This window comes from Erysipelothrix inopinata (genome assembly GCF_014396165.1).
Classification (GTDB): Bacteria; Bacillota_I; Bacilli_A; order Erysipelotrichales; family Erysipelotrichaceae; genus Erysipelothrix; species Erysipelothrix inopinata.
On record NZ_CP060715.1, the window covers coordinates 519,044 to 634,386 of the forward strand.

101 protein-coding genes, 2 other RNA genes, 2 pseudogenes and 2 other annotated features (2 of these 107 running past the window's edge) are annotated in these 115,343 nt (G+C 35.3%); of the genes and pseudogenes, 47 read left to right on the top strand and 58 right to left on the bottom strand.

The genetic code is table 11. The annotated features are described in order from the left end of the window. From H9L01_RS02625 to H9L01_RS02685, 13 genes are all read right to left on the bottom strand, one after another. Positions 1 to 577, bottom strand: partial view of a ribokinase gene (locus H9L01_RS02625; protein WP_187534481.1) — the 5' portion only. 347 nt of this gene lie to the left of the window's left edge; only the first 577 of its 924 coding nucleotides appear in the window; it begins with the start codon at positions 575 to 577; the stop codon falls past the left edge of the window. Then, entirely contained in the window at positions 567 to 995 is a 429-nt protein-coding gene (locus H9L01_RS02630) for a GNAT family N-acetyltransferase (RefSeq protein ID WP_187534482.1), read from the bottom strand. The genes H9L01_RS02625 and H9L01_RS02630 overlap by 11 nt, the downstream gene beginning before the upstream one ends. Before the next feature lie 105 nt (positions 996 to 1,100). Further along, complete coding sequence (locus tag H9L01_RS02635; protein ID WP_187534483.1) at positions 1,101 to 2,090, bottom strand: LacI family DNA-binding transcriptional regulator; 990 nt, start codon at positions 2,088 to 2,090, stop codon at positions 1,101 to 1,103. Between the two features lie 262 nt (positions 2,091 to 2,352). Beyond that, positions 2,353 to 2,778, bottom strand: coding sequence for an NUDIX hydrolase (locus tag H9L01_RS02640; protein ID WP_187534484.1), 426 nt, complete (start codon positions 2,776 to 2,778; stop codon positions 2,353 to 2,355). Next, positions 2,778 to 3,740, bottom strand: coding sequence for a ribose-phosphate diphosphokinase (locus H9L01_RS02645; RefSeq protein ID WP_187534485.1), 963 nt, complete (start codon positions 3,738 to 3,740; stop codon positions 2,778 to 2,780). Before H9L01_RS02645 ends, H9L01_RS02640 begins: the two co-directional genes overlap by 1 nt. Before the next feature lie 2 nt (positions 3,741 to 3,742). Continuing rightward, positions 3,743 to 5,107 (bottom strand): bifunctional UDP-N-acetylglucosamine diphosphorylase/glucosamine-1-phosphate N-acetyltransferase GlmU, encoded by a 1,365-nt coding sequence (gene glmU / locus H9L01_RS02650; RefSeq protein ID WP_187534486.1) that lies wholly within the window; start codon positions 5,105 to 5,107, stop codon positions 3,743 to 3,745. 42 nt (positions 5,108 to 5,149) lie between these two features. Next, complete coding sequence (gene ispE / locus H9L01_RS02655; protein ID WP_187534487.1) at positions 5,150 to 5,983, bottom strand: 4-(cytidine 5'-diphospho)-2-C-methyl-D-erythritol kinase; 834 nt, start codon at positions 5,981 to 5,983, stop codon at positions 5,150 to 5,152. After that, positions 5,976 to 6,788, bottom strand: coding sequence for a 16S rRNA (adenine(1518)-N(6)/adenine(1519)-N(6))-dimethyltransferase RsmA (gene rsmA / locus H9L01_RS02660; RefSeq protein ID WP_187534488.1), 813 nt, complete (start codon positions 6,786 to 6,788; stop codon positions 5,976 to 5,978). Before rsmA ends, ispE begins: the two co-directional genes overlap by 8 nt. After that, positions 6,772 to 7,329 (bottom strand): ribonuclease M5, encoded by a 558-nt coding sequence (gene rnmV / locus H9L01_RS02665; RefSeq protein ID WP_187534489.1) that lies wholly within the window; start codon positions 7,327 to 7,329, stop codon positions 6,772 to 6,774. Before rnmV ends, rsmA begins: the two co-directional genes overlap by 17 nt. Positions 7,330 to 7,448: 119 nt before the next feature. Then, a complete protein-coding gene (locus H9L01_RS02670; protein ID WP_187534490.1) occupies positions 7,449 to 8,282 on the bottom strand; it encodes a 3D domain-containing protein in 834 nt (277 codons plus the stop codon). Between the two features lie 162 nt (positions 8,283 to 8,444). Then, positions 8,445 to 8,918, bottom strand: a complete 474-nt coding sequence (locus tag H9L01_RS02675) for a QueT transporter family protein (protein WP_187534491.1) — start codon at positions 8,916 to 8,918, stop codon at positions 8,445 to 8,447. Between the two features lie 15 nt (positions 8,919 to 8,933). After that, complete coding sequence (locus H9L01_RS02680; protein WP_187534492.1) at positions 8,934 to 9,872, bottom strand: hypothetical protein; 939 nt, start codon at positions 9,870 to 9,872, stop codon at positions 8,934 to 8,936. Positions 9,873 to 9,881: 9 nt separating this feature from the next. Further along, positions 9,882 to 11,243, bottom strand: a complete 1,362-nt coding sequence (locus tag H9L01_RS02685) for an aldehyde dehydrogenase family protein (RefSeq protein WP_187534493.1) — start codon at positions 11,241 to 11,243, stop codon at positions 9,882 to 9,884. A gap of 228 nt (positions 11,244 to 11,471) precedes the next feature. Further along, positions 11,472 to 11,707: a binding site (T-box leader), on the top strand. Positions 11,708 to 11,739: 32 nt separating this feature from the next. Here H9L01_RS02685 and H9L01_RS02690 point away from each other — a divergent pair. The 4 genes from H9L01_RS02690 to H9L01_RS02705 are packed head-to-tail and all read left to right on the top strand — an operon-like array spanning position 11,740 to position 15,447. Continuing rightward, entirely contained in the window at positions 11,740 to 12,921 is a 1,182-nt protein-coding gene (locus H9L01_RS02690) for a M20 family metallopeptidase (protein ID WP_187534494.1), read from the top strand. 9 nt (positions 12,922 to 12,930) lie between these two features. Further along, positions 12,931 to 13,959, top strand: coding sequence for a methionine ABC transporter ATP-binding protein (locus H9L01_RS02695; protein ID WP_187534495.1), 1,029 nt, complete (start codon positions 12,931 to 12,933; stop codon positions 13,957 to 13,959). Continuing rightward, positions 13,952 to 14,632 (top strand): methionine ABC transporter permease, encoded by a 681-nt coding sequence (locus H9L01_RS02700; protein WP_187534496.1) that lies wholly within the window; start codon positions 13,952 to 13,954, stop codon positions 14,630 to 14,632. The genes H9L01_RS02695 and H9L01_RS02700 overlap by 8 nt, the downstream gene beginning before the upstream one ends. Before the next feature lie 11 nt (positions 14,633 to 14,643). Next, the gene (locus tag H9L01_RS02705; protein WP_187534497.1) at positions 14,644 to 15,447 is read left to right on the top strand and encodes a MetQ/NlpA family ABC transporter substrate-binding protein; all 804 of its coding nucleotides are present in this window, start codon (positions 14,644 to 14,646) and stop codon (positions 15,445 to 15,447) included. A 45-nt stretch (positions 15,448 to 15,492) separates the two neighbouring features. Here the strand turns inward: H9L01_RS02705 and H9L01_RS02710 are convergent, their stop codons facing one another. The 13 genes from H9L01_RS02710 to H9L01_RS02770 all read right to left on the bottom strand — a co-directional run bounded on the left by H9L01_RS02710 (position 15,493) and on the right by H9L01_RS02770 (position 40,346). After that, positions 15,493 to 15,840, bottom strand: coding sequence for a GNAT family N-acetyltransferase (locus H9L01_RS02710; RefSeq protein ID WP_187534498.1), 348 nt, complete (start codon positions 15,838 to 15,840; stop codon positions 15,493 to 15,495). 98 nt (positions 15,841 to 15,938) lie between these two features. Next, positions 15,939 to 18,629 (bottom strand): DEAD/DEAH box helicase family protein, encoded by a 2,691-nt coding sequence (locus H9L01_RS02715; RefSeq protein WP_187534499.1) that lies wholly within the window; start codon positions 18,627 to 18,629, stop codon positions 15,939 to 15,941. 193 nt (positions 18,630 to 18,822) lie between these two features. Further along, a complete protein-coding gene (locus H9L01_RS02720) occupies positions 18,823 to 19,608 on the bottom strand; it encodes a TatD family hydrolase (protein ID WP_187534500.1) in 786 nt (261 codons plus the stop codon). A 7-nt stretch (positions 19,609 to 19,615) separates the two neighbouring features. Beyond that, positions 19,616 to 20,953: a tRNA uridine-5-carboxymethylaminomethyl(34) synthesis GTPase MnmE gene (mnmE, locus tag H9L01_RS02725; protein WP_187534501.1), complete on the bottom strand. Its 1,338-nt coding sequence runs from the start codon at positions 20,951 to 20,953 to the stop codon at positions 19,616 to 19,618. Positions 20,954 to 21,006: 53 nt separating this feature from the next. After that, positions 21,007 to 21,555 carry an SIR2 family NAD-dependent protein deacylase gene (locus tag H9L01_RS02730; RefSeq protein ID WP_187534502.1) on the bottom strand — a complete coding sequence of 183 codons (549 nt, stop codon included), beginning with the start codon at positions 21,553 to 21,555 and terminating at the stop codon, positions 21,007 to 21,009. Positions 21,556 to 21,565: 10 nt separating this feature from the next. Further along, positions 21,566 to 22,189: a hypothetical protein gene (locus H9L01_RS02735; RefSeq protein ID WP_187534503.1), complete on the bottom strand. Its 624-nt coding sequence runs from the start codon at positions 22,187 to 22,189 to the stop codon at positions 21,566 to 21,568. A gap of 204 nt (positions 22,190 to 22,393) precedes the next feature. After that, on the bottom strand, positions 22,394 to 22,915 hold the full coding sequence (locus tag H9L01_RS02740; protein WP_187534504.1) for a hypothetical protein: 522 nt from the start codon (positions 22,913 to 22,915) through the stop codon (positions 22,394 to 22,396). Further along, on the bottom strand, positions 22,902 to 35,597 hold the full coding sequence (locus H9L01_RS02745) for an SdrD B-like domain-containing protein (protein WP_187534505.1): 12,696 nt from the start codon (positions 35,595 to 35,597) through the stop codon (positions 22,902 to 22,904). Before H9L01_RS02745 ends, H9L01_RS02740 begins: the two co-directional genes overlap by 14 nt. A 647-nt stretch (positions 35,598 to 36,244) precedes the next feature. Further along, complete coding sequence (locus H9L01_RS02750; protein WP_415696382.1) at positions 36,245 to 37,108, bottom strand: ParB/RepB/Spo0J family partition protein; 864 nt, start codon at positions 37,106 to 37,108, stop codon at positions 36,245 to 36,247. Positions 37,109 to 37,110: 2 nt separating this feature from the next. Beyond that, entirely contained in the window at positions 37,111 to 37,890 is a 780-nt protein-coding gene (locus H9L01_RS02755; protein WP_187534506.1) for a ParA family protein, read from the bottom strand. 14 nt (positions 37,891 to 37,904) lie between these two features. Continuing rightward, on the bottom strand, positions 37,905 to 38,654 hold the full coding sequence (noc, locus tag H9L01_RS02760; RefSeq protein WP_187534507.1) for a nucleoid occlusion protein: 750 nt from the start codon (positions 38,652 to 38,654) through the stop codon (positions 37,905 to 37,907). Beyond that, entirely contained in the window at positions 38,647 to 39,363 is a 717-nt protein-coding gene (gene rsmG, locus H9L01_RS02765) for a 16S rRNA (guanine(527)-N(7))-methyltransferase RsmG (protein ID WP_187534508.1), read from the bottom strand. Before rsmG ends, noc begins: the two co-directional genes overlap by 8 nt. A gap of 11 nt (positions 39,364 to 39,374) precedes the next feature. Beyond that, positions 39,375 to 40,346, bottom strand: a complete 972-nt coding sequence (locus tag H9L01_RS02770) for a Gfo/Idh/MocA family protein (RefSeq protein ID WP_187534509.1) — start codon at positions 40,344 to 40,346, stop codon at positions 39,375 to 39,377. A 449-nt stretch (positions 40,347 to 40,795) separates the two neighbouring features. On the opposite strand from H9L01_RS02770, the gene H9L01_RS02775 reads away from it, so the two are divergent. The 3 genes from H9L01_RS02775 to H9L01_RS02785 are packed head-to-tail and all read left to right on the top strand — an operon-like array spanning position 40,796 to position 43,546. Then, the gene (locus H9L01_RS02775; protein ID WP_187534510.1) at positions 40,796 to 41,464 is read left to right on the top strand and encodes a response regulator transcription factor; all 669 of its coding nucleotides are present in this window, start codon (positions 40,796 to 40,798) and stop codon (positions 41,462 to 41,464) included. Further along, a complete protein-coding gene (locus tag H9L01_RS02780) occupies positions 41,454 to 42,851 on the top strand; it encodes a sensor histidine kinase (protein ID WP_187534511.1) in 1,398 nt (465 codons plus the stop codon). Before H9L01_RS02775 ends, H9L01_RS02780 begins: the two co-directional genes overlap by 11 nt. Further along, complete coding sequence (locus tag H9L01_RS02785) at positions 42,848 to 43,546, top strand: hypothetical protein (protein WP_187534512.1); 699 nt, start codon at positions 42,848 to 42,850, stop codon at positions 43,544 to 43,546. Before H9L01_RS02780 ends, H9L01_RS02785 begins: the two co-directional genes overlap by 4 nt. Before the next feature lie 34 nt (positions 43,547 to 43,580). Here H9L01_RS02785 and mnmG read toward each other — a convergent pair. Continuing rightward, positions 43,581 to 45,433: pseudogene (gene mnmG, locus H9L01_RS02790) on the bottom strand (tRNA uridine-5-carboxymethylaminomethyl(34) synthesis enzyme MnmG). Between the two features lie 125 nt (positions 45,434 to 45,558). On the opposite strand from mnmG, the gene H9L01_RS02795 reads away from it, so the two are divergent. From H9L01_RS02795 to H9L01_RS02805, 3 genes are read left to right on the top strand one after another with little or no spacing between them, the layout of a single operon-like run. Next, a complete protein-coding gene (locus tag H9L01_RS02795; protein ID WP_187534513.1) occupies positions 45,559 to 45,924 on the top strand; it encodes a GntR family transcriptional regulator in 366 nt (121 codons plus the stop codon). Beyond that, positions 45,917 to 46,807: an ABC transporter ATP-binding protein gene (locus H9L01_RS02800; RefSeq protein WP_187534514.1), complete on the top strand. Its 891-nt coding sequence runs from the start codon at positions 45,917 to 45,919 to the stop codon at positions 46,805 to 46,807. Before H9L01_RS02795 ends, H9L01_RS02800 begins: the two co-directional genes overlap by 8 nt. Continuing rightward, positions 46,791 to 48,797 carry a hypothetical protein gene (locus H9L01_RS02805; RefSeq protein WP_187534515.1) on the top strand — a complete coding sequence of 669 codons (2,007 nt, stop codon included), beginning with the start codon at positions 46,791 to 46,793 and terminating at the stop codon, positions 48,795 to 48,797. The genes H9L01_RS02800 and H9L01_RS02805 overlap by 17 nt, the downstream gene beginning before the upstream one ends. Positions 48,798 to 48,832: 35 nt before the next feature. Here the strand turns inward: H9L01_RS02805 and H9L01_RS02810 are convergent, their stop codons facing one another. From H9L01_RS02810 to H9L01_RS02820, 3 genes are all read right to left on the bottom strand, one after another. After that, positions 48,833 to 49,435, bottom strand: coding sequence for a histidine phosphatase family protein (locus H9L01_RS02810; protein WP_187534516.1), 603 nt, complete (start codon positions 49,433 to 49,435; stop codon positions 48,833 to 48,835). A 59-nt stretch (positions 49,436 to 49,494) separates the two neighbouring features. After that, positions 49,495 to 51,411: a methionine--tRNA ligase gene (metG, locus tag H9L01_RS02815; protein ID WP_187534517.1), complete on the bottom strand. Its 1,917-nt coding sequence runs from the start codon at positions 51,409 to 51,411 to the stop codon at positions 49,495 to 49,497. Between the two features lie 127 nt (positions 51,412 to 51,538). Next, positions 51,539 to 51,718 carry a hypothetical protein gene (locus H9L01_RS02820; RefSeq protein ID WP_187534518.1) on the bottom strand — a complete coding sequence of 60 codons (180 nt, stop codon included), beginning with the start codon at positions 51,716 to 51,718 and terminating at the stop codon, positions 51,539 to 51,541. 110 nt (positions 51,719 to 51,828) lie between these two features. Here H9L01_RS02820 and H9L01_RS02825 point away from each other — a divergent pair, with 110 nt between their 5' ends. After that, entirely contained in the window at positions 51,829 to 52,482 is a 654-nt protein-coding gene (locus tag H9L01_RS02825; protein WP_187534519.1) for a cyclic nucleotide-binding domain-containing protein, read from the top strand. Between the two features lie 41 nt (positions 52,483 to 52,523). On the opposite strand, the gene H9L01_RS02830 is transcribed toward H9L01_RS02825, so the two are convergent. The 5 genes from H9L01_RS02830 to tmk are packed head-to-tail and all read right to left on the bottom strand — an operon-like array spanning position 52,524 to position 56,337. Then, the gene (locus H9L01_RS02830; RefSeq protein ID WP_187534520.1) at positions 52,524 to 52,925 is read right to left on the bottom strand and encodes a Fur family transcriptional regulator; all 402 of its coding nucleotides are present in this window, start codon (positions 52,923 to 52,925) and stop codon (positions 52,524 to 52,526) included. Between the two features lie 30 nt (positions 52,926 to 52,955). After that, entirely contained in the window at positions 52,956 to 53,930 is a 975-nt protein-coding gene (gene guaC / locus H9L01_RS02835; RefSeq protein WP_187534521.1) for a GMP reductase, read from the bottom strand. Positions 53,931 to 53,940: 10 nt separating this feature from the next. Next, entirely contained in the window at positions 53,941 to 54,786 is an 846-nt protein-coding gene (gene rsmI, locus H9L01_RS02840) for a 16S rRNA (cytidine(1402)-2'-O)-methyltransferase (protein WP_187534522.1), read from the bottom strand. A gap of 11 nt (positions 54,787 to 54,797) precedes the next feature. Further along, entirely contained in the window at positions 54,798 to 55,736 is a 939-nt protein-coding gene (locus H9L01_RS02845) for a DNA polymerase III subunit delta' (protein ID WP_187534523.1), read from the bottom strand. Continuing rightward, on the bottom strand, positions 55,720 to 56,337 hold the full coding sequence (gene tmk / locus H9L01_RS02850) for a dTMP kinase (protein ID WP_187534524.1): 618 nt from the start codon (positions 56,335 to 56,337) through the stop codon (positions 55,720 to 55,722). Before tmk ends, H9L01_RS02845 begins: the two co-directional genes overlap by 17 nt. Before the next feature lie 84 nt (positions 56,338 to 56,421). Between tmk and H9L01_RS02855 the strand changes: the two genes are divergently transcribed. Together H9L01_RS02855 and H9L01_RS02860 are read left to right on the top strand one after the other, a co-directional pair. Further along, positions 56,422 to 56,631: a hypothetical protein gene (locus H9L01_RS02855; RefSeq protein WP_187534525.1), complete on the top strand. Its 210-nt coding sequence runs from the start codon at positions 56,422 to 56,424 to the stop codon at positions 56,629 to 56,631. Further along, on the top strand, positions 56,624 to 57,169 hold the full coding sequence (locus H9L01_RS02860; protein ID WP_187534526.1) for an NUDIX hydrolase: 546 nt from the start codon (positions 56,624 to 56,626) through the stop codon (positions 57,167 to 57,169). Before H9L01_RS02855 ends, H9L01_RS02860 begins: the two co-directional genes overlap by 8 nt. 39 nt (positions 57,170 to 57,208) lie before the next feature. Here H9L01_RS02860 and H9L01_RS02865 read toward each other — a convergent pair whose 3' ends face one another. The 8 genes and pseudogenes from H9L01_RS02865 to rpmH form a co-directional block, all read right to left on the bottom strand. After that, a complete protein-coding gene (locus H9L01_RS02865) occupies positions 57,209 to 57,526 on the bottom strand; it encodes a septum formation initiator family protein (protein WP_187534527.1) in 318 nt (105 codons plus the stop codon). Positions 57,527 to 57,596: 70 nt separating this feature from the next. Continuing rightward, positions 57,597 to 57,869, bottom strand: coding sequence for an RNA-binding S4 domain-containing protein (locus H9L01_RS02870; protein WP_187534528.1), 273 nt, complete (start codon positions 57,867 to 57,869; stop codon positions 57,597 to 57,599). Next, a pseudogene (gene mfd, locus H9L01_RS02875) lies at positions 57,866 to 61,272 on the bottom strand (transcription-repair coupling factor). Before mfd ends, H9L01_RS02870 begins: the two are co-directional and overlap by 4 nt. A 3-nt stretch (positions 61,273 to 61,275) precedes the next feature. Beyond that, positions 61,276 to 61,824: an aminoacyl-tRNA hydrolase gene (gene pth, locus H9L01_RS02880; protein ID WP_187534529.1), complete on the bottom strand. Its 549-nt coding sequence runs from the start codon at positions 61,822 to 61,824 to the stop codon at positions 61,276 to 61,278. Positions 61,825 to 61,865: 41 nt separating this feature from the next. Next, positions 61,866 to 62,480 carry a Jag family protein gene (locus tag H9L01_RS02885; RefSeq protein WP_187534530.1) on the bottom strand — a complete coding sequence of 205 codons (615 nt, stop codon included), beginning with the start codon at positions 62,478 to 62,480 and terminating at the stop codon, positions 61,866 to 61,868. Between the two features lie 14 nt (positions 62,481 to 62,494). Continuing rightward, positions 62,495 to 63,337, bottom strand: a complete 843-nt coding sequence (gene yidC / locus H9L01_RS02890; protein WP_187534531.1) for a membrane protein insertase YidC — start codon at positions 63,335 to 63,337, stop codon at positions 62,495 to 62,497. 25 nt (positions 63,338 to 63,362) lie between these two features. Continuing rightward, positions 63,363 to 63,689 (bottom strand): ribonuclease P protein component, encoded by a 327-nt coding sequence (gene rnpA / locus H9L01_RS02895; RefSeq protein WP_187534532.1) that lies wholly within the window; start codon positions 63,687 to 63,689, stop codon positions 63,363 to 63,365. A gap of 33 nt (positions 63,690 to 63,722) precedes the next feature. Beyond that, on the bottom strand, positions 63,723 to 63,857 hold the full coding sequence (rpmH, locus tag H9L01_RS02900; protein ID WP_003774176.1) for a 50S ribosomal protein L34: 135 nt from the start codon (positions 63,855 to 63,857) through the stop codon (positions 63,723 to 63,725). Positions 63,858 to 64,522: 665 nt separating this feature from the next. On the opposite strand from rpmH, the gene dnaA reads away from it, so the two are divergent. The 10 genes from dnaA to H9L01_RS02950 all read left to right on the top strand — a co-directional run bounded on the left by dnaA (position 64,523) and on the right by H9L01_RS02950 (position 76,555). Further along, complete coding sequence (gene dnaA, locus H9L01_RS02905) at positions 64,523 to 65,890, top strand: chromosomal replication initiator protein DnaA (RefSeq protein WP_187534533.1); 1,368 nt, start codon at positions 64,523 to 64,525, stop codon at positions 65,888 to 65,890. Positions 65,891 to 66,140: 250 nt separating this feature from the next. Then, the gene (gene dnaN, locus H9L01_RS02910; protein WP_187534534.1) at positions 66,141 to 67,259 is read left to right on the top strand and encodes a DNA polymerase III subunit beta; all 1,119 of its coding nucleotides are present in this window, start codon (positions 66,141 to 66,143) and stop codon (positions 67,257 to 67,259) included. A gap of 111 nt (positions 67,260 to 67,370) precedes the next feature. Further along, positions 67,371 to 67,577 (top strand): RNA-binding S4 domain-containing protein, encoded by a 207-nt coding sequence (locus tag H9L01_RS02915; RefSeq protein ID WP_187534535.1) that lies wholly within the window; start codon positions 67,371 to 67,373, stop codon positions 67,575 to 67,577. Position 67,578: 1 nt separating this feature from the next. Further along, complete coding sequence (recF, locus tag H9L01_RS02920) at positions 67,579 to 68,679, top strand: DNA replication/repair protein RecF (protein WP_187534536.1); 1,101 nt, start codon at positions 67,579 to 67,581, stop codon at positions 68,677 to 68,679. Then, entirely contained in the window at positions 68,669 to 70,594 is a 1,926-nt protein-coding gene (gene gyrB / locus H9L01_RS02925) for a DNA topoisomerase (ATP-hydrolyzing) subunit B (protein ID WP_187534537.1), read from the top strand. Before recF ends, gyrB begins: the two co-directional genes overlap by 11 nt. A gap of 9 nt (positions 70,595 to 70,603) precedes the next feature. Then, complete coding sequence (gene gyrA, locus H9L01_RS02930) at positions 70,604 to 73,054, top strand: DNA gyrase subunit A (RefSeq protein WP_187534538.1); 2,451 nt, start codon at positions 70,604 to 70,606, stop codon at positions 73,052 to 73,054. 353 nt (positions 73,055 to 73,407) lie between these two features. After that, complete coding sequence (locus H9L01_RS02935) at positions 73,408 to 73,638, top strand: DUF1858 domain-containing protein (RefSeq protein WP_187534539.1); 231 nt, start codon at positions 73,408 to 73,410, stop codon at positions 73,636 to 73,638. Beyond that, positions 73,628 to 74,812, top strand: coding sequence for a DUF438 domain-containing protein (locus tag H9L01_RS02940; RefSeq protein WP_187534540.1), 1,185 nt, complete (start codon positions 73,628 to 73,630; stop codon positions 74,810 to 74,812). The genes H9L01_RS02935 and H9L01_RS02940 overlap by 11 nt, the downstream gene beginning before the upstream one ends. 66 nt (positions 74,813 to 74,878) lie before the next feature. Continuing rightward, on the top strand, positions 74,879 to 75,457 hold the full coding sequence (locus H9L01_RS02945; RefSeq protein ID WP_187534541.1) for a class I SAM-dependent methyltransferase: 579 nt from the start codon (positions 74,879 to 74,881) through the stop codon (positions 75,455 to 75,457). A gap of 93 nt (positions 75,458 to 75,550) precedes the next feature. Beyond that, entirely contained in the window at positions 75,551 to 76,555 is a 1,005-nt protein-coding gene (locus tag H9L01_RS02950; protein WP_187534542.1) for a MerR family transcriptional regulator, read from the top strand. A gap of 55 nt (positions 76,556 to 76,610) precedes the next feature. Here the strand turns inward: H9L01_RS02950 and H9L01_RS02955 are convergent, their stop codons facing one another. After that, positions 76,611 to 78,008 (bottom strand): UPF0236 family transposase-like protein, encoded by a 1,398-nt coding sequence (locus H9L01_RS02955; protein ID WP_187533310.1) that lies wholly within the window; start codon positions 78,006 to 78,008, stop codon positions 76,611 to 76,613. Between the two features lie 135 nt (positions 78,009 to 78,143). After that, positions 78,144 to 78,328 (top strand) — a binding site (T-box leader). Between the two features lie 32 nt (positions 78,329 to 78,360). Here H9L01_RS02955 and serS point away from each other — a divergent pair. Continuing rightward, a complete protein-coding gene (gene serS / locus H9L01_RS02960; protein WP_187534543.1) occupies positions 78,361 to 79,647 on the top strand; it encodes a serine--tRNA ligase in 1,287 nt (428 codons plus the stop codon). Between the two features lie 19 nt (positions 79,648 to 79,666). Here serS and H9L01_RS02965 read toward each other — a convergent pair whose 3' ends face one another. Further along, positions 79,667 to 80,458 carry an HAD family hydrolase gene (locus H9L01_RS02965; protein WP_187534544.1) on the bottom strand — a complete coding sequence of 264 codons (792 nt, stop codon included), beginning with the start codon at positions 80,456 to 80,458 and terminating at the stop codon, positions 79,667 to 79,669. Positions 80,459 to 80,534: 76 nt separating this feature from the next. On the opposite strand from H9L01_RS02965, the gene ffs reads away from it, so the two are divergent. Together ffs and H9L01_RS10925 are read left to right on the top strand one after the other, a co-directional pair. Beyond that, positions 80,535 to 80,622: signal recognition particle sRNA small type (gene ffs, locus H9L01_RS02970), an RNA gene on the top strand. A gap of 28 nt (positions 80,623 to 80,650) precedes the next feature. Further along, positions 80,651 to 81,550, top strand: a complete 900-nt coding sequence (locus H9L01_RS10925; protein ID WP_187534545.1) for a GNAT family N-acetyltransferase — start codon at positions 80,651 to 80,653, stop codon at positions 81,548 to 81,550. Between the two features lie 16 nt (positions 81,551 to 81,566). Here the strand turns inward: H9L01_RS10925 and H9L01_RS02980 are convergent, their stop codons facing one another. Continuing rightward, on the bottom strand, positions 81,567 to 82,187 hold the full coding sequence (locus H9L01_RS02980; protein ID WP_187534546.1) for a sortase: 621 nt from the start codon (positions 82,185 to 82,187) through the stop codon (positions 81,567 to 81,569). A gap of 75 nt (positions 82,188 to 82,262) precedes the next feature. Here H9L01_RS02980 and dnaX point away from each other — a divergent pair, with 75 nt between their 5' ends. From dnaX to H9L01_RS02995, 3 genes are read left to right on the top strand one after another with little or no spacing between them, the layout of a single operon-like run. Then, positions 82,263 to 84,113: a DNA polymerase III subunit gamma/tau gene (gene dnaX, locus H9L01_RS02985; protein ID WP_187534547.1), complete on the top strand. Its 1,851-nt coding sequence runs from the start codon at positions 82,263 to 82,265 to the stop codon at positions 84,111 to 84,113. A gap of 11 nt (positions 84,114 to 84,124) precedes the next feature. Continuing rightward, complete coding sequence (gene recR / locus H9L01_RS02990; RefSeq protein ID WP_187534548.1) at positions 84,125 to 84,712, top strand: recombination mediator RecR; 588 nt, start codon at positions 84,125 to 84,127, stop codon at positions 84,710 to 84,712. Positions 84,713 to 84,721: 9 nt separating this feature from the next. Beyond that, positions 84,722 to 85,585 carry a hypothetical protein gene (locus H9L01_RS02995; protein ID WP_187534549.1) on the top strand — a complete coding sequence of 288 codons (864 nt, stop codon included), beginning with the start codon at positions 84,722 to 84,724 and terminating at the stop codon, positions 85,583 to 85,585. Here the strand turns inward: H9L01_RS02995 and H9L01_RS03000 are convergent. After that, positions 85,551 to 86,093 carry a CYTH domain-containing protein gene (locus tag H9L01_RS03000; protein WP_187534550.1) on the bottom strand — a complete coding sequence of 181 codons (543 nt, stop codon included), beginning with the start codon at positions 86,091 to 86,093 and terminating at the stop codon, positions 85,551 to 85,553. The genes H9L01_RS02995 and H9L01_RS03000 overlap by 35 nt on opposite strands. Before the next feature lie 41 nt (positions 86,094 to 86,134). On the opposite strand from H9L01_RS03000, the gene H9L01_RS03005 reads away from it, so the two are divergent. Beyond that, complete coding sequence (locus tag H9L01_RS03005) at positions 86,135 to 86,917, top strand: NAD kinase (RefSeq protein ID WP_187534551.1); 783 nt, start codon at positions 86,135 to 86,137, stop codon at positions 86,915 to 86,917. Positions 86,918 to 86,941: 24 nt separating this feature from the next. On the opposite strand, the gene H9L01_RS03010 is transcribed toward H9L01_RS03005, so the two are convergent. Continuing rightward, positions 86,942 to 88,144, bottom strand: a complete 1,203-nt coding sequence (locus H9L01_RS03010) for an FtsW/RodA/SpoVE family cell cycle protein (RefSeq protein WP_187534552.1) — start codon at positions 88,142 to 88,144, stop codon at positions 86,942 to 86,944. Positions 88,145 to 88,214: 70 nt separating this feature from the next. On the opposite strand from H9L01_RS03010, the gene H9L01_RS03015 reads away from it, so the two are divergent. Genes H9L01_RS03015 through miaA form a run of 4 tightly spaced genes read left to right on the top strand, consistent with a single transcriptional unit; the run spans position 88,215 to position 94,953 of the window. Further along, positions 88,215 to 89,765, top strand: coding sequence for a PTS sugar transporter subunit IIBC family protein (locus H9L01_RS03015; RefSeq protein ID WP_187534553.1), 1,551 nt, complete (start codon positions 88,215 to 88,217; stop codon positions 89,763 to 89,765). After that, positions 89,755 to 92,262, top strand: a complete 2,508-nt coding sequence (mutS, locus tag H9L01_RS03020; RefSeq protein ID WP_187534554.1) for a DNA mismatch repair protein MutS — start codon at positions 89,755 to 89,757, stop codon at positions 92,260 to 92,262. The genes H9L01_RS03015 and mutS overlap by 11 nt, the downstream gene beginning before the upstream one ends. Beyond that, positions 92,255 to 94,066 carry a DNA mismatch repair endonuclease MutL gene (gene mutL, locus H9L01_RS03025; RefSeq protein ID WP_187534555.1) on the top strand — a complete coding sequence of 604 codons (1,812 nt, stop codon included), beginning with the start codon at positions 92,255 to 92,257 and terminating at the stop codon, positions 94,064 to 94,066. Before mutS ends, mutL begins: the two co-directional genes overlap by 8 nt. Beyond that, positions 94,063 to 94,953, top strand: coding sequence for a tRNA (adenosine(37)-N6)-dimethylallyltransferase MiaA (miaA, locus tag H9L01_RS03030; protein WP_187534556.1), 891 nt, complete (start codon positions 94,063 to 94,065; stop codon positions 94,951 to 94,953). The genes mutL and miaA overlap by 4 nt, the downstream gene beginning before the upstream one ends. Before the next feature lie 80 nt (positions 94,954 to 95,033). Here the strand turns inward: miaA and H9L01_RS03035 are convergent, their stop codons facing one another. Both H9L01_RS03035 and H9L01_RS03040 read right to left on the bottom strand, forming a co-directional pair. Beyond that, positions 95,034 to 95,888, bottom strand: coding sequence for a DegV family protein (locus H9L01_RS03035; protein WP_187534557.1), 855 nt, complete (start codon positions 95,886 to 95,888; stop codon positions 95,034 to 95,036). A gap of 51 nt (positions 95,889 to 95,939) precedes the next feature. Continuing rightward, a complete protein-coding gene (locus H9L01_RS03040) occupies positions 95,940 to 96,800 on the bottom strand; it encodes a DegV family protein (RefSeq protein ID WP_187534558.1) in 861 nt (286 codons plus the stop codon). 96 nt (positions 96,801 to 96,896) lie between these two features. On the opposite strand from H9L01_RS03040, the gene H9L01_RS03045 reads away from it, so the two are divergent. The 6 genes from H9L01_RS03045 to pyrE all read left to right on the top strand — a co-directional run bounded on the left by H9L01_RS03045 (position 96,897) and on the right by pyrE (position 101,497). Beyond that, the gene (locus H9L01_RS03045) at positions 96,897 to 97,523 is read left to right on the top strand and encodes a YigZ family protein (protein WP_187534559.1); all 627 of its coding nucleotides are present in this window, start codon (positions 96,897 to 96,899) and stop codon (positions 97,521 to 97,523) included. Continuing rightward, positions 97,513 to 97,923: a Fur family transcriptional regulator gene (locus H9L01_RS03050; protein WP_187534560.1), complete on the top strand. Its 411-nt coding sequence runs from the start codon at positions 97,513 to 97,515 to the stop codon at positions 97,921 to 97,923. Before H9L01_RS03045 ends, H9L01_RS03050 begins: the two co-directional genes overlap by 11 nt. Positions 97,924 to 98,012: 89 nt before the next feature. Further along, entirely contained in the window at positions 98,013 to 98,852 is an 840-nt protein-coding gene (locus tag H9L01_RS03055; protein ID WP_187534561.1) for a VOC family protein, read from the top strand. Between the two features lie 7 nt (positions 98,853 to 98,859). Then, a complete protein-coding gene (locus H9L01_RS03060; RefSeq protein WP_187534562.1) occupies positions 98,860 to 99,978 on the top strand; it encodes a cation diffusion facilitator family transporter in 1,119 nt (372 codons plus the stop codon). 195 nt (positions 99,979 to 100,173) lie between these two features. Continuing rightward, positions 100,174 to 100,863, top strand: a complete 690-nt coding sequence (pyrF, locus tag H9L01_RS03065) for an orotidine-5'-phosphate decarboxylase (protein WP_187534563.1) — start codon at positions 100,174 to 100,176, stop codon at positions 100,861 to 100,863. Further along, a complete protein-coding gene (pyrE, locus tag H9L01_RS03070; protein WP_187534564.1) occupies positions 100,856 to 101,497 on the top strand; it encodes an orotate phosphoribosyltransferase in 642 nt (213 codons plus the stop codon). The genes pyrF and pyrE overlap by 8 nt, the downstream gene beginning before the upstream one ends. A 25-nt stretch (positions 101,498 to 101,522) precedes the next feature. Here the strand turns inward: pyrE and H9L01_RS03075 are convergent, their stop codons facing one another. Further along, on the bottom strand, positions 101,523 to 101,996 hold the full coding sequence (locus tag H9L01_RS03075) for a hypothetical protein (RefSeq protein ID WP_187534565.1): 474 nt from the start codon (positions 101,994 to 101,996) through the stop codon (positions 101,523 to 101,525). Positions 101,997 to 102,124: 128 nt separating this feature from the next. Between H9L01_RS03075 and H9L01_RS03080 the strand changes: the two genes are divergently transcribed. The 3 genes from H9L01_RS03080 to H9L01_RS03090 all read left to right on the top strand — a co-directional run bounded on the left by H9L01_RS03080 (position 102,125) and on the right by H9L01_RS03090 (position 103,787). Continuing rightward, positions 102,125 to 102,769, top strand: a complete 645-nt coding sequence (locus tag H9L01_RS03080) for a metal-dependent transcriptional regulator (RefSeq protein ID WP_187534566.1) — start codon at positions 102,125 to 102,127, stop codon at positions 102,767 to 102,769. Positions 102,770 to 102,840: 71 nt separating this feature from the next. Next, entirely contained in the window at positions 102,841 to 103,389 is a 549-nt protein-coding gene (locus tag H9L01_RS03085) for a phosphatase PAP2 family protein (RefSeq protein ID WP_187534567.1), read from the top strand. Between the two features lie 188 nt (positions 103,390 to 103,577). Next, on the top strand, positions 103,578 to 103,787 hold the full coding sequence (locus H9L01_RS03090) for a hypothetical protein (protein WP_187534568.1): 210 nt from the start codon (positions 103,578 to 103,580) through the stop codon (positions 103,785 to 103,787). A 76-nt stretch (positions 103,788 to 103,863) separates the two neighbouring features. On the opposite strand, the gene H9L01_RS03095 is transcribed toward H9L01_RS03090, so the two are convergent. Continuing rightward, positions 103,864 to 104,805 carry a hypothetical protein gene (locus tag H9L01_RS03095; protein ID WP_187534569.1) on the bottom strand — a complete coding sequence of 314 codons (942 nt, stop codon included), beginning with the start codon at positions 104,803 to 104,805 and terminating at the stop codon, positions 103,864 to 103,866. Between the two features lie 207 nt (positions 104,806 to 105,012). On the opposite strand from H9L01_RS03095, the gene H9L01_RS03100 reads away from it, so the two are divergent. Next, positions 105,013 to 105,522: a GNAT family N-acetyltransferase gene (locus H9L01_RS03100; protein WP_187534570.1), complete on the top strand. Its 510-nt coding sequence runs from the start codon at positions 105,013 to 105,015 to the stop codon at positions 105,520 to 105,522. Positions 105,523 to 105,551: 29 nt separating this feature from the next. Here the strand turns inward: H9L01_RS03100 and H9L01_RS03105 are convergent, their stop codons facing one another. Continuing rightward, the gene (locus H9L01_RS03105) at positions 105,552 to 106,433 is read right to left on the bottom strand and encodes a hypothetical protein (RefSeq protein WP_187534571.1); all 882 of its coding nucleotides are present in this window, start codon (positions 106,431 to 106,433) and stop codon (positions 105,552 to 105,554) included. Positions 106,434 to 106,535: 102 nt separating this feature from the next. On the opposite strand from H9L01_RS03105, the gene H9L01_RS03110 reads away from it, so the two are divergent. Continuing rightward, positions 106,536 to 106,865, top strand: coding sequence for a tRNA-binding protein (locus tag H9L01_RS03110; protein ID WP_187534572.1), 330 nt, complete (start codon positions 106,536 to 106,538; stop codon positions 106,863 to 106,865). Between the two features lie 35 nt (positions 106,866 to 106,900). Here the strand turns inward: H9L01_RS03110 and H9L01_RS03115 are convergent, their stop codons facing one another. Further along, positions 106,901 to 108,658, bottom strand: coding sequence for an ABC transporter ATP-binding protein (locus tag H9L01_RS03115; protein WP_187534573.1), 1,758 nt, complete (start codon positions 108,656 to 108,658; stop codon positions 106,901 to 106,903). Positions 108,659 to 108,660: 2 nt separating this feature from the next. Beyond that, the gene (locus H9L01_RS03120; protein ID WP_187534574.1) at positions 108,661 to 110,412 is read right to left on the bottom strand and encodes an ABC transporter ATP-binding protein; all 1,752 of its coding nucleotides are present in this window, start codon (positions 110,410 to 110,412) and stop codon (positions 108,661 to 108,663) included. Between the two features lie 205 nt (positions 110,413 to 110,617). Here H9L01_RS03120 and H9L01_RS03125 point away from each other — a divergent pair, with 205 nt between their 5' ends. Further along, complete coding sequence (locus H9L01_RS03125; protein ID WP_187534575.1) at positions 110,618 to 111,334, top strand: hypothetical protein; 717 nt, start codon at positions 110,618 to 110,620, stop codon at positions 111,332 to 111,334. A gap of 40 nt (positions 111,335 to 111,374) precedes the next feature. Here H9L01_RS03125 and H9L01_RS03130 read toward each other — a convergent pair whose 3' ends face one another. From H9L01_RS03130 to ssrA, 3 genes are all read right to left on the bottom strand, one after another. Next, the gene (locus tag H9L01_RS03130; RefSeq protein WP_187534576.1) at positions 111,375 to 112,613 is read right to left on the bottom strand and encodes an MFS transporter; all 1,239 of its coding nucleotides are present in this window, start codon (positions 112,611 to 112,613) and stop codon (positions 111,375 to 111,377) included. A gap of 106 nt (positions 112,614 to 112,719) precedes the next feature. Next, entirely contained in the window at positions 112,720 to 113,898 is a 1,179-nt protein-coding gene (locus H9L01_RS03135; protein WP_246449193.1) for a helix-turn-helix domain-containing protein, read from the bottom strand. 574 nt (positions 113,899 to 114,472) lie between these two features. Further along, positions 114,473 to 114,826, bottom strand: a transfer-messenger RNA (tmRNA) gene (ssrA, locus tag H9L01_RS03140). 140 nt (positions 114,827 to 114,966) lie between these two features. Between ssrA and proB the strand changes: the two genes are divergently transcribed. Beyond that, a protein-coding gene (gene proB / locus H9L01_RS03145) for a glutamate 5-kinase (protein ID WP_246449146.1) crosses the window boundary here: on the top strand, positions 114,967 to 115,343 show its beginning. 418 nt of this gene lie beyond the right edge of the window; 377 of the gene's 795 nt are visible here — the first part of the coding sequence; its start codon is at positions 114,967 to 114,969; its stop codon lies beyond the right edge, outside the window.

Consider the following 115,343-nt stretch of genomic DNA (forward strand, 5'->3'; position numbering starts at 1 on the left):
CCCCTGTTAAGATTTCTGATTCTGATTGATTTACTACGAGATAATCAATTAATGGATAAAATTTTGAGTCCATGACAACAGCTGGAGCTGGATTAACTACTGTAATCATATCTCTTGATTTCGATGTCTTTAAACCTTCATAGACTGCGTATAAAGGGACTTCGAATTGAGTCAAGAATAGGTCACCTGCTTCACCAGTAATGGATTCATTAATACGTTGTGTTGAGACATTTGCATTTGCCCCTTGATTGATAATGATTCGATTATCATGACTTGATTTGATGATAAAAGCAGTTCCTGTATGCTCATTATCACTAATCTCAACATGATGCGTATCCACGCCCATTGCTTGTAAAGCATCTAACGATTGTTGTCCATGATAATCACGGCCAACACTACCAATTAGATATGTTGGTGCTCCAAGACGAGCACTTGATGCCGCTTGATTTCCACCCTTACCTCCAATTGCTTCGAAATAATCATATCCTGCAATCGTCTCCCCTTGTTGAGGCATACGATTGGTTGATATCATTAAGTCGTAATTAATACTCCCTAACACATATATACTACGATTCATAAAACATCACCATACCACTTCCAAATTTTTCATTAGGTCGTCTCATAAAACCATATTTCTCATAGAATGTCTCTTTTCCAGGAGTCGCCATCAGACCAATATATGCATCATGACACGCTACTGAACCAATATATTCTAAGACGTGTTTCATTAATAAGTCACCCAAACCTTGATGTTGATATGAAGGATGAACTATAACATCTTTAATGAAGAACACGATACGGTTATCACCAACTACCCGTGCAATCCCAATAGGGAACGAATCATCATAAACCACAACATCGAACAAATCATGATCAAGTCCTGCTTGTATATCTTCTACTTCGTAGGTTTTAAATCCAACTTGATGATGGAGTTCGAGATATATCTGAGGTGTAAGATGATTACTTTCAATCTTAAAGTTCGAATTATATTTCATGATTAAGCGCTTTACCTACCTTGCACTTGTAGTGTATATGATATTGAAACCGCTGTCAAGAAAAAAGATTAAGCGTTTAACCTAAATTATAAAAAAAATTACAGCCTAAGCTGCAATTTTCGGTTTGAGTACTGTATTTTCTTTATAATTCTCATCATCTATCTGCTTAAGAAGTTGATCACATGCAATATTTCCTAACAGATTAATGTCTTGTTCAACTGAAGTAAGTGGAAGTCCAAACATCTCAGATTGCTTTAAGTTATCATATCCAACAATCTTAATTTTATTACTTGATGTCTTTGTCTCAAACATTGCTTTAAACAAACCATATGCCATCAAGTCATTAAAAGCAAAGACTCCATCTATATTATTATGCTCTAAAACTGATTTCCCAAACTTGTATCCTGTCTCAAAGCGATAATCACCATCGTAAATTGCATTGACATCAATTTTTAAGTTTGCTTCGTTCATTGCTTTTTCAAATCCCCTGTAGCGCTGGTTTCCGTTGTGGGTAGTAAGTCCACCTGTAAAGCAAGCAATTTCTTTACAACCCTCTTCAATTAAGTACTGTGTCGCAATATAGCCACCATATTCATGATCAAAAGAAACCTGGTTAAAATCAATTCCTTCAAATACACGGTCCACGAGTACAAAAGGAATTTCAATTTGGTGGTAAAAATTGCGTACTTGCTCGAGATTTGAATAGCTCTCAGTTGATGGACAGATTAAAAGTCCATCAATTTGGCGATCCGTTAATTCTCGAATCAATTCAATATCCTGATGAAAACTATCATCACTATTTACAATAAAGACTAAATAGCCTTTTTCCCTCATAATTTCTTCTATCTGTTTAGACAGTGTTGAAAAGAACGGGTTTTCTATATCAGGAATAATTAATCCTACAGTATGAGACTTCTGTGTTGATAAACTTCGAGCAAGATGATTGGGACGATAATTCATTTCCTCAGCAATTTTACGTATCTCATCTTTTTTACTTTGCGATATTCTTGATGGCTTATTATTAAGAACAAGCGAAACGGTAGCTTCTGATACCCCTGCAACTTTAGCAATGTCTATAAGTCTTGTTTTTTTCAATGTTGCACCCCTTTTGTGGTAGTTCTTACCTATATCACTATTATATACAAATTCATCTTAAAAATGGAAATTAGTTTAGATAAGCTTGTCTTTATGTGTGTTATTTCAGTTTATGAGCGATAAATGAGCGACAAATGAGCGACAAATGAGCGACAAATGAGCGACAAATGAGCGTTAGTCATTTTTCTACACTAATATAATTAATATATATTTACTAGCTTACTAAAAAAAGTTCCACCTCTATATTAGAGATGGAACAAGATTACTGTTCAATGAGTCCTTTACGCTGTTGAGATTCGTGGATAATATCAATGATATGTTTGATATTTCCTTGCCCAGCAAAGCGCGTGTCATCAGCAAAATTTTCTGTGACATCAATCCAAAGGAGTGGATTTTTCTCTTCGATCAACGTGACATCGTGATCTAGTTTTCCGTAAAATACCTGTAACTCAATACCGTCTAGGTGATAACGCGTTGAAAAGAGGTAGGTTAAATCAAGATCATCACTTGAAATACCCGTTTCCTCAAACAACTCCCGATATGCACCTTCGACGGCTGTTTCGTTTTCATTTTTCTTACCACCTACAAAATTATAGAGTCCCTTATATGGATTCTTTTGACGGTGGCACATTAATACAGATTTTCCTGTCTTATCAAAGACAGCTATAACGTTAACTTCTTTATACATTAGTCATTGAAGAGATCAAATAATGTACTTACAGGTTTGTGAGTTTCAATCGCTTCGATTGCTTTCGCTAACATGTAACCTACAGATATTTGTTTAATTTTTGGTTCTTGACGCGCTTCTTCTTTTAATGGAATCGTATTGGTAACTAAGAGTTCCTTTAAAGATGACGAAGCAATACGTTCAACTGCAGGACCTGAAAGAATACCGTGCGTACATGCAGCGTACACTTCTTTAGCTCCCTTATCATACAACATATCGATACCACCCATTAAAGAACCGGCTGTATCAACCATGTCATCAATAACAATTGCGATTTTACCATCAACATCACCAATTAAGTTCATTGCTTCCGCAACATTAGGTTTTGTACGACGCTTATCGATGATTGCGATTGTTGATCCTGGAATTACATCTGATAATTTACGAGCACGAGTTGCTCCACCATGGTCTGGTGAAACAATAACAATTTCGTCTTCGAAATTCTTATTACGGTAGTATTGTCCAATCATTGATACCGCTGTAAGGTCATCTGTTGGAATATCAAAGAATCCTTGAATTTGCGGTGCATGAAGGTCAATCATTACGACACGATCTGCTCCAGCTGTTGTTAAAAGGTTTGCCATCAATTTTGATGAAATTGGTTGACGTGCACGTGCTTTACGATCTTGTCGTGCATAACCGTAGTATGGCATTACTACTGTAATTTCATCTGCTGATGCTCTGCGACATGCATCAAGTGCGATAAGCACTTCCATGTATGTTTCACTTACTGGTGAACATGTTGATTGGATAATGAAAACAGATTTTCCCCGAACTGATTCCAATGGTTCAACTAAAATTTCTCCGTCAGCAAAATGTTTAACATCAATCTTACCTCGGTCTAAATTCAAATGCTCACAAATCTCGTCTGCTAATTCTACGTTCGACGACAACGCAAAAATAACTGTATCTTCTCTCTTCATTTCTATTTGCCCTCTTTACTAATATATTTGGTACCGTAGCCAGGTTTATTTTCTTGACGGGAACGTGCAATGGCCAATGCCCCGTTTTCAACGTTTTGATTTACAGTTGAGCCCGCAGCGATCACTGCATCGTTTCCAATAGTAATCGGTGCAATCAGATTACTATTACTTCCAATAAACGCATTATTACCTATAGAAGTTTGGTATTTATGCTTACCATCATAATTAACCGTTACAACACCACAACCTATATTAACATTTTTACCCACTTTTGTATCGCCTAAATAGACAAGATGTGAACATTTCGAGCCTTCTGAGAAGAAAGTATTCTTAAACTCGACAAAATTACCAATTCTACAGCCATCTTCAACTACAGAATTCATTCGTAAATGAGAGTTTGGTCCGACAACGACATTGTTATGAATCGTTGTGTTCATAATTTTACTGCTTTCAATGACAGTCTTCTTACCAATTGTTGCATTTTCAATCCAACAGTTTGGTAAAATCTCTGTTTCTGCACCGATGGAAGTCTTTCCATAGATGTGATTATTCGGATAAATTATAGCATCCGCTTCAATTGTAACTTCTGTTGCAATATAGGTAGTATTGGGATCCATAATTGTTACCCCATTCACCATATGCTTAAGATTAACTTTTTGTTGCAACCATTGTGATGCTTTTAATAGTTGCATACGATCATTCACGCCAAAGTACTCTTCTGGATCATCAACACGAAGTGATTGGATCTTATGTCCATTTTTCTTCATGATTTCTGCAAGCTTGATTATATTAACTTCATCCGTTGCTGGATCATCTTTGATTTCATCTAAGTATTTGAATAGAAGTTTGTTATTTACACAGTAAATTCCCAAACTTATTTCATTAATAGCTTGTTCTGCTTCAGTTAGAGTTCTGTAATCAACGATACGATCGATGTAGCCTTGATTATCACGAACGATACGGCGGTAGTTCGCAGGTTGTGCTACCTTTGCGGAAAGTACCGTCAAATCATTACCTTGGTGTTTCTCAAATATGTTTGCGAGTGATTCTGGTTGAATAAGTGCGCAGTCTCCTAAAACAATTAAAGTTGAGCCTTCAAGACCTCTTAACTGATTTACACGAGATACTGCATCTCCAGTTCCATATTGTTCTTCTTGATACGCAATCTCTACACGTCCATTAAGGTATGCTTCTACCTCTTCATGTTGATGTCCTGTAACGACAACAATCTTATCAGTATCAATCATCTCTAAATGATCCACAAGATGACCTATCATTGGTTTATGAAGAATTTCATGCATTACTTTACTTTTATTGGATTGCATTCGGGTACCTTTACCCCCAGCTAGTACAATAGCATATTTCATTTTGATCGCCTCCGTTTTTATTTTATCATATAAATGTGAAAATCACTTTTTTATTCGCCCATATTTTACAAACGGATAGTCAAAAACAATTTTTTCATAGATGCGTATGGCCTCATCACGATTTTCAGTAAGTCCGAAAATAGTTGTTCCTGTTCCACTCATACAAACACCTTGAAGACCCTCGTCTTTAAGCATTCTCGCAACTTTTTTTAGTTTCGAATTCTTCTTAGATATTGCTCGTTGAAAATCGTTGTGCATATGATCACTCATAAGTTCAAAGTTTTGACTTATTAGACCTTCATGGCATAGATCGAAGTTATGGTCATAGTGAAAATGTTGGTATTTCTTTAAGAATGATTTCGTACTTACACCAAATCCTGGTTTTACCATTACGTAGTATAAATCCATATTATAATCTAGAATTTCAATTTCATCCCCAATACCCTCAACAATGGCTGGTTTATTAAAAAGACAGAAGGGTGTATCCTCATCAATCTCACGAGCCACATCAATAAGTTCTTGTGACGTTAGGTTCAAATCGTATAAATCATTAAGCATGTTAATGACTGCTGCGGCATCTGCACTACCACCACCTAAGCCTGATTGAGCTGGAATATTTTTTACAATTTTCACTTTAAAATTATCTTGAATATCATATCGTTTCTTCATGATCATAATCGACTTATAGACCGTATTACGTTTGTCATTAGGAAGATACTCTTTATCTGTCTCTAGGACCATCTCAGGGCTCTTCTCGAGGTATACCATATCAAATAAATCGATTGGCATAATAATATTCTTAAATCGCAACATACCCTCTTTACGTTCTTGAGCATGCAAAAAGAACGTTAATTTTGCATACGCCTTCCTACGCATAAAGAGCTCCGTATAACTTAAGATAGTCATCATAAGTTAAATAATCCGCACGAATGGATGGATTCAAGCCTATACTTTCTAGAATTGTATTGTAATTACGTTCTTTATCTATTGTCTTTAAATTGTTAACAAGGGTTTTACGTCTAAATTGGAAACACTTTTTAACGAAATCAAAAAACTCACGTTCATCATAAGGCATTGATTGGTTCTTAGGTTTTAACTGGATTACGATACTATCAACATTAGGACGTGGATGAAATGTTTCTTTAGAAACTTTTATTATCGTCTTAATATCAAAGTAGTATTGCATTTGAATGCTCAGTGCTGCATAGTCCTTTGTCTCAGGTTTTGCGGTTAAGCGATCTGATATTTCCTTTTGGACCATCACTGTCATTTGTTTAACATTCAATTCCATCAATTTAAACAATATCGGTGTCGTAATATAGTATGGCAAATTAGCACATACTGTAAGAGGTTCTTTATATTCTGATAAATCTGCTTTTAGAAAATCCTGATGAATTACAGAAACATTCTCACATTCTTCAAGACTCTCGGATAATATCTCAACCATATTCGGATCAATTTCATAAGCAATGACTTCATCATAACGTTTAGAGAGTTGTTGTGTTAAAGCCCCAAGTCCGGGTCCTATTTCCAAACACAGTCCACCTTCTCCACTTTGCCTTGCAATATTTTCAACTACTGAAGGATCTATAATGAAGTTTTGACCAAAATGTTTCTTGGCTCTACGTTCGTATTTTTGTAAAAGTTCCATACTCACGGAATAATTAGCGATCGTTTTCATTTTCTTTATCTCCTAGTATTTTTGTACATTGCTCAAAAGTACATTGCATCATGTTCAGATATTTATATAGTGTTTTCGCATTAGACTTTGGAATCGATAGTGATTCAGATAAGAAATCACGTCTTTCTTGGCTGTTTGGTTTTCCAGCAAGATCTAAATCGACAAATTCATGCCATGACAAAGTATCTTCCTGTTTCTCAAAGACCACAGCTTGCGCAAGTGCTTCGAGAATATCTTCACAGTCAGCGTGTTCAATTCCAACTTTTTGTTTCTTCTTAGTTTGTATAACATTCAGGGATGCGTGCTTACACGGTCCAACATAATTCATAATTGTTCGACGAATGTACTCACCTGGTCCATCTGGATCCGTAAAAATAAGAATTCCTTGGTTTTCATTTAGACGTTTGCATAAGTCTAGAAATTCTCTTGAGATGTGAGTGCCATTAGAATAAATTACTTTAGCATCCACGCATTGTTCAAGCTTCTCAAGATCGTGCTTCCCCTCAACAATAATTACTTCTTTAACAAATTGTTTTTTCATGGAAACATTATATCATGATTACACAATTAAAAAAACTGACATTCAAAGAGAATAAAAGACTGGAATCGAAATTTAAAATTTCGCCAGTCTTATCTGTTTCATCATGGTCATGAATGATACTAAATACCGCAGTCCCACTGACCGTTATTTCGAACACGAGAATTCGTACTCAAAATCTTAACTTTAGCATCTTGTCGTCTTCCTTGGCTTAAAAGCATATCCGTTTCCGAACCTGCAAACAAGTCAATTTTAGACCCTTGTATTGCGCCACCTCTGTCTAAGACGATGGCTTGGAAAGGAACACCCGGAGTAATTCCTTGTCCACTGACAGTATGATCTGATATCTCAACAATTGAGCATAATGGTACATCTGATGACGTCGCAATGATGTAGTAACCTTCATAAGTTACTCCTGGTTTCCAGCTTCCATCACGCTGACGAACAGAATCAAGTCCTAATGCAATTCCTGCAGAAGTCCCTCCAGTTCCTCCTTCAGACATATTACATCCTGCACAGTTTACACCATAGCGTGTAATACGACTCGCATTATAATATGCGTCCGCTTGTGCTCTTTGACCACTTTCATAGATTGTTGGTGTTGATTCAACAACCTCTGCTGCATTTGGTATTTCTACTCTTGATAACAAATCACCCTGTGAATTATACATTCGTTTATATTTCGTAGTTTTTGTCCCACGAATCCCATCTTGAGTTTTCGCATAGATCCAAGATGTTCCATCCGAAACAACTGAGGATTCACGTTCAATAACGCCTGCCTCTTCAAGCGGTTCAACAACTTCTTCGATGTCAAACCTATAAGGTTCCTCTTTTTCTTCATTCAATTCATTCAGTTTTGGGTATGTAATTTCGATATCGGCGTCCGCATTAACGGCACAGCCACTAATGATTGTTACCATGACCATCATGTAGATAATCAACATGTATTTCTTCATTAAAATGTCTCCTTTCAAAAAAGACCATGAGAATATAGCACACGATTTATGACTGGTCAACTTTTAATACTCTTTTTTTAAACTTAATTTTTTACGAAATTAAAAATATCCACTCGTAAGTGGATATGTAAATAATACGATAAATTATGGGAAATTATGTGATTATCCGAAATATTCTTTAATTTTCGGATTATTCACGACTGGCTTCATCAAGATAAATCCAGGTATAAATGTTGCGACAAACTCCCCAATAAATACCGAAGCAATGTTCATAATGAGGGTTAATTCACCGTATACTGCATAGGTCAATATGATCCCTACGATTATACCGTTAATAACCGATGGCCATAGGAGTGCGACATACTTATTTTTAGTGTATGCCATCGCAACACAGGTTAAAGTAGTTGCTAAGGTACCAAATATAATATCAATTAAACCCAGAGGACTACCTAAATTGGTAATAAAACATCCGATAATAATTCCAATTGAATGTTTTGGACTAATTAATACTAGAATTAATAGTGCTTCTGCCACACGAACTTGTATCGGTCCATATGTAAAAGGTGCCAACATGTATGATAGTGCGACATACAATGCTGCAATAAATGCTTGTAATACTAAATCTTTCGTTTTCATTCTAACTCCTTAAATCTATAGTAATCGTGTTGATTTATAACGTGCTTTTTTGCTTGCTTTAGAATCTAAATTCCAAAGCGCTTTAAAGATATTACTTGAAGACCAATAGGTAAGTGCTAAAGCTACCATCATATTCATAATAAATACTGTAAGTGATTTTTGATCGGTAAGTGTTCCTATCATAACTATTTTTAAAAATTCAATATTTTTGAAAAGACTTAGATCTCCCATAGCTTTCGCAGCTGAAAGCGCAATATTTAGTATTTGAGCTAAGAAGATTGCAAATACAGTCATTCCAATAAGAACTTTTCCACTTCGACGGTTTAGCTCGCCTCCCGTCATCTCAAATCCACGAATCGCAAACTTAATCATGAAGTATCCTGCGATACCCGCAATGAATCCAATATATCCAAGAGCTATCCAGATCATCATTCCTAAGATAAGTCCACAAGCTGCTCCAATATAACCAAGAAACGATCCTCCGTTGATTTTGTCAGTCGGTTTTCGATTGATTGTCGCAATCTTTGATTGCGATTCGAAGGTTTCCTCATCAAGGATTGAAAGACGTCTACCAACACGGAATATTCCGATATTGTTTTCACTTCCATGAACTGAACAAATATTACGACAGTCATGATATCTTAAAATGAGTGCAATTTCCTTAATAATCTCAGTCGGTTCATCAGTACTTGTAAGCATTGTTTGATTCACTTCTATCAAAAGCTTCAGTCCATCTTTATAGACCCCACCAAAAGCAATCGCAGGATGGTCCGTTCGAAGTTCTGCAATTTCATTAATTGTTGCATCAGCATTAGAAACTGAAAATGCTATGACCATTAAATTCTTGAGTGATGATGCTTCCATTGTAAAATAATAGTTGTTTTCTAATCCGTATACAGCATCAATATCATTTTGTGACTTATACGGGCCTTTATATTTACTGATTTTTTCCATGTATGCCTCCTACTTGAGTAACTTTCTTATTATTTTATTTTTCTTTTTTGTATATGGTGGATAAAAATGTTTTAACGGTGACCAGTTTTTCATCGTCATCACCGATTTTCTATGACTAAATGTCGTGAAACTATCATATCCGTGATAACTACCGATTCCTGAATTTCGAATCCCACCAAAGGGAACATTATTATTGGCAAGATGGAAAATTGTGCCATTCACCATACCACCACCAAAAGAAATCGAATTTAATATTTTATCCTTTTCTTCCTTATTATATGTATAGAGATAAAGAGCAAGCGGATTTGGGTTTTTTGAGACAATTTTCTCAATCTCATCAAAGCTATCATAAAGTATCATGGGTAAAATAGGACCAAATATTTCATCTTCCATTATCTCACAATCGATGTTATCAATTTTGATTAAAGTGGGCTCAATTTTAGTCTCATTGTACATTCCACCCCAAATGATGTTCGAGTCATTATCAGACAAGTATCTAACGAGTCTTTGATGATGGCTTGCATTAATTATCTTACCATAATCTTTGGCTTGTAGTGGTGATTCGCCATAAAATTTCAAAAGGGTTTCACGAAATAGTCGTTCAAATTCAGAAACTTTACTCTTGTGGATTATTAAATAATCAGGAGCAACACAAGTTTGGCCAGCATTCACGAATTTTCCCCATACCAGACTCTCTACAGTCTGCCCTAAATTTGCATACTCCGTAATGATTGCAGGACTTTTTCCCCCTAACTCTAAGATAACTGGCGTGAGATTTTCTGAAGCGGCTTTCATCACAATTTTCCCTACCCGAGAACTCCCTGTAAAGAAGATTAAGTCAAAGGATTCTTCAAGTAACTGAGTCACTACTTCTACTTCTCCTTGCATCGCGCAAACATACGATTCATCAAAAGTCTTTGAAATTATTTTTTGAATAACGGTTGAAACATGAGGCGTTAATTCAGAGAGTTTCACGATCGCAGTATTTCCAGCCATCATTGCACCTACTAAGGGTATAAAAGCGAGTTGCACCGGATAATTAAAGGGAACAATTATAAGAACAGTTCCAACTGGTTCGTAATATATCTTGCTTGAAGTTCCAAACAGAAACAAAGGTGTCTTTGCACGTGTTTTTTTCGACCATTTTCGGATATTTCGAATAGCAGTATCAATTTCGTGATATACCATGCCTAATTCGGTAAGATATACCTCTGATTCACTTTTATTAAGATCTACCATGAATGCATCATACATTTCATTCTCATACTTTTTTAGTGCCTCTTTAAGAGATTTAAGTTGACGAACGCGAAATGAAATATCACGTGTTTCACCAGTATGATAATAGGCTCTTTGTTTTTCAGTAATTTTCATAAATTCACCTGCTTGTTCTAACTATATCATAGATTTTTCATTTAATATATTTTGTTAATGGGTGTTTTTGAATTCTTAATTGAGTGTTTTGAAATATTTTTTTTAGTCAATATTTTTCCCTATATATAATATAGAAAGAGAAATCCTAAAGTTATACCCCAAATTAAGGCTCTTAAATTAATATTTTAGTAATTAAGTTGACAATTTTAAAAATGTAAGCAATAATAATGAAAAGCGATGAAAAGGAAAGTAATTTCTCGAAAGTTTTTCAGAGAGTCTGGGTTGGTGAGAGCAGGCAAACGGAAGAGTTATGAAAATGGCCTTGGAGCTATGAAGCTGAGACGTAAGTTTAGGTTTCGTCGGGTTCGCCCGTTAACGCGACAGAGTATGATAGTACTCGATAAGATTTATATCGTGAGATATGAATAAATTAAGGTGGTAACATGAGCACGCTCATCCTTAGGGATGGGCGTTTTTTTATTAGGAGGAGACAGTTATGACTTATAACATTGATCAATACGTAGATAAACAACATGAAACATATAAAAATATCGCATTACAAATCCATGCTAAACCAGAGGTAAGTAACTATGAGTTCTTCGCATGTGAAACATTATCCAATCAGCTCATCAAAGAAGGTTTCGAAGTAACCGTTGATGTAGCGGGCCATCGTACAGGTTTTAATGCTCGATATAAAAGTAACAAACCCGGTCCTGTCGTTGCTTTCTTAGCAGAATACGATGCCCTTGAAGGAATTGGCCATGCATGTGGTCATAATATCTTCGGTGCAACATCATCACTCTCTGCCGCGGCACTTAAACAAGTCATCGATGAAGTCGGTGGCGAGATAAGAGTTTATGGAACTCCTGGTGAAGAAGGTGGCGAGAACGGATCAGCAAAAGGTAGTTTTGTAAGAGAAGGATTTCTCGATGATGTAGACTTTGCACTTTGTGTTCATCCCGGACATTTACATGGTCTCACAACTTCATCCCTTGCCAATGATCCCGTTGATGTTGAGTTCTTTGGAAGAGCTAGTCATGCTGCAGCATCTCCTGAAAAAGGAATCAATGCCCTGGATGCCATTATCCAAGTTTACAACTCAGTGAATGCTTTACGACAACACTTACCCAGTGATGTAAGAATCCATGGGGTAATCACCCATGGTGGAGAAGCTGCCAATGTTATTCCTGAATATGCAAAAGCTCGCTTCTATCTTCGTGCTCAATCTCGCGTCACACTCAATGAAGTGTACGAAAAATTTGAAAACATCGTCAAAGGAGCCGCTCTTGCAACGGGATGTACCTATAAATTTGGACTCTTCCAAAACGCAGTCGACAACACGGTAGTCACACCAAAGTTTGACCGTGTCTATGAAGAAGTTCTAAACCGTTATGGAGAAGTAATCACTCCTGGAGATGGTCTTGCGAAAGGATCTACAGATGTAGGAAACATCTCACATCGCGTTCCAACCATTCAACCACATATCAACATCTCGAATGAACCCATGGCAGGACACAGTATTGAATTCAAAGCTGCAGCCTGCAGCGAACTTGGTTTAGATTCAATTGCATTGGGAGCAAAAGTACTCGCTCACACAGCATATGAACTTATAACCAATCCCGAACTACTTAAATCAATCAAGGAAGAGCACCAACAACAACTCGCTCTCAATGAATAGGAGATTATCATGATAGAATTTCAAAACATATCGAAAACATTCGAATCTAAAAGTAATACCGTCCATGCCGTAAGAGATGTCTCTTTCTCAATTAAGGACTCTGAGATATTTGGAGTCATTGGATTCAGTGGTGCTGGTAAAAGTACTCTCGTGCGATGCATCAACATGCTCGAAAGACCAACATCTGGTAATGTTGTCATCAACGGTGTTGTCATGAACGAACTCTCTGAAAAAGACCTTCGTATCCAACGACGTAAAATTGGAATGATTTTCCAACAATTTAACCTCCTTGGATCACGAACTGTTTACGAGAATGTCGCATTCCCTTTAAGAAATCAAAAACTTCCTAAAGACCAAATTCACGAGAAAGTTATTTCATTGCTTGAATTGGTAGGGATCCTCGATAAAAAGAATGTTTATCCGTCTCAGTTATCTGGTGGTCAAAAACAACGTGTCGCTATTGCACGAGCACTCGCTAACGATCCTGATATCCTTCTCTGTGATGAAGCAACCAGTGCACTTGATCCTCAAACCACTTCAAACATTCTTAAACTTCTTAAACAAGTTAACGAACAACTAGGAATTACGATTGTTATTATCACCCATGAGATGTCTGTTATTAAAGAAATTTGTGACCGTGTTGCGGTCATGGAAGACGGTTATGTTAAAGAACTGGATTCGGTCATTAATATCTTCTCAAATCCAAAAGCAACTATTACTAAAGACTTTGTTGCAAGCACAACAAACTATGATCAGTTGGATGATCTCATCCAAAATAGACCCGAGGTATTAAATCTTAATATTGATCAATCTCTTATTAAGATAGACTTTGTGGGTTCCAATACAAAGGAATCTGTGATTGCACATCTTACAAAAACTTATGATGTTGATGCAAGTATTATCTTTGCAAACATCGAAATTATTCAGGACGAGATTATTGGTTCCATGGTTATTATTTTATCAGGAACTCAAAAACAAGACGCTATTAATTATCTGGAATCTCTCAATCTGAATGTGGAGGTACTAAAACATGCTTAATTTTTTAATCGATATTGCACCAAACTTAGTTAAGTACCAAGATGAGTTCTTTCTAAGTATTAACGAAACAGTCCAAATGATGGTCATTGCAGGATTCTTCTCATTTGTAGTTGGGTTACTTCTTGGTGTCATTCTCGTAGTGACACGTAAAGGTGGCATCATGGAACAACCTCTGATTTATCAAATTCTTGATAAATCAACAAACTTATTTCGTTCCATTCCATTTGTTATCCTACTGACTGCATTAATTCCCTTAACACGTATTATTGCTGGAACTCCCATTGGTGTACGTGGTGCCATCTTCCCTCTTGTTGTAGGATGTACTCCATTTTTCATGAGACAAGTAGATATGGCTTTATCTGATCTTGATCCCGGCCTGATTGAAGCAGCTCAATCTATGGGTTTATCCCCATTTCAAATCTTAGTTAAAGTTTATCTAAGAGAGAGTATTCCTGCTCTTACCCGTTCCACAAGTATTACCCTTATTAGCTTACTAGGATTAACGGCTATGGGTGGTGCTGTTGGTGCTGGTGGTATTGGTGCCTTTGTTATTCGTTACGGTCACGGACGATTCATGGCAGACATCACTTATGCATCTATTATTGTTATTCTCTTGATGGTTTCCATCATTCAAGCTATTGCAAACATCATTATTAAGAAAACAACACACTAAAGGAGAAACACATGAAAAAATTATTATTAACATTACTTATTACCCTTCTCGTCCTCACAGGATGTTCAAACAAACCTGCATCTTCAGAACCAACCAAAGATGTCGTAATAGGCATGATTGGATCTGACTCCGTAGTCTGGGGCCATGTTGCGAAAGAAGCTGCTAAAGAAGGTATTAACATTACTTTTAAATCATTTACTGATTATACTCAACCGAACCGTGCACTCAACGATAAAGATATCGATCTAAATGTTTTCCAACACCATGTCTATCTCGAAAAAGAAATTGAATCACACGGCTACAAAATTACACCTATTGCAAACACAGCAATTGCACCAATGGGAATCTATTCAAAGAAAATTACTTCACTCGATGAAATACAAAAAGGTGCTCAAGTAAGTATTCCAGATGATATTACAAACGGTGGTCGTGCTCTTCAACTTCTCCAAGCAGAAGGAATCATCAAACTTAATGATGAAAAGTTCCCAACAATTAAAGATATCGTGGACAACCCACTCGAACTAAAATTCTTAGAACTTTCCGCAGCTAACATTCCTGGCACACTTGGTGATGTCGACTTCGCAATCATTAACTCAGGAATTGCAGTGGATGCAGGACTTATTCCTACTGAAACTGCAATCGTTCTCGAAAATGTAACAACAGATCCAAACAATCCTTATGTTAACCTAATCGCAGCACGTACAGAAGAAAAAGATAATCCAGTATTCAAACGTATTATTGAACTTTATCAAACAGATGAAGTTCGTCAACTTATTGTTGAAGATAGTAAGGGATCAAGTTTCCCAGTTTGGTAATCAAAAAGTGATGATATCCGCTATATTGCGAGTATCATCACTTTTTTACTTATACACATGACTATATTTTTCTAGATAACTTCTTTTAAAACCATTCGCCTCATAAAATTTAGAAGCCATATTATCATAACCTTCATACGGTGTCTTAAGTCTCACTTCATCAAAATGATCTTTTGCAAAATCTAACAGTAACTCCACTATTTTCTTCCCTACATTGTGACGTCGATAATCGGGATGAACATAAAGATGACGAAGCCTGCCAATCCTACTATCATGCTCATACGGATCAACTTGTATTCCTCCTACAGCAATAACTTTGCCATCACTATTTTTAACACATAGTAATAATTCATTGTCCTCTTCGAAAGCATTGGTTCTATTATTGATTCCCACCTGAAGTTTTTTTTAAAAATTATACTCTTCATCCAAGGAAGCATTCACTAACATTTCCAAATTGTCAGATGGAGTAAAAGGTTTGATATCTAGCATGATTATTGCCAACTTTCTTTACGCGTTGATTTTGTAGCTCGTTTTTCTTCATGAATTAAATTATCGTTTTTACTAATATATGACGATCTCGCTTTTATAAGTTCTTTTCGTCCCTCTTTGCTTCGTGTATAACAATATCCATACTTAATTCTGTCACGACTCAAGTTTCTAACAAATTTCTCGACACTCTTCTGGTTAATCGAAATAATTGTAGGACAAGTATAACTCATATAATAGTTTCGTCTTTTGAAGAGTCTTTTCTTATATATTATATAACGCGGGTTTTCTATAACCGTAAAAAACTCTTCAACTGCACGAGCGTATAGTGCACTTTCTTTTTCATTCGCATTTTCCAAGTAGAAACTTGTCGTAATTTTATCATCACTCACTTTGATCACTGAATGAGCCCATCGATTAATATGATTCATCTCTACAAGAGTATCGCAAATTGCTTTACCCAATGATTCCATTTTCTTTCTACGACCACCAAAATACCAAATAAATTTGCTGACTAAAATTGCAATAAATGAAATCAGATACTGAATCAAATAGATATTCATTCGAATTTGATTTTTTTTAGTTACGATTGAAAAGATTAGAAAAATTCCTACCGTAATAATTGCACTAATGGTGAGGCTTGATAGAATATTGTCGAAAAGAAACTCTTTATTCATTTTTATACTTTCCGGAGCTTTTACGGATACCTCATGTGTTACTTGAACTTGAACGTTCTCATCAACTCCAACCATTTCATACCATTGAGCACGGGTTTCAGCGCGATTATTGGAACGTTCTAGCATTTCTTTATTAATGAGTTCGACTTGCATCCGATTCAAATTATCCTTGGAAATACCTGTCCGATTTAAACCACCCGCTAAACGCGTTCCATCATAGCTTGGTCCCATGAAATTTCGGAAGCGACGTTCCAACATCTCGTAGTCCCCACCTACATCATCAACATTATTTTTAGAAAACGGATTACCCGAAGGTGCGGGAAGTGTTACGAGATGCCATATATTCGATACTTTCTGAGGGTTATTAGGATCCAGACGAATTGCTCTTCCACGCATTTGATTGCTTAACATATAACTTCCAACAAAACTTGCGAGAATAAGTGTATTGATTGAAGGAGAATCCCAACCTTCTCCAAGTAATGATTTAGTACCTACTAAGATTTGAACATGACCTGCTTCAAATAAATAGGTCGCAATCTTAACGATGTTCTTATTACCACCTGATATACGGTATTCACTGTATCCTGTATCATTTAATGATGTCATCGCAAATTGGAAATTGAATTCTTCCCTCTTTTTTTCAATAACTTGTTGCAGTGTTGTTGGGAGTAAAAGCAACGAACCTGAGACCGCTCCAATACGTTCTCCTTCGATTTCTTCTCTTCGGATGAGTTCAAATATCGGTACAGTTCCAAGAGCATTAATCGGCTCTTGTGTTCCAACAGTATTAAGATACTCTTTATGAATATAATCTGTAAGAATCAACATCCGCAACGATTGACGACGACTTTGAAATTCATGTTTCACAATTTCTTTGATACTATCAAGCTTACCTAGAGATGATATTAAGGTTCTTGTCGTTTTTGGGTTAGCTTCAAGGTAGAGTTTATTCCCTTGCATCAAACCATATCTTTTAAAAGTAGTTATTAGCTCCTCACAGTTATCATCACCAAACTTATCTGGGTTGTTAAGTATAAATTGAAAAGCAGTTTGAATATATATTGCTTTATAAGGAGGCAATGTTCCCTTAGGAGAAACAGTACGCACCAAGTCCCGAGGACATTTAAGATCATTATGTTTCATCACCGTCAATAAGGAACTAAACTCTAATGGAGACTCGAGAATTTCATCAATCTTTAGTTCATAATGTGTCAATAACTGATACATATCAATACATTTCGTTAAGATACCCTCTGATATTACTTCAGATACGGCTTCTTTACTCTGGGCTTCATAACTTTTTATAAACTTATTTTCAGATTCAGTTGGGAAATTGAAGTATACAAAGTCCTGATGAGGACAAAGTGTTTTTTGTTGTACAAGTTCTGGAATGCTAATCTCTTCATCAATCTCGCCACTGATTGACGTATAGTGGTCCCACTCTGTTTGGGTGCTATCAAAAGGTGGCGTTGCCGTTAATGAAATCACCGTAACATCTTTATTGATTGTGGAAATAAACTGCGTTAATGATTGTTTCCATTCCGCTTTAAGATGATGGGCTTCATCAAGACAAATAACTCCAATGTTTGCCTCTTTAATTTTCTTATAAAGATTAAAACCTTCATAGGCAAGATCTTCAGAAATATCTTCATATTCATCTTCTGAATTAATGTCAGCTTGTAGATTTAGCTTTTTATTCGCCGCATGTAAAGCTTGATAAGTAATTGAAGTAACGAGGGCTGGATTTTTAAGTGAGTAGGATACATCTGTTTCGCATCCTTCTTCCGAAAAATTATCACTCAGACGCATTCCCCATTGGTGTTGAATTGTGACTGTAGGAGAAATAATTAGTGCAGGTTTATTAATCCTACGAATTAATTCTAGACCCAGGATTGTTTTACCACTTCCGGGTGCCGCAACGATATTAATTTTATTATCTTCGAGATACGTTTCTGCGTGGTCGAGGACTCTTTTTTGATAGGGGCGAAATTCCCCCTTAAACTTATATTTTGAATACATATGCGTCCTCCATGCTTCTTCCTTATATTTTACCCTTTTAATCTTTTGAATAGACCAATGTGAAGCATTTTTCATCATATTTTATATAAAAAACCCATGAAACAATCTTCCATGGGTCATTTATTCATTAATATATATCGGTGGAGTTCTTTAATGACTTCTCTAAAGTCATTTTTATTAATTTGTGGATTCATCATATCTTTTTATACATTGTTTTGTAGTTCTTCATTACTTGCTCTTGTAGCTCTTCCACACTCATGTTTAAATGATTTGCAATGTATTCTCCAGTATATGAAACATAAGCAGGTTCATTTCGTTTTCCACGCTTTGGCATCGGCGCTAAGTAGGGAGAATCTGTTTCAGTTAGAATTCTATCTAAAGGAATGATATCCAAGACATCGCGAACATTTCCGCCATTCTTAAATGTTGTGATACCACCAAAACCTAGATAATATCCCATATCTAAAAGTATTTTAGCATTCTCAACAGTATCGCTATAACAATGAATCACACCTTTGTTATCAACAGGATGTTTCTTCAATACATCAATCACAGTATCAATTGCCGTTGATCCATCTTTTTCATTTCTTACATGAACTGCAATAGGAAGCTGATATTGATTCGCAAGATTAATTTGAGCAACCAATATTTCTATTTGTTTTTGGAGCTGTGTTTGATCCCAATACATATCAATTCCAATCTCACCAACACAAACAACTTGAGGATGGGTTAAAAACGATTCGAAAGTTTTGACATCTTTATAATTATCAAGTTCAGTAGGATGTACTCCAAGCGATATATGAAACTGGGGATTTCCTTCAATCTTACTGAGAGCCTGTTTCATTTCTTCTAGTGAACCACAAATGATATTGATTAGTTGTACATTTAAGTCACGCGCATTCGCAACAATCTCATCCCATGATTCGAATAATTCACCATATGCAATATGAGCATGGGAATCTATCCAATATTTTTCCATTATTTCACTACTTTCCTAAACAGAAGCGTGAGAATATTTCATCTAAAACATTCACATCTTCTCGTGGCATTATTACAGAGGCTAATTCAATATATGATTCATTTAAATCAATCGTCACTAAATCTAATTCCATTCCAAACTCAAGTGCTTGAAGTGCTCTTTGCATCGCTAAGTAACTCTTTTGTACTTGAGCAATATGGCGTTGATTCGAAAGTGTTGGTTTCGTAAGTGCCTTTGTATGCGTAACATAACGATTGTTAATTTCGTTTGTTAGTGCACTGACATCTTGATTGAGTGCTGAAACATATATCTTTTCAGGGTCTCCTGATGTGAGGAGATCTTCTTTATTATAAATAATAATACGTTCTTTATGCTTAGTAGCTTCAAGAAGATCTAGGTCATCTTGATCTCTTTCTTGAGTTGCATCGAAAACAATGATGACAAGTTCTGCTTCATCAAGAGCTTTACGACTTTTTTCAATTCCAATTTGTTCAATACGGTCTCCCGTATCACGTAATCCTGCTGTATCAATTAAATGGAGTGCTACATTGTCGAGTTTAATCCAACCTTCAACAAGATCACGAGTTGTTCCCGCGATATCTGTTACGATTGCTTTATCTTCATTAAGTAATACATTTAGGATGCTTGATTTTCCGACGTTAGGTTTCCCTAGAATTACCGTTTTGACGCCTTCTTTCATAATGCGTCCTGATTTTGATTCTTGAAGAATTTTCTCTAAGTCCTTCATAAAGTCTTTGGCTAACGGTAAGATAATGTCTTCGGTTAAAACTTGAACATCATCATACTCAGGATAGTCAATATTTACTTCAATGTTTGCGATAATTTGAATTAATTTTTCAAGGAGTGGTTCAATAAGATTCTTAACATTTCCTTTTACTCCTGAAATAGCGAGTTCTTGCGCAAATTCATTCGGTGCTTGAATAAGTTCCATGACTGATTCAGCTTGAGAAAGGTCAATACGTCCATTTAAGAATGCACGTTGTGTATATTCTCCTGGTAATGCCTCACGAGCGCCTACGGATAAGCAAAGTTCTAATACTTTCTTAGTCACAAGAACACCGCCGTGACAACTAATTTCCACTACATCTTCTCGAGTGTATGTTTTGGGTGCTTTAAAGACAGACAAAAGGACCTCATCCACAGTTTGATGTGTAACGGGGTCAATGATGTGTCCATAGCTTACGGTATGTGAATCAACCTTAGTCAAATCACGAGAAAATATCATGTTTGCATAAGAGATTGCGTCAGGACCACTAAGCCGTATTACGGATATGGCACTTTCTTGAAGTGCTGTTATTATTGCTACTATTGTATCTGTTATCATAATATCCATTATAAATAATTAAGCTCGCTTATTCAAATGATACACGCATGATTTCAAACAAAACGATCAATGAAATCAGGAACAGTCGTGGAAGCATTTTCTTGAATCTCCATTATCTCCGCACCATTCATATATGCAATGTCTCGAAGTTGGATTGCAATTTGAGTATAACGTGACGCTCCAATTACTAAGAATATATCTCCTTCGCCTAATTGGCTTACTTTCTGAATTGCTTTGGAATAGTTTGGGGCAAGATCACCATAAAGTACTGGTTTATTATAGAGTTCATGAGCATATGCCATTTCCTCATCCATAGGTAAACTACCATGGAGATGAAGCACACGTTTACTCCCTGCTTTTTCATGAAGTGAATCAACATTCATTGTGATAATATCTATGTCTGCCTTTGCCAGTGCAATATGCGCTGCATTAGGTTTTGCTTCATCAACATCTTTTTTCATCGTTGCAACGACTTCGCAATATTTCTTAGGGTGGTTGATTGCAAACTCTCGATGAAGACAATCTCGAACATCAGGACGATCCATAAAGGTATCAATTCCTGATTCTTTGCTTATCCCAGCTCCTGTAAATGCTAATATCATTCAATCCCTCCTAATCCATAAAATGTACTTTTCTTTGAATTATTTCATAATCACTATTCAGCTTGTATTCAACTATCACTTCATAGGGATCTGCTTTGGAGTCTAGAAATTCAAGACGAGACTCTACCAGCACTGCATCATCTTTATTTTGTACAAAAACACTTTGATTTGATAGTGGTAAGGTACTTTTTAATATCCAAGTTGCTCCATACAGTTTTGCCTTCATTACAGCATCATCAGTTTCCGAAGCCAATGTAATCCATCCATTATCAGTTTTTCTCACATTCAGGCGTTGCTCTACTGTAACGCACGTTCTAAATTTTGGAATATAGATAGCATCCTTAAATTTAAGAAAAGAGTCATTCATTGTTTCATCTTCTATCGTAGCTTTAACCTTTTTTTCTGCAACTGCAGCATCAACATTACATCTTCCAATACTTTCATTGAGTGTTCGTTGTGTTCGATAACTGTCATAAACTGGTAAAGAAAGAATCGTAATGATTGCGACAATCACCAATCCATCTCTAATTTTACTAAAGTTCTTTTTTAATGTTTCAATCTCATAACGATCATTAATTAGTATCATTGCAAGATATATCGATAGTGTGATCAATAATATTAATAGTATTTTCATATTGTTCTCCTATCTATCCTATATTTAGTGTATCTTGATTTATTTTACTTTGCAACTTCCATAATTTCCTATAAATATAATAAAACTCTACCCTTTTCGATGGGCTTCTGAGACGTTGGTGTTTATCAGAGAATCCACAGATATACGGTAGAGTTTAAAATTAATAACGATTTCGTTTATTTCTTTTACTGATAGTTCAGTATTTTAATCATACCAGAGTTGTTCAACTGTGCCTTTTATAGCTTGTTGTTCATCAAGATTTAAGAGTCGTGATGATACTGAAACTCCGTTAAATATAGGAGATACTGTATTGATGTTACCATTTTTGACAACGTAGACAACAGGGAAAACATTCCGGAAATCAGAATCAGAAATGTATTGTTCTGATAGCTTGTTGACCTTTTCTTTGTCCTTGTCTTTGTATGAATCACTTGATGTATCAACATACATGATATCGATCTTTTTATCTTCTGCAATTTCTTCTAAAATCTCCACATAGCTCAAGCTTGTGGGATTATCTGGGTTGGCAATGAAGTAGATGCCATCCTTCGCATCTTCAATCATATCCAAGACATCAGAATATTTTGATGTCTTGAAATGATTGTCTTCTTTAAAATCCTCATAAGCTTTCATGTCAGCGTCCTTAATGCGAACGCCACATGAAGCCAAAGTTGGGAGTAAAACGAATGTCATTAACATAATTAGAATACGTTTACGCATCTTCATGTTTTTTCTTTCGTTCAATGATGACAACAATGATACCAAGAAGTGAAATCATTGTACCAGCAAGCAAGATTGATTGCGTTGCTTCGAGTCCTGTTCCTGGTAATTTTCCACCATTATTACCATTTCCATTACCGTTACCGTTGCCGTTTCCGTTGCCATCATCAGTTCCTGAATCTTTAATACTTAATGTGATTTCTTTAGAAATTGTTGAGACAGCTTGTTCATCTTCGGTTCCAGCAAAGAGTCCTTTAGTTCCTTGTTCTCTTGTAATGAACATTGAATCAATGTTCTTATCAAGGGAGATCTTGAATGAGTTACCATCTGCAACACTTGAAGGAGTTCCTTCTAAGAATCGAACAGTTACACCATCAAGTTTTTGACCTGTTTCGACTACGATGACTTCTGCATCGGAACGTTTGATAATTTCTCTTTCAAGAGTTCCTTTTTGTTTAGCATCGTTAAATTCTTTACTTGTCATTGTAATATCATTTCCGTCTACTTTGTATGTAGCGGTCACAATCATTGTAACTTCAACTGAAGTACCGGATTTGAGTGAGAATTCAACAGTATGTTTACCAGGTTTTGTTGGAAGTTCTCCAACACTGATATCACTCATTGGGATTTCTTCATTAGGTGTTACGGATAGGTCTACTCCAGATACGTTAGCGAGTTTCTTAACGTTGTCTGCATTGACTTTATCGATTGCGATTGTTAAGTCATTTGCGAAGATTGCATCTTTTCCTGGAACTACGGTTCCATTATTGTAGATTGTCGCTTTGACTGTAATCTTAGTACCTGCTTTAGTTGTGAATGTAATATCGTGTTCACCAACTGTTGTAGGTAATGTTGATACTGAAATATCTTTTAGATCAATTGGTGTTTCACTGTGATCTGCATTAATCTTGAATCCTTGTAAACCAGCTGCTGCTTTAACATTAGCTTCATTTACATCGGATAACTTCATTGAGAAGGCATTTGCATTAAGTGCTTCTTTAGTTTCTGGATTGATATGATCGTGAACATTTGCTTTTACTGTGTAATCAAGTGAACGATCTCCAGCAACTGCTTTGTAAGTTACTTTGTGAGTTCCAACAAGTGTTGGTAATGCTGTTTGAAGTTCAGGTGTTAGTGCTACCATGCCATTATTAACAACATCACTCACATCGTATGCTTTAATTTCTGATAATTCAGCGAATTTTTCTTTTGACACTTGTTTGAGTTCAACTTCAAAGTTGTGACCTGAGAACGCAATCTTATTCACTGGATCAATTTCGTCAACAACGTTTGCAGTAACAGTAATTGTTGTACCTGCTTGTGTTGTGAATGTAATATCTGTTGCACCTACTTCTGTAGGAATTGGTGAAACAGAAATATCTGCATGTTCAATTGCTTCACGTTTTCCTTCACCTAAGAGTTTGTATGCTTCAAGTTTAGCACCTGTCTTCAAGTTAGCTTCATTAACTTCATCTAACTCAATAACAAAGTTTTGAGCGTTCATTGCTTCTTCGGTTACTGGGTCAATCGTATCGTATACATATGCATTGATTGTGAACTCGGCATTACGTTCACCAACTGTAGCTTTGTAAGTTACTGGGTGTGTACCTGTAGTTGTTGGAAGTTCTGTTATAAGGACTGGCGTTAAGGATACCATTCCGTTATTGGCAACATCACTTGTATCATATGCTTTTACTTCTGAACGTGTTGCGAATTCTGCTGCACTGACATCTGCAAGTTCAATATCGAAGTCATGTCCACTAAATGCGATACCATCAATAATTTTATCTACAACGTTTGCAGTAACAGTAATTGTTGTACCTGCTTGTGTTGTGAATGTAATATCTGTTGCACCTACTTCTGTAGGAACTGGTGAAACTGTGATATCTGCATGTTCAATTTCTTCACGTTTTCCTTCACCTAAGAGTTTGTATGCTTCAAGTTTAGCACCTGTCTTCAAGTTAGCTTCATCAACATCATCTAACTCGATAACGAAGTCTTGTGCACTCATTGCTTCTTCGGTTACTGGATCAATCTTGTCATAGACATAGGCACTGATTGTGAACTCAGCATTACGTTCACCAACTGTAGCTTTATAAGTTACTGGGTGTGTACCTGTAGTTGTAGGAAGTTCTGTTGTAAGGACTGGTGTTAAGGCTACCATTCCGTTATTTGCAACATCACTTGCATCATATGCTTTCACTTCTGAACGTGTTGCGAATTCTGCTGCACTTACGTCTTCAAATTCAATGTCGAAGTTATGTCCACTAAATGCAATACCATTAATAATCTTATCAACAACATTTGCTGTAACAGTAATTGTTGTGCCTGCTGGTGTCGTGAATGTGATTTGTGTTGGACCAACTTTAGTTGGAACTGGTGAAACAGTGATATCTGCATTTTCAATTTCTTCACGTTTTCCTTCACCTAAGAGTTTGTATGCTTCAAGTTTTGCGCCTGTCTTCAAGTTAGCTTCTGATACATTTCCTAACTCGATAACAAAGTCTTCAGCATTCATTGCTTCTTCGGTTACTGGATCAATCTTATCGTATACATTTGCTTCAACAGAGTAAGTTGAAACTCTTTCGCCTGCTGTAGCTTTGTATGTTACTTGATGTTTTCCTGTTGTAGTAGGAAGTTCAGTTGTAAGAACTGGTGTTAATTCAACCATTCCTGCTCCAGGTACATCACTTATATCGTATGCTTTCACTTCTGAACGTGTTGCGAATTCTGTTACGCTGACATCTTCAAGTTCAATATCGAAGTTATGTCCAGAGAATGCAATTTTATTCACTGGATCAATTGTATCTACAACATTTGCAGTTACTGTAATTTTTGTTCCTGCTGGTGTTGTGAATGTGATATCCATTTCGCCCACTTCTGTTGGAATTGGGGATACTGAGATATCTGCATTATCAATCTTAGTACGCTTACCTTCTCCAAGAAGTTTGTATGCTTCAAGTTTAGCTTCAGTCTTCAAGTTAGCTTCGTTAACATCATCTAACTCAATAACAAAGTCATATGCATTCATCGCTTCTTTTGTTTCTGGGTTAATTCCGATATAAACGTTAGCTTTAACTGTGAGTTCTGATGTACGTTCTCCTACAGTTGCCTTGTAGGTAACTGGATGAACTTGTGCTGTTGTTGGAAGTGGTGTTGTAAGGACTGGAGTTAAGGCTACCATTCCGTTATTTGCAACATCACTTACATCGTATGCTTTTACTTCTGAAAGTGTTGCGAATTGTTCTTCACTGACATCTTCAATTTCAATATCGAAGTCATGTCCTGAGAATGCAATCTTGGTTACTGGATCAATCTTATCAACAACGTTTGCAACTCGTGTAACGCTAACACCTTCTGGTGTTGTGAATGTCACATTGTGAGCTCCTGTAGTTGTAGGGAGTGTTGAAACAGTAACATCATCTATTGAAATTGGTGTTTCTACCAAGTCTTCATCTACTTCGTATGCTTCGACCTTAGCTGCCTTCTTAACATTTGTTTCATTAACATCTTCGAGTTCGATGACGAAATCAAATGCGTTGATAGCTTCTTTCTTATCTGGATTATATTCTGAGTAGATTGTAGCTTTACTTGTTGTTTGTAATTTGTCATGTTTGTAAGTAACAATTTTCTTACCTTCTGACAATGGGTAATCTGTTGTATTAACGGTTAAGTCTGGGCGTTCTGTAGCTGTAGCTGCGTCGAATACCATGGCTTTACCTTGAGCAACAACTTGTGCTTCTGTTTTTACATCATCAATTTTTGCTGCGAATGGTTTTGATGATAATCCGAGTCCTGTTTCAGGATCGTAGGAATCATATACATTTGCATTAATCTCAATGGAGATATTGTCAAAGCCTGTACCAATAATGGTTACTTTTTGATTTTGACCTTCTTTTAATAATGTAATCTCTTCGTTGTCTTGAGCAAAGAGGATATTACTTTCGAAGATTTGCATTGGTTGTTTTGTGGACAATCTTGTAATCTTCACAGCAGATTCGTTAATTAATTTACGTTTTGTATTGACGTCAGCTACTTTAGCAACAATTGGGCTTGCGTTAATTCCGTAGTCACCAACGATTTCGTCATAAACTGAAACTTTAATCACTTTAGAAATTGTATCTGCAGGGATAACTGTATCATTTGCTGTTGCTTTAACAGTAAGTTCGTATACAGTACTTGAACCACTTGTAAGAGCATTTAACTGATCGATGACAGCTTGATCAAATGCAGTGGTTGCTCCCATTGGGTGTGTTGCTGTGACATGTGCTAGATCAAGAAGTTTATCATGATCTAATGTCTTAGCAGTTTCGACATTAATACTAATTTCATTATCTGCCTTCAAGTTAATATTTGATTTAATAACTTCCATTTGAACAACGCGTGTTGTTCCTGCTTCAGTTGTTAGTGTTACTGGGTAGTTACCAACTGTTGTAGGTAATGGACTTGGTGCTAATACAGTTACGTTATGATCACGAACTGTTTCCCCTGGTTTAACGATTGTTACACGTGTTGCTTTTGATTTTTCAATGATTCTTTCATTTGAAAGCTCGCTAAGAGCAATCTTGAAGTTTTGTGCTTCAATACCTTCTGTTTGTGAAGGATCAAAGTCAACTACTGAACCATTAACTTCACGAGTAACGAGACGTGTACCATCAATCTTAGCTTCGAATTCAACGATACGATCGCCAACTTCTTTTTCGTTACCACGTTTAATGGTTACACTTGCATCACTAATTCTAACTGGTGCAGCTTCTGGTAATCTTTGAAGATCCCATCCACGAACTTCAGCAGCATTCTTCATGTTTTGATCCGTAACATTATCAAGTCTGATGTTAAAGTCATGTGCATTGATGGCAAGTTTTCCATAACTGTCTACTTGATTATAGACAAATACTTTTGTAACTTGTGATGTTGAGTCACTTGAATTTGTTGCTTTAGCATTGATTGTGACATTAATTCCTGCTTCATTTGGAGCAGTTAATGCTTTAAGTTGATCAAGTTTGCCAGCTTCCATCGTAATTGTGACTGAGTCACCTGATAATGTTGCTGTTGCATGTGCTAGATCAAGGAAATCTGATTCAGTAAGAGTTGCTAAGTCTTCAAGAGCGATAGCAATATTCTTATCTGCAGTTAGTTTAATATTTGAGTTAACAACAATTGCATTTGATTTGAAGATTGCACTTTCACTACCAAGTGTTGCTGTAAACTCAATTGGATGTGTTCCAGCTGTTGTAGGTAATGTAGTTGGTTTTGTAACTTTAATGTTTTCTTGGTCGATTTGAACAATATCGTTAATATCTGTAAGATCCCATGCTGTTACTTGTGAACCACTCATTAAGTTTTCTTCTGTTACGTTGTTTTTCGCAATTGTAAACTCAGGAAGTCCATTCATACCAATCTTACCGATAATTGTGTTATAGATATGACCTTTAACAGTAGTCTTAGCTTCACGGTTTCCAGTTTTCGCTGTAAATGTTACAGGACGAGTTCCTGCTACCTGATTAAGAGCAGCATCATTAATTGTAATTGCTGATGAAGGAATTGCTTCAATATCCCCATTAGGAAGTTTACTGAAGTCGAGTGCCTTCACTTTTGATGCAGTAATGAAATTATCGCGGTTTACATCTGCTGTTGCTAATGTAAAGTCTTCGGCATTGATACCAATCTTATTAACTGGATCAATTTTATCCACGATATATACGTCAACACTCTTAGGTGTTGCAATATCTCCGGTTACTGAATCTTTAGCTGTAACTGTGATTGTGATTGGTGTATCTTGACCTTTAGTTACTGCTTTAATTGTATCAACATCTGCATCACTAACGGTAGGTAAAATTGCGCGACCATTAATAGTTGCAGTTGCATGAGCTTTACCAACTAAGTCTGTTGATGATGTAGCTTGAGCATCTGCGACACTCATAATTATTGCTTTATCAGCATTCAGTTCAATTTCTGTTGTGACAACATTAATTTTCTTAGCTGTAGTTACGCCTGTTTCTTTGAGTTTGTAATTAATAACTTGATTATCACCGACTACTGTTGGTAGAGGTGATGCTTCAAATTTGGTAATATCTGTAATTTCTTTACGTACGTCACCGGTATAAATATAACCCTTAACGCTCGCAAGTTTTAAGATATTTTCTTCAGATATCGCATTCAATCCAATTGTTATTAAATCTTTAGCAATAATACCTGATTCAGTTTCTGGATTATAACTATCATAAATGTCAGCTTTAACTGCTTTACTTAATCCTGATCCAGAAATAGTTACGTCTTGATCTAATCCTGCGTTTAGTTTTGTTGGAGTAGAAGTTAATGCTGATGTTTGAGCAATGTTTTCTTCTCCGGTTAGGACGTTATAGACTTTACCACCAGCTTTTTGCACAATCTTCGATGCTGTATTTACATCTTCAACTTGAGCAACAATCTTATTAGCAATGAGTCCATATTGTCCATTAGATTTGTCATAGATATTAACAGAAACCGTTTCTTTAACCTCTGGTTTATCTGCATATGCAAATGTCACTTGTTGTTTAACACCTGTATCAAGTTTTGTAACTTCAGTTTCGCCTAACAATACTTTAATTGTAGGATTGTTAATTTCTACTGGGTCAACTTTAGGATCTCTAGCATCAAAGATCTTGACGCCACCTTTACTAATGATATTTGAAGCTGTCTGAACTTCATCCACATTTGCAGAGAATCCTTGAGCTAAGATTGCATAACCATCAATAATTTTGTTGAATACGTTACCTTTTACATCTCTTGTTAAGAGTCCAAGTGTATTTCCAGTTGCTCTATCTTTAATGCTAAATTGAACATTTTGATTTTGACCTACTGGAAGTGATGACTTATTAGATACGACTTCATATTTAGTTGGTGATAGAAGTACATCTTCACCTGCTTTTGTATCATAAACTTTCACATTACCTTTAGCGATAATTCCCGCTGCGGTTTGAACTTCTGATAGTTCTGCGTTAAAGTTTGAAGCATTTGATGCCCATCCTGTTGTAGGATCGATAACATCGAAATGTTTAACTTTAATGATTACATTAATCTTATCTGATTTATTACCACTCTTATCAGTGATATAAACTTGAATAGTATATTCACCCTCTGCTTCGTAATTTACAGTAGTGTAATTATCTGATTGTAATTTCATTGAAGCTGGAGTTGATTGGTTATCATTGTCAGATTTAGTAATTGTTCCGAAAATTCCTGATGCTTCAAGTTGTTCTAATGTTGGTTTTGTTGGGTTAACACGTGTTGTGTTATAAACAACTTTTTTGTTTTCAATATCCAATTTAGGTTTTTCAGTATCGTCAATCTTGTAAACAACAGATTTAACGTCTGAGACTTTTCCTTGAGCATCTTTTACAGTAATTTTAATGATGTATCCATCTTTTTTAATTGCTGTAATATCTACATTTTCCATTCCTGTTAATGTGAATGCTGATTCATCAGTAATTGCTTCACCGTATGTATCTTTACCTGTTACACCAAAGTCAGCAAGAACTTTTGATTTCGTAATCTTATTAGCAGTGTCAATTGCATTCACAACATTTAATGTAATTTCATCTTTTGTTGTTTCAACAACTGGTTTATTTGTAGATTTAGGATTGATTGTTACTTTTGTAGGTACGAGTGTTGATTGTTCGTTTGTAGTTTCGAACTTAACTGTATACGGAATCTTGTTTGCTACGTCAGCTGGTTTTTCTCCAACCATTTGTGTAGCAGATTCTGCGCCAGTTCTTCTGTCGTATCCCTTAACAGCTGCATCAGCCATAATTTGTGCTGGTGTTTTACCTGTAATAACACCTTGTTCATAACTAATGTCATTACTTGCAACTACATAGTTGTTTCCAACCACAAGGTTATCTTTATCAAGAACATGGATTTTTTGTTTAACAGGTCCACCCGTTACACCAGTAATCATAATATTTACATCATAATTCCCAGGTGTTTTTGTAACACTGTATGGATCAGCAATATAGACATCAGATGTCTTATCTGCTCCAGTAATAACATGTTTTGCCGTTACTGAGATAGCATCTTTAGCACTATTCTTAGTAAATGTTCCTTTTTCAACTGCTTTACTTGTTGTGTATCCGTGTTTACTCATAACATAGTAATCACCGATTTTTTCAACTGTACCATCATATACGCTAGCCACTAGAGTAGTAAATTCTGCTGTTTGACCATTTAAATCAGGAGTAATCTTGATTGTATAGTCTTTCGCAACTTTAGAGTAATCTCCTAAGTCAAGTCTTACAGGTACTTCATTCTTAGTTTGGATACTCCAAGCTTTTACTTCACCTTTTGTCTTAACTTGATTTGTTTTTGCTGCTGTATCTGTAGGTACATCTGCATTTGAAATTGTATAGTTTACACGTTGAATATAGAAGTTATCTGTCTTAATGATTGTGTCATCTTTTACAGCTACGAGACGTTCTGCAGAAGCTTTACCGCCATCTGTAGTTACTTCGTATTTAACCTTATACATTCCAGCTTTAGCCATATTGACTGTAGTTGTTTCATTTGTACCAGCTTTATATGTTGTGACTTTTACGCGTGAGTCAGTAATTGGAATAATTTCTGAACCACGTTGAATTACAACACCATCTGCTGGATCATAGTTATCATTAACATTAAGATCTAATGATTCCTTACCAGTAATAAATGTAACTGTAGGTTCATCATTCTTAGCAACAGTAATTTTAAATTTACTTTCAATAACGTTATCAAAATCATCTTTAGTTGTAACTACTAAGTTTGTAATACCAGCTTTAACACCAGTAACTGTTCCATCTGAAGAGACTGTCGCAAGTGATTGATCTTCAACACGATATGTTGGATAACCTGTTTGTTGTAGTTTTTCTGCATAATTTGCATCACTAAAGCTTGGAATAAATTTGTATTCTGTTCCAGGTGTCTGTTCATTCTTTTCACGAACAATTATTTCATTACCTGTAATTTTTAGTTTTGTATTATCATACTTCAATAATCCAACATTCAACGATTTTGATGATTGGTTTGCTGGATCAACTTGAGCAAGTTTACCAACCGAAGATCCTTTATTAGGAACTGCAGAACCAATTTCAACACCTACTTGTTTGTTAGGATATGTAAAGTATTTATACTGTTTATTAGCATCAGTAAAATCGATTTCATATTTATCAGATGGTAAATCACTAAATGAATATGAGCCATCTGCTAAAGTAGTTGTTTTGTAGATAACACCTTTACTACTCTTAAGTTTTACTTCTACGTTTGCTAAATAATCCTCACCAGAATTCCACTTACCATCGTAGTTAGCATCAACGAACACACGTCCTTGAACTGATCCAATGGATAGATAAGAACCTGCTGATTTACCTTTAGTCCAACCTGAAGTACCTGCTCCCGACACTTTAAAGTAAGGGTTAAATGCTAATAAAGCATCAAGTTTTTCTGGTTTAGATGTGATTGTTCCACTTGTTTCATCAATAGAGTATTTAACAACTAAGGTTGCTTTTTCTCCATTAGGAACATCTCCACTTGTCATGATTCTCATCATTGATGTTGTCCCTGTAAATTGATTTGTATAATTTGCAGTCTCATAGTTCGCTGCATTTTCTGGGCTAATGGATGCAAAGTCTACTTTATAGAAAGGTGCTCTAGCTCCTGTAACATCAAGTCCATCTTTGTTTTCAACAGTAACTTTATAACTATCTATCTTTAGATTCCATGGGAATTTTTCCTTTTGGAAGTTCGAACCAAAGTTTACATTTTCACGTGGAACTGGAATATAACTAACAAAATCTCGGACAGTATCATCTGTTGCATTTTTTAGTGTGACATTATAGTTCATTTTGTCATTAACTGTAAATCCAACAGCAGTATCTTTTGTACCATCAAATTCTTGTTTGGTTGTTTCATCGTTCTTAGTAATATATGAATCTAAGATTAATGCTTTATCACTCGTTACTTCTACTTTTCCGGATTGCATCGTAATCATTTGATTTGGTCTTCCAAAAAGATTCCCCACTGGAGTTCCATATCCGTATGCAGGAGTCAAGTTCATTCCAGGAGCTTCTAAATACATAGTATTTGCAAAAGGTAATCCGTTTTGTTGCCCTTCTTCTGCTTTCATATCATATGTAAAATAAATTCCCTTTGCAGATTGATCATAAAATCCACCTACATATCCAAGCATCTCGATTGCAATATACTGTATTCCATTAGTTCCAGTGACTTCAGAAACATTTGATTGAATTGAACGTGTCGAAGTTCCGACTAATGTGAATGGATCACGAGTAACTTCTCCTATGACAAAATTACTGAAGGTAAATCCCGGAACTTTCTTAATGTACACTACTGGATTATCAATGTGTACATACGAACCGTATAAATAAGGAGAAGTATGAATTGCCATTCGGTATGTACCTTTTTCACCTGCTTTTAAAGTCATAGGTCCCGATTCAACATTGAATCGAGCAGATGTACTTAGCATTCCTTGATTCGTCATGTTTGTAGATGTGACCGAAACTTCTGATCCCGGCTCGATTTCCCCTGCAAGATTAGTTGCATATGTTTTTAGTGTTACGGTTCCACTTAAATCTGTCTTTCCTTTAAAGTCTCCTATAACATATGCTGTTTCATCATAGGCAGCGCTAATATCCTTATTTGGCGATCCTGATGAAAAGTTCGCTGGAATATCTCCGATAAATGTTTTTGCGTATGTGATATACTCATCATTCGCAAGTCCTAACGTGTCCTTTCCAATACTTTGAACAAGACCACCTGTATTGGATGCTCTTCTGACTTTTATTTGTTCTGGTGTTGCTTGACGAGGTGTATTGTTTTTATTTGTTCGATATATAATTTTATACTTAGCTACATCAGAGTTTACCATAGGAAATCCCACTTCAACTGCATTATAATTATTCATTGTATATTCAATGTTTTGATCCGTCAACGATGTGTAAATATCAGTAGTTAATATAAACAATGGATTCTTTTGCTGCGCATGTTGTAAATCCTTAGGATTCATTTGCGCTGTTCTTTGCATAGCGGTAAACTTATTCATTTTTTCGGCTTTTGGTGTAACTTTGAAATTGAAAAATCTTCGTGAGTCATTCCCTAGTTCCACTTTTTCAGTTTTTCCTGAGATGAAATTTTTATACTCAGCATACATAGCTCCCGTTGCATTGTAATTTCCTTCAGGTATATTTGTCGTATTTAAATAAAACACTTGCCTTGATGTTTTAGAATCCGGACCAAAAATAGATCCCATTTTTCCTATTAGTGTATTGCTTTCCTTATCGAATGTCCAATATGTCTTATCATATTTAATATTTTCTTCTTTAACTACAGAAGGTAACGGAATGTAAAATACAAGATTACCATAATAGAAGTTTTTTGTTCCGAATCCATTGTTACGGTAAAGTAACGGCTCAACTTTAATATCCGGACTGCTGTCTGCTTGCCCCTCTGCTGATGGTACCCAAAGCCAAACATTTCTTGCCGGATTATTCATTTTCACATTTTCTTTTACTTCACCAACAGACTTTCCTCCAACTTCAGCCTTAGCAGAAATTGCATCCGTGATATCAATCTGAGTATTTGTACCCATATCATAAATATTAGTGTCAGACTCTATTTTGAAAGTGAATTCAACTGATTCTACGCCTTTATCTATTGGGACATATTGTACAGGACCGTTATAACTACCGTATTCTTGTCCTGTTGCTCTGGTAGATGACGAAATTAGATCGTTCTGAATTCCTTGCATTTCAATTTCTAAATTATTTTTTGGAGTTCCCTTAACCGGATATGAAACAAACTTTAATCCAGGTTTTATATTAAATGCCACCATTTTATTAGGACTGTCTTTATATGTAGAACCAAAGTTTACTTTTACAGTAATTGACTTAGTTTCAGGTACACCAAAAAATTGACTCGGATTAAAATCATTACTTTCTATCGTAACAATTCCATCAGTCTTACTCCATTTTGTAGTGGCGTCATCTGCACTTAAGCTAAATGCACGTGCTTCTTCTACAGAGTCAGGTGATTTTTGTTCTGTAACTTCTTCTGTGATTGTTTTATTGTTGGTTTCATTCTTAGTTTCATTCTCAACAGGTTTTGCTTCTTCCTTTGGTTTAGGAAGTTCTATTCTGTTGACTGCATACTTAAAACGAACCTCTTCTTCACGAACGACAGGTTCTTTAGCTTCTGTAGATTTGGATTCCTCAGCTTTTGTATCAGTAGCTTTTGATTCATCTACTTTAGCTTTTTCATCCTTAGCTTCTACTTTTTTATCTTTAGTAGTTTGTTCAGAAACTGTTTCAATTTTATATTTAACTAAAAATTCATATTCCCCGTTTTCATTGATTTCATATGAATATTTATGACCTTTAGTTACCTTTTCAGGTTTTGGTTGTAATTTTTTATCTTTATCTATAGTTTTTGATTCGTCTGGAAACGTAATCGACTCTACAGAAACCTTTTTATCTTTTGGAACAAGATCTATATCGAGTTTTCCCTCGGTATTATCTTGAGAATATGTATCCTTAACATTTATCTTTACAAATTCATTACCGTAGTCTTTGAGTTCAGTACTTGCATATGATGCAGTAATTGTACCCATAGCTATGGCAATAGATAATGTTAGGCTAAGTAACTTCTTCGATACCTTTTTCATTCATTTCCCTCTTTCTTTCATAACAAATATTACCTTAAGACAATTCTGTGCAAGAAGTAACCAAATTCCTTCCACAGAATTGTCCTTAATAAGACTTGTGTGTACGTGGGTTGCTAAGATTTAGATGACGTTTATCCAGATTCCACTAACTTCTATAATTTATTAGTTAGTAGATTTGTCATACTTAGTTATAGCAATCTATGTTACAAATCAGTAAATATTGAAGACTTCAAAACTAGATCTTTATCTCAAGTACGGAGATTCCTTTGATTTAAAGAAGCTAAATAGTGAACAGAAATCTGTGATAATTACCAATTTCCCACTTGTCTCCATCTCTAATCTATCACAAATAATTTTCTGTTTAAGGCTTTGAAGAGTCATTTCACTCAAGTTTCATTTATATGAAGAAATGTGCATTAGAGCCCTATTTAAAGGCATTTGCGACATCTTTACAATTCACTCACTATAAGTTCACAAACATAATTTTGTAAAAAACGGAGTATAAAAATTTATGTTTCACAAGTACAGCTACTGTCTATGCGACTATCTGACATTTTAACTTTCTAGGTTTCTAGGTGAAGACACAAAAAAGCTTACACGCAATGTGTAAGCTGTCTTTACATTTGAATTGATTTTCTTTACAAATTTTAGTCGATTAAATCTAAAGCTTCTAAAATTCGATTAAGATCATCATCGTCACTAAATGAAATTGTGACTTTATGATTATCGACCGCGACTCTCGTCTGTAACTTTGTCTCGAAAAGTTTACGAGCATAATCATAATCTTTGTTTGGTTTCGCAGTTTCTGGTTTTGGTTTCTCTTCCTGATTTACAAGTTTCTCCGCTTCACGAACTGAAAGTTTGCGATCATACATTTCTTGAGCCAGTCTTTCGATTTCTTTGGGATTGTCGAGTGTTACCAATGGTCGAACATGTCCCATCGTAAGTTGGTTCGAACTGACCATTTCTTGAACTGAACGTGGAAGTTTTAATAAACGGAGTAAGTTAGTGATATGGCTTCGTGATTTACTAACGCGTTTGGAGACTTCTTCTTGAGTTAAGCCAAGTTTGTCAATTAACGATGCATAAGCCATCGCTTCTTCAATAACATTTAAATCTTCACGTTGAACGTTTTCAATAACAGCGATTTCCATCATTTGTGCATCGTCAAAGTCTACAACGATACTTGCAATCTCTTTAAGTTTTGCTTTCTTGGATGCTCTGAGTCGACGTTCACCAGCAATTAGTTCATACCCTTTTGAGGTTTCTCTTACAAGAATTGGTGTGAAGAGACCATGAGTAGCAATTGATTGTGCTAGCTCATCCAATTTATCATCATCAAAGTGACGACGTGGTTGGTAGGGGTTTGTACGAATATCTTTAATCTTTAAAGTCGTTTTAACGCCACCATATTGTTGGTTTTCACCTTGTTGAATATCTTCAAGAACATTAGAAACATCTTCACCAAAAATAGCACCTAAGCCTCTGCCTAAACGGTTATTATCAGCCATGATTATTCACTCTCTTTCTTATACTTCGCTAAAACTTCTTTCGCAAGTGATGCATAAGCTTTAGCCCCTTCAGATTTTAAATCATACTCAAATATTGTATTGCCTCGAGAGGGTGCTTCAGAAAGCTTAATATTTCGAGGTATATTGCTTTTGTACACTCTTTCTTTGAAGTATTTTCGAACTTCTTGTTGAACTTCAACACTGAGTCGTGTTCTTACATCAAACATTGTTAATAAAACACCTTCGATTTTTAAATCAGGATTAAATAATTTTTGAACTAAACGAATCGTTGAAAGTAACTGTGTAAGTCCTTCTAGCGCATAGTATTCACACTGTACGGGAATAATAACTGAATCCGCTGCAGTAAGTGCGTTGGTATTCAAGAGTCCCAGTGAAGGTGGACAGTCAATGATTATAAAATCATACTGATCCTTTACTTTTGATAGTTTGTTTTTCAACAATCTTTCACGACCAATTTTAAACTCTACCATTTCTAAATCTGCACCCGCTAGTTCAATTGTCGCTGGGATAAGATCCATTGGTGGTGTCGAGAGACTTAATTTTACGTCATCAACTTCTTTATCTGTAAGAATTAAATCGTAGGTGCTCTCTTTAATAGCCATGCGATTTGCTCCAACACCTTGTGAAGCATTCCCTTGGGGATCCAAGTCAATTAAGAGAACTTTTTGGCCCAAATATGCCAAACCTGCAGATAAGTTAATACTTGTTGTGGTCTTACCTACACCACCTTTTTGATTTGCAACAGCAATTATCTTCCCCATTGACTCACATCCTTTTATTTTGGAAAGCGGATAGTAATGATTACTTCATCCTCTGTTTCTTCCATGTTATGGTTAACTTTTATGCCTGTTTTTTCAATCATTCCGATTGATTGTTTTATGGTATTAATACCAATTTTAATATGTTGAGAAATTCCGCGAACAACGGTTTTCTTTTTCTTTGGTTTATTGACCAAAGTTTCAGTCTGTTGAACATTCAGTTTTTTATCTAAAATCTCATCAAGAATTTCTTCTGTTTTTTGATTCTCTAGTCCTATTAATGCGCGAGCATGTCGTTCCGTAATTTTACGTTCACCCAACGCACTTAAGACGGGATCGGGTAATTCCAACAGTCTTATTTTGTTCGCAATACCTGATTGGGATTTACCCACACGTTTAGCGAGTTCTTTTTGTGTAATTCCTTGGATACGTAAAATATCGCGATAAGCTTTGGCTTCTTCGACTACTGAGAGGTCTTCACGTTGAATATTCTCAATGAGTGCGACTGTTGCACTTTTTTCATCATCGATATCGCTTAAAATACAAGGTATTTCTAAGTATCCAGACATCATCATTGCTCGATAACGTCTTTCACCTGCAATAATTTCGTAGTAGTCATCAACTTGACGAACAACTACAGGTTGAATTAAACCATTTTCTTGAATGGATTGTGCCAGTTCTAAGAGGTTCTCTTCATCAAACACGGTACGTGGTTGATAACGATTTGGCTTAATCTTTTCAATTGGTATATTTATACGTTCAATCATGATTCCTCCCAGATAATGGCGCCTTCTTTATTTTAGCATAATTACGCGGAAATTTCTGTGGCGTCTTCTTTATTTTACGGATTTCCAAATTATATCTTTCGCCCATTTCATCATCATAAAAACGATGAGAGGTTTCGAGCTTACCACCGAGTATATTTAAAGCTTTTTGTGACACTTCAATCTCTTCCAGTGCTTTCGCACCTTTCATGGCAATAAAAGTACCGTCAATACGTACAAATGGTAAACAGAGTTCACTCAGAATATCAAGGTAAGCCACAGCACGTGCTGTCGCATAGTCATAACGTTCACGATGTTCATCAATAATATTCTCAGCGCGATCATTAATAATTGTAACGTTCGTGAGTCCACATGCATCCACAACTTGTTCTAAAAAATTGGTTCGTTTCGTTGTTGGCTCAACACATGTAATATGAATATCAGGACGTGCGATTGCGAGAACTAACCCTGGGAATCCAGCACCACTTCCAATATCAATCAGCGAACTATTTTCCTTAATCAAAGGAGCAATTAACAACGAATCATAAAAATGCTTCAAGTAGATACCATGGTCATCATCGATAGCTGTAAGATTTAATACCTTATTAACTTCCTGAATCAAACTTTTATACGACAAAAATTGTTGTTTCATTTGATCTGAAACAACAATTTTTAATGATTCAATATTTTGAATAAAACTTTCAAAATCCATACTTCACCTCATTAAAACTCAAATTTTAAATTAATATCTTGTCGCGCAGCTTCCGCAACTTTTACTACGTTTAGGCTATGCTCCAAGAGTTCATCACAACGTGCTCTATCTTTTGTTGCAACGATGTCTCTAAATGCTTCCACTTGATAGCTGAGTCGGTCACGATCTTGAACATTATGATTTTCGGTTAAATCATTCGTGACGATTTCAACACGTTTCAATCCGTTAACGCCTCCAGGAACCATGATATATCCGGTTTCTCCTTGGATTTGGGCAAAGTTACTTGAATAGCTATCTTTAGCGCCTACACATTCTACTACAAATTCAGGATATTTTAAAATCACAACACCCGAAGTATCAATTCCATTCTCATGACAGTTCGCAATATAAGATACTTCTTCAGGCATTCCAAATAATCCCACTACAAAATGTAAGTTGTAAATGTTGATATCTGCCAAGGCTCCTCCTGAAAAATCAGGATCAAATACATTCGTTACTGTTCCTTGGAGAAGCTGACTATAACGGCTTGAATATTGGCTATAGTTACATTGAATTAACTTAATATTTCCAACTTTTTCAAGTTTTTCTTTAATATATTCAAAGTGAGGCATATGTATATTACAAATTGCTTCAAAAAGATACAACTTCTTTTCTTGAGACAGTTTTACCAGTTCACATGCTTTATCATAATTTCCTGTGAAAGGTTTCTCCACAATAACATTCTTCCCTGCTAGAAGAGCCAGTTTTGATTGTTCATAATGAAGACTGTTAGGTGATGCAATATAAACCGTATCAATCTCATCATCTAAAAACATTTCTGTAAGAGAGGTGTAAATCTTCTTAATATCTACCTTCTCTGCGAACTCATGTCCGCGGACTAAATTTCTAGAATATACAGCAACAAACTCAATATCTTTAACAGTTCGAGCTGCACGAATAAAGTGTTCAACAATAATACCTGTTCCAATCGTAGCTATTTTCATTTGTGTCACCTTTTCTATAGTTGTATTATACCATGATTCATAGACTCCGTTTCTACTTTTAGATGACATTTGCTATCACATTAGTATAAACATATTTCGTTTATCTAAAAGCCTCAATTCTTAAAACACATCGTTTGATTACATTTTTCATAATTATTTCACATTTGATATGTTTTCTTAAGATTGTTCATTTCTTTTCTACATTTATTTCTAAATTAGGACTAATTTTGACTGTTTTTATCGAATATCAGCACTTTTCGGATGTATTTATGAGTTAATAGTGAAAATATTTTAACTAATAGGCTAAATCGAGTCTCACATTACAGTCTGGAAACGGGAGTGCCATTGCGGAGAAATGCTTTTTTTTGTATTATCTAAGTACAATCATTGTTAAGAAATTAACACAGTTCTATTCTGATTTCCCAACAATCAAATGCCAGGAGAGTATCATGTATAAAATATTAATTGTAGATGACAACGTTAAATTTGCCGAATTTTTACAAATGGCTCTAACCAATGAAACTATGGAAGCAGACATTGTTTTCGAACCTGTTTCTGCGCTTCAAGCCATCGCTAACAACAACTATGATCTCATGATTTCAGACCTTCATCTCCCTGATATCAATGGAGTCCAACTTGCGAAAAGTATTCGTACGATGAAACCTAAAATTAAGGTTATCATCCTTACGGGACAACCTACTGAAAACTCTGAACTTGAGTCCATCTATTATAATGTAGATCATTATATCGAAAAATCGAAGAGTATTAACATTATCTATAACTATGTCGAAAATTTACTACAGCGTGATATAAGTAATGAAGAGCAATCTACATTATATTCAAAATCTGAAAATATTCTTATTAACCTCACAGAGCATTCTGTGATGAAAGATAATGAAGAATATGATTTAACGCCCAGTGAATTTAAACTTCTAACATTATTCTTAAAGAATAAATCAATCACACTTTCACGAGAAACAATCAGTCAAGAATTATTTGGGTACTTTGATCCCAAATCACGCAGCATTGACGTTCACTTAAAGAATCTCCGCTCGAAAATGAGTATAACTTCTATATCAACCATACATGGCATCGGATTCAAATGGAATGAAGAATAAATATTCCCGTACCATAAATATTGTAAGTATTTGCAATATCATCTTATACATCATTCTATGTTCTTTTTATCTGGTCAATCTTAAGAAATTTCCCGATGAATATCAAAAAATCGAAAGAAATCAGATCGACGAGATACAAATTGCAGTCAAAAGCTCCCTTGATGGAGATGCAAACCAAATTGCATCTAAGTTAGCGGTCGTTACGAAAGAAAACCCTGTAGATTTACTTATCTATAAGGGTAAAACACAAGTGTATAGTTCATCCAGTTCGTTTAACCGCGAGAATTTTTCGGGTGCAACCAACAAGCAATCGGTCCTCTTTGAAAGCCAAGGAAACTACACCAACGCAAATTTGGATAATTACGAAGTATTCATTAGGGTATATCGACTTCCTTACACAGAAACCTTAGTTCCATTTATCATGAAGCAGTTTATTCTACTCGCATTATGTTTCTTAATTCTTATTATCTGTCTGTTTATTATTATTCGCTTCATTCTCTCATCGATGATGCAAGCTAAAAACTCACTCGAACTCATGCTCGAAAATGAATTTAAGGAAGTTGCGATGACAAACAAGGCAAATGATGCGATTAATGAGAGCCTGAGAGATGTCTCAACTAAAATCAATCATAATCTTGATGATATTTCACGAGAGTATTCCCAGTATGAACAAGAGCTCGAAAAATCACGGCTCTACCTTGATAGTGTCTTACTCGTTTCAAGGTCATTTATTCATGATTTAAAGACACCAATTGTCCATCAGGTTTATGAGAATGAAATCTTCTCCACAACCATTATGAATGATGAGTCTAAAGAAATTACTGAAATGAATATTGCCCATGGTGAATCACTCATCAAACAAATTAATGATATCCTCAAGTTTATGAGCCAACCAGATATCGTTGAAAAATTAAATACCGATCTCAAGGATATCGATATTAATGCATTAATGATTCAAATATTTAGACAATTTAAGAACCAAATTTCTAGCAAACATCTCGATATGGATTATATTTCCGATGAATCAGTAATTCTATATCGTAATGAGGTTCTTATTAAATTGTTGTTGCATAATATTATTTCTAATATGACTCAATATGCTTCAGATAATTCAACCATTTCCGTTTCAGCACTTCATACTGATAGTAATGAAATTGAACTGTCCTTCACCAATACAACGGATGTAGAGAATATCCAAAGAATGCTTCAATCACAAAATATTTTTAATATCCTAGAGAAGAATCGTAACCATGAATACAGCAGTGGACAAGGGCTTTTCCTCATTAAAACAATTACCGAGATGTCCGATGGAATCTATACTGTAACAACATCGGATGATTCTATAACACTTACACTAACGTTCCCTTGCAATGGAGATCTATTATGAGATCAAAAGTAATAAAACTGCTGACACTTGGATGTGTTTTCCTATTATTCGTTACACCTCTCCAAGCAGAAGATAAAAAAATAAGTGAACCTGGTACGTATGAGGTTGAACTAAAATATACCGACACAAACGGTACATCTTCTACCAAAACAATACATATTAGTGTTACCAAGGATGAACAAGATGAAGAAGCTATCATTGACGATCATAATGGTAAGAATGAAGACATCGCGATTCACAAAATTTCCGATTATATATTAGAAGCGTCTAATTTTATAGTAAAAAATCAATCCTTAGATACTCTCACTCACGAAGAAATTCTAGACTTGAGTAAAGCCCGTGCTTACAATCCAATGACGGAAGCCACAACACCCATTGAGATTATTAATAAGCAACCACTTGATAAGAATCGTGTTGAATACACGTTGATTGCTGATGAAGTTCTCATCAAAACCGTGGTAGGTACGACTACCATTGATGATTCCGTGGGCAAAGATATACAGTGGACAAACAATAATATTGAATATGACAAGTTCACTACCTTAAACCAAATATTCTTTGGATCCTCGATATTTATACTTATTATAATCCCCTTATTAATCATTAGTATTTTATTTATTATTTACTATCGTTATAAGAATAAAACGCAAGACATCCTTTATCGAGCAAAAGAAGAAAAGAAAAACCAGCAATAATTGGATTAATCCAAATTAATGCTGGTTTTAATATTTATTTCGCTTGTTGTTTTAATACGATGGCAAGGATTGCAATATCAGCAGGGTTAACTCCTGATATACGTGATGCTTGTCCAACAGTTAGTGGTCTAATAGCGCTCAACTTTTGTTTTCCTTCGATTGATAAATTCTTTATTTCATCATAATTGATTGAATCTGGAAGCTTGATATCTTCCATCGCACGAAGTTTTTCTGCATCTTTAAGTGCTTTTTTAATATAGCCTTCATATTTAATTTCAACTTGAATTTGGAATGCTAAATCATTACGAACTTCCATTTGAAGAAGGTCGAGCAGTTCCATAAGTTCAATTCCAGGTCTTTTGACTGCATCATAAAGTGATAAGTCATGTGCTTCAAAAGGGATTGCTTTGCTTCAAAATAAGCCTCGAAGTCAGGAGTATGTGGAATCTTCACTGTTTTTGCATGTTCAATAAATTCATCAATTTCTTGAATATCTTTTTGAATTTGTACGTGATGATCTTCTAACAATAATCCGATTTCATGACCAAATCCCGATAAACGACGGTATGCATTATCATGTCTTAATAACAAACGGTATTCTGCACGTGATGTAAGCAGTCGGTATGGTTCAAGTGTTCCTTTTGTAACCAAGTCATCAATCATAACGCCTATATATGCTTCATCTCTTTTTAAGATTAATGGATCTTTGCCTTGATTTTTTAGAGCGGCGTTAATTCCAGCCATAAGACCTTGGCCTGCAGCTTCTTCATATCCGGATGTTCCATTGATTTGACCCGCTGTGAAGAGTCCATCAACTGTCATGATTTCTAATGATGGTTTCAGTTGAATTGGATCAATTGCATCATATTCGATTGCATATCCATATTTTTGAACACGACAATTCTCAAGTCCTGGAATTGTACGTAGTGCTTGGTCTTGAACTTCTTCAGGAAGTGAAGAACTCAGTCCTTGCACATATGTTGTATCTAACGATGCTGCTTCCGGTTCTAGGAAAATTTGATGACGATCCTTATCTGCGAATCTCACAATCTTATCTTCAATAGACGGACAGTAACGTGCTCCTACTCCTTCTACAACACCGGAATACATACTTGATTTATCAAGGTTTTGCTTGATAATATCGTGTGTTTTCTCATTTGTATACGTGAGGTAACAAGAATATTGTTCTTGAATGACATCTTCCTTACGAGTGCTGTTTGAGAAATAGTACGGCTTATCATCACCAGGTTGAATCGTTGTCTTACTAAAATCTATACTATCAGTATAGACACGAGCTGGTGTTCCTGTTTTTAATCTAAATGTTTTAAGACCAAGATTTCTAAGTGATTCTGACAACGCATTGGTTGTAGGTTCTCCATCGGGGCCACTAACTGTTACATTTGCGGATAGAAGAATCTTAGAACTCATATATGTTCCGGAAGTAATAATAACTGTTTTAGACTCAATGAGTTCGCCATCTTTAGTTCTAATACCGATTACTTTATTATTTTCTGTTACGATTTCTTCAACCATTTTTTGAACAATTTCAATCCCTGGTTCACTAAGCACTGCATCTCGCATTGCTTTACTATATTCAATTTTATCAGATTGGACTCTTAAGCACTGAACACCGGGTCCTTTACTTGAGTTTAATATTCTAAATTGTAACGCTGTCTTATCAGCGATTTTACCCATTACTCCGCCTAATGCTTCAATTTCTCTTACTACAATCCCCTTAGCAGGTCCCCCAATTGAGGGATTACATGGCATTGAAGCAATTCGATCAACATTAAGCGTAAATAATGCAGTTTTTTGACCCATACGTGCAGCAGCAACGGATGCTTCTACACCTGCATGGCCCCCTCCAACTACGATTACATCATACATATTCAACGCCTCCACAATGATTTTATCACAAATGCACTTAAATCATGATTAAATTGCATAAAGTCTTGACATAAAAGGTCAATAAGCATACTGTATTAGTATAAGTGGTACAGATGGGAGGTTTTATGTTTAATATCAATACTAAAGATACGACAACACCAATATTTGAACAAATCATTCAACAAGTTGCGAAAAACATCGCGCTTGGTATCTTAAAACCTAATGAACAAATACCTACTATCAGGACCTTAGCAAAGGAATTAGGGGTTAATCCGAATACTGTTTCAAAAGCCTATCACGAATGTGAAGTGGCTGGTCTTATCTATTCAATACCTGGAAAAGGGTCCTTCGTCTCAAAGCAAGACGATGGTATTATCACCCTTGTTGACTCAACCTATCGTACACTCGACATGACACTCAACAATTTGAGAGATCTTGGCGAGGAACCTAATGAAATACTTAAATATATAAGGAGCTATTTCAATGATTAGTTTTGTAAACGTGAATAAGAAATTTGGGGATAATCCCGTTTTAGAAGATTTATCATTACGAATACCAAAAGGATCTATTGTTGGACTCGTGGGTAAGAACGGTTCAGGTAAATCGACATTTCTCAGACTTGTCGCTGGTATTTATCACGCAGATGCTGGAGTTATTAATATTGATAATGTTAATATCTTTGATAATCCCGAGTTAAAAAAACAAATATTCTTTGTTAGTGATGAACCTTATTTCTTTAACCAATCTACACTTAAAGAAATGAAGGAATTCTACTCATTATTCTATGATAATTTTGATGAAGAACTCTATCAAGAACTCATCGATCACTTTAATATCCAAGAAGATACACCTATCGCAATGTTTTCAAAAGGGGCTCGTTGCCAGTATGCTCTAATTCTAGGAATTGCTGCTTCAACACCTATCTTACTCTTGGATGAATCTTTCGATGGACTGGATCCACTCGTTCGACTCTACTTCAGAAAATTAATCCAAGATCGATTCAATAATGTAGAACGATGCGTAATCTTATCGTCTCATAACCTTGATGATCTTGAAGCAGTTTGTGACCATTTTGGCGTGATTAAGGATGGTTCGATTGCTGAAGTTCAAACTAAAGAATCTCTATTAGACACATATCACAAATTTCATCTTTCATTAGAAGAAGAAATTGATTTAATTGCATTTGATGATTATGATTTTCTACATTTGTCGAAATATAATAAAAATTATACCATTGTTTTAAAAGGAGATGAGGTTAAGCTTGAGAAAGCTTTAGCTGAACTTCATCCAAAGTCGATGTACCACTCTAATTTAACATTAGATGAAGTATTTATTTATGAACTGGGGGAAGAAAAGTATGGCGAAATTCTTTAATGCAAAGTTAAATTTACCACTCTTCAAAAGTAACTTAAAGAAATATCGAGCAATGATGTTTATTACAGGTCTTTTGTTATTTGTAGTATTTCCGCTTCCCGTATTTATGTATCACTATACACAATCGGGTTACTACTTATTCTGGATTACTTTCGATTTCCCTAACTCACGACTTCTATTAACGTATGTTACAGCGGCATTACTCGTATTCATACCGTTTATGTTCTATCGCTATCTGTTTGATAAGACAGCTACAGATATGTATCACAGTCTTCCCATTAAACGGGGTGATTTATTCTTTACACTTTATATGAATTCATTCGTATTTGTAATGATTCCATTTATCATAAACTACTTATTAGGAAACGTTCTTGCTGCAGTAGCAATTGGGTCTTTCGACTGGAATCATACAATTTTGCTTCTCATAAGACTTGTGGCTATTTTCTTTGCAATTCTATCGCTACCTGTTCTTGTAATTATTAATACAGGAACGATATCTGACGCAATTTTATATACCGGAATTCTTCTTGCTGCTCCATTTCTTGCATACAATTCCATTGGTTCATTCTATGCTGGTATGGTTCCTGGTTTCCCGATGGTTAGTGAATTTGAAATCCTTGGACTTCTTTCACCTATCTCAGGTCTCTACTATGCTCAACAGGAAATCTTTGTTCGCTATGATGGGAATCTCTATGCATCTTATTGGTTGATATTATCTTTTGTAATTACATGTTTATCCATCAACATCTATACAAAACGATTATCAGAGTCTTCAGGGTCTCCATTCTCGAACCAATTATTCTTCCCAATTATAGCCTCAATTCTTACGATTATCGTATTCATTTACTTCATTGCATTCCGACATGATGTCTACAGTCAGTATGAGAAATTTATATCCTTCAAGAATCTGACGATACCACTGTTAAGTGCCTTCGTATTCTATCTCGTTTTAAATATCATTAAAGATAGATCAACGAAGAATATCTTTAAATCATTGGTTAATTTCGGAACTATTACAGTTATTGTGCTTGTTATCTGTTCTTTAATTTATTTTACGAAAGGATTTGGCTTTAGTAATCGTTATCCGAATGCTGCGAATGTCGATCGAGTTGAAATTACGATGAACGGATTCGATCCTTATGCCCCTCTTGAATTTAGAGATACGACATCCATTACTGATCCAGAGAGCATCGAGCGATTTATCGAATTCCATAAGGATATTATCTTTGAACTTGCAGTATATGAGACACCACAGCGTCTTTCTGAATCAAATCTTGTTGGATTTACTTACTTTAACGAAAATAATATGAAGATGGCTCGAACATTCTATGTAAGCCCAGAGTTATTTAATGATATTACTTTCATCAAAGGTGATTCAAGTGTCATTAAACAGTTCAATTCATTTTTAAAGAATGAGTTTAATACAGTTTCTATATATAATGATACATTCACTGAAAAGGTTAATGCGGATGTCATTCGTGACTCGCTCGTAGAAGCATATCGTAAAGATCTCATGGCGATGTCTCTAGAGGACCGTTATAACAACGGTACCGTATCAAAATACAACATTATCTCTAGCACGGTCAAAGATACTTACACGGATTATGAGGGACAACAGGTCGTTCAAATTACAGCGCCTCATCCTACACAAACTGTCATAGATGATCGCTTTATAAATACAATCGCAGTTATCGAAGAACATATGGCGAAAACAGCAACAGTTCCTGTTGAACCGCAATTTAATTTAATTGATGACAATTCTGATTCGGAATTCTTGACAACTGACGGTACTGTAAAGCTTGTTCAAGAAATATTTGCAGATCCTAACAACATTCCTATTGTGGAAAACAGTTCACTTGTTATCGATAACTACAAAGGAAAACTTGTGAATACAAATTACAATAAAGAAACATACAAAAAAGCATTCATTCGTGTTAAAGATGGTGAGATGGACATCCTTACTATCTTCCCAATTATGAATGAAGAATAAAGCAAAGGACGATTCGGTTGAATCGTCCTTTATTTTTATATTTTTTCGATAGGTTTGATACTTTTTAGTTCGATTGATTGATACTTGTCATCATAATCGATATCAAGGAAATATCCCAGTCCATTGGGAGCATCGAGAACTTTAAAGTCTGTGAACGGTAAATTTTGCATTTGAATTAGCAAACATTTAATCACACCTGAATGACAAACAAGCGTTGCAGAATCTAAACCATTTTCATGTAAATCACGAACGATACGGTTTACTTCTGTCATGATACGGTATGTAAAGGATGAGAATGTTTCTCCCCCTGTTGATGATTCATTGAGGAAGAACTCATCCATAAATGGAACTGGAACTTCTGATGCAACTTGATCTTCATACGATCCGAAATATATTTCTCGTAAACGTGGTGAGATTTCATCTAACTCAACTTTACCACCAAACAAATATTTGAAAGTATCTTTACAACGTGTTAAATCAGATGAGTAGTAACGATCTGTTCGTGGATAGTCATAACTATCACGGTACTCTTTTAATTCAGCAATTCCTTGTTCTGATAAGGCAACATCTGACCATCCGCTATAGATATTCTTTCCGTTTGCCACTGAAAATCCATGTCTAACTAAAACTAACTTCATTTATAATCTCCTTCTTAATTTATAACCTTACTTATGAGAAAACACATGCGTAGCATGTGTTAACTAATTAATGTTCCATTTTCCACATCACCTGCTGATACAAGTGTCATTGTGTTTTTATCCTTAGCTGCAAGGATCATACCTTCTGATACGACGCCTCTAAGGTTTGCTGGTTTCAAGTTAACGACAACTATAACTTTTTTGCCCACCAATTCTTCAACTGTAAAGTAATCAACCAATCCGCTTACAACTTGAACAACGTGAGATCCTAAATCAACTTTAACAAGATAAAGTTTATCTGCTTTAGGATGTTTGTTTACATCGATAATGGTACCGGTTCTCATTTCTGTTTCTTTAAATTGTTCAATTGAAATTGGATTTTCTACTACTACTTTTTCAGGTTCATTTTGTTTCTCAATTTTTTCGAGTGTTTCTTTCATATCTAAACGTGAGAAAATAATCTCAGGTTTTTCAACAACTGGATTGTTTAATTCATACAACCCAAATGTTCGAGCACTTTCAAATGTTGTTTCGTTCGTATTAATTTGCGCAAGAATTTTATCTGATGTTTCTGGTACAAATGAATGAAGAGCAATTGCTCCAATACGAATAAGTTCTAGTAAATTATATAGAACTGTTTGCAAACGATCATGATTTGCTTCATCTTTAGCAAGAACCCATGGTTGTGTTTCATCAATATATTTGTTTCCACGTCTAAACAGACTTACGATTTCAGAAATCGCATCGGCAACATGAAGAGTATCCATTTTTGCTTCAACATTTGGGATTAAATTTTTACATGCTTCAATAAGAGCACCATCGAGTGGGTCATGCACGTTATTCACTGTCAATGATCCACCAAAGTATTTATTAGTCATTGAAATTGTACGGTTTACAAGGTTTCCAATGATATTTGCAAGATCGGTATTAATACGTTCTACCATAAGTTCTGGAGTAATGTGTCCATCACGTTCAAATGGCATCTCGTGAAGCATAATATAACGAACAGCATCCACACCAAAGACTTCTGCATAGTCATCAACATAGACAGCATTTCCTTTTGATTTACTCATTTTACTATCACCTGTCAACAACCATGGATGACCAAAGATTTGTTTTGGTAATGGAAGATCGAGAGCCATGAGTAGAATTGGCCAGTATATAGTATGGAATCGAAGAATATCTTTTCCGATTAAATGGACATCAGCTGGCCACCATTCGTTAAAGAGTTCAGAGTGATTACCATCAACATCATAACCTAATCCTGTAATATAGTTCATCAACGCATCAATCCAAACATAGACAACATGTTTGTCATCAAAGTCTACAGGAATTCCCCATTTAAAACTTGTTCTTGAAACAGCAAGATCAATGAGGGGTTCTGATAAGAAGTTTTTCATCATTTCATTTTTACGTGATTCAGGTTGGATGAATTGAGGATGTTCATTAATGTATTGAACAAGACGATCTTGATAGTTACCAAGTCTGAAGAAATAACATTCTTCTTGTTGTCGATCAAGATGACCACCACAATCTGGACAGATACCATCTTCTACTTGAGAGTCTGTGTAGAATGATTCGTCCGATTTACAGTACCAACCTTCATAAGTTCCCTTGTATAAATCTCCTTGATCTACAAGTTTTTTAAAGACTTTTTGCACTTCTTCTTTATGATAATCATCCGTTGTACGTATGAAGTAATCATAATCAATGTTCATGAGTTCAAAGAGACCTTTTATTACCGAGGAAATATTATCTACATGTTCCTTAGGTGTAATCCCTGCTTTGATAGCATAATCTTCAATTTTTTGTCCATGTTCATCAGTTCCTGTTTGGAATCTGACATTATAACCTTGAGCTCTTTTAAAACGTGCAATACTATCAGCTAATACTATTTCATAGATATTACCAATGTGAGGTTTTGCTGATGTATAGGCAATGGCTGTTGTTATATAGTAGTTTTTTTTATCTTTCATACTTTTGCCTCCGCTATGTATCTGTATAATTATAGCCTATTTAGAGACTCTTAACAAGAAATCACCCAATGTATTTTGGTCAGTCCATGCCTAATCCTAGGTTTATTAAATTCATAATTTATCTGAGTTATTCTTTTTCATCGTAGATGAATTCACCCTGACCATATTTCTCAATGAGATACTTATAATAATCAATTTCACAACGTCTAATTCTACGAATGTAGTCTTCATGGTTGCTTCGTTGATTTTGTTTAAGAGCAAATACAACTCCAATGCTTAACATCAAAATTAAAATAGTAATATTCATAATCTGTCACCACCTTAATTCAATTTTAACAACCCCCAGCCGCCAACGAATATGACATATGTCATATTTCTTATCGGTTTTTAGGATATAATTAAAATAAGAGGTGAGTCATGAAAACAGTTAAACTCAATCAACATCATCATAATATCTTAAGCTATTACAATTTAGATCATCTTCCTAAAGAATTAATTCAGGCTGTTCAGTTTCGTTCCAAGGAACTCGTAGTTGAAGAAACTTATTCTTTTTCTCAACTTTATATAATTGTGACCGGTCGCGCTCGTGTTTATCGTTCAACTCAAGATGGGCAGAGTCATTTTCTATGTAATTATATTTATGACGGAATCATTGGTGAAGTAGAACTTATGAATGGTTCTCAAACAGTAGAATCATCCGTAGTAGCAATTACAGAGTTTGAATGCCTCGCAATACCTTATGATATTTGTGCAAATGAAATCAATACAAATCATCAGTTTCTTATGACCATCAGTGAATCACTGGCCAAGAAGGTTCGTGATAATGCAGATAATCTTGTCTCCCTCGCTTTCAATACAGGAGAACAGCGACTCTGCAGCTACATTCTTAATAACGCAAATGACGATTATTTTAGTGATACCCTAACCGAAGTTTCAAAACTTGTAGCTCTTAGTTATCGTCATGTACTCAGAATTCTTAATCAGTTATGCAACGATAATATTCTTAGTAAAGAGAAATCTGGCTACCAGATCACGAATCGTAAATCTTTGATTAATCTCTCAGGCTATTAATTGACGCAAAAAAAGGAGGATTGTAATCCTCCTTTAACTTATTATGACTTTCTATCTTTTTTAGCTTGCAAACATTCTTTGCAAATTCCTTCAAACGACATGTCATGTTCTAAAACGAGACAGCCTAATTCTTTTTCAACCAATTCATGAAGGTTATCTTGATATGGAATTTCCACATCCAAAATACGATTACATTCTTTACATCTGAAGTGATAATGGTCGTGTAAGTTTTTATCATAGATAAATCCTAGTTCAGGATGGCGAACACGATTAATCATTTTTTCCGCATAAAGAACATTCAGATTTCGGTATATTGTTGCAATACCTACTGTCTTACCGTTTTCTTTCAATTTAGTATGAATTTCATCCGCAGTCATATGACCTTCAGATGCTTGAATTAAATCAAGAATTTCTTGTCTTTGTTTTGTAAGTTTGATACTCATTATCATCACCATATTAATTATAGCACAATTTTAACGATCACCATTAAAAATTGAATTCTTAACAATGACGTAGTCAACTTTACGAATTGCTTCGAGATCTTTTCCACCAGCATAGGATATTGATGATTGAAGATCTTGCTTCATTTCATTAAGTGTATCAGCGATTTTTCCTTTATGCTCGATTAAGATTTTTTTACCTTCAACGTTTTTGTGTTCACCTTTTTGGAATTGTGATGCACTCCCGTAGTATTCTTTATAAACAACACCATCTACTTCCACTGTTTCTCCAGGTGATTCTTCATGTCCTGCAAACAGTGATCCAACCATACACATGGTTGCTCCAAAGCGAATTGATTTCGCAATATCACCATGATCACGGATTCCACCATCAGCGATTAGTGGCTTACGTGCAGCTTTAGCACACCAGTGAAGTGCAGCAAGTTGCCATCCACCTGTACCAAATCCTGTTTTAAGTTTTGTGATACATACTTTACCCGGACCGATTCCAACTTTTGTTGCATCAGCTCCAGCATTTTCTAAATCACGAACTGCTGTAGGTGTTCCTACGTTTCCAGCAATAACAAAGCTTTCTGGAAGTGTTGCTTTAATATGACGAATCATATTAATAACTTGTTCAGAATGTCCGTGAGCAATATCAATCGTGATATATTCCGGATAAACTTTGTCTTCTGCTAATTTTTTAATAAAATCATATTCACTGTCTTTAACACCCACACTAATAGATGCATACAGACCTCGAGAAATCATGTCTTTAATGAAGTCGTAACGACCTTCTTCATCGAAACGGTGCATTACATAGAAATAGTTATTTTCAGCAAACCATATTGCTAAACTCTCATCAATAATTGTTTGCATATTTGCAGCAACGATTGGCATATCAAACGTACGGTTCCCCAATGTGACACGTGTATCACACTCAGAACGACTCTTCACAATGCACTTATTTGGAATTAATTGAATGTCTTCGTAATCAAATATTTTCATGTTATCTCTCCTATTTTATGTCATGATATTGCGCATAAAGTTCATTTTTAGATACTTTATAGCGTTTAGCAACCGCATTGATAGCTCGTGATACCGAAGTTCCCGAGGCAATCTCTGAATCAATCTCTTCAATCAATGTATTCAATGATATTTCTTCTTCCTCTTCTGATTTTCCAATAAGAAGAACAAACTCACCCTTAATAACATCAACTGCTTCAATGACTTCTAAAACTGGACCCCTCAAGAATTCTTCATGAACTTTGGTAAGCTCACGAACTAAACATATTTCTCGATTACCTAATTCATCATACACGATTTCAAGTGTCTTTGCTAATTTATGCACTGATAAATAATAGATTGTTGTCATGGGGAAATCTTTATATTCTTGAAGTTGTTTTCTTAAAGCATTTTCTTTATGTTCTAAGAATCCAATGAATGCAAAAGGTTGTGCAATAAGACCTGATGCGACCAATCCATTGAGGAAAGCACTGCTTCCCGAAATCGGTACAACATTAAAATCTGCTTCAATTACCTTCTTAACTAAGAATTGTCCTGGATCAGAGATTACGGGATACCCTGCATCACTAATCAAAGCCACATTTTTTCCTTGCTCCAAAAGATCAATGATCCCTTGAGCACTTTCATTCTCATTAAATAAATGATGACTAATCATTTTCGTATGAATATCAAAGTGTGAGCACAGTTTATGGGCGTTTCGTGTATCTTCCGCAGCGATGATATCGACTGTCTTCAATATTTCAATAGCACGCGGTGTCATTTCTTGTAGATTTCCGATCGGCGTGGCAACAAGATAGAGCGTTGCTTGGCCATTTTTAAAGCTTTGTTGTTTAATCATAAGTCCTCCGTTTAACGATGATAACGTGTGATTTCATAGCACAGTTGATCAATGACAAGATTAGTATTCACCCCAGGGCGAATCCGATCTTTAATATCAACGAAGATTTGTACATAATTGAGGGCATCTTCATCGGATACATTTTGTTTTAACTTCAACATTGATTCATGTTCACGATGGTGATATATCGCAATGAGAATATCCATAAATGTTGGTAGTGTTTCTTTGGTTACAATCTTTTCTTTAATTGCTCGACTTTGCATCGCAACAAGAGCCGGTTGAACTGAACCTTTATTGACATCGTTCGCAAAATCAACACAGAGATTCATGAGTGGATTGAATGATTTATCTTCAACCAACACATTTAGTTCTGCTTCACTGCTACATATTTCTGATAAGATTACGGATGTTAAGGGATCGCAGTCTTGATCGATAGCTGCTTGATATAGAGATTCTCTACCTGTTTCTTGTAAAGAAATTGTCAGACATCGTGATTGAATTGTCTCTAGTACACGTCCTGGATAGGCAGTGGTAAGAATTGCGACAATATCAGATTCCGGTTCTTCTAAGAATTTAAGGATACTATTCATTGCAGCAGTACTTGCTGTTTCCACATCCTCAAGGATATATACTTTTTTTCCTTCAATTTCAAAAGATGTTTGAGAGAAGTATTCCTTCAACGACAGGATATCTTCTTTCTTTATGGATCCTTCAGTATTTTCAAGAATACGAACATCGGAATGTTGATTATTCACGACACGTTCACATGTTGTACAGTGCTCACAAGGACCCTTATCTTCATGTGGACACAATAAAGACATTGCCATATATTTTGCAAATGACAATGTATCTGTTTTACCTGTTACAAGATATGCGTGCGAAACTTTATTCTTCTCAATTTGTTTTAGAAAGAAGGATAAAGCTTGCGGTTGACTAGTCTTGAAGTTCATGGTTAATAATTGCAATGACATCGATAAAGACATCTTCTTCTGATTGATCAGCATTCACAACTTTAATGCGATTTGGGAATTGTTTTAACACTTCAAGATATCCTTCGTATACTTTTGTATGGAAAGAATCTCCTGCTAATTCCAAACGATCCATTTTATCGCGACCATGAATTCTTTGAAGTCCTTTCAAAGGATCAATATCTAGGAATATCGTGAGATCTGGCATATAGTTTTCAATTGCGAAACGATTAATTTCAAAAACATCTTCCATACCAATACCACGAGCATACCCTTGATACGCAAGTGAACTGTCAATAAAACGATCACATACTACAATCTTATTATCTTCGAGTGCTGGTATAATTTTTTGTGTAAGATGCTGTCTACGACTGGCTGCATACAACAAAGCCTCTGTTCGATCATCCATTTCACTGTGGTTTGGATCTAAAATAATATCACGAATTTTTTCTGATATTTCAATACCACCTGGTTCACGTGTATAAATCACATCATAATTTTCTGCTAAATAATCCGCAACTTTTTGCGTTACAGTAGTTTTGCCACTACCATCTGGACCTTCGAACGAAATAAAATAACCCATTTCAACACCTCTTTTTAATTATTATATCATCATGAAGTGTTTAAAGTAAGTTATAATAAAAGAGAACTATTAAAGGAGTCAAAAATGTCCAAAAATATTAAAGATACTTTCCGAAACGTTGGAAATGATAAATTTTATGTCATCGTTACTGCATTACTATTTTTAGTTTTAGTTCTTAACTATTTCTGGCCTGCTGTGTTCTTTGTTTATATCAGTATGGTCTTATTGATTCTTGATTTTGTTATCATTGGATCATTTTTCTTTAAACGAAAGAAGGATAAAAATAATGGCTAAATCACTCACTATCCCTAAAAAATCTAACGAAAGAAAAATTAAAGATGGCATTGTCGTCGATACTTATGAAGCAGACTTTGAAACTCAAGCAGGTACAATGACTGCCCAACTCCTTCGTCATGATGGTGCCGTATGCATTGCCGCTACTCACAACAATCAAGATTTCTACATCGTTGATCAATTTCGCTTTGGAATCGAAGAAATTATGACTGAATTTCCTGCAGGTAAGATTGATGAGGGTGAAACCCCACTTGAAGCGGCGCATCGCGAACTGGCTGAAGAAATTGGTTATGCCGCTCAGACGATTGTTCCGCTTGGGAAAGTATACTCATCGCCTGCTTATATTGATGAAGTAATCTATCTCTACTATGCTACTGATTTATCCTTTGTGGGACAAAATCTTGATGAACACGAAGAACTCAATATTTATACATTAACGGTAGATGAAATTAATGATCAAATAATGAACGGTTCTATAGATGATTCAAAATCTCTTGCAATGGCTTACCGTCTCGAAAATTATCTAAAAAATATATAAAAAAAGACCATCCTCATTAGATTTGAGGATGGTTTCTTCTTATTCACCTTTTGGTAAGATAAAGACTTGTTCTTCTGACATTGATAACAGGTAAGTTCCTCGTGCATAATTTTCAAAATATACAGGATCTTCCAATTTAGCTTTTTCTGAAGTAAGATTTTTGTTCTTTTCCTTCACGCCATCAAGTTCAGATTTTACACTCGATAATTGCTTATTGAGCTTTACGGTTAAAATAACTTCGTTAACAGATTTCGTTAACATGAGAATTGAAATAGCGAGGACTACCACACCTAAAACAATCGATGCCCCTCGAACTATTGGCGATTTCACTCTTCTTCTTGTTACTTTTTTTGTCATCGTGCTACGTCTTCCTTTTTAGTATTTGTCATCTCTATTATACTGACATTCTCACCTTTTGCAAGAGTTGTCAGGATTCGTCGGACTCACGGCTGATCTTAGTATCTGAGATTAATTCATACATTGGGGGATTATTTCGCATGATTTTCTCACTCAAAAATGTGACTTCAAACTTAATATGGCGGTGCTCAAAGCGAATTTCCACAACATCACCTACAAAGACATCGGTTGATGGTTTCGCGAGTTTATCATTAACAAATACCCGTTCATCATCGGCTAACTCTTTCGCAACGGTACGTCTTTTAATGATTCGTGATACTTTTAAATATTTATCCAGTCTCATTCTGATTTCTCCTTCATATTTTCGAGTATGTAAATTAAATCTTCCACCCATTCATCATACATTGGCATGGATATCTTAATGGATTGAGAAACATATTTTACATTTATTTCTGAGGATTTTTCACTGATTAATTCGAAGAGTTTAATGCCATCGATACGACTGCTGTATTCCTCAGTAAAACTTACTTCGACCTTATTCATACGTTCCTTAAATGATTTAATACGTTCATCATTTAAGAATAATTCTAAACGTTTCTTTTCGAGTAACATTGTTACGGCATTCGGCAATTGACCGTAGCGGTCTACAACCATTTCATTGAATGTTTTCAACTCATCTAAGGTTTCTATTTGATAAATTTGTTGATAAAGGTCTAATTTCTCACCATCATCACTCGTAAATTTATCAGGAAGATATGCATCAATCTTTAAGTTGTAAGACTCTGTATCTTTAAGTGGTTGGGCTTTGGTTCCTTGTCGTTCATCAATGGCTTCCTTTAATAGCTCAATATAGAGATCAATCCCTACCGTATCAATAAATCCTGATTGATTCCCACCTAATAGCTCTCCTGCTCCACGAATCGTGAGGTCACGCATCGCAATTTTATAGCCACTACCAAGTTGTGTAAACTCTTTAATCGCTTGGAGGCGTTTCTGTGCGACTTCTGAGAGTCCTTTTTTCTCGGGGACAACAAAGTATGCATAAGCAAGCCGATCCGATCTCCCAACACGACCTTTTATTTGATACAACTGAGACAATCCAAAGCGATGTGCATTTTCTACGATGATTGTATTTGCATTTGGAATATCAATACCTGTCTCAATTATTGTCGTACATACAAGCACATTTACTTCCTTCGCAATAAATTGCATCATCACATCTTCAATTTCATATCGATCCATCTGACCGTGCACAACTGCAACCTTAGACTGTGGAATGGCTCTAGCAATACTATTTGCTACTTCATATATTTGCTCAACGTTATTAAAGAGATAGAATACTTGTCCATCACGATTTAATTCCTTAATCATAATGTCATGAAGTGTTTTCTTATTCTTTTCAATCACATATGTCATAACAGGAAGTCTGTTTGAAGGCGGTGTATTAAGTTGCGATAGTGAACGTAAGCCAATCAGTGACATTTGTAGAGTTCGAGGAATCGGTGTTGCACTCAATGAAAGTACATCAACTGACACCTTAAACTCTTTAATTCGTTCTTTATGTTCGACACCAAAGCGTTGTTCTTCATCTATTATTAAAAGTCCGAGATCATGAAATTTAATATCCTTCGATAATAGACGGTGCGTACCCACCAGAATATCTACTTTACCTGCTTTCACATCTGCTACGATTGCTTTTGCTTCTTTATCAGAAACAAAACGATTTAAGACTTCGACACGAATTGGATAATTTTCAAATCGTTTTCTAAGTGTACGTGTATGTTGTGCTGAAAGAATGGTAGTAGGACATAAGAACGCAACTTGCTTGCCATCTACAAATGCTTTGAAGGCTGCACGAATAGCAACTTCAGTCTTACCAAATCCAACATCACCACATAGTAAACGATCCATAGGAAGTTCACTTTCCATGTCGGCTTTAATCTCTTGAATAGCCACTTCTTGATCCTTAGTTAAATCATATTTAAACTCAGATTCGAACTGTCTTTGATAATCATTGTCCGGACTGAATGCATGACCTTTACTTTTCATTCTCGTAGCATATAAAGCGACAAGACGATCCGCAACTTCAGCCACGTCTTTTTGAATTTTTTCTTTGCTTTTCTCCCAACTCTTACTGCCAAGTTTACTTAATCGTACAGCAGTAGCATGTGAAGAAAGGTATTTACGAACCAGCGTAAATTGCTCGAGTGGTACAAAGAGTTCATCGCCGTCACGATACATGATTCGCATGAAGTCTTTTTGAATTCCATCGATTTCTTTTGTTTCAATTCCCATGTATTTTCCAATACCGTATTGACGGTGGACAACATAGTCAAAAGTATCCAAATCTTGAAGTTGGTTGAGGGTTTCCGCCTTAGAAAACTTATTATCATATTTAAATCGCTTCCGAGCATATTGGAAAAGTTCTGTTTTAGTGAGAACCATGGTTTGAATATCATCAAGGATAAATCCAGTTTCAATTTCTGAATAGACGATATAAATGCCATTCTTCTGAGGTTGTTGGCTTTCCAGCTGGTAGGAAACATTCATTGAAATCAATGTGTTAATCATCGTTTCCATGCTTTCTGAATCAAGTGCAAGGATTACTTTTTGAGTGATGGCTTCTTTTTTCAACCAGAGTACCGTATCGTTCAAATTATCGGAAATGATATTAGCTTGGTGCCATGGAATCACAACATCATCACTGCTTTGATATTCATGAGTATATTGAATTGTTTCTTGTTCGAGATAAGGATTCATTGAAGCATATATCTTTGATGATTCAATGTATACAGCATCATTATAGTGATCTTCAACAAATTGGAAGACGTCCTCTTCATTTTGTCGTAACGTACGCTTAAATCCTTCAATTGTACTGATTGATTTCTTAGCTGTATCACAATATTCAAAGATTGTTTCATACTCATCCCAGTGATACAAAAGTGGATACATATTGATATCATAGTTACCCATTTTTAACATCTCTAAAATTACTTCAAGATCATATCTTGATTCATCATCTGTTTCTTTAATAATAAGTTTAGCGGCAAGTTTTTGACACGTATCTTCATCCAGAATAATATCTTGAGCAAAAATAATTTCTGCTTGCTTTACGGCTTCAATAGACTGTTGGGTAGCACTATCGAAGGTACGCATACTATCGATCTCTGTATCAAAAAACTCGATTCGAAGTGGGTTTTCCATCTGAACAGAATAAACATCACAAACTCCCCGCGCAACGCATACGTAAAAGGTTGTTCAACATATTTGGCACGCGTATATCCCATTTGATCTAAACGCTTCGTGAGTTGTTCAAGCGGTAAATCTTGACCGACTCCAAGCGGTATAATGGTCTCTTTTAAAACATCATGTGGAGAAATTTTACGTACGCTCGCAACTGCATGGGTAACACAAATATCGTAGTTATTCGTTATGATCTGGTAGAGTGCCTGAATCCGCTGTGCACGTAGTACTTCAGATTGAGTAATCGCCTCAACCCTCAAAGATTCTTCTTGTGAGTAATAAACAACATTTAGTTCATGGTTCATTCTTATAATTTCTTGAATTAATTCTGAGGCTTGTTGTTCATTCTCTTTCACAATCATCAATGGTTTCTTATAGCTCTTTACATACCCAATAGCAAGTAGTGCTTCCTGAGTCTTCGTGAGATGCGAAAAAGAGTGACTATTCTTTGAATACTCACTCATGATTGGATGTTTTTTTAGATAACTATTAATCCATTCCATCGTTTAATCTTTCCTATTAAATTCATTCATTATCTTCATAATATCAGTTCCAATTGCAAATGAATAGGCACATGCAATACCCCTATCAATCGCAACACCATCATCCATCTTACCTAAGACATAGTCCACAGTTTTAATAATAGAACTTTTACCAATTCCAATTTTAAGTCGGTTAAATTCCTGTGTTCCTAAATGATTGATAATACTTTTAATTCCGTTTTGTCCACCTGAACTCCCTTTTAAGCGAATACGAATGACCCCAATTTCAGAATCTAAGTCGTCACTCACTATTAAGAGATCATCCAAATCAAGATCATAATAACGAACAATCTCTCCTACGGTTTCTCCCGATAAGTTCATATAGGTTTGTGGTTTTACAAGCATAATCTTTTGACCTTGGTAGTGCCCGACTCCTATTAATGCTTTATGTTTCTTCGTATTAATATCAATATTTAATTTATCAGCCAAACCATCCACAACCATGAATCCTGCGTTATGGCGTGTTTTTTCATATTCTTTTCCAGGATTACCCAATCCAACGATAACTTTCATCTAATCCTCCTCAAAAATTAAAAAGAATAAGGGGATTCCCCTTACTCTTTATTTGCATCATATACAATTCTTAAATGACGATCGCGTCCTTTTCCTTCACTTTCAGTACGAACATTTGGGAAATTTGTGAGTTCTTTATGAATGACACGGCGTTCATCATTTGGCATAGGATCTAGCGAAGCATCAACTTTTGTTCTTTGAACTGTCTTCGCAATTCGCGTTGCCATTGCTTTTAATTTTACATAGCGTTCTGTCTTATAGTTATTAATATCAACCATAACGTAGAAGCGACGTTTGAATTTAGCATTAATTGCATTTCTTAATAGTGTATTGATACCTTCTAGAGATTTTCCAGATTTACCAATTAAGATAGCATTATTCTCAGCATTGAGTGTTACCTTAATATTTTGATTATTTTGTTCCACATCTACTTCAACTTCTAAACCAAATCCATCAAAGAATGATTTAAGATAATCTTCTGTAAATGTTTTAACTTCAGATAAAGCGTAGACCTCAGCAGTAACACTCGCTCCAATACCTAGAAAACCTGTTTTTTCTTCGATCACATAATAAACCAGTTCACTTTGATCCACATGTTTCTCTTGAGCGACTTGAGTAAGTAACGCATCCAACGATTTTGCAGTATATTGTTCCACGAGTAGTCCTCCTCTTATTTATCTCCGAATTTCCAGTTAATGAATAATGTTTGTAATAATTGTGCTAGAGCTGAAATCATCCAGTAAAGACTCATACCAACATTCCATTGTAAAGCAATGAATACAATCATGATTAATGATGTGTACATCATTCCGTTTGCATTGTTCTTTGGTTTTGGATCATATGGACGTAAGCGCATTTTCTTCTTAGCAAGATATTGTGGTAAGAACATTGATAGAGCTTGACAGATTGCCATCAAGATATAAATTGAGATAATTACAACATTACCTGTTTTGAATCCATCCATTGGTGTTTCAATTAACGATTGACCCATGATTGATCCATTAATAATATTTGCTGAACGACCTACAGCTTGATACATTGCAAGCATGATAGGAATTTGTAAGAATGCACCACCCAATGCTGCCATTGGTTTGATTTCATGTTTTTCAAATAATTTTTGAATTTCAGTAGCTTTTTGTAATTTAGCTTGTTCATCAGTACGGTTACGGTATTTCTCTTCAATCTTGGCCTGTTCAGGTCCAATCAATTGCATTTTTTGTTGTTGAATTGTTGATTGAATTGTTCCCTTTAATGTTAATAGTTTAATTAATAGTGTAACAACTAGGATTGCTCCAAATGCTCCAACATACTGAGCAAAGAAGTTAAGTAACTGGGCAATCGGCCATACGAATAATGCGCTGAACCATCCTTGTGATCCAAAATTCCATGCATCACCAAGGGTAATGATCATTTCTGGCTTAACTTGTTTTGTTGCTGGGTCAATATAGTTTGTACACCCTGTAAGAGCAATTAACAAGATACCGAGAAACAATATCTTTTTATATTTTCTCATTTAAATCTCCTAACATACGTTTCCTTTACATTTTAACCGTTTTCATAAGTTTTTCCAAGTCTTTTTCATTATCATCATAAGACTTCGAAAAATATCCTTTTCTGACGATAATTATCACATCATATTTCCCATCATATGGGGCTAGATGTTGTAACATAGAACGAACTTGTCGTTTGGTTTTATTTCTAAGTACTGCATTTCCCAATTTCTTAGGAACTGATATTCCGAATCGTGCATGATCTTCTTTTCGCTCTTCTATATATAGTGAATAAGATTTCGAATTATGAAATCTTCGGCCACGCATTATTTTTTGAAATTCATCCGATTCTTTGACGCGATATTCTTTTTTCATATTTGACAAAAAAGTCACCCAAGTGGGTGACCATTATGCAGATAACACTTTTCTTCCTTTTGATCTACGACGTGACAATACGCGACGACCGCCTACTGTTTTCATACGTGCTCTAAAACCGTGGACCTTCTGGTGTTTCCGTTTGCTCGGTTGATAAGTTCTCTTCATTGAAAACCACCTCCAGTTCTTGTATATACTACGAAGAGCAAATGCTTTAAAATTATATATAATTCCACTTAGTTTGTCAATGAAGTTGAGGATACTCCTTAACTTTTTTTTATTTATTCTACTTTTATGTGTTAAAAAGGGGTCTTGGTATCTATATATAAGGATTGTTTTTATCATGATTTTTCATCCAATTCTGAAGGAATTCGTCGTAGTTATCCACAATTTCAGACCTTCTTTTTAAGTTCGTTGATATCTTGGGGTATTGATGTTAATAAGTCATGTTTGATATTTCTCTAAATTTTCACATTAATTTTAATCAACACCATTTGGGAACGTTTTAATAACAGTGTTTATCCACATATTGTGGAAAGTGTTGAAAACTATATTATAGCTAATGTTAAGAGGCTATTTCTATGTTCTTAACTTGTGGTTTAAAATTATATTTCTCCACAGAAGTCACACTGTGCACATGCCTGTTGATATTTTATAACAATCCCCAAAGTATCCACATTAAGAATTTTGTTAACAATTGTGGAAAACTGTTGATAACATACTCTTTATGCACTCTTTTTGGGTTATACGTTGTGGATAACCTGTGGGGAAGAAAATTACCACTTTTTTATGATTTATATTTTGGTATTATAGTACATACAAGGAGAGCTGCTATGACTACCATGAAATTTTATTTGGACGATATTTGGGCCAAAACAAAAAGTCTCATCAAAGAGAGTAATTATTTCGATGAGCCAATATTCAATACTTATATTCAAGACACGACCTTAGCTCTATTAACAGATACTAAGGCTACGATTATAGTTCCTACTTACCTACAAAAGGTAATTCTTACCGAAGAACTTAACTTCTTCAATGAAACAATTCAAAAAACTCTCGATAAAGAGACCATCCAGTGTGAAATTCTTCTCGAAAATGAGTTTAAGAAACCTCAAGAACTTCGCCAAGAGGAGGCTCCACTCGTTGTTGCACCACGTCAAGTTCAAAATGATGGGATTGCATCCAACCAAACTTTCGATAATTTTGTGGTTGGGCCAAGTAATAAAGAAAGTCACTCTGCTGCCTTAGGATGTGCGTATCGTCCCGGACAATTCTATACACCGCTCTTTATCTACGGTAATTCAGGATTGGGTAAAACTCACTTACTGAATGCGATTGGGAACTACATTAAGAAACTGAATCCAGATGCTAAAGTACTCTATACTTCAAGTTCTGATTTTGTTAGAAAAGTAGCAACCTGTATTCAAAATAGAACGATTGAAGATTTTAAGGATCAAATGTACGCTCTTGATGTCCTTCTTATTGATGACATTCAATTCCTTGCAGGGAAAGAAAAGTCACATGAGATTTTCTTCCATATCTTTAATGAACTTATTTATAATAAAAAACAAATTGTCATTACCAGTGATCGTCTACCGACCGATATTAAAGGTCTTGAAGACCGTCTCATTAGCCGCTTCTCATCAGGGTTATCGGTAGGAGTTGATTCTCCAGAGTTTGAGACTTCTCTCGCCATCTTGGAAATGAAAATTAAGAATAAATCTGTTGATCCTTCAATCTTTGATGAAGATGTTCTCAGTTATATCGCATCAAATTTCTCAAAAGATGTCAGAATGTTGGAAGGTGCATTAAATCGTCTTCTCTTCTATTCCATTGAATTCTCACAAAATGACCACATTAATCTGGAAACAGCCATGAATGCATTCAAAACAAATGGTGAACAAATCTATACCAATGAACTGGATACCAAAACAATCAAAAGAATTGTTGCAGACTACTATGGCTTAACGCAAACACAGCTTGTTTCCAAGGCTCGTACCAAGGCTATTTCTAATGCGCGACATATTGCTATCTACCTATGTCGTAAACATCTTGATCTTCCTTACAATAAGATTGGTGAAGATTTTGGGAAGCGAGACCATTCAACGATTATAAGTGCCTGCGATAAGATTGATAAAAAGATAAAAACTGATCCATTACTCGCTCGAGCTATTTTCGAGATTGAGGAGAAGTTTAAATAAGTTATCAACAGTTATCCCCAATGTTTAAACACCGTTTTTCAGCTAAATATCCAATGGTGAGTGGCTTCTTAAGAGTTTCTCAACATATCCACACCCCCTAATAGTATTAATTTACTTATTTAATCTATAATAATGCTTTTCATTGATAACTCATTTGTCATTTGGATGCTTAAATATTTAAGATTATACAAGGCTGTTATGGGATTGAATGTGTTATAATTTATATAATTGTTTGGAGGAATTTATATCTATGAAATTTACAATAAAAAAACAACCGTTTTATAAATCATTGTATTCAGTTGGTCGTGCTGCATCAAATCATTCACCATTACCAATTCTTTCAGGAATTCATATTACTTTAGAAAATGATACATTAACGTTTATTGCTAGTGACTCAAACATTTCTATTAAAGAAGTATTACATGCTACAGAAGATAATAAGCTCACTGTATTTGAAGAGGGAAGCGTTGTATTAGAATCACGATATATTTTAGAAGCGGTTCGTAAACTTGATGATGAAGTTATCAGTTTCGAAATTATCGACGGAGCATTAACACGTATTAGTGGGAATTCTGCTGAATACAACATTAATGGCAGTAAAGCAGATGCATACCCTGCGATTGATTTTAGAAAACCTGAAGTATCCTTTGATATTCTTGGTAAAGAACTTGCAGAGATTATTTCTCAGACTGCTTTTGCCTGTGCAACAAGCGAAGAACGTCCAATTCTTACAGGGGTAAACTTTAAAGCAGAAGGAACAACTTTAAATTGTGTTGCATCGGATAGTTATCGTCTTGCAAAGAAAACTATTGAATTAAAAGAACCCATGAACTTTAATATTGCAGTACCTGCATCTAATTTGATGGAAGTTATGAAATCAATTGCTGAAGATCAAGATGTAACTGTGGCTGTTTCTGACAAGCTTGTTCAATTTTATGTGCAAGAAACATTAATTCAATCACGTCTCATCGATGGTATCTTCCCTGATGTCAATCGTTTGATTCCTAATGAGTATGGTTTTGAATTAACAGTGAATGCCCATGACATGGTTAATGCTATTGATCGTTCGTCATTTCTTAAGAGTGAAGGTTACTGGACTGTAAAACTTGATTTAACGCCATCCACAGCGATTGTGAGCTCTCATTCACAAGAGATTGGGTCATCAGAGGAGACATTATCTCCCATTGATTACAAGGGTGGTAACCTCAAGATATCATTCAGTGGTCGATATATGATTGAAGCATTGAAGTCATTCAGAACGGATATTGTGAAGATATTATTCGTAGGTGAAATGCAGGCATTTATCCTAAAAAATCCACAAGATGATTCAATCGTTCAATTGGTTTTACCAGTTCGTACATTTGATTAATAAATAATATCAAGAAGCACACTCGCAAGTGCTTCTTTTTAGTTTCTTTCGTTGTGGATAAATAGTGAAATTTATTCCGAAATGTAGTATAATAAGAAGGTATTGAAAAGGATGGATTCTATGAAAAAAGAAGTTCCGTATATCACTTTAGGACAATTTCTTAAAGTGAATGATTATGTAAGTTCCGGTGGTGAAGCAAAACACCTTATTCATACATTTTCAATCCAAGTAAACGGTGAAGATGATAACCGTCGTGGACGAAAATTGTATCCAGGTGATGTTGTTGTAGTGAATGGCAATTCACATATTATTGAATAAAATGAGAATTGACGCTGTTGAACTTAAAACTTTTAGAAATATAGCTCATCTTAAATTAAGCTTTGATGATAATCTAATTATCTTTGTAGGGGATAATGGCCAGGGAAAGACCAATATTATTGAATCCTTCGTCTATCTTGCCTCAGGGCGTTCTTTCAGAACCGCAAAGGATCATCATCTCATTCAGAGAAACGCTGAATTTTCTAAGATTGATGCTCATGTGCTGAAAGACAATAAAGTGAATCAATTACAAGTAGTTTTAAGTGAATTCGGGAAATACATGACTGTAAACCAAAGATCGCTTAAAAAAGCATCTGAGTTTTTAGGTCATTGTAATATTGTGTTGTTTGCTCCCGATGACTTGAATTTTTTTATTGACTCACCTAAGAATCGCCGTAAGAACATTGATTATGAATTGGGAAAGTTATCGCGTCATTATTTGGATTACTTATCAAAAGTAAATCATATTATCAGCGAGAGAAATTCATATTTGAAAACAAATTCTGTTGATGAGGATTTTCTTGATATTCTCACTGATAATTTAATTCTTAATTCGATTCCTATTATCGAGCAGCGCAAGCGATTTTGTGAAAGTTTAAATCCTTTAATTGCGAAATATTATAAATTGTTTAGTGAATCGGATGATACGATTCGACTTAACTATGAATCGCAATTTAACAAAGGGGAGTCACTTGATGCAACGTATCTTAAACAAAAATATAATGATTCAATTCGAAGGGATCGCCAATTTGGGTTAACGCATGTTGGAGTTCATCGTGATGATTTTGTTTTTGAGATTAATGATGTCGTCGTTTCGCAAGTTGCTTCTCAAGGTCAAAAGCGGATGATTATGCTTGCATATAAATTCGCAATTATCGAACTTGTTAAGGATTTAATCGGAGAATATCCAATTTTATGTTTGGATGATTTGTTTTCTGAGTTAGATATGACTCGAAGAAGATTAGTTTTAGATACATTACCAGATGCGATGCAAGTGTTTATTACGACGACGGATACAAGTTTTGTACAAACGCGTAAAAAACATGTCATTTATAGAATCAAAGATGGTAATGGTATGAAGGAGGTTAGTCATGACGAATAGTAATAAAAAAGTAGAGCATTCTTATACATCTGATGATATTCAGGTATTGGAAGGTCTTGAAGCAGTTCGTAAGCGTCCGGGGATGTATATCGGTTCCACATCGGCACGTGGGTTGCATCATTTAGTTTGGGAAATCGTTGATAATGGTATTGATGAGGCTCTCGCAGGTTTTGCAACAGAGATTGTAGTTACGGTTGAAAAAGATAATATTGTTTCTGTTAAAGATAACGGTCGTGGGGTTCCAGTAGGAATTCATGAAAAGACAGGTGTCTCAACAGCAGAAACAATTTATACTGTTTTACATGCTGGTGGTAAATTCGGTGGTGGTGCATATAAGGTTTCAGGAGGACTCCATGGGGTTGGTGCCTCTGTAGTTAATGCGCTCTCTGAATTCTTAGAAGTTGTCATCGCTATTGATGGCACTGAATACTATCTGAAGTTTGAAAATGGTGGTAATGTTACAGTTCCACTTAGAGAAAATGGGAAAACGGACGAAAAGGGAACGAAAGTTCGCTTTAAACCTGATGCAACTATCTTTAAAGAAACAACTGAATTTTCTCATGATGTCTTAAGAGATCGTCTTCGTCAAATGGCATTTCTTAATAAGGGAATCCGTATTGTCTTTATTGATGAACGTGAACCAGAAGCAACACGTACTCAAGTCTTTGAGTATGAAGATGGTCTTCTAGAATACGTTAAATTTGTTAATAAAAATAAAACACCTATTCATCAACAAATTGTTTATTGTGAAGGTGAAGAAGATAATATTATGGTAGAAGTTTCCATGCAGTATAATGATGGTTTCGTTCCTAATATTTACACTTTCTGTAATAACATTAATACGCAAGAAGGTGGAACTCACGAAGATGGTTTCCGTCTCGCTTTAACGCGTGTTATTAATAATTATGCTAAAGATAAAAATCTTGTGAAGAAGGATGATGAAGGATTTGTGGGAGATGATGTTCGTGAAGGACTGACTGCCATTATTTCTGTAAAACATCCAGATCCTCAATATGAAGGACAAACTAAAACAAAGTTGGGTAACAGTGAAGTTCGTAAAATCGTTTCTAGCGTATTTGGAGCACAATTTGAACGTTACCTAATGGAGAACCCAGATGATGCGAAAATCATCGTTGAAAAGGCTATTGTTGCTTCTAAAGCTCGAGTAGCAGCTAAGAAGGCACGTGAATTAACACGTCGTAAGGGTGCGCTTGAAGTTTCATCACTTCCAGGTAAACTTGCTGACTGTTCAAATCGTAATCCAGCTGAAAGTGAAATCTACCTTGTTGAGGGTGATTCCGCTGGCGGATCTGCAAAACAAGGCCGTGATAGTAAATTCCAAGCGATTTTACCATTGCGAGGTAAAGTAATTAACGTTGAAAAGGCACGTCTCCACCGAATTTTCGAAAATAATGAAATTCGAATGATGCTTACAGCGTTTGGTACAGGAATTGGCGAAGAATTGAATTTAGAGAAACTCCGTTATCATAAAATCATCATCATGACCGATGCTGACGTCGATGGGGCTCACATTAGAACCTTACTTCTTACATTCTTCTATCGTTTCTTAAGACCTGTTATTGAGGGAGGGTATGTGTATATTGCGCAACCACCACTCTATAAAATTTCTCGAGGTAATAAATTAGCATATGCTTACTCAGATGAAGAACTTGAAGAATTAAAACCAGAATTTGGTGATCGTTTCAATGTTCAACGATATAAAGGTCTTGGGGAAATGAACCCAGAACAACTTTGGGAAACCACAATGGATCCTCAAACTCGTACTCTGATTCAAGTTCATATCGAAGATGCAATGGAAGCAGATATGATTTTTGAAACCTTAATGGGTGATGAAGTTGGACCACGTCGTGAATTCATTCAAGATAACGCACAATATGCTGATCTAGATATATAGGAGGATACTATGGAAGAAACAAACTTTGATAAAATTAAGCAACGTAATATCGCCGAGGAAATGAAGAAATCCTTCGTATCCTATGCGATGTCTGTTATTGTTGCACGTGCACTTCCAGATGTACGAGATGGACTTAAACCAGTTCACCGTCGTATTCTCTATGCGATGAATGACTTGGGAATGACAAGTGATAAACCTTATAAGAAATCTGCACGTATCGTTGGGGAAGTTATCGGTAAGTATCACCCTCATGGTGATACAGCTGTTTACGACTCAATGGTACGTATGTCACAAGATTTCTCATACCGTTACATGCTTATTGATGGTCATGGTAACTTTGGTTCAATTGATGGTGATGGTGCCGCTGCAATGCGTTATACTGAAGCACGTATGTCAAAAATATCGATGGAACTCGTTCGTGATATCAATAAAAATACGGTTGATTTTGTCGATAACTATGATGGTGAGGAAAGCGAACCATCAGTTATGCCATCACGATTCCCTAATATATTAGTGAATGGTGGTACTGGGATTGCGGTTGGTATGGCAACAAACATTCCACCTCACAATCTTGGCGAAGTAATTGATGGTACGATTGCATTAATTGATAATCCAGACATCACAATCAAAGAACTCATGGAAAACTACATCTATGGACCAGACTTCCCTACGGGAGCTTATATTCTTGGTCGTTACGGTATCAAGTCTGCATTTGAGACAGGACGTGGTTCTGTTGTAATGCGAGCTAAAGTTGATGTAAAAGAGATGCCAAATGGTAAACATCAACTCACAGTTACTGAGATTCCGTACCAAGTAAATAAAGCCAACCTAGTTGAAAAAATCGCGAACTTAGTTCGTGAAAAAGAAGTTGAAGGTATTACAGACTTACGTGATGAGTCAAACCGTGATGGTATTAAGATTATTATTGAACTTAAAAAAGAAGTCCAACCGGAAGTTGTATTAAATCAACTATACCGTCTTACTGCACTTCAATCATCATTTGGGGTTAACTTATTAGCCCTTGTTGATGGTAAACCTCAATTGTTGAATATTCTCGATGTACTTAAGAATTATCGTGATCATCAAATTGAGATTATTACACGTCGTACACAATTCGACCTTAAAAAAGCTGAAGAACGTGCTCATATCTTAGAAGGATTGATTATTGCTCTTGATCATATTGATGAAGTTATTTCAATTATTAGAACTTCTAAAGATGATCCGGAAGCAAGTGCAAAACTTAACGAACGATTTGAGTTATCAGAAGTTCAAGCAAAAGCAATTCTTGATATGCAATTACGTCGTCTTACAGGATTGCAACGTGATCGCATTGAAAATGAGTATAAAGAACTTCAAGCATTAATTATTGATTTGAGAGATATTCTTGCAAATCATGAACGTTTATTAGGTATTATTAAAACAGAACTCACAGAAATTAAAGATAAATTTGGTGATGATCGCCGTTCAGAAATTATTGATGCGGATATCGACATGCTTGATGAAGACTTAATTCCTGTTGAAGATATTGCGGTTACATTAACAATGAATGGTTATATTAAACGTACAACTGTTGATTCCTTTAATGTTCAAAACCGTGGCGGTAAAGGGGTTAAAGGAATTAGTACATATGATGAAGATGTTGTTGATCAATTCCTCGTCATGTCAACTCATGATTCTCTCATGCTCTTTACAAACCTTGGTAAGGTTTATCGTATTCGTGGCTTTAACGTACCAGGATCAAGCCGTACTTCTAAAGGAATTCCAATTGTAAACCTCTTGGATCTTCAAGAAGGTGAACAAGTTAAGACACTTGTACGTGTTAAACAAGATGATGAAGAATCGAAGTTCTTATTCTTTGTTACCAAGTTAGGTATTGTTAAACGTGTTGCTATTGATGAATTTAGTTCAATTCGTCAAAATGGTAAGATTGCAATTAGCCTTCGTGAAGATGATGAGCTTATTGGTGTTCGTATGACTGATGGTGAAAATGAAATTATCATCGGTGGAAACAACGGTAAGGCTGTTCGATTCAAAGAAGATGAAGTAAGACCAATGGGACGTACCGCATCAGGTGTTCGAGGATTCGATGTTGATGGTGGTTATGTTGTGGGTGTTGCTACAGACCGAGAAGGACAATATATCTTAGCTATTACTGAAAAGGGATATGGTAAACGTACTGATATCCAAGAGTACCGACTCACAAAACGAGGTGCTAAGGGTGTTAAAACTGTTAATATCACGGATAAAAATGGTGCACTTGTTGCGCTTCGTGCTGTTGATGGACCTGAAGAACTGTTTGTTATTTCAAGTGAGGGTATTGTTATCCGAACTGAAGTTGATAATATTGGAATCTATGGCCGTTCTACGATCGGTGTTCGTATCATCAATGTTGGTGAAACTGATTCAGTATCATCCATTGCTATTCTAAAAAATGATAATGAAGCTGAAGAAGGCGAATAAGTCATAGAAACAACTGAAGAATAAACAATCAAGTAGGAACAATTTGTTCCTACTTTTTCTTATTTGAAATCAGCGAGCATGTTGCCATATAAGGTTGTTTATAGACGTTTTAAACAACTTTATACCCAACTATAAGTAAATGTTCATCAAAGAATTTTCGTGCTTTAAAGCGGCTGTAAATATGCAAAGGTTTCATTCTATATTTAACTTGTGAATTTTATGATTAATTACACTATTGTTTTGTAAATTGAGAGTCTTAGATCAATTTAACTCAATAAATAAGTAAAAACATATCAATAATGATACTTATTAATAATCAAGAATGCTAGGATTAAATAAAGAGAGGTATTACTATGAAAATTGATTTGAATGAATCTTTTTACTCGAATACAGTGAATTATCCAGAATTAAGAGATGCACTCGTAGAATTCGGTTTTAAACCCATGAAAAATGATTTAACCTACAACACAGTAGGAAAAACAATCAAACTAAAACAAGCAATTCAACATATAAATAAAACTGAAGAAGAACTCGTCGTTTTCTTAAATGAAAGAGGTATGGAGGTAGAAATACATGAGTCGTAATAAAGTAGAACAACTTGCTGATATGATACTTCGTCTCCATGAAGGTGAAGATCAAGAAACAGTTAAAGAAACTTTCCGTGAGGAGTTCGGAAGTGTTGCTTCATCAGAAATTATTGCCATGGAACAACAATTAGTAAACCAAGGAATGCCCATTGCAGAGATTCAACGTTTGTGTGATATTCATGCTGATATTTTTGATGGATCGATTGAAGAAATTCATAATGTGACATCAGAAATGGAACGAGAAGGACATCCTGTCAAAGTGCTTAAAAATGAAAACGAGGCACTTTCTAAGCTTCTAGAAGAAATGTTCCCCAATGTTTTAGATTTTGAAGCCGGAAAAGATATGCGTGTTGACATCCTAAGTCAATGTAACGTCCTTCAAGATTTAAATAAACATTACAAGAGAAAAGAAGAACTTTACTTCCCTCTTCTTGAGAAACACGGGTATGATGCACCGCCTAAGGTTATGTGGGGTGTTGATGATGAGATTCGTGCGGATCTAAATGCATTCCATGATCGTATCATTAATACTCAAACTGAAGGCATTGTAACCATTTTTGAAGCACTACGAAAACGAATTGAAGATATGATTTTTAAAGAAGAGATGATTTTGTTACCCATGATTCAAGATGAAGTGACTGAAGATGATTGGCTCCAAGTTGCCGAGGATTCTCACGAAATAGGCTACTGTATAGTGGCTCCTAATGAACGCTGGATTCCTTATAGGAAAAGTTTTTATGATAAAGTTAAAGATGATTTAAGAGTTAAAGAAAACTCAATCCACTTTGAAGTAGGGAGTTTGAAGTTTGAAGAACTCGAAGCAGTAATGAATGTTTTACCCTTCGATGTTACGTTTATTGATAAAGATGATATTTTCAAATATTTCAACCAGACATCAGAAAGAACATTCTTCAGATCTAAAGCTCAAATTGGTAGAAAAGTACAGCATTGCCATCCACCACGTTCTGTTGCGATGGTTGAAGCCATTCTTAATGATTTAAAATCAGGAGCAAAAGATAAAGAAAGTTTCTGGATTGAAATGGGTCCTAAACTTATCTATATAACCTATCTTGCAGTTAGAGATGCTTCTGGACGTTATCTTGGAACTGTGGAAGTAACACAAGATATTAAACCACTCCAAGGTATAGAGGGTCAAAAAAGACTTCGCTAAAGTATCTTTACTTTATTATGAATAACGTGATTAAATAGAATTAATCATGATTGCGAGGAAAACTCTATGAAATCTACATTCTGGGACAGATTTGCGAAAAGCTATGATAAAAATTCTTCAATTAATGAAGAACTTTTAAATTTGATTCGTTCATACTCTATGCCTGATTTTGAGGTCTTGGAAATTGGAACAGCAACTGGAGAAATGATTTTATCTCTCGCCCCTTATTTCGCTAAAGGTATTGGCATCGATTACTCTGAGATGATGATTAAAGAAGCGGAGAAGAAGATTAAGCCTGACAATATTACATTCAAAGTAGAAGATGCAACGAATCTATCTTTTGCTGATGAATCTTTTGATTTGATTTTTACGATTAGTACGTTGCATGTCATTAACCCATTAGAAGATGTCCTAACGTCGATACATCGTGTCTTAAAACAAAAAGGTACCTTCATTGCCATTGTACCGATTGTAAACCACAATTGGTTCAAAGCACAATTCGAAAAAAGCGTGATGAAATCTTTGAAATTTAATAATTATGATGTGGAAGAATACATATCCTGTTTTGAAGAGTGTCATTTCATGATTCTTGATCATTTTACTTCTATTGATAAAAAAAGTGAGATATTTATAATAAAACGATGAAAACAGTACAATTTTGTGCTGTTTTTATATTTAACACTTTACATTATACCCACTATATACTGTAAGATTGATTTACTTGGAGGTTGAATATGTATGAAAACTAACGATGTAGAACAAATTATTGGCGTCTCGAAACAAACACTCTTCTATTATGAAAATGAAAAACTAATCGATGTAGATCGGGATGACAATGGTTACCGTAATTACTCTCAAGCTAATATCGATCAACTTAAAATGATAAAATATTTGCGTGACTTAGGAATTTCTATTGATGACATTCGCCTAGTTCTTTCTGGAGATATTAGTTTTAATGAAATACTGAAAATTCAGAAAAGTCACTTAGAAATGAACTTGGATGAGCAAAGACAAACTTTTGATAAACTAAAAGATCTTGTGAACAAAGAAAGTCCCTTAATTCCTGATATTGATAAATTAGAAATCGACTCAAAAAAGTATCCTTTAAGTTATTGGAAAAGCACTGATAATCCTTCTTTAGGTAGAAAACTAACATCAGGATATCTTTTAAGAAGTTTTTTATCGATAGCATTCCCAATATTGATTCTATTTACTCTTGGCTATATTGGCGCGACAGATAAGTTTTCTTTTGGAATGTTTTCGTTGGTGATTTTAGGTGGCCTTATTTTAGCGTATGTATTATTGGCATCTGATTTAATTCCTAATGGAAAACCTATGCAAACGTCACGATTAAATTTTGTAGAGCTTGGAGAAAACGGTATTGAGTACTATACAAGTCAGGGATTATTTAAGAATATGAACGCTATTAATAAGATAGTAAGAGGGACGTATACGTTTAAATCAGTCCCTTATGAGGAAATTAAAGAATTAAAGGTGCTACCTAGAATTCGCTACATGAATCCATCAAGTTATTCTATTGCCATGAATCTCGTATCTTTAGATTTCAATTTTCTTTTTCCTGACGGAACTGATATCTTTATGTATTCCCCGATGATATTAAATAAAGATTCTCAATGGATTTCCGCAATTCTTCTTGAAAAAGTAGATAACATTAAGGATAAGAAGGGGATTCTTACGAAAATAAGAAACGGAGAACAGCTTGATCCCGCAACTTTAGCTTAAGCTGGTTCACTTCATCCGGTTAGTGTCAAATAAGTGGGGGAAAATAATGGTTTCTTTAATTTCTGCTGATATGTGCCTTAAGCCATCTTGAACTCGAGGATTTATCGTAAGCATTTCGTTGTTCGAACATCGAGAAGTCATATTTGGCTTCTTTTTGTTTTATACTTTTAGGATCTATTGAATCTAAATATAAGTTTCTAATATCGATATGGTTAAGGAATAAGTTTCTTAGATTAAGATAAGCATTTAAATTTTCTTTGCAGTATCCCTTAGGTCTATTTGAGTATATAGAAGCGAGATTATGACTGATAGCTGACTCCATACTACAACCTATTTTCAAGCCGTTGTAGCTGTACTGTATCGCAAGAGTATTGCGTAGTATATAATTACATTTTTCTTCTATTGTTTTTTGACGATTTGATTGTTCTGTACCATCTATCAAGGTTTGAATGATTTGATTAAAGGTTTCAGTATTTCCGTTAATTATATTGGAGGCGAGGATTTCTTTTGTAGGTTTATCTGTGGTGATATGATTAAGTGCTTGTTTAAAGTGAAACTTATCAAGGGCAAAGCTACTATGAGAAAATTCACGAGTTCCTGACTTAATCCATAAAGCACCATCTCCGAGTATGGTAATATTCTTGATTTTATCCATATCATACGTGATTGATAAGAGGTCATATACACTATTCCAGAAATTACTTTCAGTTCCTGAATAAACCATTTTATTAATCAATTGACGGCGCTTCTGAGGTCCTTTTATACCTTCAAAAATTACAGCTGACTTGACCATGACAGACTGAGATTCATTACGTTGCATATGAACATACTTTTCATCGGCCATGATGTATAAGTGACTTGGTGTAGGCTTAGGCTCACAAAGTTCAGACAGTGACGGCAAGGGACGTTTAACGGTATTATAAACTGTTTGTCTTGATATACGATAATGTTCACGATGCTGAGACGTTGAGAAAGAAGAAAAGATTCTGTCACCAATCTGCTCTCCGACTTTAATCATTGAATTTTGATTCGCAAAAGTCTCCACAATCATGCACTTTACGCATGGGTCATAGCGATCATATTTAGGTAAACCTAGTTTGCGATCGACATAGATAAAGGTTTTTCCTGTAGTCTTATCTTTGTAGATAGTTCGTTTAAACTTCACGACTCCAAATACAGTAATAAGGGTGCGTTCACGTGTTTGGTGAACATAGTAATCTCTTTTACGAAGTGCGGAATTCTTAAATTTTAAATCAAGAAGTTCAAAGTTTTGAACAAGATAGTCACAAGCAGCAATGCGAAGCCATTCTGAAGTATGTTCAATAAACTGAGAGTAATTACGGATCGTAAATTCTTGATTGGTAGGTTCTAAAAGGTAATTCGTTGATTCCTGGATAGACACAAATAAATTTTTTAAGGTGTTGGATAATTCAAATTGTGGTAAAATAGTCATGGCGATAGCTCACTTTCTAATAGTTTGTAGTAAAACCATTATAAGCGAGTTATCGCTTTTTGTATTCCCCCACCTATTTTACACAATCCTTCATCCGTTAAGATTGACACAGTATTAAGAGAACGATATAATCTATATAACTCAGTGATAGGGACTAATATATCAAATAATGTTTCAGAGAGGTGACGGAGGTGTGAGTCACTACATTATGATATAATTCCACCCTTGAGAGAATCGGGTGGCTCCGTTATAAGTATCAAGAAATGTTTCACGTGAAACATTTGAAGTAGGGTGGCACCACGACGAAAGTCGTCCCTTAGAGGTGTTTTTTTTAATTTAAAGGAGAATGAATATGCTAGATATTAATTTATTTCGTACCAATCCAGACCTAATCAAACAAAACTTGGATAAGAAATTTCAATCTGAAAAGTATGCCATGGTTGATAAGATTATAGAACTTGATATTGAATACCGCGGAATCAAAACACGTGCAGATGAGTTACGTGGAGAAAGAAATGCTTTAAGTAAGCAAATTGGAATCCTTATGGGGAAAAAGGAATTCGAAGAAGCTGAAGCCGTTAAAGCTAAAGTTAAAGACTTTGCGATTGAGTTAGAAAACATCGAAGAACGTGAAGAACCACTTTTTGAGGAAATTCAAAACTTGATGATGCAAATTCCTAATATAATTGCTGATGATGTACCAATCGGAAAAGATGACAGTGAAAATGTTGAACTTTATCGTGAGGGTGAACTTATCGATAAAGGATTTGATGTTCCTTATCATACAGAGATTATGGAAACATTTGATGGGATTGACTTGGATGCTGCTCGTAAAGTGAGTGGTACAGGGTTCTACTATCTTCAAAAGGATATTGCGCGTCTTCACTCAGCAATGACTTCATATGCTCGTGATTTTATGATTGATCGTGACTATGATTATGTCATTCCACCATTCATGATTCGTGGGAGAGTAGTTACTGGCGTTATGAGTTTTGAAGAAATGGAAAATATGATGTATAAGATTGAAGGTGAAGACTTGTATCTTATCGGTACGAGTGAACATTCAATGATTGGTAAATATATTGATACAATTACTGATAGTTCAAAATTGCCACAAAAACTTACAAGTTATTCACCATGCTTCCGAAAAGAAGTAGGTGCACATGGAATTGAAGAACGCGGTGTCTATCGTATTCATCAGTTTGAGAAACAAGAAATGGTTATCGTATGTCATCCAGATGATAGTACACGCCTATTTGAAGAGTTATATCACTATACAGTAGACTTCTTCCGTAGCTTAGATGTTCCTGTTCGTGTTATCGAATGCTGTTCAGGTGATCTTGCAGATCTTAAACACAAGTCAGTTGATGTTGAAGCATGGAGTCCACGACAAGAAAAATACTTCGAGGTTGGAAGTTGTTCTAACCTAACGGATGCACAAGCACGCCGCTTAAAAATTAGAATTGATACCCCAGAAGGCCGTATGTTTGCTCATACACTTAATAATACAGTTGTTGCGCCACCACGTATGTTGATTGCTTTCCTTGAGAACAATCTCCAAGAAGATGGTACAGTATTAATTCCAGAAGCACTTCGTCCTTACATGGGATTCAAAGAAAAACTTGTTCCACAAAAATAAAAGACTCGTAAGAGTCTTTTTACTTGGTATTTAATCTTTCATTAATAATTGTGATAACTGCTTCTTCATCATTCGTTCCAATGACCTGAGATGCCGCTTCTTTGATAACGTCTACCGCATTACCCATTGCATAGGAATGGTCTACGGATTTCAACATTTCCAAATCATTATTATAATCACCAAAAGCCATGGCTTCGGATGAGTCTACGTTCAGTGAATCTCTAAGTATAGATAATGCTTTACCTTTATTGATGCCTTGATTCATAACATCAATCCAAATTTTACCAGCTACAACTGTATTAAAATCATTACCAAGGTTTGGATTAGCTTGTTCATCAAATATTTGTTGGGCATCTGTTAGGTTCATTAAAGTAACTTTCACAATATCATCTTCGACGGTACGTAAATCATCAACGAAGACACTAACAGGGTAGTATTCATATAGCATTGCTTTGTGCTCGTCTGAATAGCATTTTACATAACACGTATTGATACCGCAGAGAACAACGGAACTTTGTTCTGCTTGTTCAAGTACTGAAATTATACGATCAAGATTTTCTTTTGATATTGAATCAAAGTGAATGATTTCATTGTTGTGTTCGATAATGGCACCATTATCTGAAATGAATGAAAATGGTAAGTTAATGTCTTGTACTTTTTTCTTAATACTAAATAGGGTTCTACCACTAGCGAGTACGAACTGAATGTTCTCATCGAAGACTCTAGAGACGGTTTCTTCGAATGAATTTGGTAGAGTAGAATCACTCTTAAGTAGAGTATGATCCATGTCTGTTGCAATTAATTTAATCATAAGTACCTCCGACAAAATTATAGCATAATGTTTCACGTGAAACATTGATTTATACCTTATATCTGTTATAATAATACTTGCTACTACAACATTATCTAATGAACCAGGTCAGGGTAGGAATACAGCAGCCTTAATTTAGCTCTAGTGTGTGTAGTGGCTTTTTTATATCCAAAAGTAAAAGGAGAGATCCTCATGAAAAATGTATTTATGAAAGAAGCAATCGAAGAGGCAAAGAAAGCATACAATCTTGATGAAGTACCGGTGGGTGCTGTTGTCGTCAAAGATGGTGTCATCATTTCACGAGCACACAATATGAGAGAAACCTTGAAGAAACCAAGTGCTCACGCTGAAATTATCGCAATAGATAAAGCAGCAGAAGTTATTGGTAGTTGGAATTTATCGGAATGCGATCTTTATGTCACTTTAGAACCCTGTCCAATGTGTGCGGGTGCTTTACTGCAGTCAAGAATACGGAAAATATATTTTGGTGCGCAGGAACCTAAGAGTGGGTGTTTTGGATCTGTTGCTGATTTTCGAGAGATTCAAGGATTTACACACTATCCAGAAATTGAAGGAGGCATTCTCCAAGAAGCGTGCCAAGAAATCATTCAAGATTACTTTAAAGAAAAACGCCAAGATACAGTTCAAGTAAAAAGAGTTACGACGCAAGAACAACTCCAACAATGTTTGGATATCAGAAAAAAAGTGTTTGTACAAGAACAACATGTAGATATCTCTATAGAGGTTGATCAATACGATGTCATTGATTCGGAAGAAGTTAAACATGTCATTGCGGTATATCAAGGATCTGCTGTAGGAACCTTACGTTACTTCAAAGAAGGAAAACGTTACAAAGTGGGTCGTGTAGCAGTATTATCAACACATAGAGGTCTTGATATTGGCACGAAGATGCTTAACTATGTAGAGAAACAAGCACTAAACAATGGCATTGAAGAAATATATTTAGGTGCACAATGTAGAAGTATGAAATTCTATCTTAGAAATGGATATGAAGCTTATGGTGATGTTTATGAAGAAGCTAATATCGAACACCAGTATATGAAGAAAAGTCTAAAAGAAAAGGGGCTCTAGTGAGTCCCTTTAATGTTTAAGTGAGTGGTATAACTTCGACCAGTTCTGCTTTCACAATCGTTCGCCAAGGATTGACAGTGGATTGTTCGGTACAGGTTACGAGTGTTAATGTTGTTTTACCAGGAGTATCTTCGAGTACGGAAGTATCAGTATAGTGAACGTGGTCATCAATATTATAAATCTTATATACGAATGTGTTCTCTTTGTTACTGATTTTAACTTCGTCACCATTTTCAAGTTTATCGAAGTTTCTAAAGACACAGCTTGCACAACGTCCATTATGACCAGCTATTGAGAAGTTTCCTTCCAATGGTGGTTCAACAGAACGTTCCCAGGCTACAACATAACGATTAAGATAAGACCAATCATCTGATTTCATAATGAGATGATTCACATCTAATTTCTCAATCTCGATAGTACCCCAAACAGTTCCAGTGGTTGCTTCTTCAGGTAATTCTTCGTCATCACTAAGTTGTGGTGCGTTCATGAAGTTTTGAAGATCACGTTTTTGTTGTTCTCGTTCAATATAGTTCACGACAAAATCCTTGCCGATGAGTGTTAACCCAGCGACAATCATGATTACGCCTAGAACTCCAAGGAAGCTCACTTTTCTTTTCTTTTTCTTATTGTTTTCCATAGATTAATTATAGGATAATAATTGTTGGAATACAATAGAACCGACCTATGATATAATGTTAGAAAGGTGATGAAAATGGCATATCAATCGTTATATAGAAAGTATCGTCCTGCTACAATGGATGAAGTTGTAGGACAAGAACATATCTTAAATATTCTTAGAAATTCAATCATAAAAGACAAGGTATCACATGCATACCTCTTTTGCGGTCCGAGAGGTACTGGAAAGACATCGATTGCGAAAGTCTTTGCCAATGCCATTAATTGTGAAGAACAAGGACAATTTGCCTGTGGCAAATGTCCGAACTGTCTTGCAAGCCAAGAGGGTAATCATCCTGACCTCATAGAAATTGATGCAGCAAGTAATAACGGAGTTGATGAAATACGAAGTGTTATTGACCGTGTGAAGTTTACACCAATTTTAGGTAAGTATAAAGTTTATATTATTGATGAGGTTCATATGCTATCTCAAGGTGCTTTTAATGCACTCTTGAAGACTCTAGAAGAACCACCAAGTCATGTTGTATTTATTCTCGCAACAACTGAAATTCATAAAGTTATTCCAACGATTATTTCACGTTGCCAGCGATTCGACTTTATGAGAATTCCAGATCGTCAAATTGAAGAACGATTGGATTATGTACTCCAACAAGAAAATGTAGAAGCTGAACCAGGAGCAACAGCACTTATTGCTTCCCTATCTGGGGGAGGACTTCGTAATGCTCTCACAATCTTAGAAAAAGCGATTATCCTTGCGGATGATCGAATTACAGTAAGTGAAATTTATGAATCAAACAGTATGTTAACTGTTGATGGAAAAATTAAATTATTTGATGCTATTAGTACAAAAGATATGAAACAGTTGGTTCAAGAAATTGAAGTGATTCAAAAGAAGTCTGTTCAACATGATCGTGTCCTTACCGACTTTGTTCGCTCATTGAAGGATAGTATTGTTTATGAGAAGACAGGTGCAACCGGTGATATGGAGTTTGATCTGGATTTTATTAAATTCTTGGTATCATCATTCAGAATGGATTATCGTTTTAAAATGATTACAAAGTTATTGGAGTATGCAGATAAGATGCGCTACTCACAAAATCCCGAAATATACTTTGAGGTGGCACTGATTGATTTATTTAATCTCTATAATCCTGAAGTAATCCGAGATTCTGTAAGACAAGAACCAATCGTTCACGAAATTAAACCTGAAATTGTGAAAGAAATAGTTGTAGAAACTGAATACAATGAACCAACAATTAAAGCAGAACCAAGTGAGCCAGCTGTTGAAGTTCAAGAGGAACCTAGAATTGAAGCAGTAGAAGAAAATCATGAAGTAGAAGAAGAACTGTTATCCGAAGAATTCGAAGAAGATCTCGAAGAATTCTTTGAAGAAGAAGTAGAAGCTCTAAATCCAACACATGGATATGAAACTACGAATACCAAGATAATTAACGATACGATGGATCTTGTTCGGTTAATGGTAGGTGCAGACAAAGAACTACGATTTGAAGATGAGAAAAAATTCACAAAGTTGGATGAATATCGCACCCACTTAACGTGGGCTAAATGTGCACGTCTTTTAGGTGGTGGAAAAATTGCACTTAGTAGCCATGATTATGTTCTCGTTATGATGAATCATGAAATTGAAGTCAATGAGATTTCAGAGGAACGGAACCTTGAAGAATTAAATAATTTTTCAAAAGTGATTTTTGGGAAAGAAAAGCGAATTCTTGCAACGCAACCTGATTCATTCAAGGATGCGGTCGAATCTTTTGTTTCTCTATCACAATCAGGAAACTTACCAGAACCGTTTGATACTTCTTGCTTCAAAGTAGTATCTCAAGAAATGTCAGTTGAACAGACAAAAGATGACAAAATAGATAAATTAAATGACCTCTTTGGAGAGCGTTTAAACATAATTGAATAGAGGTGTAGGAAATGTATCCAAGTTCGTTAGAAAAGTTAATAGAGAGCTTTAAAATGCTTCCTGGGGTCGGGCAAAAGACTGCAGAGAGATATGCTTTGCATATGTTGGAGCAAAATGTTGAAAAAGTGGATGAATTTTCTAAATCAATGGTTGATGCTCACGAAAAAATCAAACCTTGTCATGTATGTCATAATTTTACTGAACATGATCTGTGTTCGATATGTGAGGATGGCACTCGTGATAAATCAATCATCTGTGTCGTAGCAAGTGCACGTGAAGTGATGGCAATCGAGAAAATGAATCAATTTCACGGTGTTTATCATGTATTAGATGGATTGATTTCCACACAAAAAGGCATTCTACCTGACGATTTGAATATTGATAATCTCATCAATCGAATTGATGAATCGGTTACTGAAGTAATCCTAGGTTTAAACGCTACTGTCGAAGGAGAAATGACTTCCCTTTACTTGGCAAAAAAACTCGAAAACAAGACAACGGTAACGCGTCTTGCTTTTGGTCTCCCTATCGGTGGTCATCTTGATTATGCTGATGACATGACATTAATGAAAGCATTTGAAGGAAGAAATAAATTATAGGAGGAAATTATGAGCTCAATCGCGTATATATCAGATGAAAAAATGCTTGAATATCACCGAAGTTGTGGCAATCGTCATATTAATTTCTGGCGTTTGAGTATCAAAAAATTTGAACGATTTGGTGATGGAGACCTCCTCTTCTTTATTGATAAAAGACATGTTCATCCCCAAACCAAAGAAAAGGGTATTATTGGTTATGGACGAGCACGTAAAATTAGAACTATGAGTGTAAAACGTACTTGGACTGAATACGAAGAGATGAATGGTTACCAATCATATCAACTCTATAAAGAGGCCATTTTGAATATTAGTAAAGATAATGTTATTCCAAAGCAAATTCAGTCAATTGAACTAGATCACGTTGTATTCTTCAAAGGACCCATCTACTTAAGTGAAGTAGATTTTGAACTTACCAGAAATCTTGAATCGTTTACTTATCTACGAAATAATGTAGCACAAGAATTTTTAGAAAAATCAGATAGAATTGGTATTGATTCATGGTTTGCATTAATGAATCAAAACATTGAAATCAATCTAATCTACGAGGATATTCAGGAACAAAAAATTAGGAACGTGCTTTCTAAAATCAATATTGATTGGACATATCAACAAGAAATGTTACTAAATAACATTGAAGATATCCAAAAAATTGGCCCCCTTGGTTATCGCTATAATGAGATGAAGAGTGATATTTACATTCCATGTTCATCACTCAAGAATCAATATTATGAAATCTTAGGCATTGCAACATGGATAAAAAAAGAACTTGAAGATTTCAAGTTCAATGTATATGTCGTAATGAGAAATACAGGTTCTCATGATGATCAAGAAAAATATCTTAAATCTTCGAATTTAATGCCCTTATATATTTAGGTTTTGATTCGTGATACTCAATATTATAACTTTGTAATTTTTCTTTATAGTGATCATATGCGAGAGGGTGATCTTCAAAGAGCTCATACTCCAGTTCATAGTCAGTATGATGCTTAAATTCCGTTTTATCTAAACACCAGACACCGTATTGGTCTTCCATGAGGTGTCTTTTTGTTTTGCTTAGTGCAACTTCACGCATATCGCTAGGATCAATATCATACTCGCGTAAAAATCTTTCAATATCAGGATCATTAAGATCTTTATCCTCTAGAATTTTTTCGAGTTCTAGTACGCCTTTCTCTTGAGGAATTTTAATGGTGAGTTCGAATGTGTTGTCGTATTCTCGAATACGACACATGATTGAATGCGAGAATAAATCACGATTTAAAGTATCATAATAGGTGTTAATTTGTAATGCACCTTGATCGAAAGGTAACGCTTTTCGAAGTGAATTATAAAGGGACTCATCTAGCATTGTTTTGTATTCAATTTCAATATTTTGTTTCATATAACTATGTTACAATAAGTTAAGAAGAAAGGGAAGTGGCGATGAAACGATTTACTTTAGTTAACCGTGGTGATGATGAATCGAAGCGTGTCTGTGAATATATTCGGGAATCATTAACTTCTAACGGTAAGATATACGATCCCGTTGATCCTGACTTAGTAATTAGTGTCGGAGGGGACGGAACATTACTAAAAGCATTGCATGATTGGATTCATAAAATCGATCGTGTTGCGTTTGTTGGAATTCATACAGGAACCTTAGGCTTTTCTACGGACTATGTTGCTGATGAAGTTGATGATTTTATTCAAGATTGTTTACGAGGACCTTTTGAAATTGAAGAGAAAAGGCTTTTGGAAGCAGTTTGTATCAATTCAGTTCAAGAAAGTAAAATAATTGCTTTGAATGAAATTCGGGTAGAAAATATCGTAAAGACTCAGGAGATGGATATTTATCTTGATGGTGTATATTTTGAAACGTTTAGAGGAAACGGCGTTTGCATCTCTGGTCAATATGGTTCAACAGCATACAACCGTTCTATTGGTGGGGCTGTCATTTTCCCAGGACTTGATTTGCTGCAACTCTCTGAAATATCGGGAATTCATCACCGACATGCTCGAAGCATGGGCTCACCCTTGATTATGAATCCCGAATCCGAAATTGTCTTGAAACATGAATCGTTTGACCATGCACTCCTTTGTTATGATCATCTTCATATGCATTTAGATGGAATTCATGAAATTAAAATATCGAGTTATCCTTTACCAATGAGATTCGCTAGATATAAGGCAGTGCCTCATATTCAAAGACTTAATGCACTATTTTAAAAAAAAGATGCCACGGCATCTTTTTTAGTGTTTATGTAAGTTTTGCGTATCACTGTACATTTGGTATGCGACTGCAATTGGAACCATATATGAAATTAATGACGATCCCCCATAAGATATGAACGGAAGGGTAATTCCAGTAATTGGAAGTACGGAGAGAATCATCCCCATATTTTGGAAACCTTGGAAGATTAGCATTCCTAGGATACCCATCATAAAGTATCGTTCTTTCTGTAGATTTGATTTTAATGTATTCCATGCAAGTTTAAAGTATAGTGCAAATGAAGTGAGTATTACGGTACATCCACCGATAAATCCAAAGTTTTGATTAATAACTGCAAAGATAAAATCTGTTTGGGCTTCAGGGAAGTGTGCAATGACTTGGAAGAAAGGACGATGTCCTGTTACTCCAGCAGTTCCAATTGATAGAAGTGCTTGGAAAACTTGATACCCGTCGGTTAATGCATATTTCTCATAATCAAGCCAACCATTAAAACGATTCAGTCGATACCCTGTAGCACCACCACCTAATAGTGAGTTAAGAATATCGGGGAAATTATAGTATAAGAACACAATGCCAAATAACGCTCCGAATGCAATTCCAAATACAATAAAGAACCATTCTTTTCGAACACCTGAAATTAGGAACATGGTTGCTAAACTAAAGAGGATAACAATTGGAACTCCGGTGTCTGGTTGTAAGAAGATAAGGATAAATGGAGGCAGTGCCCATGCCGCCATCTTTAGAAAGAGTTGCCAGTCACTTCTGAATGAATACTCTGTTTTATTAGCGTTATGTTCTTGAATAATATTTGCTGATTTAATACAGAGAACGATTTTTACAAACTCAGAGGGTTGGAAGGATCCGATACCTGGAATAATATACCATGCGTATGTACCATTAATTTGAGGCATTAGTTTTGGGAATATGTGTGTAAATCGTGCGACGAGAAGTCCAACGAGAAATACCATTAAAATCCAGTACATAATATCAACAAAGGTAAAGATTCTTTCAACGCCTATTTTTAGAAGGGCAATAACAGTAACAATACCGATTGAATACCACATAATTTGTTTTTGTACGATAGTTTTTGCTTCGTGTACGTTCATGAGTGGTCGTGCCATATAAATTGAAACAAAACTGATCAGTGCTAGAGCAATGAGTAGCATTGTTAGGACACGATCGACTGTGAACTGACGTTTGCTTTCATTTATAAATTTGTTCATAAAGCCTCCTTTTGCGAATGCTTGTTATGGTGTATAATAGAAAAGAAAAGTAAAGTAAGAGGTGTTCCAGATGAATCGTCTTCAAACCTATTATGAACAATTGCAATTACCTGTTAAATCCTTATTTCTAGGAAGTTTTCTTATTGCTATTGGTTCTATTATATCAAATCCAAACGTTAATGAAATCATTAAATTACAAGGCCCATTAATTACCACAATTGCGAATGTGTTGTTGTATAGTGGCGGAATTATCTTAGCGTACTTCCCAGTCTATGTATTTATTAAACTCTTATCGTTTAGAAATGATGAAAGTAACATTGTTGTTACAGGCATTATTGCGTATTTCATATTCTTAGTAGTGATGGTGTTAGTTTCACCTAAAACATCGCCCATCGCATCTTATTCACCAATACTAAAACTGATGATTAACAATCAAGAATATAAAATGTACCAGACGGGTGCAGTGGGTATTTTCTTTGTTTATCTAGTTGTGCGTAGAGCATACCGTCCAAGCAAAGATACTCGTGCTGGATCGTCCATTTCATATTTTGATAAAGATACTATGAAACTTGTGAATGCACTCATTGGCGCAGCAATCCTAGGTGTAGCATTTGGATATATTTGGCCAATGTTTGTTGATTTCCTTTATAGTGTTATGCAATTTATTTCGAATGATGTTAATAATCCAATGAGTATGTTTGCTTATGGCGCTTTAGACAGAATCACTTCATTGCTAGGACTTCAAAATGTTGTACGTCAAGAATTCTGGCTTAGTGACATGGGTGGTTCATGGATTAACTTAGCAGGAAAAACCTTTGTAGGTGATGTAAATATTTGGGGAGCTCAACTCTTAGAAAATGTGAATATTCTAGGTGGTGGTCGCTATACAAGTGCTTACTATGTTATTAACATTTTTGCTATTCCTGGTTACTTATTGGGATTGTTCTCAATTATGTCTAACAAAAAAGTATTGAACCATAACATTCCATTATTCATTGTAGTGATTCTTGTATCGATGATATCAGGTATTACACTCCCAATCGAAATTCTAATGTTATTAACCAGTCCAACCTTGTATTTCTTCCATCTCTTCATGACAAGCTTTGTCTTTGCAATATTAAGTGGATTCTCAGCATCATTGGGATTCTCATATTTAGGAAGTTTAAATACAGCAACGCCTGGAAATATTATTGATTTACTCTCGTATTCAAGAAATTATGCACTTTACTCTAAGGTAGCTATTATTGCACTAATAGGAGTAATCGTATTCTTCGTCTACTTTATGATGACACGTTTCTATTATAGTAAGATGGCAATTGATGTCCTTAATATTGGTAGCAAGAAAGAACGTATTGATGAGTTTGTGGAGCGACTCGGTGGACTTGAAAATATTTCAATTATTTCATCAACTCCAACACGAATTCATGTTGCCCTTGAAAATCGCGAATCACTTAATGTTGCGGGATTACACAGACAAGGGGTAACGCGTATCGTTGAAACCCGTCAAGGATTCACCTTATCAATTGGATCATCTGCATATATGATACAGAAAGAAATTAATCGTCAACTTGGCGAAACTAAAAAAATTCAAATTGAGGAAGTGAAAGAAGATGAGTCGTAAACTAACACCAATGCTTCAACAATACATGGAGATAAAAGAAAACACCAATGATGCGTTGGTGTTTTATCGCCTTGGGGATTTCTATGAACTGTTCTTTGAAGATGCCATCGTCGCATCAAAGGTACTAGACCTAGTACTTACAGGACGATCTGCTGGAGGAGAAGAAAAAGCTCCGATGTGTGGTGTGCCACACCATGCTGCAGAAAACTATATTCAAAAACTAGTTGCTGCAGGTTATAAAGTAGCAGTAGTAGAACAAGTTGAAAATCCTAAAGATGTAAAAGGAATTGTAAAAAGAGAAGTTGTGGAAATCGTAACACCGGGAACCTACTTTGAAATGGATGAAAACAGTACTCGAGAAATTGCGTCGATTCATGCAGATTTAGTATATGCAACGGTTGTTAGCTGTAATCTTATGACAGGATCACTAAAAGCCATTCGTGTTGTGAATGATCCGATCGAAATTATTAAAGTTCTCCAACAATTTCAAGTTAAAGAAATTGTAGTGGATGCTGAAATTAGCCAATCCCTTTTGGAAGAAATCCGAAGCAAGACACAGATATATATTTCATATGAAGAAACGTTAAATCAAGACGTGAAACATGCTGATCGTTCGATTGAAATAGCACTTCGTAGGTTAACACAGTACTTAATTTATACTCATAAACGTGAATTAACCCATTTATCCGATGTGGTTGTTCTTAATGACCAATCCTTTTTAAGAATGGATTACTCGAGCATGACCAATCTTGAATTGATTGAACATCAGAAGGGTAAGGAACTGACACTGTATTACCATCTCAATCGTACCCAGACGAATATGGGATCACGTTTGATGAAGGAAGTCATCATGCAACCCCTTGTGAGCGTTGATGCTATCAAACTTCGACATCAACAAATAGAAACATTAATGAACGAATATCTCATGACTGATTCTTTAAGATCAAACTTAAAACAAACGTATGATATTCATCGAATTGTAGCACGTCTCTCAACTGGAAAACATTCAGCACAAGATTTTGTTAGATTAAAGCAAACACTGATGCTTTTTGAGAATATTCAAAAGCTTGTCAGTGATAATGAACTTTTCGAATTTATGACTCAATTGGACCCACTTGTTCCTCTATATGAAGAATTAGATCGTTCCATTAGAGATGATGCTCCTGTTTTATTGAAAGAGGGTCGGACATTTGAAAAGGGAATTGACGCTGAGTTAGACAGCCTTCTAGATCTTTCTCATAACGGAAAACAGTGGCTTTTAGAATATGAAGCTAAGCAAAAAGAGCTTACTGGAATAAAAAATTTAAAAGTTGGCTATACGCGAGCATTTGGCTACTACATCGAAATTAGTAAAGGTCAAGTTATGAATGTACGCGATGATTTTGGCTACATTCGAAAACAGACATTAACCAATGCTGAGCGCTATATTAGTGCAGAACTTCAAGAATATGAAGTTAAGATAAGTCAGGCAAGTGAAAGAATCCTAGAAATAGAACAAAAACTATTTGATAAGTATACCCAGTTTGTAGAAGGTTATTCTTCAGCAATCCATCAAATTGGCGATGCTATCGCATATCTAGATATACTTCTAGCTCTAACAGAAATTTCACTGTTACCTGGATACCAGAAACCATTAATTACACAAGAAAAAACAGTTAACATTAAGAATGGGAAACATCCCGTTCTTGAACAAACTCTCATCAATCATCAGTATATTGCAAGTGATGTAGATATGAGTGAAGCAAGAAAAACTCTGATTCTTACAGGACCAAATATGGGTGGTAAGAGTACCTATATGCGTATGATTGCGCTGAATGTTATCATGGCACAAATCGGATGCTATATCCCTTGTGAGTCTGCTGAGATTGGTCTTGTTGATCAAATCTTTACTCGAATGGGAGCAAGTGATGATATTCTTATGGGTCAATCTACATTTATGGTTGAAATGTTAGAAGCACAAGCTGCACTCTCAAAAGCAACAGAGTCGTCATTAATTCTTTTCGATGAAATTGGACGTGGAACATCTACTTATGATGGGATGGCTCTTGCGCAAGCAATCATCGAGTATATTAATAACTCGGTAAAATGTCGCACTGTTTTCTCAACACACTATCACGAACTCGTCGAACTTGAATCGATGTATTCAGGTATAAAAAATGTTCATGTTGAAGTTCATGAAGAAAATGATCATGTCACTTTCTTATATCGTGTCATTGATGGTCGCGCTGATAAATCATACGGGATCAATGTTGCAAGATTGGCACATTTACCGCAAAGTATTTTAGAAAGAGCGACAGCTAATCTCAGAAGATTAGAACTTTCAAAAGAACATCTAAATATAGGAGCAGAAGTCATCGAAGTTCCTATAATACCGCAAGAATATCATACCGTTAAATCTAAATTGGATCGCATAAACGTGAATGAGCTAACACCGATGGAGGCATTAATCCTTGTGTCTGAACTTAAAAAAGATATAGGAGATGACACTCATGAATAAAATTAAAGTACTCGATAATCATCTTACCAACATGATTGCTGCTGGAGAAGTTGTTGAAAGACCAGCAGGAATTATAAAAGAACTTATTGAAAATTCAATTGATGCGAAAGCAACACAAATTGAAGTTCGTGTTAAAGAAGGTGGGATGGAATTAATAGAAGTTAGTGATAATGGTGAGGGAATGAATCGTGATGATTTACAACAAGCCTTTGAACGACACTCAACCAGTAAAATTAGTTCAACCTATGATTTAAATCAGATTCAAACTTTTGGTTTTAGGGGTGAAGCGTTACCTTCTATTGCATCTGTAAGTTATGTAGAAGCAATCAGTAATAATGGTGAAGAAGGACATCAAATCATTATTAATAACGGTGTCATGGAACATCTTGAGCCACATCCAAGAAATCAAGGGACAACAATTTATGTCCGTAATTTATTCTTAAAGACACCAGCAAGACTTAAACATATAAAAAATATTCACTATGAAAACTCAATTATTAGTGATATTGTTCAGAAATTTGCTATTGGTAACCCTGATATTTCATTCACTCTAAAAAATGACGAAACAATTACATTCAGAAGTCATGGTCGTAATGACTTAATGGATGTTTTTCATCGCGTTTATGGAAGTGCAATTACGAGTGATTCAGAAACTTTTTCTTATGAAGATTATGACTTTAAAATATCTGGAATTATGGCATTGCCACAACATAATCGATCGAATCGATATTCAATTTGGTTATACATTAATAATCGAATGATCCGTTTTCCGAAAGTCCAAAAAGCGATTGTCGATGCATACCGACGACATATGCCAACTGATCGATATCCAATAGTTGTCATGAATATTGAAGTTGATCCACAATTAGTGGATGTGAACGTGCATCCTAGTAAGTGGGAAATTAGACTTTCTAAAGAAAAAGAACTTATCGAATTGATTCTCGCATCTTTCGAAGGAAAACTTAATGCAGATATGAAACCGCAGAAAATAACGTTCAAAGAACCTGTTGTTCAGGCTGATTTTAAGACAGAACTTTTCGAACAACCAATTATTAAAATTGAAGAACCAATACCATCACCATTTAAATTCGTTGAGCCAGTAACTGTAGAACCTATCTTTGAAAGTAAAAAGGTGGAGATGGCGGGAGTCGAACCCGAAGTTCAACCAGTTTATGAGGAAGTTGTTGACACAGTTATTGAAGAGGAACCACAAACTGAACATAAATCATTAATAGAACCGTTAAAAGTTCTATCTCAAATGAGTGGATGCTATATCCTTGCTCAAGGTGACTCTGGACTATATATTATCGATCAGCACGCGGCGATGGAACGCGTGAGATATGAGTACTATCAAGAAAAACTCTTATCCCAGCAAACTCCAGTTCAAGATTTTTTAATTCCGCTAGTAATCGATAATCGTAAGGTATTAATTCCAAGAATCGACGAGATAAACGATGTATTCAAAGATTTTCAGATTCAATTAGAACTGTTAACAGAGGATTCATTCATTATAAGAAGTGTTCCAACATGGATTAAGCAAGAAGAAGTCCATGAATTTATTAATGATATCCTTGATCAGTTCGAAGCTGAAGACACCATTCGTGAGGAAGATATGAGACGGATGACGCTTGCAACACTGGCATGTCACTCATCAGTCAGATTTAATGAATACATGTCAATGATCGAGATGGAAACGTTGGTGTCGCAATTGCGAAGTTGTAAACAACCGTTCAACTGTCCTCATGGCCGTCCAACATTTATCACTGTGGAACATAAACAGTTGATCAAGGAATTCAAGCGATGAAAAAAATAGTCGTGATAGCCGGAGTAACTGGTTCGGGAAAAACGAAACTTGGCGTCTCTTTAGCAAAAGAATTGGGTGGTGAAATAATTAGTGCCGATTCAGTGGCAATCTATCGAGAACTCAATATTGGGAGTGCAAAACCTTCTATCGAAGAGCAAGATGGGATACCGCATCATCTCATTGATATCAAAGATGTAACAGAAAAATATGATGTCATGCAATTTCAAAGAGATTCAAGAGAACTTATCAATGAAATTATTGATAGAGGAAATGTCCCAATAATTGTTGGAGGCACCGGACTATACTTAAATGCACTTCTTTATGATTATCAATTTAAAGAACACGGTACTCCTAAAGAATATGCAGAATCTATATCAAATGAAGAATTATATGAAATGTTGAAAGCACAAAGTTTGGAAGAAGCTGAAAAAGTTCATCCTAATAATCGAAAGAGAGTTATTCGATCACTTAACAGACTTGATTTGGGACAGACATCCGAAAATGCAAGGGATAAACTTTACTACGATGCTAAAGTATATTTTTTACAAGGAGATCGCGAATATCTTTATAATAGAATGAACAAGCGTGTAGACCTAATGTTTGAGGCGGGGTTAGAAAATGAAGTTGCTTCACTGTATCAAAAGTACTCTAACTTATTTTCATTTCAAGGTTTAAACTCAATAGGTTATCGTGAATTTGAAGCATATTTCCTGGGAAATCAAACACAAGAAGAAACTAAAGAATTAATTAAAAGAAACACGCGTCGCTTTTCGAAACGACAAAGAACCTGGTTTAAACATCAAACGCCATCTGAGTGGATTAATGTCGAACAGGATAATTATGAAGCAAAAATATTATCAGATATAAGAGCGTGGCTAAAAGAATGACAACCGTCATTCTTTTTTTATGTATTGCACTTAGAATGCTAATTTATCTACAAAAAAAAGTAAGAACAGATTGTTCTTACTTAGACGTTTGGTAATTTGATGTATTGAAGTGCAATGGCACCAACACCAACATGAACTCCAACTGTAGAAATAAGTTGGGTTGTAGAAAACTCAGCGTCTGGGAATTCAGACTTAAGTTTCGACATCGTAACTTCAAGTTCAGCAGGGTTGTTGACATCTGTGACGGTAATAAAGTAACCTTTACCAACACCTTTTTTTCTCATATCAGCAATGACAGTATCAACTGCTTTAGACATGGTACGTACTTTTCCAAAAGGTTCAATGACACCTTTCGTACTCTTATCTAGATGTAAGATAGGTTTGATTTTTAAGAATCCGCCAAGTTTTGCTGCTAATGGTGACAAACGACCACCACGTGAGAGATGAGATAAATCATCAGGGATAATATAGGTATTTGAATCAGAGATTGAAATATCTAATATTTCTTTAACTTCAGGAATATCTTTGCCTTGATCAAAGAGTTTTCGTGCACCCAGTGCAATTTCTAACTCATTGTGAGCAGCAGTGAAACAGTCGATATAATCAAAATCGATATCAGCAAATTGTGCTGCAGTTACCATTGCATTAATCGTTCCAGAAATTCCACTTGTAATTGGGACACCAAAGATTCGATCATAACCTTGGTTTTTAATTTCAATAAATAGTTCTTCAATTTTACCTAATGATGGTAAGGATGTTTTAAGCATTTCGCCTTGGCCCATTAGTTTGTTAACTTCTGAAACCGAAATCTCAACGCTTTCTAAATAAGCTTTGTCTCCATGAATAATTTGGAGTGGGATTGCGAAAATACCCTCTACTTCGAGCCCTTCATTATAGTAATTACTTCCACTATCAATAACTATTGCAGTTTTCATAAATAGACCTCCACACAAAACTATTATATACCATTTTTAACTTAATAGCGATTATCTCTTGAACTTAAGACTCCATTGTAATGCAATGGTTCCAAGTCCTGCATGAGTTGCTAAAGCAGCAGGTAAATTACAAATTTTATGTTCGAAATCACCTAATTTTTCTGAAATTAATTGATTGAGGCGATCCACAGTTTCACGTCCTTCACTGTGTAAGAAGTAAAGCACATAGTCTTTTGCATTGACGTTCTTTGCTTGCATTTCTTTAATCATCGATTCGAATATTTTTGATTCAGTACGTGCAGTCGCAAATTTTTCGATGGTTTTACCGTGATTTTCTAAAAGAAGAAGCGGCTTAACTTTAAGTAATGAAGCAAGAAGTGCAGCAGAACTTGAAATACGTCCACTAACTTTTAGTTGATCGAGTGTTTGTGGATATACAAATGATTCTGTGAATTTGAATTCGTATTGAAGACGTTTTACAATATCTTCTACTGATGCATCTAATGCATTCATTGCTTGGATTGATTCCGCTGCATTTTGTACTGGTCCTGCTAATGTATAAGTATCAATCAAAGTAACGTTATCAAGATTTACTTCACTAAGTGCTTGGTTGAATGACATATAAGTTCCTGATAAGCTTGAAGTTAAACTGAGTACGAAGATATGATCAAAGTTTTGAGATTTTAGGTCTTCAAAGAAATTAATGAGATAACCGACATTTGGTTGGGAAGTTTTTAAAACTTCCTTTTCTCTTAAGAGATCGTTAACTTGTTCAGTCGTTAAATCGATTTGATCGTGATAGTCTTTATTGTTGTGAATAATGGTTAAGGGCGCGACTTTTACGTTAAGTCTTTTCGCATCTTCAACAGATATCGAAACAGAAGAGTCGCATACAATTGCATAATTTTTCATATAATTCCTCCGTAAAAGCATTATATTCAATAATACTTTGAATGTCAAACTAATTGTCCTCTTAACGGAAATATGAAAATAAGATATAATAGAAACATGACCTATAAAGAGACAATTACAATTAAAGATGAAGTGGTAACACAACAAGAAATTAAGAAGTCTAAATTTATAACTTACTTAATGCCAGTAGAGACTGAAGATGAAGCAAAAGACTATCTTAAACTCGTAAAAAAGATGCACCCCAAAGCGACCCACCACTGTTCAGCTTATATCGTAAAAGGAATTGAACGTTCTAATGATGATGGGGAACCAGCATCTAGTGCAGGACTTCCGATGCTTGAAGTCCTACGAGGGAATCGTATGGAAGGTGTCATTGCAGTTGTAGTTCGATACTTTGGAGGAACAGAACTGGGTGTTGGTGGACTCATCCGAGCTTATGGATCGTCCGTAACGTTAGGAATTCAAGAAGCAGAGATTTTAAGACCGCAGATTATATATATCTATGTTCTTAAATTCGATTATCAATACACTAATGATGTCGAGAATTTTCTCGCATCCATTGGAACGGTAGAAAATCGTGAGTACACAGATAGAGCTGAATATACAGTTTATCTTCAAGATGAGTCCACAATCAAAGAGCTTGAAGATATTACACGAGGTACTATAATAATTAATAAAGAAGGGGAACGAATTGAGTTAGTAGGAGGAAACCATGGAAATTAAAGAGGAATTAAAAGCATATGGGATTAAATCAACAAAACAAAGAGAAGCAATTCTTGAAATTTTAAAGTCGAGTCATCTTCCTTTAACTATCAATCAAATTCGTGATCGCCTCGATATCGAAATGGACTTATCAACAATATATCGTGTCCTTGATGTTTTTGAAGCTAAAGGAATTATTACAAAAACGGTGCCACTTGAACCCGCACAATCAGTATATGACTATCAGCGTCACATTCATAAACATCATTTAATTTGTACACAGTGTGGAAAAATTCTTGTTATTGAAGGATGTCCTCTCCATGACTATGAAGAAAAGGTTGCGAAAAATACAAACTATATAATTCAACGTCATCAGTTAGAAATATATGGAATTTGCCCCGAATGTCAAAGTAAACTATAAAATAGAGAGATTCTCTATTTTTTTTTGAGCATTCGACATGAACCTATTAACATAGTGTGTTACCATGTTAATAGAAATGAGGAAATACTATGAAACTTAATGATAATACACGAATTAAAAAAGTAGTTCTTAAAGTAAGCAATCTAAAAACAATGGTAGACTTTTATTCTAACGTCATGGGACTTGAAGTTTATAATGAAACAGAAAATCATGCCTCACTGGGTGTGGATGAGAATGTGATTCTAGAACTAGAGTATGATACGAAGTATGAAGTATCATCAACTCCAAAAACAGGCTTATATCACATTGCATTCTTAGTTCCTGATGAAAAATATCTGGGCCAATTTATTTATCATCTTCATGATAAAAATTATCCACTACAAGGGGCGGGTGATCATATATTTAGTCAGGCGTTATACTTTTCAGATCCTGAGGGGAACGGAATTGAGTTCTATGCTGATAGACCTAAATCAGAATGGGTGATTCATGAAGATGGATCTATCGAATCTGGAACCTATGAAGTTGATGTTCAACATCTTTTTGAAGTCATGGTAAGAGAACCTTACACAAAGATGCCAAGTGGTTCACGGATTGGACATGTGCATCTTCAAGTTAATGATATCGAAGCAGCACGACAATTTTATATCAATACACTTGGATATGATCTAAAGACAGAAATGTTCTCAGCATTATTTATTTCGAAAAATGGATATCATCACGACTTTGGTATCAATGCTTGGGCGGGAAATAAAATTCGTCAATTAAACGATACAGATACAGGGCTAAAAACCGTTGTAATTGAAACGACACAAGTACAAGAACTTGTCGAAACATTTTCCAACCAAAGTGATTATCAAACCTTAGTTAATGAGAACTCTATCAAAATTACTGATAAAGCGGGAATTGAATTAGAGTTTACTATGCTATAATAATGACATGGAAAATACAAATTTAACACAAAGAAATAATGAAGGAATTAAGGCGGGAGTTGTAGGAATATTTGCAAACTTCTCGCTTTTTGCTGCGAAGATGGTTATTGGTACGTTAGCATCAAGTCACTCTATAGTAGCAGATGCAATTAATAACTTATCCGACTTTTTATCATCGTTGATAACTGTAATTGGATTTAGAATAGCCGCTAAACCAGCAGATAAAGAACACCCATATGGCCATGAAAGATTCGAATATATTAGTGGTTTTATCATTTCAATTATCATGTTATATTTAGGTCTTGATGTGATTCAATCGTCAATTGGTGGAATTCTTTCCCCAACTCCATTAGATACTTCAAAGTGGACTACCATCGTTTTATCATTATCGATTGTTGTGAAACTTGCTATGAGTTTTTACTACAAAGCTAAAGCCAATAAAATTCAATCTGAAGTATTACTCGCTAACCAAAAAGATAGTTTAAATGACGTAATTATTACCAGTTCAATTTTACTGGGAATCTTTGTCGATAATCATTTTGGTATCCGATTAGACTCTTATATAGGAGTGGGATTATCCATCTTTATTATGTATTCAGCACTCATGATGATTCGTGATTTTATTAATGATCTCATGGGAACGCGTCCTGATGAAGAGACATTGAACATAGTGGAAGAAGAGCTTAAAGCTTGCCCTGAAATCTTGGGATACCATGACCTTCTAATTCATAATTATGGAAAATATCATACCTTTGGAAGTGTTCATGTCGAAATTGATGATCGACTCGAGCTTGTTAAGGCACATGATATCGTTGATTCTATCGAACGTTCAATCAATGAAAAAACTAAAATCGATTTTCTAATTCATCTCGATCCACTCGATATGACAGATCCGGAAATTAAAGAAATCCAAAAAATTATCAAACACATTCTAGTTGAAAACTACGAGGGTCTTAAATTTCATGATTTACGTTTGATTCATGGTCGATTGATGTTTGATATTGTTCATGACGAAATTGCGAAATTCGATGAGGAAGAAATAATTAAAAATATTGAAGACGCATTAGCAGTTGCGGGGTATACTTATAAATTAGAGGTTCGATTCGATCTAAATCAGTTGATTTAGACTATCGAGCCTTTTTTCTGCATTTCGACGTATATTTATTGACAGAAAATCGAGATAGAGGTACTATGGTTGAGGAAACACTTTAATTTTGTCCTGTGAGACAGAAAAGGCACAATATATAAAATATTAGACCTTTTTTGTATACAGAAAGGTCTTTTTTTCAAGCCTTTCTGATATAGATAGCGAGGTAAGAGCATGGATCAAGTAATTATTGCATTAGACTTTTCCACTTTTGATGAGGTGAAAACCTTCTTAAGTAAATTTGATGAGCCTTTATTTGTTAAGGTCGGAATGGAACTTTTCTACCAAGAAGGAATCCAAATAATTGAATACATTAAGGATTTGAATCATAAGATATTCTTAGATTTAAAACTTCATGATATTCCCAATACAGTTGAGCGTGCAATGCGCGGTCTACGTAACATTGGTGTTGATATGACTAATGTACATGCAGCTGGTGGTAGCGAGATGATGAAGGCTGCACGTCGAGGACTTGGAGAGGATCGTGTGCTCATTGCTGTAACACAACTAACTTCTACCAGTGAAGAGCAAATGCATAAAGAACAGCTTATTAACGCATCACTTAATGAGTCTGTTATTAACTATGCGAGAATAACATATAAATCTGGTTTAGATGGTGTAGTTTGTTCCCCACTTGAAGTCGAAGCAATTAAAAAAGAAATTTCGAATAATGTCTTATGTGTTACTCCTGGAGTAAGACCTACCGGATCCAGTGTCGGTGATCAGAAACGAATCACAACACCAGGCCAAGCACGAAAAAACGGATCGGACTATATTGTAGTAGGAAGACCAATTACTCAAGCAGAAGATCCAGTGGATGCATATCATAGAATTGTAGAAGAATGGGAGGCAAGTCATGTCTAAAATAGCACATGAAGTAGCAAGTAACTTACTTGAAATTAAAGCAGTAACATTGAGTCCTAAAGATCCATATACATGGGCAAGTGGAATAAAAAGTCCAATTTACTGTGATAATCGTGTAACAATGAGTTACCCACAAATTAGAAAAGCAATTGCGATTGGACTCAAAAACATTATTGAAGAAAAGTATCCTGAAGTAGAATATATTGTGGGAACTGCAACAGCTGGAATTCCCCAAGCATGTTGGATTGCGGACTTGATGGAACTCCCAATGATTTACGTGCGTCCAGAAGCTAAGCAACATGGTCGCGGAAAACAAATTGAAGGATACATCCCAGAAGGCACAAAAGCTGTGGTTATCGAGGATCTAATTTCAACAGGTGGAAGTAGCATTAAAGCAATTGAAGCTCTCAAAGACAATAAGATTGAATGTCTTGGTGTTGTCGCAATCTTTACATACGAACTCCAACAAGCAACTGAAAATTTTGCAAATGCAAGTGTCACATTTGATACATTATCAAACTATTCAACACTCTTAGAAGTTGCGCAATCTCTAAACTATATCTCTGAAGATGATTTAGAAAGCCTAAATTTATGGAAGAAAGATCCAACAGCTTACACAAAACAAAATTCATAATAAAAAAGTGGATGACATCCACTTTTTACTTTGTAAATAACATGTCATATCTTTGAATATCATTTAATGACTCATCAACATGAAGCCCTCTAAGTGGGTTTATGGTGTTAAAGATATTTAAGGTCTTTCTCTCTATAGTCCATGCTATTGGCTTGTATGATACTAGGAAATCGCCCATAAAAGCGGTATTTTTATCATGAACAGATGAAACCTTAGTTACAAGGTATCCTTCATCAAAGAAATTGAAATCAACAATCCAAATATCATATTCGTACTCATTTAATAATGAAACGACATCATCCGAAAGCGTGGCTGCGTCTTCATATAAGATTGCCATGTTTTTCTTAGATTTAATAGAATCTTGATTGAAAAAATCAACAGGAACAGTATAATCATTAAGTACCTTTTGAAAACCTTTGAGAACATATAAATAATGACTTGTGTGAGCACAACTGTATTGATGATTATTGATCACACGGGTAATTCGATCTTGTAGCATAGTAAATTCACCTCTCTATATATTATAAGGAGGTCAAAGATTATATCAAAGCCAGTTGCCTTGCCAAGATAAAGATTTAGGTATATAATATAAAAGATTAGGTACGCCTAATTGATTGGAGTGATAATATGACACCAAACCGTGAAGACTATTTAAAAGTAATATTTCAAACAAATGAAAAAAATCGTAAACTAAGTAACAAGGAACTTGCAGAAAGACTCAGTGTCTCACCCGCATCAGCGAGTGAGATGATAAAAAAACTAATTGAATCCAAACATGTTGAAAAGGATCCTAAACTTGGGTTAAAACTAACAGATATTGGGACAAGTGAGGCAAAATCACTTGTTCGTAAACATCGTCTTTGGGAAGTATTCCTTGTAAACCACCTTGATTACTCGTGGACAGAGGTTCACGATGATGCTGAAGTCTTAGAGCATGTTACTTCTGATCTTCTAGCAGATCGACTCAGTCAATTTTTGGGAAATCCAGAGTATTGTCCGCATGGCAGTAAAATTTATGGAAATTACACTGGAGGAAAAGACCTCAGTATTCCACTTCATGATCTGAAAGTTGGAGATAAAGGGCAATTCGTAAAAGTTCGCGACACTGAAGAACTTCTAAACTATTTAGAGGGTCTTGATTTCAATCTTGGAGAGTCGTTTGAAGTCGTACGTATTGATGACTATGAAGGACCCTACCATATCAAGGTAGAAGATAAGATTATTATCATCAGTAATAAAGCGAGCCTGGATATCTTTGTAAACGAAAAATAATCAATAAAAGCATCAGCCTACATGACAGGGTTGGTGTTTTTTTGATATGATTAATTTGGTGATATAAATATATGGACATTCAAATTTTAGACCTGATTCAAAACTACGCAAATCCATTTTTTAATCAATTTTTTAGTGTGTTTACACGTCTCAATGATCATGGTGAACTATGGATTGTACTTTTAATGATTGTTGGATTTAAAAACAAAAACAAAAAATTAGTGTATTTAGGAATGATTGCAATCGTATTAGAGTTGGTATTAGTGAGTGGCGTTATTAAACCTCTTATTCATCGACCGAGACCTTATATGGAATTTCCGTTTGAACTACTAATTAAAGAGCCCAGTGGGTGGTCATTCCCATCAGGTCATGCAGCAAGTTCCTTTGCTGTAGCAGGAGTACTATTTTTCAAGAAGGTACCGATGCGATGGTTTTACATAGTCTTAGCAGGATTGATGGGGTTTTCCAGACTCTATCTCTATGTTCATTATCCAAGTGATGTCCTTGTAGGATCAATATTAGGGTTGTTAATTGGTTATTTCGTAGTTAAAAATCAATACAGAATTATAAATTTAACTTACAAGTTTTTGGACAAATGTCATTTCACAAAACTTTCATAAATATAAAATTTAAAAATTATTTCTTAAAAATTTATTTTATAACGCTATATGAGGGCACATTATGGTGGTTCTAAAATAAAGGTTTCAATTCATCTCTGGAAAAGACCTGTTGGTACAATAATAATTCTTGCACACTTCTCTTAAAGTAGATATAATAGCCGTTGTGAGACTTAAAAGGGGATGTTTGAGTGAATAAAAGAATGATGCTTTGTTTCGCATTAGCGATAACAATGATTTCGTTTTATCCGATTGAAGTGTCGGCTGAGGAAGAAATTCCGATTACGTCGTCGATTTCAAAAAAACCAAAAGAAGATGCAGAATTAAATAAGGAAGTACCATCCCAAGTTGTGAAAGTGGAGTACATTGGTATCATTACCTTGTTCTCATGTGATCTTTGATCTACTTCAATAATAAGAAAAAGTAAAAATAAAAAGAGTTACCATCGTGTTTGAATCCAAATCGAGGTAACTCTTTTTATTCGAAGTTTAGAAGTGCTTTATAAGTGGGTTCAAAAATTTTGGATGACATCGTATAGTATCGGTAATTATTGTTGTAGTGGCGATACTCCTGAAGGATAATATCCTCGTTATTTCGATAGTAGGTTAATGTCGTGGTTCCGTCAATTTCTATTACGTGTCCAAAAGTCGTATTTTGATAAATAGGTTCTTTTCGGTTCGTAACAATAGTTAAAAATGGTTGTTTTAGAAGACTTTGATTCATAAAATCAATAACTTCGTAATCCTTTGAATCTTGGTAGTCAAATACCGCTTTAAGAGATACAGGTTTTGTGAAGTTTTTTTCAGTGTGACTATCGTAGTCAATATATGAATTAATATAATACGATTTATTATTTTTGGGATACGCTGATTTTACGATGTTACTGTCCTTTGATTTTCCAGAAACAATATCTGGAATCTTGGTTGTTTGTGCTAGATAGATACTTGGAGCCACTTGTTCAAATGAAATTCCAGATCTGTCATCGTTAAAGTGAAGCATAACGCTATCAACATCAGGATCAATAACAACGTAGTAATAAGTTTTATCGATCATGAAGGCAATGTAGTTCATCTTTGATTCTTTAATCGATTGAAAGTCATATATATTATTGGTATTTACACGACGTGAAGCAAGTTGAGAAACGATAGGGATATTGGTTGCTTCATTTTTCCATAAAAAGTAGGAGTTTTTATAAATAACGGGAAGATACTCGTGGTCTTCTATATGGAATATTTTAAGTGAGTAACGATCTTCAAGAGGCGCTTCATAGACACAGGTAGGCACTATATCTGTTCTACCACCTACAATTTCGTCAACGATCACATCTTTATCAGTTCGATAACCAAAGAGATATAAGGAGATAGAAAAAAGAGAACATATAATAAGTACTACCAATGTAATATGATAGGAACGTTTCATACATTTCACCTCCATTATATTAATTATACGCAAATGATTCGATAGATACGTGACAGATTTGTTAGCATATTGGAATATCTATGTGAAAACTTAGGTATAATCAGTCCTTTTTTATTATATCTCAATAAAAAATAGAATTCATATTGATGCTCTAAAAATATGAATAAATGTTATAATTGCGGTATTAATTTAAGAATGAGGTGTTCTATGGAAATTATTAAATGTAAAACTGACGATCTTGAAGCTATTCAAAAAATTAGTAGAGAAACATTTTATGATACGTTTAAAGATACTGCATCTGCTGAAGATATGAGTCTGTTTTTGGATAAAAACTATGCACTGGATAAACTTAAGAAAGAATTTGAAAATCCGAATTCTGAATTCTATTTTTTAATGGATCGAGATAAAGTTGCAGGTTATTTAAAACTTAATTCTGATGAAGCACAAACAGAGAATATTGCTGATAATTCCTTTGAACTGGAACGAATTTATCTAGACAAAGATTATAAATTTCGTGGTCTGGGATCGGTTCTCTTCGACTTCGCAGAAAGTAAGGCACGTGACCTTAATAAATCTTCAATATGGTTAGGTGTGTGGGAGCACAACAAACCGGCATTGAGTCTTTATACTAAGAAAGGTTTAGAAGTTGTGGGTAGTCATCCTTACAATATCGAGAATGAACCTCAAACAGATTTAATTATGTTGAAAAAGCTATAGAAAACGGTGAGATTTCCCACCGTTTTTTTTTATCCTTGATAGTCATCAACAACAATAGGATAAGCAACATACATTTTATTCTGGTCTTTTGCAGCAGATTTTGCAAAATAGAAAGCAACTATTATTAGAGCTAAAGAACCAATACCAACATTGGCGATGTATGACCATAAAATTTCACTATCTGTAAAGGCATACGGCATAACCGTTGAGAGAATTTTAGAGAAAGAGATTTGCTTATCGAATACTTTATAAAACTTATAGGCCATACTCAAGTACTCAGATAACGTAATAGCGCAAAAATTTATAAGAAATATTAAAAATGAATCAGTTTTTGTTGGTCGACCAGAGTTTTTCTCGAAAATATGGTAAGAAGCGGCAACCATTGCGACACTAATGAGATATACAATATATCCCATCTGACTCACTAAAAACCAGCCAAATCCAAGGAGTATTGCAACACCAATTATTTTCAGATAGGTGTTAAGACGATTTCCAGAACGGTCATAAAAGTTTTCAGCATTAACCTTTTCTTCAAGATAAACTTCGTGGGATAAAATCAGAACATCGTTATTAATGCGATAGATTTTGATATCTTCAGGTTCAAGAGATATTTGACAGACTTGACGAATCGATTCACTGATAAAAAAATCGATAATTTGAATTGCGTAGAATTCGAGTTCCTCAGGGGAGGGATGTTTCTTTTTAGTGTTTAAAGTTAAAAGGGCATTAGTCCAGGTAAATGAAAGATTAAAAACATCACTAAGATTTTCCTTTAAATATTTTTTTAATAATTTTGATTCTGTGCCATTTTCTCCCATAACACTGAAAACCATTGAATTCTTATTGATGATAAAATAGTAATCTCTATCTTCGCCAACGCTTGTATAGAGATCTTCGATATATGTAAGCATAGTTTCTCCTTGGTATATATAGTACAATGATAGAGTATTTATACCGATAATAGGTGAAATTATTATAAAACTTGAATTATCACAAGAATAGGAGTAACTAGTATGTTAGATTTAGAAACATTTCAAAAAGTAGATATGAGAGTGGGGACAATTGTAGAAGCATCACTCAATGAAAAGGCGCGTAAGCCAGCCTATAAATTAAAAGTTGATTTAGGTGAAGAATTAGGAATTAAGAGTACTTCTGCACAAATTACAGACTTATACGAATGTGAATCTCTCGTAGGTCGTAAGGTAATTGCAGTTGTTAATTTTCCACCGCTTCAAGTCGCTTCAGTTAAGAGCGAAGTATTGGTTCTAGGATCTTTATCCGATCAGGGCGTTGTCTTACTCCAAGCAGGTGATGAGGCAAAAAATGGCGATAAAGTCGCTTAATAGTAACAAAAATAAAAGGCCACTTAGGTGGCCTTTTATTGATAGCTCTCAAATACAAATTGGTTATGATAAAGTTCTGAATAGTGACCTTGATCATCGAGAAGAGACTGGTGTGTTCCTTCTTCTATAATTTTTCCATTTTGTAATACAATAATATGATCTGCTTCAAGAATGGTTTTTAGACGGTGAGCAATAACAAAACTTGTACGTCCTTTAACAATTTCATCCATTGCTGCTTGAATTTGATGTTCTGTAACGGTATCAACATTACTCGTAGCCTCATCCAAGATTAGAAGATCGGGGTTCACAAGCATGGTTCTCGCAATGCTTAGAAGTTGTTTTTGTCCAACACTCATGGCGCTGTTACTTTCGCTTACTAGAGTATCATAACCCTCTTCGAGTGTCATGATGAAATCATGAATATGAGCTTTCTTAGCAACAGAGATGACTTCCTCTCGGGAGGCATCGCGTTTTCCAAAGGCAATATTATCATGAACTGTTCCAGTGAATACAACGGAGTCCTGAAGTACAATACCAACATGATTTCTTAAGGATGCTTTTGTAATGGTTCTTATATCCGTGCCATCAAACTTAATAGATCCTTTCTCAATATCATAGAATCGATTAAGTAAGTTCATAATCGTTGTCTTACCCGATCCAGTATGGCCAACAAGGGCAACCATCATGCCTTGATCAACTTTGATATTAATATCCTTAAGGACATAATTGTCTTCGTCATATGCGAAGGATACATTATCAAGTTCAACATTACCTTGAATACCATCGATCGTAATTGAATTCGGATTATCAACTTCTTCAGGCTCATTCATGATTTCCATAATTCGTTGAGCTCCAGTGAATGCAAGTTGCATTTGAGTAAATTGTGATGCAATTTGTGAGAGTGGTTGGTAAATCATACGAACATATTGAGTATAAACAAAGAGTAGCCCAGCCGCTTCTTCAAGAGGCAATCTACCGCATGTCGTCATCCAAGCACCATAGAAAATTACGATACCACTTGTAACCATCTGGAGTCCCTGTAGTGTTGGGAAGAGTAAGTTTGGATAAAGAGTACTCTTAAATGTTGCTTGGAAGAGCTTCTCATTATATTCTTTAAAATTTTTAATTGAATCTTCTTGTAGACCATTCGCAATTACAAGTTTCTGTCCCGTAAAGCGTTCATCTGCAAAACCATTCATTTCACCAATGCGACGTTGTTGTTGAGCCATTGCAACTTGTGCTTTCTTTAAGATAACCGTAGCAATGATTAACATAAAAGGAACGGTTGATAACGCTACAAATGACAATTCAACATGATTCATAAACATTAAGACAAGTGTGAAACCAAGCATTGCTACATTGGAAATGATTTGATGAATCGATTGATTCAATGTATTCGAGATATTATCTAAGTCACTTGTAAAGCGAGATAAAATTTCTCCATCGCTTGATTGATCAAAAAATCGAATCGGTAGTCGTTCTATCTTACTGAATAAGTCTTTTCGCATGTGGTCTGTCGCATCACCTGAAATTTTAGTCATGACGACGTTTTGTACTAAACTAAAGATCCAGGATAATCCGGCAAAGAGTGCCATCATGAAGACAACGTTAAAAAATTGTGATTTATCTTGTGAACCAGCAAGATATTTAGTAAGTTCATTGATTGCTTCACCAATGAACTCAGGTGTTCTAACAACAAAGTACATACTGAATAAAACACTAATAATAACAAGCGCTAGTTTAAATTTATACTCTTTAAGATAATGCCAAAAATATTTAAGTGATTCTTTCATTGTTAAAACTCCTTTCCGTCGTTATTGGGATGTTGATCTGCGTGATCATCGCGTCCCTTTTGAGTTTCAAAGATTTCACGATATACATCTGAATTTTGAATGAGATCATGGTGTTTACCTTGAGCTACAAGACGTCCTTCATCTAAAACAAGAATATTATCGGCATGGACAATTGAAGAAATCTTTTGTGAAATAATAACTTGTGTTGTTTCCGTTAGTTTTTCAATGAGTCCTTCTCGAACTAATTTCTCTGAATGAGCATCCAACGCACTGGTACTGTCATCCAAGATGAGAATTTTTGGATTACCAATGAGTCCACGAGCAATTGATAATCTTTGCTTTTGTCCACCGGAGAAGTTTGCACCACGTTGATAGACTGTTGCTTCAAATTGGCTAGCTTCTTTTTCAATAAATTCTAACGCCTGAGCAATTTCTGCTGCACGGACCATCTCTTCCAAGGTCGCATCTGCTTTACCTTGTCTTAAGGTATCAGCAATAGTACCTGAGAATAAGACGGGTCTTTGTAGAACAAGTGAGATATCTTGGTGGTAAGATGACTTACTAATTGTTGGGAAAGGGTGATTTCCAACTATAATATCACCAGAACTCGGATCATAAATCCGCGCCATCAGTTGAACTAAAGTAGACTTACCAGAACCAGTAGCTCCAACAACCCCAATTGTTTCACCATGATTGATTGTAAAGCTAATATCTTGCAATGTTGGTTTATCTTGACCAAGGTAAGTAAAACTTACATTATCGAAACTAATTGAGCCGTTGTCGAGGTGAGGTCCTTCTTCGTTAAATGTCATATCCGCTTTTGTATTTAATACTTCGTTTATTCGACTCACAGAGACGAAAGCACGGGATGCGAAGCTAACCATCATACCGCCAATCATCAACGACATCATAACCATAACGAGGTAACTGATGAACTTAACAGTGGATCCAATAACAGCAGGATCAATTTCTGTCATATTACCAATCATAAAGATTACGAATGCAGACATCCCATCCATGATGAGGAAGAATGTTGGAATCATAAAAGAGAAAATATATCCAACAACAATGATTTCATGAGTTAGTTTCTCACCTTCAGTGTTGAATTTCTTAATTTCCGCATCTTCTTGAACAAAACTTTTTACAACACGCATTCCCATGAAGTTTTCTTTCGCAATCGCATTGATGTTTTCAAGGTAGTGTTGAATTTTTGCAAACTTGGGTCCCATCATTCCAAATGAGACCATAACAACCAAAATGACAAGAACTAAAACGAGGAGGATGACCCACCAAAGTTGAGGCATTGTCATAATGGCAAGAATCAAACTACCAATAAACATTAACGGAATACGCATTAATGACATCAGAATAATAACCACAAGATTTTGTGCTTGTTGAGAATCGTTAGTCAGACGGATTACAAGATTGCTAGCACTAAACTTTTCAATATTGCTGTAAGAAAAAGTTTGCACTTTTGAAAAAATTGATTCCCTAATGTCGGAACCAATTCGTTGAGAAACCTTTGACGCAAGAACCGTATTCAAAATTCCAGCGACAAGCCCTAAGAGAGCAAGTCCAATAAGTACCATTCCGTAATAACGAATTGTACTCGTATCGCTCACAACAATCGAATTGATAATCAATGATAGAATGTTAGGTTGGATTAACATCGTTACGACTGTAATGCCAACTAGTAGAAAAGAACCTATAAATGCTCCTTTATACTTTTTAATATATACTAAAAATAAATCCATAATGCCTCCTTGCCAATGTTTTATGTCTAAAACAGATAGTCCCTATTATACAGTAATAAAAAATATGATGATACTTATTTGATAGTAACTTCTTCCTGAAAATATGGTGAAATATGACAACTTAAATGTTAAAAATGGCATGTTAGCGCCAAAACGTTTGTGATATTAAAAAAATCCGTAAGATAGTGGTAAAGGAGAATACAGTATGGAACATATATTCAAATGCGAAGTAAGCGATTTAAAATTGAAAATAAATGCAGGGAGTATCAAGCATTTTGCAATCACATTTTCAGACCGTGAAGACATTCAAATTGTAGCTGAAGGAGATCTCTCTCAATATTCAATACAAAACGAGCGTACCTATATTGAGATTAGAACAACAGACAAAAACGTCGTCTCGTTGCCTGAGGATAAGATTACAATAGTGGAAAGTTTAAATATTGATTTACCTCAAGAAATGAAACCACATCTTGATCTCAAAGCCATCGACTCATATATATTCTTAAATTACGAACAAGAGCAAGCATTTCCAACAATACGAATTGATGGTGTAGGAATTAATACGGAGTTTAAGAACATTACCTCGAATGTTTCGTTTAATGCTCTAAACTCGATTCTTAAAACAGATGGATTACTCGGGAATATCGATATTAATGGGTTAAACACAACATTGAACCTTTACAATATTAAAGATACAAATCTCAAAGTAAATGGATTGGCTGCAACATTAACAATTCATGAAGAAAATAATCCTGCAAACTTTAATATTAAAGTTATGGGATTGAATGCGACAGTACGTTATCATAATTACGAGAAAAAAGGATTGGGTAAAATGACATTTCAATCTCCACAAGTTGCAGGAGCTCCATACTGCAATATCTCAGGTACTGGTGTAAAAACAACAATCACGATTAATGAATAAATAAAGCACAGCTCAAATTTGAACTGTGCTTTTACTTCGTTTAGTTCGGAGATACCGCGGAAACATCATAGTTATATACTTCCTTAACTTGATTTTTAGGAAGCCTGAAGAGGAAAATATAGCTTACTAGTTGAATAACTCCGAAAACTAATGCAATCGTTCCATATGGAAGATAAGCACCCATTAAACCAATTATCCCCTTGCTGAAGAAGATAGCCAAATTAATCATGACACCAAATAAAGCATTAACTTTTCCTAGGAGATTCTCAGGAACCATCGCAAGGATTGCACTCGTTCTAAAATTAGCAGATTGAGATCCCAAAAATCCAGCAATAAATTGTGTTATCAATAAAATGTGGAATGGCATGAAGAACATCAGTCCTTCAGCAAAAATAAAATAAATGAAAATTAATGAAGAAAGAAAAAAACGTTTTTTCGGTGGAATCTTAAAGATGTATAAAAAGAGGCCACCACATATATATCCGAATGAACTAACAGAAAGTAAAAGGGCATAGTTTTGTGATCCAAACCCTGGTGTCGATGAAAAAAATGGGTATAAGAGAACTTCTTTAACACTATTCATCATCATTACGGTCATAAAAAACAGAAAAATAGATCTAATACTGGGAGTGTTTTTTACAAAATCAAAGCCTAACTTTATATCATTACGAAAAGATTCGAAGGTTGGTTTCACAGGGTTCTCAAGAAAAGAGAATGACACATCAATCTTACTTTCAATAAAAGCATCAATCAGAGAACAGATTGTACAAACCATAAAGAGAAACGGAACTCCTAGTGAATCTATTATCCACATGATGGCAGGAGTTGTTGCTACCGAACATAAAGGATAGATCATGTTCATGATAGAGTTTCCTTTATTAAAATTTTCTACATCCATAATCTTGGGTAGTATGCTGCCAGAAGCTAGCTGAGAGACAACACCAAGTAAGCTAATTAGGAAAGTAATTAATAACAAGAAGAAATAATTAAAACCAAAGCTATATAAATAAATTGCAGCAACTAAAAATACAACTGATAAAATAACTTCGTTAATAACAAGCACTTTCACGGGATGTTTACGGTCTATAAGAGCTCCAACAAAAATAGGTAATATAAATTGTGGAATCATCGATAAGCATGCAAATAGAGCAGAGAGAATCGTAGAATTTGTCTCGTTATATACAAAAACAGATAAACCTAAACTTAAACCAACACTTCCGATTGCAGAAATAATTGTACCTATAAAACTATAGGTGAAGTTTTTATTCCAAAGTTTCATGAGAATACCTCCTACCTATAGTTTAAGCGGCGATAATAAAAAAACCTAGAAGACTAGGTTGGGAAAGTGCGTACCAAATATTTGGTTTAAATGCGAGTATTTAATGTTAATTAGGAAAGTTGGAAAGATCCAATGCACGTTTGTACCTTTTTTGTTTTTTGTAAATCGACACCAACATATTCTGGATGAAAATTGCTCTAGTATAAATATTGGATTTAAGATTTTTATCGAGGATGGATTCAATTAAAATTGCATAATTTCGCTCAAGATAAAACATTGAATGAGAAACGGCATACTCTAGCGCTTCATACTCAAGAGACTCTTTCCATGTATTATCAGATACGCTCATTTTTTTAAAGTACAAAGTTGCACTATCCAAATCATTAAGATAAAGATGAATTAAAATAATTTTTTCAAAGTGGTATAACGACTTCTTAGGTGAACTTTCGTAAGCTGCAAGAATAAGACTTTGAGCAGTAAGTAGATCTTCATAATTTCCGTTTTTGAAGTACAAATCCAGATAGTCTGCAGATAAGTTATAATCTAAATCAGAAATCGTTTGAGAATCATTGCATAATTTCGCAATACGTCGGCAACTTTCGAAATGTGACAATGCTTTTGGAAAATTAGAGTAGATTATAGTATTACCCATTTGAAAGTGAGCATGCATCATCATCCGGATATTTCCAAGATTTGCGAAGGTATCCAGACTTCTCTGAGCACACTCGTAAGATTTATCAAACTTACCCGCATAAAAATAACTTTGAGAAAGAGAAAAATCTACGATTCCGCTATCATCTTGACCTTGGGAAAGAAGTAACCTACGTATCGCTTCATCAATTTTATCGGGATTAATGTGCATCTGTGAGTATAATACCGAGACAAATGGATGGTACTGATACTTCTCTGGGAGTGATGTTGAGATTTCAAAATCAGTCGTTGTATCAATTAGTAAAAGTTCATGGATGTAGATATCCCAGTAATATTTTGAGTATCTATAGTGCTCAAGTGATTTTTGAAGTCTCTTATTAACATCTTGATCATATGCTTCATAAAGTGCGTAATTAGTTACCTCCGAGAAAATTTCGTACAGTGAGCTCTGAGATATATCTGTAATAAACCTAATATTTAATCGCTGGAAGAGCAATACTAAAACATCATCACTTGGATTTGCTTGATTACTCTCAATCTTTGACAAATAAGAAGGAGAACATATTTTATGACATAGAACTTCTTGTTTCATAGCTTGTTTAATTCGTTCATCGCGGATTATACTTCCTACCATAGGGCTCACAGCACTTCCTCCTGAAAATAGAACTTTATTATTATAATTTTACCACACTCCAATTAGTGATGGACATTATTGGTTGATATCCACAGGAATTTGTTTTAATTAATTTCGTTATTTGAACTTAAATAAAATGAATAAATACAAAGAAAATCCAAGCGCCCAAACCCAGAAATCCAAGGGTGGAAAAAAAGGACGAGTGTCATGAGCTCGACTTTCTACTTCGCGAAGTGGAAACAATCCTCCATCAGGAAATGGAACGGATGTGAAAAGTTGGATTGCGATGAGTATTCCTGCAAATATAGAGACGTATTTAGAAATATTAATTTTGAAGGACACCTCCACAATTAATAATATGAATAGGATAATCATATAAAGGATGAAAGCAATCAACCGGTTTTTTCTCATATACGAATCCTCCTATAATAATAGTATCATGGGTAAGATAGAAAATAGGTGAAAATGGAGTGTGAGTTCAAGTGTACATCATCTTGAATTGCCGTGATATCGGAAAAATATTACTAAAATATGAGTAAATAAAAACCCACCTTATGGTGGGTTAATTGTCATTTGGTGGAGCTGGCGGGAGTCGAACCCGCGTCCAAGAAGTGTTCCACATTTAGACGTCTACAGTTTAGTCTGCTTCATAATAATCAAAGAGGACGAAGCCGACAAAGGTCTCTTTGATGTGCTCTTGGGTTTTCGAGTTACGTGTCGAGCTCACGCAACCTTATCCTTCGTTGGTTATGTTGATGATCTTCGCCCAAAGGCAAAGCTTAGATTCATCACGCTACAGCTATGAATAGCTAATTAAGCAGCGAATTGTAAACTGTTATTGTTTCCAGTTAATTTTTGTTTGGTTTTAAGGTAACCACACCACTGCAATCTAAATCAAACGAAATCCTGTCGAAACCATGACAGCCCCGTGTAGTGATTATATCACAAAGATAAGAGGGATAAAAGAATGACTATCCTTTAGAAACACAGTGATTTAGTGTATTATATTGATAGAAATAAGAGGAATATGACATGCTAAGAGAGATATTGAAAGAAAAAGAGAGAATTGTGATCAAAATAGGCTCCTCTTCCTTAACACACAAGGAAACAGGAGATATTAATTACCAAAAATTAGAACAGTTAGTTCGTGTTCTATCTGACTTGAAAAGTAGAGGAAAAGAAATAGTATTGGTTTCATCTGGAGCTCAAGCGGTAGGGAGACAAGAACTTAGAATGAAAGCAATGCCAAATGAAATGCCAAAGAAACAAGCATTGGCTGCAATTGGACAAGCAAAATTGATGATGGCTTACCAAAAGTTATTCTCGGAGTATGGGCAAGTTTGTGCTCAAGTATTATTAACGAAACATACAATGGTAAAAGAAGAAAGTCGTGTCAATGCAATGAATACGTTTCATGAATTGTTGAATATGGGAGTCATTCCGAT

Coding starts and splice junctions, on each gene's coding strand:
- pyrF (WP_187534563.1), top strand. CDS start 100,174: ATGGATCAAGTAATTATTGCATTAGACTTTTCCACTTTTGATGAGGTG.
- H9L01_RS02720 (WP_187534500.1), bottom strand. CDS start 19,608: ATGGAAAAATATTGGATAGATTCCCATGCTCATATTGCATATGGTGAA.
- H9L01_RS03095 (WP_187534569.1), bottom strand. CDS start 104,805: ATGAAACGTTCCTATCATATTACATTGGTAGTACTTATTATATGTTCT.
- H9L01_RS02645 (WP_187534485.1), bottom strand. CDS start 3,740: ATGAAGAGAGAAGATACAGTTATTTTTGCGTTGTCGTCGAACGTAGAA.
- H9L01_RS02730 (WP_187534502.1), bottom strand. CDS start 21,555: ATGATATTAGCATTTACAGGAGCTGGGATAAGCAAAGAATCAGGAATT.
- H9L01_RS03105 (WP_187534571.1), bottom strand. CDS start 106,433: ATGCTTACATATATCGAAGATCTCTATACAAGCGTTGGCGAAGATAGA.
- H9L01_RS02995 (WP_187534549.1), top strand. CDS start 84,722: ATGAGCTCAATCGCGTATATATCAGATGAAAAAATGCTTGAATATCAC.
- H9L01_RS02795 (WP_187534513.1), top strand. CDS start 45,559: ATGTTTAATATCAATACTAAAGATACGACAACACCAATATTTGAACAA.
- metG (WP_187534517.1), bottom strand. CDS start 51,411: ATGAAAGATAAAAAAAACTACTATATAACAACAGCCATTGCCTATACA.
- dnaX (WP_187534547.1), top strand. CDS start 82,263: ATGGCATATCAATCGTTATATAGAAAGTATCGTCCTGCTACAATGGAT.
- H9L01_RS02775 (WP_187534510.1), top strand. CDS start 40,796: ATGTATAAAATATTAATTGTAGATGACAACGTTAAATTTGCCGAATTT.
- recF (WP_187534536.1), top strand. CDS start 67,579: ATGAGAATTGACGCTGTTGAACTTAAAACTTTTAGAAATATAGCTCAT.
- H9L01_RS03135 (WP_246449193.1), bottom strand. CDS start 113,898: ATGGTAGGAAGTATAATCCGCGATGAACGAATTAAACAAGCTATGAAA.
- guaC (WP_187534521.1), bottom strand. CDS start 53,930: ATGAAAATATTTGATTACGAAGACATTCAATTAATTCCAAATAAGTGC.
- H9L01_RS03130 (WP_187534576.1), bottom strand. CDS start 112,613: ATGAAACTTTGGAATAAAAACTTCACCTATAGTTTTATAGGTACAATT.
- rsmA (WP_187534488.1), bottom strand. CDS start 6,788: ATGAAAACGATCGCTAATTATTCCGTGAGTATGGAACTTTTACAAAAA.
- H9L01_RS02690 (WP_187534494.1), top strand. CDS start 11,740: ATGACTTATAACATTGATCAATACGTAGATAAACAACATGAAACATAT.
- H9L01_RS02940 (WP_187534540.1), top strand. CDS start 73,628: ATGAGTCGTAATAAAGTAGAACAACTTGCTGATATGATACTTCGTCTC.
- H9L01_RS02870 (WP_187534528.1), bottom strand. CDS start 57,869: ATGAGACTGGATAAATATTTAAAAGTATCACGAATCATTAAAAGACGT.
- H9L01_RS02825 (WP_187534519.1), top strand. CDS start 51,829: ATGAAAACAGTTAAACTCAATCAACATCATCATAATATCTTAAGCTAT.
- H9L01_RS02935 (WP_187534539.1), top strand. CDS start 73,408: ATGAAAATTGATTTGAATGAATCTTTTTACTCGAATACAGTGAATTAT.
- H9L01_RS02855 (WP_187534525.1), top strand. CDS start 56,422: ATGTCCAAAAATATTAAAGATACTTTCCGAAACGTTGGAAATGATAAA.
- gyrA (WP_187534538.1), top strand. CDS start 70,604: ATGGAAGAAACAAACTTTGATAAAATTAAGCAACGTAATATCGCCGAG.
- H9L01_RS03115 (WP_187534573.1), bottom strand. CDS start 108,658: ATGAAAGAATCACTTAAATATTTTTGGCATTATCTTAAAGAGTATAAA.
- H9L01_RS02750 (WP_415696382.1), bottom strand. CDS start 37,108: ATGGCTGATAATAACCGTTTAGGCAGAGGCTTAGGTGCTATTTTTGGT.
- H9L01_RS03075 (WP_187534565.1), bottom strand. CDS start 101,996: ATGCTACAAGATCGAATTACCCGTGTGATCAATAATCATCAATACAGT.
- H9L01_RS03055 (WP_187534561.1), top strand. CDS start 98,013: ATGAAACTTAATGATAATACACGAATTAAAAAAGTAGTTCTTAAAGTA.
- H9L01_RS03125 (WP_187534575.1), top strand. CDS start 110,618: ATGGAACATATATTCAAATGCGAAGTAAGCGATTTAAAATTGAAAATA.
- H9L01_RS02780 (WP_187534511.1), top strand. CDS start 41,454: ATGAAGAATAAATATTCCCGTACCATAAATATTGTAAGTATTTGCAAT.
- H9L01_RS02830 (WP_187534520.1), bottom strand. CDS start 52,925: ATGAGTATCAAACTTACAAAACAAAGACAAGAAATTCTTGATTTAATT.
- H9L01_RS03010 (WP_187534552.1), bottom strand. CDS start 88,144: ATGAACAAATTTATAAATGAAAGCAAACGTCAGTTCACAGTCGATCGT.
- H9L01_RS02685 (WP_187534493.1), bottom strand. CDS start 11,243: ATGAAAATTACTGAAAAACAAAGAGCCTATTATCATACTGGTGAAACA.
- H9L01_RS03080 (WP_187534566.1), top strand. CDS start 102,125: ATGACACCAAACCGTGAAGACTATTTAAAAGTAATATTTCAAACAAAT.
- H9L01_RS03085 (WP_187534567.1), top strand. CDS start 102,841: ATGGACATTCAAATTTTAGACCTGATTCAAAACTACGCAAATCCATTT.
- H9L01_RS03035 (WP_187534557.1), bottom strand. CDS start 95,888: ATGAAAACTGCAATAGTTATTGATAGTGGAAGTAATTACTATAATGAA.
- H9L01_RS02740 (WP_187534504.1), bottom strand. CDS start 22,915: ATGAAGATGCGTAAACGTATTCTAATTATGTTAATGACATTCGTTTTA.
- H9L01_RS02680 (WP_187534492.1), bottom strand. CDS start 9,872: ATGGAAAAAATCAGTAAATATAAAGGCCCGTATAAGTCACAAAATGAT.
- H9L01_RS02700 (WP_187534496.1), top strand. CDS start 13,952: ATGCTTAATTTTTTAATCGATATTGCACCAAACTTAGTTAAGTACCAA.
- rnmV (WP_187534489.1), bottom strand. CDS start 7,329: ATGAAAAAACAATTTGTTAAAGAAGTAATTATTGTTGAGGGGAAGCAC.
- H9L01_RS02810 (WP_187534516.1), bottom strand. CDS start 49,435: ATGAAGTTAGTTTTAGTTAGACATGGATTTTCAGTGGCAAACGGAAAG.
- gyrB (WP_187534537.1), top strand. CDS start 68,669: ATGACGAATAGTAATAAAAAAGTAGAGCATTCTTATACATCTGATGAT.
- H9L01_RS02800 (WP_187534514.1), top strand. CDS start 45,917: ATGATTAGTTTTGTAAACGTGAATAAGAAATTTGGGGATAATCCCGTT.
- dnaA (WP_187534533.1), top strand. CDS start 64,523: ATGACTACCATGAAATTTTATTTGGACGATATTTGGGCCAAAACAAAA.
- recR (WP_187534548.1), top strand. CDS start 84,125: ATGTATCCAAGTTCGTTAGAAAAGTTAATAGAGAGCTTTAAAATGCTT.
- H9L01_RS02715 (WP_187534499.1), bottom strand. CDS start 18,629: ATGTATTCAAAATATAAGTTTAAGGGGGAATTTCGCCCCTATCAAAAA.
- H9L01_RS02735 (WP_187534503.1), bottom strand. CDS start 22,189: ATGAAAATACTATTAATATTATTGATCACACTATCGATATATCTTGCA.
- H9L01_RS02755 (WP_187534506.1), bottom strand. CDS start 37,890: ATGGGGAAGATAATTGCTGTTGCAAATCAAAAAGGTGGTGTAGGTAAG.
- yidC (WP_187534531.1), bottom strand. CDS start 63,337: ATGAGAAAATATAAAAAGATATTGTTTCTCGGTATCTTGTTAATTGCT.
- mnmE (WP_187534501.1), bottom strand. CDS start 20,953: ATGATAACAGATACAATAGTAGCAATAATAACAGCACTTCAAGAAAGT.
- rsmI (WP_187534522.1), bottom strand. CDS start 54,786: ATGATTAAACAACAAAGCTTTAAAAATGGCCAAGCAACGCTCTATCTT.
- ispE (WP_187534487.1), bottom strand. CDS start 5,983: ATGCGTAGGAAGGCGTATGCAAAATTAACGTTCTTTTTGCATGCTCAA.
- glmU (WP_187534486.1), bottom strand. CDS start 5,107: ATGAAATATGCTATTGTACTAGCTGGGGGTAAAGGTACCCGAATGCAA.
- tmk (WP_187534524.1), bottom strand. CDS start 56,337: ATGGGTTATTTTATTTCGTTCGAAGGTCCAGATGGTAGTGGCAAAACT.
- H9L01_RS03000 (WP_187534550.1), bottom strand. CDS start 86,093: ATGAAACAAAATATTGAAATTGAATACAAAACAATGCTAGATGAGTCC.
- H9L01_RS03005 (WP_187534551.1), top strand. CDS start 86,135: ATGAAACGATTTACTTTAGTTAACCGTGGTGATGATGAATCGAAGCGT.
- rsmG (WP_187534508.1), bottom strand. CDS start 39,363: ATGGATTTTGAAAGTTTTATTCAAAATATTGAATCATTAAAAATTGTT.
- H9L01_RS03045 (WP_187534559.1), top strand. CDS start 96,897: ATGACCTATAAAGAGACAATTACAATTAAAGATGAAGTGGTAACACAA.
- H9L01_RS02695 (WP_187534495.1), top strand. CDS start 12,931: ATGATAGAATTTCAAAACATATCGAAAACATTCGAATCTAAAAGTAAT.
- noc (WP_187534507.1), bottom strand. CDS start 38,654: ATGATTGAACGTATAAATATACCAATTGAAAAGATTAAGCCAAATCGT.
- H9L01_RS02770 (WP_187534509.1), bottom strand. CDS start 40,346: ATGAAAATAGCTACGATTGGAACAGGTATTATTGTTGAACACTTTATT.
- H9L01_RS02820 (WP_187534518.1), bottom strand. CDS start 51,718: ATGAATATTACTATTTTAATTTTGATGTTAAGCATTGGAGTTGTATTT.
- H9L01_RS03015 (WP_187534553.1), top strand. CDS start 88,215: ATGAATCGTCTTCAAACCTATTATGAACAATTGCAATTACCTGTTAAA.
- H9L01_RS02945 (WP_187534541.1), top strand. CDS start 74,879: ATGAAATCTACATTCTGGGACAGATTTGCGAAAAGCTATGATAAAAAT.
- H9L01_RS03060 (WP_187534562.1), top strand. CDS start 98,860: ATGGAAAATACAAATTTAACACAAAGAAATAATGAAGGAATTAAGGCG.
- H9L01_RS02865 (WP_187534527.1), bottom strand. CDS start 57,526: ATGACAAAAAAAGTAACAAGAAGAAGAGTGAAATCGCCAATAGTTCGA.
- H9L01_RS02640 (WP_187534484.1), bottom strand. CDS start 2,778: ATGTATAAAGAAGTTAACGTTATAGCTGTCTTTGATAAGACAGGAAAA.
- H9L01_RS03110 (WP_187534572.1), top strand. CDS start 106,536: ATGTTAGATTTAGAAACATTTCAAAAAGTAGATATGAGAGTGGGGACA.
- H9L01_RS03100 (WP_187534570.1), top strand. CDS start 105,013: ATGGAAATTATTAAATGTAAAACTGACGATCTTGAAGCTATTCAAAAA.
- H9L01_RS03120 (WP_187534574.1), bottom strand. CDS start 110,412: ATGGATTTATTTTTAGTATATATTAAAAAGTATAAAGGAGCATTTATA.
- H9L01_RS02745 (WP_187534505.1), bottom strand. CDS start 35,597: ATGAAAAAGGTATCGAAGAAGTTACTTAGCCTAACATTATCTATTGCC.
- H9L01_RS02955 (WP_187533310.1), bottom strand. CDS start 78,008: ATGACTATTTTACCACAATTTGAATTATCCAACACCTTAAAAAATTTA.
- rpmH (WP_003774176.1), bottom strand. CDS start 63,857: ATGAAGAGAACTTATCAACCGAGCAAACGGAAACACCAGAAGGTCCAC.
- H9L01_RS02670 (WP_187534490.1), bottom strand. CDS start 8,282: ATGAAGAAATACATGTTGATTATCTACATGATGGTCATGGTAACAATC.
- H9L01_RS10925 (WP_187534545.1), top strand. CDS start 80,651: ATGAAAAATGTATTTATGAAAGAAGCAATCGAAGAGGCAAAGAAAGCA.
- pyrE (WP_187534564.1), top strand. CDS start 100,856: ATGTCTAAAATAGCACATGAAGTAGCAAGTAACTTACTTGAAATTAAA.
- mutS (WP_187534554.1), top strand. CDS start 89,755: ATGAGTCGTAAACTAACACCAATGCTTCAACAATACATGGAGATAAAA.
- H9L01_RS02805 (WP_187534515.1), top strand. CDS start 46,791: ATGGCGAAATTCTTTAATGCAAAGTTAAATTTACCACTCTTCAAAAGT.
- rnpA (WP_187534532.1), bottom strand. CDS start 63,689: ATGAAAAAAGAATATCGCGTCAAAGAATCGGATGAATTTCAAAAAATA.
- H9L01_RS02980 (WP_187534546.1), bottom strand. CDS start 82,187: ATGGAAAACAATAAGAAAAAGAAAAGAAAAGTGAGCTTCCTTGGAGTT.
- pth (WP_187534529.1), bottom strand. CDS start 61,824: ATGAAAGTTATCGTTGGATTGGGTAATCCTGGAAAAGAATATGAAAAA.
- H9L01_RS02705 (WP_187534497.1), top strand. CDS start 14,644: ATGAAAAAATTATTATTAACATTACTTATTACCCTTCTCGTCCTCACA.
- H9L01_RS02965 (WP_187534544.1), bottom strand. CDS start 80,458: ATGATTAAATTAATTGCAACAGACATGGATCATACTCTACTTAAGAGT.
- H9L01_RS02915 (WP_187534535.1), top strand. CDS start 67,371: ATGGATTCTATGAAAAAAGAAGTTCCGTATATCACTTTAGGACAATTT.
- serS (WP_187534543.1), top strand. CDS start 78,361: ATGCTAGATATTAATTTATTTCGTACCAATCCAGACCTAATCAAACAA.
- H9L01_RS02860 (WP_187534526.1), top strand. CDS start 56,624: ATGGCTAAATCACTCACTATCCCTAAAAAATCTAACGAAAGAAAAATT.
- H9L01_RS02845 (WP_187534523.1), bottom strand. CDS start 55,736: ATGAACTTCAAGACTAGTCAACCGCAAGCTTTATCCTTCTTTCTAAAA.
- H9L01_RS02785 (WP_187534512.1), top strand. CDS start 42,848: ATGAGATCAAAAGTAATAAAACTGCTGACACTTGGATGTGTTTTCCTA.
- mutL (WP_187534555.1), top strand. CDS start 92,255: ATGAATAAAATTAAAGTACTCGATAATCATCTTACCAACATGATTGCT.
- miaA (WP_187534556.1), top strand. CDS start 94,063: ATGAAAAAAATAGTCGTGATAGCCGGAGTAACTGGTTCGGGAAAAACG.
- H9L01_RS02950 (WP_187534542.1), top strand. CDS start 75,551: ATGAAAACTAACGATGTAGAACAAATTATTGGCGTCTCGAAACAAACA.
- H9L01_RS03050 (WP_187534560.1), top strand. CDS start 97,513: ATGGAAATTAAAGAGGAATTAAAAGCATATGGGATTAAATCAACAAAA.
- H9L01_RS02630 (WP_187534482.1), bottom strand. CDS start 995: ATGAAATATAATTCGAACTTTAAGATTGAAAGTAATCATCTTACACCT.
- H9L01_RS02675 (WP_187534491.1), bottom strand. CDS start 8,918: ATGAAAACGAAAGATTTAGTATTACAAGCATTTATTGCAGCATTGTAT.
- H9L01_RS03040 (WP_187534558.1), bottom strand. CDS start 96,800: ATGAAAAATTATGCAATTGTATGCGACTCTTCTGTTTCGATATCTGTT.
- dnaN (WP_187534534.1), top strand. CDS start 66,141: ATGAAATTTACAATAAAAAAACAACCGTTTTATAAATCATTGTATTCA.